Genomic DNA, 113,325 nt, shown 5'->3' with positions numbered 1-113,325 from the left:
GTATTCAGGCACCGTGGTGCTCACCAAGGCGCCTTCCAGTTCATGGGATTCAGTTTCGACTTGGCGATGCCCTTCCCAAGGTCCTTGGCCTTGTCCACGGTCCAGTCCTTGGCCTTGCCCGCGCCCTCCTTGATGTCGTCCCAATGCTCGACGACCTTGGCCCCGCCATAGACGGCACCGGTGACCACGGTGGCGCCGATGGTGAACGGGTTGGGGGCGACCATCGCAGCGGTGAGGGACGCGTTGAACCCGACCTCCGCAACGTCCGCGACATAGCCCGCGCCCTTCTTCTTGAAGGCTTCGACGGGATTCCCCTGCGCCCAGACATTGGCAGCGCTGACACCGGTGGACAGAACACCGCCACCGATACCGAGCAGACGGATGCCCCCAGCTGTCCTGCCGGCCGCGCCAAGTCCCTTGAGGAACGGAGACGCCGTCTTTCCGGCGGCGATGACCGACGAACGGGCATTGCTGAGTTTCTGGAAGTAGGCGGCCGATCGTCCGACTCGGATGAGGCTTGCCTGACCCGCACGAGTGACGCTCACCCCGGAGTGGGTGTACCCGCCATACCGCGCGGCCAGAGCATCGGACCCGACGACGAAGTCGATGCCCCTCGCCACCAGAGGTGCACGCACACCTGGCAAGGCTCGAAACCCGTCCCACCCACGGCCCAGCAAGTCAGCGCGGTACCCCGCGCTGAACGGGATTCTGCTGGCCCTCTGGTAAAGCGTGCTTCGAGCGAAAAGGCCACCCAGCTTGCCGGGGAGCCAACTGCCCGGCGCGGTCAGAGAGCGCAGCTCGCCCCGTGAGATCCTGCCCAGACCGGCAGCGACAAAGCCCCGGAAAGTGCCGGACTTGTTCAGCCATTCGGATGCGACGGCTGCCCGCAGCAGACCGCTGTGCCAGGAATTCTTGAGGTAGACATTTCCCATGATGAGGCTCGTGGCCATTGTCCAGCCACCGATCCTGGCAGCTCCGGCGAGTTCAGTGACACCCTTGATGAACTTCTCGATGTCCTTCTCGCCCAGCTCCTTCAATCCGGGCACCTTCGCGAGGTAGTACGCCTCGATCCGCGCCAGCCAATCGCTGTACGTCTCCCGGTGACCGCGTTCGAAGAGCTGCTCGCCGCGCACCAGCGTCGCCCGCTTGCGCAGGTCGGGCGGGGTCGTGGTGACCCAGGTCCGCATCGGCTTGATGGGGCCCAGCTTGTCGGAGACGCCGAGCGTGGAGGCGCGGGTGAAGGCCTCGTCCAGTTTGTCCGCGAGGCCGCCCTTGCCGTCCATGAGCTTGGCGAGCTGGTCCAGGTCGTCCGGATTGACGTTCCGCATTTCTCATCCCCCTGAGTACGTGCGTGACCGCGACCTCGCGTGGGCGTGACGGCGCCCGTGGGCGTGGCCGCGGCGATGAGCGTGACCGTGTGCGCTAGGCCGACGCTCCGGTGCCGACCAGCTCCGCCTTGTCCGGCAGCAGGTCGGCGAGCTTGTCCCAGACCTCGCCGGCGCTGGAGCGGACGAGCCGCAGCGTGCTCTCGGGGCCGACCTGCCCCTCCTGGACGGGCTCCTCCGGCTGCACCCGCAGCCAGTGCCCGTGCGGGCCGCAGTCCCACACGGCGATGCTGCGCACCGACTCACCCGCCGCCTGCGCGCGCTCGTCGCCCCAGGCCGTGGTCACGCGCCAGGTCGCGTCCAGGGACAGGGTGAGGTCGACGAGCGCGGTCAGCTCGGGGTCGGCGAGGTCGCTCGCCGCGGCCAGGGCGGAGACGGCCGTGGCCTTCGCCGCGTCCAGGTCGTCCGACTCGCCGCTCTCCAGGGCGGCGAACACCGCGTCGAGCGCGCCCATCGTCGTGGTGATCTCGGTGACGCCCGCGAACGCCTGCTCGTCCTGCTCGCCCCGGCGCAGCTTCACCTTGCGGGCCAGCTCCCACACCAGGGTCTTCGGCTCGATCGGTACGTACTCCGACTCCTCATCGCCGGGCCACGCGTCGTGGGAGTACACGGCGTCCTGTCCCACGACCACACCGTGCACGAGCGTGCCGTGCTGGCCGGTCACCTCGGCCTGGATCATCACCAGCGGCCGGGCGAGGGTGGTGAGGAACTCCATGAGGAGCGGGGAGAGTTCGCCCTCGGCGCCCACCAGACCGATTTGCTGAAGCTCACCGAGGGAGTGGTGCAGCTCGGCGGGCGGGGTCTCCTTCTCCAGGAGGTGGGCGAAGACGGCGATGTGGCGGTCGGCGAACTTGAAGCGGCCGCGGGAGCTGTCGAGTGAAGGCATGCCCCTCAGTCTCGCTTGCGCGGGTCCCGCCCCTGATGGCGGGGTGGCTGCGGCGTTCCGGGGTGGAGGCGGGCGGGGGCCGCTCACGGCGCGGGCGGGGGCTGCCCGGGGCGCGGGCGGCCCCCGTCGGCCGGGCGGACGTGCTCAGGAGCCGACGCGCGAGAAGATCCGTCCGGGGGCGGAGATCATCGCGCCGCCCAGCGACAAGTTGCGGGTGTAGACACCCTCCAGGAGGATCGCCAGGCTCAGGTCCACCGAGTCCGTCGCCCCGGCGGTGGTGCCGGAGATGGTCTTCGGGTTCTTCCAGCCGGAGCGCGTCATCGCGACGGAGGCACCGGCGCGCTCCAGCGTGTGATGTCTCTTGCCGCTCCCCTCGCGGTACGTGTACTCGCGCCCGAGCACCGCGATCCGCAGGGCCCGGCCCCGCCGGTCGGTGCTCCACGCGCTGCGCGAGAACGTCGCCGTCTGGCCGGCGACGGTCAGCACACCGCGGGCCAGGCGCGGCTGCACGGTGTAGCCGAGGCCCTGGAAGGTGGACGGCGGGATGCTGTCGCCGCGTACCGCCGTGCCGACGTAGAGCCCCTGGTCGGCCGCGGGCACCACCTCGCGCGCCGGGTAGGCGAGCTCGACGCCTCCCAGATTGCCGACCTCGCCGGTCCACCAGTAGACCCGGTCGCGGAGCCTGACCTGGCCCGTCGGCTCACCGCGCCGCAGCTCGAAGGAAAACCCGCCGCTCACCATTCCCGACCTTCCCCACTTCCCTGTGCCGCGGCCGCTCGACACCCGGCCGCGACGGACACCGCGGCCGGTTGGCCGCGCTAACCGAACGGATTGAGCGACTTCAAAAGTTTCTTGCCGCCTTCCTTGACCTTGTCCACCCCTTCGCCGACCTTGTTCTTCGCCCAGGTCCCGGCCTCGGCGACCTTGCCGGGGAACTGTTTGACCTTGTCCCAATTGTCGATCACGGAGGAGACGCCGTAGACGACGCCCGTGACCGCGGCGGCGCCGATGGTCACCGGGTTGGGCGCGATCATGGCGGCGGTGAGGGAGGCGTTGAAGGCCACGCCGGATACGTCCGATATGTACCCGGCCTTGTCCCTCTTGAAGGCCTCGATGGGGTTGCCCTGCTGGACGAGGTCGAAGGCGCCGATGCCGGTGGCGGCGATACTGCCGGCGATGCCGGTGGCGCGCCACCAGCCGGAGGTCTTCGCCGCCGCGCTCGCACCGGACGCGAAGGCCGCGAGGCGGCTGCCGCCCGTGGCTGTCTTCAGGGCGGCCGCGTTCTTCCCGACCTTGAGGAGGCTGGCTTCCCACGCCCACTGCTTGCCGGCGAGGGCGGCGTAGTTGTCCGCTCCCGTCAGGACGTTGAGGATCGCCGACGGTGTCCTGGCGCCGATCGCGGCGCCCTGCCGGGCGATGCCGGACGGAATGTAGCTCGGCGCCTTGCCCTTGAGGATCTGCGCGAGCGTCGTTCCCGGCGCCTTCAGGAACTCGCCCTTCTTGAAGTACTTGTAGAGGCCCAGCGTGCCGGCGGCCGCCACCTTGAAGGCCCCGGGGACCGTGGAGGCGAATGCCGTCAACTCGATGTAGTCGCTGACGACCTCGCCCAGGTTCTCGTTGCCCGTGACCTTCGCGACGGCCTCGCCCTTGATGCGGGTGACCCAGTCACTGAGGGTCTCGTGCTCCCCCTTCTTCAGCCAACTGGGATCGAACTTGCCGCCGTTGGCCACCGAGGCGTTCGCGATGAGCATGATGTCCGGCGGCAGGTTCGCATCCTTGAGCTGCTCCGGCGTGAAGCCCGCGTACAGGGCGGCGGCGAGCGGGTCACCGTCCCCTGCCCTGATGATGGCCGCCCGCCTGCGCAGGTCGGGGGCCGTCTTCGTCACCCAGGACGTCATCGGGTTGATCGGGGCGAGCTTGTCGCGCACGCCGAGTGTCGAGGCGCGCGTGAAGGCCTCGTCCAGGCGGTCCTGCAAGTTGCCCTTGCCGTCGATCAGCTTCGCCAACTGCTCGAGATCCGCCGGCTTGGCCAAGCGCATGGAGCTGTCCGTCACTTGTCCCCCTGAGTCCAACCTGACTGCGTCGCGTTCGCTGCTTCGGCGACTGCCCCGCGGACGGCCGCTTCGGATTCCATCTCGGACGACTGCCGGGTGCTACGCGGCCGAGTCGACGAGGAGCTGGTCCTGATCGGGCAGGAGGTCCGTGATCCGCTCCCAGATCTCCTTGGCGGTGATGCGGCGCACCTTCAGCTCGCTGCTGTCGTCCACCTGGCCCTCGCGGACCGGCTCGGCCGGCGCCTCCCGGACCCAGTAGCCCTCCAGGCCGCAGTCCCACACGGCGAGCGCCGAGACGCCGAGGCCGTCCGGGACATCCGCGCCGCCGGGCCAGGCCACGGTCATCCGCCACATGCAGTTGAGGTGCGAGAGGACCTCGGCCAGACGCGCGGGGGCGCCCACCGCCTCCGCGATGGCCTCGTGCTCCTCGTGGCCCTCGGACTCCATCCGGTCGAGGACGGCGTCGAGCACGCCCATCGTCGAGACGATCTCCTCGCCGACGTCGGAGTCATCCGCGTTGTCCTTGTGCAGGTCGACCATCCGGGACAGCGCGAAGACGAGCATCTCCGGCTCCACCGGTACGTACTCCGACTCCTCCTCGCCCGGCCAGCCCTCGTGCGCGAAGACGAAGTCGTTGCCGACCACGGCGCCGCTGGTGGACACGCCCTGCGGGCCCGTCATCTCCACCCGGGCGATGACGTGCGGCTCCATCAGCGTCGACACCAGCGGATACAGGTCCGCCGAGATCTTCTCGTCCGCGTCCAGGATGCCCGCGTCCCGCAACTCCGCCCGCGCCTGCGCGAGCTCGTCCGGAACCTCACCCTCCTCCACCAGAAGTCCCAGCACACTGATGTGCGCGTCCGCGAGGCGCAGTCGCCGTCGGGCCGGATCCATCGCAGGCATTCTCTACTCCTCTGAACCTCTGTACCGCTGCACGACTGGCTTACGGCTTTCGGACTCGTCCGACGGATTGACGCTATCCACAGGGGTCACAGTTCCGCCAATGGTGATATCCGGTCAAGCCCCACAAAGCAGGCAACTCAACTCCACGTGGCCTCTCGAATTCCGCGGAGAACTCCCGTCCGCACACGTTCCGCACGTCCGCTCTTCGACACCGTCGAGGCCCCCTGAGTACTCTCGTACCTGGTTTCACTTCGGTCCCGGGTGATCCGGGGGGTGCCCCCGCCTCGCCCGGCAGGCCGGTATCGGCAGTCCAACGGGGAGGTAGTCGCGGTGGCGGATCCAGAGCTGCAGGAACAGGCCAAAAGGGCTGGGCAGTTGCGTAGCCTCGCGGATCATATCGAGGATCTTCCGAAGGCCACGCGTGACTTCTCGACGAAGCAGATGAAGCAGTGGGCCGGGCCGCACGCGGACGATGTGCGCGGCGACTTGGGGGGCTGGAAGACCAAATGCGAGAACGTCGCCGAGGCGCTGCGTGAAGTGGCCCGGCAATGTGACCAGGCCGTCAAGGACGCCAAGGATCCCAAGAAGGACAAGTAAGGGTGAGTAGGGGCGAGTAAGGGCGCGCTTGCGTATGCAAGGGTGAGCCGGGGCGATTCAGGGCGCTCGGGAGTTTGTGCGGCGCTTTGTCGTGTTTGTGGTGAGTGCGGGCTTCAGGCCGAGAGGAATTTGTCGGTATGCGGGTAATGGTGACCGTCGTGCGGGAGGGCGCGGCGGCGCAGGACGTGTTCCTGGCGGTCGAGGAGGACGCGACGGTCGCCGACGCCGCGGCCTGCCTCACCGTCGCGGCCGACTCCAGCAACGTGGTCACGGGGCGCTTCCCCGGCACGCTCGGTGTCGGCCCCGGGGTGCCCAAGGCGCCGGGGGCGGCGCGCACCCCGAGCCTGTGGGTGGACGGGACGCTGCACGACCCCGCCGCCCTCGCGTCCTCCGCGCTGCGCGACGGCGTGCGCGTCACCACGGACGACTCCATCGGCCCGTTCCTGCGCGCCGGCGAACCTGCGGGACGCTACGAACTGCGGGTGTGCGGCGGCCCGGACACCGGCCGCATCACCCGCGTCCAGGCAGGCACCGTGAGCGTCGGCTCCGCCTCCACCGCCACGCTCCCCGTGGCCGACCCGTCCGTCCCCGCCCTCGCCCTGCGCCTGTCGGTGAACGTCGGCGGCGAGGTCACTCTGCACCCGCAGGAGGGCGTGCCCCTCGTCCTCGACGACTCGCCCGTCGCCACCGACTGCCCCTGGCCCGTGGGCCAGCTCATCCGCGTCGGCGACACCCGGCTCGTCCTGGTCGAGGCGGAGGCGCCGGACGCGCACCTGGCCCCGACCGACGACGGCGGCTACGCCTACAACCGCCCGCCCCGCTTCTCCCCGCTGCGGCACCGCCCCCGCCTCTCCGTGCCCGCCGAGCCGGTCAAGGGCGAGGGACCGCGCCTGCAGCTGATCACTTCCTTCATACCCGCCCTGTTCGGTCTGACGATGTACTTCATGACCAGGCAGGTCTACACGCTGCTCTTCTGCGCGATGAGCCCGCTGATGATGCTCGGCTACTGGTTCAGCGAGGCCCGCCACACGCGCAAGAAGTACAAGCAGGAAATGAAGGAGTACCGACGCGCCCTGGTCGAGTTCGACGCGCAGGTGATCGAGCTCGGCAAGGCCGACCAGCGGGCCCGCCGCGCCGCCCACCCCGACCCGGCGGAACTCCTCCTGTACGCCACCGGCCCCCGCCGCCGCCTCTGGGAGCGGCGCCTCGTCGACCCGGACGTGCTGCAACTGCGCGTCGGCCTCGCCGAGCAGAAGGCCGAGATCGAGCTGCGCGCCGCCAAGGGCAGCAGCTTCGACGACCCGCCGGAGCCGCCCCTCATCGCCGACGTCCCCGTGGTCCTGCCGCTGCCCGACCTTGGCGTGATCGGCGTGGCCGGTGAGCGCCGCCTCGGCCTCGCCGTCGCCCGCTGGCTGCTCGGCCAGGCCACCGGCCTGCACAGCCCCCGCGACCTCTCCCTCGTCGTGCTCTCCGCCGCCCCCGACGCCAAGGACGCCTGGGACTGGGCGCACTGGCTGCCGCACACGGCGCCCCAGAGCGGCCAGGACTGCCTGTCCCTGGTCGGCGCGGAGCCCGAGCTGGTCGGCCGCCGCATCCACGAGCTGCAGGCCGAGCTGGAGCGCCGCAAGGCCAGTTCGTCGGACTTCGGGGCCTCCAACCGGCTGCGCCCCGACCCGTTCACGCTGGTCGTCCTGGACGGGGCCCGGCTGCTGCGGCGGATGCCCGGCGTACCGCAGCTGCTCCAGGAGGGCCCGCAGCACGGCATCTTCGCCATCTGCGTCGACGAGGACGACCGTCTGCTCCCTGAGGAGTGCAAGGCGGCCGTCATCGGCCTCCCGGACCGGCCGAGCCACGTGCGGATCAGCGGCGGCGGCCTGGAGGACATCGGGGACGTCCTGGCCGACCAGGTCTCCAGTGCGTGGTGCGAGCTGGTTACGCGGTCCCTGGCACCCGTGCGCGACGTCAGCCAGGACGACGCCGACGCCGCCCTGCCGACGGCGGCGCGCCTGCTCTCGCTGCTCGGCATGCCGGACCCGGCGGGCGCGGACGTCGCCAAGATCTGGCGGCAGGGCGGCTCCACCACAGCGGTGCCCATCGGCATCGCCGCCGACGGCGTCTTCACCCTCGACATCCGCAAGGACGGGCCGCACGCCCTGGTCGCGGGCACCACCGGCGCGGGCAAGTCCGAACTCCTGCAGACGATCATCGCCTCGCTGGCGCTCGCCAACCGCCCCGACGCCCTGAACTTCGTCCTCATCGACTACAAGGGCGGCAGCGCCTTCCAGGACTGCGCCCAACTGCCGCACACCGTCGGCATGGTCAGCGACCTCGACGCCCACCTCACCGAGCGCGCCCTCGCCTCGCTCGCCGCCGAACTCAAGCGGCGCGAGGAGATCCTCTTCGACACGGGCACCAAGGACATCGAGGACTACAACGACACCCGCAAGATCCGCCCCGACCTGGAGCCGATGCCCCGGCTCGTCCTGATCATCGACGAGTTCGCGTCCCTCGTCGCCGAACTCCCCGACTTCATCGCCGGCCTCGTCGACATCGCCCGCCGCGGCCGTTCCCTCGGCGTCCACCTCATCCTGGCCACCCAGCGGCCCGCCGGTGTGGTGAGCGCCGACATCCGCGCCAACACCAACCTCCGCATCGCCCTGCGCGTGACCGACGGCGGCGAGTCCTCCGACGTGATCGACGCGCCGGACGCGGGCGCCATCGCCAAGTCCACGCCGGGACGCGCCTACGTACGGTCCGGGGCGCAGTCCCTGGTGGCCGTGCAGTCGGCGCGCATCGGTGGCCGCAGGCCGAGCAACGACGCCGACCGGCCGAAGGCGACCGCGTTCCCCGTGGACTGGGCCGCGTTCGGCCGCCCCGCGCCCCGGCTCGCCACGAACGACGACGACGGCACGCTGGTCACCGACCTGAGCGTGCTGGTCGGCGCCATCCGCGAAGGCGCCGAGCTGATGGGCTTCGGCGAGCAGCGCAGCCCGTGGCTGCCCCCGCTGCCCGACCTGCTGTGGCTGGGCGACCTGCCGGACGCGCCGGAGGAGGCGCCCCGCGCGGCCGACGAGGTGGCGCCGATCCGCATCGGCCTCACCGACCTGCCCGCGCAGCAGCGCCGGACGCCGCTCGCGCTCGACCTGGTGCACGGCGAGCACATCATGCTGGCCGGTGGCGCGCGCTCGGGCCGGTCCACGGCGCTGCGCAGCCTCGCCGGTTCGCTGGCGCGCGACACCTCACCCGCCGACGTGCACATGTACGGCATCGACTGCGGCGCCAACGCCCTGCTCCCGCTGGCCAATCTGCCGCACTGCGGCGCCATCGTCACCCGCGACCAGCCCGACCGGGTGCGCCGCCTGCTCGGCCGGCTCTCCGCCGAGATCTCACGGCGGCAGCAGTTCCTCGCCCTGGAGGGCCTGTCCAGCGCGGCCGAGCAGCGGGCGACCGCCGCGCCCGCGGACCGGCTGCCGTGGATGGTGCTGCTCGTCGACAACTGGGAGGGCTATGTCGCGGCCCTGGAGGGCATCGACTACGGCAAGCTCGTCGACATGATCGTGAAGATCTTCCGGGAGGGCGCCGCGGTCGGCGTCAAGGTCGTCATGACCGCCGACCGCAGCGGCTTCAGCGGGCAGATCTCGCCGTCGTTCGCCGACAAGCTGATCCTGCGGCTCACGGATGCCAACGAGTATTCCCTGGCGGGTCTTTCGGCCCGTGAGGTGCCCAAGGACATGCCGTCCGGGCGCGCCCTCCGCCTGACCGACCACGGCGTCCAGGAGAGCCAGATCGCCCTGCTGGCTCCGGATCCGTCCGGCCAGGCCCAGGTCGCCGCGTTGCGGGAGATCGCCCAGGAGGCACAGCGCAGGCACCCGACGCCGCCGCGCGACCGCCGCCCGCTGCGCGTGGACGAACTGCCCATGCGCATCACGCTGGAGCAGACCCGCTCCCTCGACCCCGAGTTCGTGCCGCCGTCGCCGCTGTGGGCGCTGTTCTGCGTGGGCGGCGACGAACTGGAGCCGATCGGCATCGACCTGGAGGAGTCGGGCCCCGGATTCGTGATCGCGGGGCCGCCCAAGTCGGGCCGCTCCACGGCGCTCCTGGTGGCCGCGCGCACCCTGCTCGCGAGCCGGACCCCGCTGATCCTCGTCACGCCCCGCCGTTCGCCGTTGCGATCACTGGAGGGCGAGGCCGGGGTGCTCGGCGTGCTGACCGCCGACAGCTCGGAACGCGACCTGAAGGAGCTGGTCGAGCGCGCCGACGGCAAGTACGCCGTGGTGGCCGACGACGCGGACATGCTCTACGACGGCGCCCTGGACCGGCCGTTGGAGGAGGTCGCGCAGAACGGCAGGGACGGCGGCATCGCGGTCGTCGCGGCGGGCGCCACGGACACCCTCAGCTCGCAGTACCGCGGCTTCGTGGTCGAGGCGCGCCGCTCCCGCCAGGGGCTGATCCTGGCACCGCAGAGCGCGTCGGACGGCGAGCTGTTCAACGTCCGGGTGCCGACCGGATCCGGCGGCGGGCCCACGGGCCGCGGCATCCTCGTGCGCGGCGGGCAGATGATGCCCGTACAGGCGATCCTCGACGCCTGAACCCCGCAACACACGTGAGGGGGGCCACCGTTGCCGGTGGCCCCCCTCATGCGCGTACCGCGGCGTCAGAGCGCCACGCCGAAGCGACGCGACGTCAGACCGACGTCGCCTGCTCGATCCGGTCGTGGCTGTTCTTGGCCGACTTGTAGGCGTCGCCCAGCGAGTCCGCGAGGCGGTTCAGCTGCGGCTTGAACTCACGCCAGTCGTCGCGGAACCGGTCGGCGCCCGGACCCTTCCAGAAGCCGTGGCTGTCGTTGGCCTGACCGTCCAGGAGGTGGATGAGGTCGCGGACCTCGCCCTCCTTCTTCTGGAACGCCTCGTACAGCTTCTGGAGCTTCTCGAGTTTTGCACCGCGGTCGATGTCGTCAGCCATCGGTACCTCCCCGTATCACGAAAGTAAAGAATCTCAACTGCCACGTGGGACGCTACCGCACCTGTCAATCCCAGGTTTACCGCCCCCGAGTTCGCCACAATTCCCACCCGACGACTAATCCCCCATAGCCCTTCAGGTGCACATATGTCACCCGACCCTCACCCGACCTTCCCGAGCCGAGCCGCCGGATCCCCCGCCTTCGGGTCCTCGGAGGTGTACTGCAGCTCGGAGGACCCGACCGGTCGCAACCGCACCGTGTGGGAGGCCTGGGAGCACTGGTCCGGGTTGGACTTGTCGCCGACGCCGGTGGCGACGAGTTCCTTGGTCGTGGCCGACTTCAGGGTCAGGTTGTCCACGCACTTGTCGCCGATGAGGTCCGTCTGCGTCATCGCGCCGATGCGGTCTCCGACCTTCGGGACCTGGCGCACGGTCACCTCGAACGTGCCGAGCGGTACGAGGCCGTCGCGCGCCGACGCCTTGCCGCGCCACTTGCCGAGGAAGCGCGCGGGCACGGCCCCTTCGACCGCCGAGTCCCCCGCGTCGCCCGTCGCGCTCGGCTGCTTCCCCGCCGAGTCCTTGGCACCGCCGCCGTCGCCCCCCGGCAGCAGGTTGAACACGAACACCGACCCCACCGTGACCGCCGCCAGCGCCCCGGCCACCGCCAGCGCCACCGTGCAACTCACCCTGCGCCCCCGGCCGTCGGGCCGCGCGGGCGCCGAGGTCGCCGCCACGGAGAGCGAGAGTCCGCCGGGGGGCGGCGCGTCGGACTGCCCCGTGTCGGTCGCTGCGGGTGTACCGGGTCCGTGCGACGCCGACGCGCTGTTCTGTTCGTACGAGGAGTGCGGGGAGGCGGAGGGTGAGGAGTACGCGGACGGCTGCGGCGAGGAGCCCGGCGGGGTCGAGGGCGTCGAGGGCGTCTGCGGTGCCGACGGCGGCGCCGAGGGAGCTCCCTGCCCGTACGACGCGTCCGGCGGCCCGAACACCCCCGCTCCCGCTCCCGCCCCAGTGAACGGCACCGGCCCCGACAGCGGCACCGCCGCCCCGCCCGAACCGTTCGTCCCGCCCGGGCCGGGCGCTCCACCCGACCCGTTCCCACCCCCCGCGTGATCCACCTCCAGATCCAGCAACCGCACCGCGCTCCGGCTCACCCGTTCCACCACGGCGCCCGGCAGCCAGCCCGCCGCCACCAGCGGTGCCGCGCCCTCGGGGGCGAGGCGGTGGGCCAGGGCCGCGGGGGCGGGGCGGGCGGCGGGGTCCTTGGCCAGGCAGGCCGCCACCAGGTCGCGGAAGTCGCCGGTGAGGGCGCCGAGTTCGGGTTCCTCGTGGACGACCTTGTAGAGCAGGGCGGCGGAGGAGTCGCCGGGGAAGGGGGTGCCCGCGGTGGCCGCGTAGACGAGGACCGCGCCGAGGGAGAAGACGTCGGCGGCGCCGGTGACGCCCTTGCCGAGGATCTGCTCGGGGGACATGTAGCCGGGCGAGCCGATGGACACGCCCGTGGACGTGAGGGACGCGGTGCCGTCGGTCGCGCGGGCGATGCCGAAGTCGATGAGGCGGGGGCCGTCCATGGTGAGGAGGACGTTGGAGGGCTTCACGTCGCGGTGGACCAGGTCGAGGCCGTGGACGTGCGCCAGAGCCTCGGCCAGGCCCGCGCCGAGGACACGGACGGAGTGCTCGGGCAGCGCGCCGCCGTCCCGCACGGCCTCGGTCAGGGAGGGCCCGGCCGCGTACGCCGTCGCCACCCAGGGCACCCGCGCCTCCGGGTCGGCCTCCAGGACGGGGGCGGTCCAGTCGCCGCCGACCCGCCGGGCCGCGTCGACCTCGCGCCGGAAGCGGGCGCGGAACTCCTCGTCGAGGGCGAAGTGCGGGTGGACGACCTTCACGGCGACGGTGCGGCCGCCGGCGCTGCGGCCCAGATAGACGCGTCCCATGCCGCCGGAGCCGAGGCGTCCGAGCAGACGGTAGGGGCCGATGACGGCGGGTTCGTCCGCTTCGAGCGGGTGCATGGCGAAGGCCTCCCCCAGACGCGCTGATCGCATGCCCACACGGCGCCCGCCGGTGTGTGCCCCGGCCGTCCGCCGGTGTCCGCCGCGTGCCCGTGTCGACGGCCAGCGTAATGCGGTGGGCCACAGGGGCGCGCGGACGGGAACGCGCCGCGCCCGGACGCCATCTATCCATCCGTAAATGCCCCGATTGCCCCTGTACGCCTGCCCGGACCGCTTGGAGCGCCATGAACCGCCGCCCGACCCGCCTCGCCGCCCTCCTGGCCGCCGCACTGGCCGCGGCCGCCCTCGCCGGCTGCTCGTCCGACAAGCCCGAGCCGGTCAGGTTCGACGACCCGAAGGCGTCCGCCTCCCGGGACGCGGGCGCCACCCGGCAGGCGAAGGCCAGCGGCAGCCGGATGCCGACGGGGCCGCGCGCGGACTTCACCACGGAAAGCACGCTCGAGGACGGCACCAAGATCGGCGTGACGACCCTGCGCGGCAAGAAGTCGGGGTTCACCGGAAAGGTATGGGTCTGGGCGCCCAAGCAATACTTCGACCCGAAGTACGCGCACAGCGGCTTCCCGGTACTCATCGCGCTGCCCGGCGGCCCCGGCTACCCCAATAACTATTGGATGGGCACGGACCTCAAGCTGGAGAGCTCCATCGCCAAGTGGTCGCGCCAGGGAAAGAGCCTGCCGTTCGTCGTCGTGATGCCCGTCCTCAATCCCGATGACAAGTTCTATTACGACGGAAGTGACATACCGGGGCAGCCCCGAATGGGCACCTGGATGACGGAGGACGTTCCGGATTTCGTGAAGGCGAATTTCCGCACCTTCGACTCCCGCGACGGCTGGGCCTTCATGGGTTCCTCTTCGGGCGGATTCGTGGGCCTGAAGTCGGTCCTGGGGCGCCCGGACCGGTTCCGGGCGGTCATCGCGAGCGGCCCCGACACAGTGCCCGACTCGCCCCTGTGGCGGGGCCACGAGAAGGAGCGGCTCGCCAACGACCCCGGACGGCTCGCCCGGCGCCTGATCGCGCGCGGGGGCCCCGAGGTCGACATCGCCTTCCAGGTCGGGACGGCGGAATCCGGCGGGCCGAACCTGCGCGCGTTCATGAAGGAGTACGGCAAGGGGCCGGTCAAGACGCGCCTGAACGTCATCCAGGGCGGCGGCCACAACGCCCGCTCGTACGTGCCCGCGATGGCGGACGGGCCGGTCCAGTGGATCAGCAAGCACATGAAGGCGCCCGTGCCCAACGCGTGACCCGCCGGACCCCGGGGGCACACACGCCGGGCACGGCCGCGACCTCCGCTACGACCCGAGCAGCTCCACCCGCACGTCCGCCGGGAACCCCGTCGAGGGGCCGACGCGCCGCGCGAACTCCGCCACACCCGCGAGCTGCGCCGCGCCGAAGCGGAAGTCCAGCGTCGTGAAGTACTGCTCAAGCACGCCCGCGTCGAACGCCTCCCAGCGCGCCGCCTGCTCCGACACCTTCGCGACCTCGTCGAGCGACAGGTCCCGCGACGACAGGAACGCCTTGTGCACTTCTCGTACGACATCCGGCTCGCGCGCCAGGTAGTCGCGCCGCGCCGCCCACACCGCGAAGACGAACGGCAGGCCCGTCCAGTCCTTCCACATCCGGCCCAGGTCATGGACCTCCAGGCCGAGCCGCGGGCCGTCGATGAGGTTCGCGCGCAGCGCCGCGTCGCCGATGAGGACGGCGGCGTCCGCCTCCTGCATCATCAGGCCGAGGTCGGGCGGGCACGAGTAGTAGTCGGGCCGTACGCCGATCTTCTCCGCCAGGAGCAGCTGCGCGAGGCGCACGGACGTGCGCGAGGTCGAGCCGAGGGCGACCCGGGCCCCGTCCAGGCGGTCCAGCGGCACCTGCGAGACGATGACGCAGGACATCACCGGGCCGTCGCAGCCCACGGCCAGATCGGGGAACGCGACAAGATCATCCGCGTTCTTCAGGAACTCGACCAGCGTCACGGGGGCGACGTCCAGCTCCCCGCGCACCAGCTGCTCGCTGAGCTTCTCCGGGGTGTCCTTGGTCAGCTCGAAGTCGAGCAGGGTGCCGGTCCTGGCCAGGCCCCAGTACAGGGGCAGACAGTTCAGGAACTGGATGTGGCCGACGCGCGGCCTCGCGGTGCGGGCTGAGGCGGCCCCGTCCGAGGCCCCCCCGTCCGAGGTGTCAGCGGGAGAATTGTCCACATCGGTGAGGCTAGACCCGTCTCGGCGCGGCACTGTCGCCGGGGGCCCGGAGCCGCCTCCGTCAACCCTGCTTGAGATCCCGTCAAACCTCCGGGTGACGTGATCTTGATCCCTATTGCTTCCCGGTGCCTGCGTGCTAAGCTCACCGCAAGTTGCAGTTTGGTTTCCCTTGCAGTACAGAGCCTGCGGAGCATGTGACCCGCGGGCTCTCGTCGTTTTCAGACTTTTGCAGTTGTTTCAACAATCGCAGGTTCTGGAGCAGGGCAACCCTTTGGCCCAAGGAGGGCTTATGGCTACCGGAACCGTGAAGTGGTTCAACGCCGAAAAGGGCTTTGGTTTCATCGCCCAGGAAGGCGGAGGCCCCGACGTCTTCGTTCACTACTCCGCGATCAACGCCAGCGGTTTCCGCTCCCTCGAGGAGAACCAGGCCGTGACCTTCGACGTCACGCAGGGTCCGAAGGGCCCGCAGGCGGAGAACGTCACCCCCGCCTGATCGCGGTGGGTTGATCCGGAACGGAAGCAGTACCCAAGGAGCCCTGCGTCCCCACATCCGTGGGGGCAGCGGGGCTCCTGCCTTTTTCTGGCGGGGGCGCCTTCTGCTGGCGGGGGCGCCTTGGTGGGCGCCGATCGGCGCTCCGCGCCTCGTCCTCAAGCGCCGGACGGGCTGTCTCCCACCCGGCGTGCGATCGGGCAGTCGGCACCTTCAGCCCCGGCCCGGTCACCCCCGGATCGCGCTGCGCGCTCGTCCTCAAGCGCCGGACGGGCTGTCTCCCACCCGCCCGCCCCCACCTGCACTTGGCTGGGCAACAGCCCGGCACCATCAGCCCTGCGGCACCTCTCCCAGCCCACCTGTACCTCTCCCGCCCGCCCCGGGGATATTCCAGCCCGTCCGGCGTTTGAGGACGAGGCGCGGAGCGCCGATAGCGGGGGAGGACTGTCCCACCCGTCACGGGACGCCTGCCTACGGGGTCCAGGGGCGCAGCCCCGGTTTCGGGAAAGGGGTGGGACTGGGGCGCCCCGCGAGGGCTACGTCGGGTTCGTCGGGTTCAGGGACTCGCGGGCGCGGGCCGCCGTGGTCGGGTCCCAGCCCTCGGTCGGTACGGAGGCCAGGAGGAGGCGGGTGTACGGGTCCTGGGGGGACGAGAGGACCCGGGAGGTCGGGCCCCGTTCCACCACCTTGCCCCGCCGCATCACCAGGACCTCCTCCGTCACGTGCCGCACCACCGCCAGATCGTGGCTCACGAACACCAACGCCACCCCCGTCTCCTCCCTGATCTCCGTCAGAAGCTGAAGGATCTGCGCCTGGATCGACACGTCCAGCGCCGCCACCGCCTCGTCAAGGACGAGAATCCTCGGGTCCACCGCCAGCGCCCGCGCGATGGCGAGCCGCTGGCGCTGTCCGCCCGACAGATCCCTCGGCCGGGCGTCCGCCTCCCTCGGGCCGAGGCCCACCCGGTCCAGGAGCTCCGCCGCGTTCGCCTCGCCCCGGTCGTGCAGGCGCAGGGCCGTGCGGAGGCACTGGGTCGCCGTCAGGCGGGGATCCAGGGAGACGTAGGGGTCCTGGAAGACCATCTGGATCTCCCGCGCCCTGGCCAGACGGGCCGACCTGCCCCTCGGGGGACGGGGTGACCGGGCTCGGCCCGCCACGGTGATCGTGCCGTGGTCCGGGCGGACGAGGCCCACGAGCATGCGGGCGACGGTTGTCTTGCCGGAGCCGGATTCGCCGACGATGCCGAGGGCTCCGCCCGGGGGGACGGCGAAGGTCACGTCGGTTGCGGCTTGGTGGGAGCCACCGCCTGGCAGGGGATAGGTCTTGCTGAGGCCGGCTGCTTCCAGCAGGTGGGTGGTCATACGTGGTTCACCTTGTCCGTATCGGCGCCGTGGGACTGGGCTGTGCCCACCCGTCCCGCCCTGCGGGACGATTGCCCACAGCGGTGGAGGCAGGACTCAGCCCCGGCTCGGCGTTCACCAGGGCGCATGCCGCCGTGCCGCCGTCCGGCAGAGGCACCGGGGTCGGGGTCCAGGTCTCGCAGGTCGGGTGGGCGTCGGGGCAGCGGGTCGTGAAGGGGCAGCCCGGGAAGGTGTCCGAGAGGGACGGGGGGCGGCCCGGGATGGGGTGGAGAGGGGTGAGGGTGTCGCCCAGGGTCGGGGAGCAAGTGAGGAGGCCCCGGGTGTAGGGGTGTGCGGGGGCGGTGAAGAGGGCCGGTGCCGTACGGGATTCGACGACACGGCCCGCGTACATGACGTACACGCGATCGCTGTACGCGGCCGCCAGATGCAGGTCGTGGGTGATGAAGAGGAGCCCGAGGCCGTGCTCGGCGCGCAGGGTGCGCAGCAGGGCGAGGATGTCGGCCTGGGTGGTGACGTCGAGCGCGCTGGTCGCCTCGTCGGCGAGGAGCAGCCGCGGCCGGGCCGCGAGCGCGCCCGCGATGACGACGCGCTGCAGCATCCCGCCGGACATCTCGTGCGGCCGCTGCCGCACCCGGCGCTCCGGGTCCGAAAGCCCCACGGAGGCGAGCAGCTCGACCGCCTCCGACCGGCTGGCCCCGCGCTCGACCAGGAAGTCCCCGACGCGCCGCACCGGGTTGAGGGCGGCCCGCGGGTCCTGGTGGACCAGGGCGACGCCGTCGGCGCGGTGAGCGCGGAGGCGTTCGCCGGTGAGGCCGAGGACCTCGGTGCCGTCGAAGCGTACGGAGCCGGAGGCCACCGCCCCGCCGGGGAAGAGCCCGAGCGCGGCCTTCGCCGTCGTCGACTTGCCCGACCCCGACTCCCCCACCAGGGCCACGACTTCGCCGGGCGCGACGGTCAGGGACACCGAGTCGAGGACGGGGCGGGCGGCGCCGGGCAGCCGCAGGGTCAGGTCCGTGATCTCCAGCAGGGCACGGGGCGCGGCCGCGGCGCCGGACGCAGCAGAGGCCCCGGGCCTCGCGGCAGCCTCAGGCACCGGACCGGCACCGGGCCCCGCCGCGACGCCGTCGCCGTCCCCCGAAGCCGCCGTACCCCCGGAACGGATCTCGCTCATCACTGCCTCCCCAGACGGTCGGCGGCCCAGACGCCGACGACGTTGAAGCACACGACCACCAGGGCGATGGCGGTGCCGGGCACGAGTGCGGGCAGCATCGCGCCCTGGACGATCGCGGCCTGGCCCTCCTGGACCATCAGGCCCCAGTCGGAGGACGGGGGTTGGGCGCCGAAGCCCAGGTAGGAGAGGGTCGCGAGGGACATCAGGGCCTCGCCGAAGAGGACGACCAGGTAGCCGAGGATCGCGCGGGCGAGGTTCGGGACGACGTGGGCGGCGCAGATGCGCGGGCCGCCCATGCCCTGGACGCGGTAGGCGTCGACGTACGGCTTGCGGGCCTCCGAGAGGGCCAGGGAGCGCGTGTACTTGGCGACGGTCGGCGTGAAGGCGAGGCCGAGGGCGAGGACGGAGGTCGTCATGCCCGCGCCGAACACCGCGATGATCAGGACGGTGAACAGCAGGCCCGGGAAGGCGTACATCACGTCCGTGAGGCGGGACACGAGGACGTCGACCCAGCCGCCGCGCCACGCGGCGAGCACACCGAGGCTGACGCCGAGCACGCCGGCGACGGCGAGCAGGGCCAGGGGCGCGATGAGGCTGCTGCGGGCTCCGTACAGGGCGCGGGAGAGCAGGTCCTGGCCGGAGGAGTCGGTGCCGAGGAGGTGGTCGCGGCCGGTGCCGACGAGGGAGGAGGAGAGGTCGATGGTGTCCGGGGCGTACGGAGCGAGCAGGGGGGCGCACGCGGCTGCGATGACAACCAGGGCGAGGAGGGTGCCCGCGACGAGGACGCCGACGGGGCGGCGACCGCGTACGGCCGCGAGGGCCGGGGCGGAGTCCGGGGGCGGGGCGGAGTCCGGGGGCGGGGCCTGGGCTTCGTCGAGGATCGCGGTCATCGGGCCGCTCCTTCCACGCGTGGGTCCAGCAGCGGATGGACCGCGTCCACCAGCGTCGTGACCACGATGTATCCGGTGACCATCAGGAGCAGAACGGCCTGGGCGACGGGGAAGTCATGGGTGTTGATGGCGCCGACGAGCAGCGAGCCGATGCCGCTGAGGCCGAACGCGGTCTCCACGACGACGGTGCCGGCGAGCATGCCCGCCATGACCAGGCCGCACATGGTCACGATGGGCCCGAGCGCGTTGCGCAGGACGTGTCTGCGGACGATGTCCCGCTCGGGGACGCCGGAGGCGCGGGCCGCCTCCACGTGGTCGGAGGCCGCCGCGTCGACCATCGCCTGCCGGGTGACACGGCTGACGAGGGCGAGCGCGCCGAGCGCCAACGACAGGGCGGGCAGCGTGAGATGGCGGACGGTGTCCAGGAAGCCTGACCCGCTCCCGGTCACCGGGAACCACCCGAGCCGCACCCCGAAGAACGAAACGAGCGCGATGGCCGCGACGAACGACGGCACGGACGCGGCGAGCGTGGTGGCGCCGACCACCGCCGAGTCCACCCACGTGGACCGCTTCACGGCGGCGAGGACGCCCGCGCCCACGCCGAGGACGACGAACAGGACCGTGGCGTACAGGACGAGTTGGAGGGTGGTGGGGAAGCGGGCGGCCACCAGGTCGGCGACCTGGTCGCTGTACTTGAAGGAGCGGCCGAGGTCCAGGTGGACGCAGTCCCACAGCCAGCGGCCGTACTGGACGAACAGGGGCTCGTCCAGGTGGTACTCGGCGCGCACCTGCGCGAGCCGTTCCGGCGTCAGCTTGTCGCGGCCGCCCGCGAGGAACACCGCGGGGTCGCCCGGCGCCGCGTACACGGCGGCGAAGATGACGAAGGAGGCGGCGAGGAGCGTCGCGAGCACGCCGGTGACGCGGCGGCCGACGCGGAGTGCGAGGCGAAGTGCCATGGGGCTCACCCGGCCTTTCGCGGGCCGAGCCGGGCGGCCCACGGGTAGTAGAGGTAGGCCTGGGACGCGGGCGGTCCGGTCAGCTTGTCGCTGAGGACGAGCGCGGTGGGCACCTGCGCCACGGGGATCCAGACGGCCGCGTTCACGAACCGCCGCTGGATGTCGGTGGCGATCCTGGCCCTGCGCTTGTCGTCGAGCGTGCCGAGGGCTCGGTGCGTCAGACGGTCGTACGTGGCGTCCTTGAAGCCGACCCAGTTGTTGGAGGAGTCGGACAGGCCGTTGTCGTAGAAGCCCATGGGGTCGGACTTGGAGATGTACCAGTCGCCGACGAGGGCGTCGATGTCGGCGCGGGCGCCGGGGTCGCTGTAGAACTCCTCGAACTGGGCCGGCGGCACCGTCTTGATCTGCGCTTTCAGGCCGATGCGCTGGAGGGCGGCGCGGGTGGCGTTGGCGACGACCGTGCGGCCCTGGCTGCTGTCGGTGCCGATGACGATCGGGTCGTCCGGCGCGCCCGCCTCCTTGACGAGCCGCTTGGCCTCGGCGAGGTCGTCGGCGGTGGGCGAGACGGGCGCGACCGCCGTCAGCTTCCGCTGGGCGGCGGCGAAGTGCCGCTTCTCGTACCCCCAGGCGCCCGCCCCGACCGGTGACGCCCATGGCTGCACGAGCCCGCCGTACCCGGAGTCGGCGATGCCCTTCCGGTCCAGGGCGAGGGACAGGGCGCGCCGGATCGCCGGGTCCTTCAGGCCGCCGCGGGCGGTCGGGATGAGGACGAGGGAGGCGGTGGAGGGGCCGTAGTACTGCTGGAGGCCCTTGGTGGTGCGCAGGGCGGCGGCGGTGTTGGGCGACTCCGCGTACGTGCCGTCGGCGGCGCCCGTCTTGAGGGCGTTCACGAGGGCGCTGTCGGAGGCCCAGCGGAAGTCGACGCGGCGGGTCAGCGGCTTCTTGCCCCAATACCCTTCGTACGCCTCGATGGTGAGGGAGTCGCCGGACTTCCAGCTCTTCAGGCGGTACGGACCCGAGCAGGCGTCGCCGTGCCCCGGGGTGCCGAACTCCTTCCCGGCTTCCCGCACTTGCCGCGGGTTCCAGACGATGCCCGCGTCCCCGGCGAGCGCCTTGGTGAACAGGGCGTCGGGTTCCTTGAAGCGCACGGTGATCTCGCGCGGGCCGGTCCGCTCCATCGTCCTCACATTGCCGAACTCGTCGGCCTGCTCCATGTCCGGGTCGGCGTGCCGCTTCAGGCTCCACAGCACGTCGGCGGCGGTGAGCTTCGAGCCGTCGTGGAAGGTGACGCCGTCGCGGACGGTCAGGACGAGGGTGCGGTCGTCGGGCGTACGGGCCTTCTCGGCGAGGAACGGTTCGACGCTCATGTCGGGCTTGAGCTGGTAGAGCCGCTCGCAGACGTTGGTGAGGACGACGCGGCCCGCGCTGGTGCCCTGGGTGTCGAGGTCGAGGGAGTCGGGCTCGTCCTCCAGGAGCCAGTCGGCGCGGTCGAGTTGGCCGCGGGCGGGCGGGGTCGTCGGGGACAGCTTGAGCTTCGCGGCGTCGGCGGGCCTGCCGCCGAGGGCGGAGGTGTCGGCTCCGGCGCAGCCCGCGGTGGCGAGCAGGGTGAGGGCGGCGAGGGCGGCGCCGACGGCACGGGGGCGCGTCGGGCGCGGGGGCCGCATCCTGCGCGGGGGCCGCTGCGGGCGCTTCGTGGTCATCTGGCTTCTCCGTACGGGCCGTCGTAGAGGTTCCACGGAAGGTGCTGGTAGTCGCGGTCGCAGGGGGTGCCCGCGGTGACGCGGTAGTCGCCGGTCGTCAGGTCCACGCAGGAGGAGACGAGGGTGGCCCAGTGCTTGAGGGGCGGGCGGCGCGGGTCGGGGTGGGTGCACAGCGACTCGGGGCGGCCCAGGTGGTCGGACATGGCCTGCTTGATGATCTTCAGGGACTCGTCGGGCCCGGTGGCGCCGCGCAGGGCGCGCAGACCCTGCTCGGCGCGCGGGACACGGATCAGCGAGTCCGGGGACATCGGGCGGTACGCGGCGGCGAGGGCGGCGGGGACACCGGCCTGGTAGTGGTTGCCGTGCACGAGGAGGCCGTCGGTCGGATACATCCAGCCGTGCCCGGCGGGCGTCGTCTCCAGGTCGAGCGCGAAGCCTTCGCGGCAGGTCAGCAGGGCGTTCGAGGCGATGTGGGCGCGGGTGCGGCAGAGCACGTCGACGGCGTCGGTGACGGTGTGCTGGTCCAGGACGCGGCGGCGTACGACGGTCTGCGGCAGGCCGACCGCGTCGCTGAAGCGGCCGCCGAGGCCGTTGGCGTTGAGGGCGATCCCGGCGGAGTTGGCGCCCTGGCGGCCGATCTGGCCGGCCTCCACCTGCATGATCAGCGTGGGCTTCGGGGGCTGGACGATCCGCAGCATCACGACGGTGTCGGCGACCCCGGCCCGCCAGTCCCAGTTCTGCCCGGCGTAGACGTGGCCGTCGCCGCTGGCCTCGCCGTAGGCGGCGAAGGAGGTGCAGCCGTCGGGAGGCTCCTCCTCCGTGCGCCTGGGTGCGGCCATGTCCTTGAACGACCGGTCGTAGATGACCTCGCCGCGGGCGTTCAGGGCGAGGACGTCCAGGAGCCCGACGCCCGCGCCCTCGGCGATCCCTGCCATCTCCTCGGCAAGGTCCGGCGCGTACTCCTCCACGGGCCGCAGCCAGCGGGCGGCCCGGTCGGTGACCTGGTCCCAGGTCAGCCCGGCCGACTGGTCGAACGCGGCCTCGTAGTACGTGAGCGCCGCGTGCAGCTGGGGGCGGACCGCCTCGCCGTACTGGCGGCCGCGGGCTGCGGGGGCGCCGGAGATCTCGACGACCGGGAGCGTTCTGGAAGGGTCGGCCGGAAGGAGGGCGGCCGGGTCGGGGGCGGCCGGGTCGGTCGGGCCTGCGGGGGCGGTGCGCGGTGCCATGCTTCTCCTCGCGACGGAGAGGTCCCCGGGACCGCCGTCCTGTAACGTCGGTTACGGAACTCTCTCTCCTTGGAATGCGTTGTCCAGGAGAGTAACGGGGATCACACGGGAGTCAAGAGCTGTAATGGAGATTTCAGGGATGCCTGAGGGTGAGGCGGGCGGCGGGAGCGGCGCGGCGGGGCCGGGCGGGCCGGGGTCCGGCCAGGACGGCGGCGCGACGGAGACAGGCGGGCCGGGGTCCGGCCAGGACGGCGGCGCGACGGGGACGGCCGGGTCGGGGCGCGGCGGGGACGGCGCCGCGGGCGGCCTGGCCCGGCTGCGGGTCGCCGTGCGGGACCAGTGGGAGACGCTGTCCGCGTCGGAGCGCGCGGTGGCGCAGTACCTGGCGGGGGCGCCCGCCGAGTCCCTCCTCTTCGCCTCCGCGCAGGAACTCGGCTCGGCGAGCGGCACGAGCAACGCCACGGTCGTCAGGGCCCTCCAGCGCCTGGGGTACGCGGGCCTGCCCGCCCTCAAGCGCGACCTCACGGCGGACTTCACCTCCAGCGTCGCGCCCGAGGTCCGGCTCGCCCAGCGCATCGCGCACGTCGGGCGGGACCTCGGCGGCATCTGGGACGAGGTGTTCGACGAGGCCCAGGACCGCATCGGGCACGCCCGCCGCCTCACCACGGACGAGGCGCTGCGCACGGCGGTCGGCGCGCTCGCCGGGGCGGGCGAGATCCACTGCTTCGGGGTCGCCGCGTCCGAACTGGCCGCCCGCCACCTGGCGTTGGCGCTCGGCCGCATCGGGCGGCGGGCCCGGCACGTGGGAGCGACCGGCTTCGCCCTCGCCGACGACCTGCTCGCGCTGCGGCGGGGTGACGCCGTCGTCATCTTCCAGCCCGGACGGGCCCTGCCGGAGCTGTCCGTGCTGATCGACCGGGCGCGGGCGGTGGGGGCGCGGGTCGTGCTGGTCACCGACGAGTTGGCGGAGGTGTACGGCGACCGGGTCGACGCGGTCCTGACGGCACCGCACACGCCCACGGGGATCACGACGGAGGCACTCACGGCCCTGGTGGTCGCCGACGTCCTGCTGCTGGCGCTGACCACGCTGGACGAGGGGCGGGCCGTGGAGACGTCGCACCAACTCACGGTGCTGCGGGAGCAGTTGCTGGACACGAAGCGGCGCAAGCCCTGACCGGCGAGCCCCTACTTCCGGTGGGCGCGCGCGGCGGCGCCCTGGGCCGCCTTCAGTGCGGCCAGGTGCCCGGGGTCGCACAGGTCGCCGGGCGCCGACGGCGGGACCACCCACCGCGTCAGCGCCGGGAGGGGGTGGCCGAGGCGGGGCACCCCGAGGAGCGTGTTCGTGCTGAGCCGCTCCTCGGTTCCGTGCCACGCGGCGTCCGTGGCGATGAGGACGTAGTACGGTGCCGGGCATCCCCGTCCACGAGACCGTGATCCGCGTTCCTGCCCGTCTGGTCCCGGTCCTGAGGGAGGCCTGCGATGCTGCAGAGCGCGCTCAGCTCTGACGACCTCCTCGATGCCGCGCGGCACTCGGCGGTGCACCTCGAGATGCGTGACCAGTACGCCGTCGGAGACGAGGCCGACGACTTCGACTCCTGGCTACGAACCGGCCGTCGGGACGTCGACCCCGGCTCGGAGTACTGGGCGCCCTGGGTCGACATGATCGCCGGCGCGGTCGCCCGTGGCGTGGTCGTACGGCGTGCACGCATCGTGTCCGAACCGGTCACCGACTACATCCGCTACGAGCACGCCGGGGCGGTCGTCAACGTCGCGGCCGGGGAGCAGGTTCGATGGCTGCCCCGACCGCGCGCGGTCGACTTGATGCTGCCCGGCGCCGACCTGTGGATCTTCGACGGGACGCGCGTGCTGTTCAACCACTTCACAGGGGACGGGAACTGGGCCGACCCGGACATGGAGTTGCGCTCCGAGCCCGGCATCGTCAAACAATGTGTCGACGCGTTCGAAGCCGTCTGGGAACGCGCCGTCCCGCACGAGCAGTACGAGATCCACTGACACCGAAGGCACCACGGCCAGCTCATGCCCGTCTCACCGTCGTCCTCAGCCCACGCCGCCCGCGAGAACGTGGCGCGGCGGCTTCGAGGCCTGCGGAGGAACGCCGGTCTGACGGTCACCGAGCTGGCCACCCAGTGCGGCTGGCACCACGCCAAGACCAGCCGGATCGAGAACGCGCACACCCCGCCCTCGCCCACGGACATCCGTCTGTGGTGCCGTGCGACCGGCGCCACGGAACACATCCCGGACCTGCTCGCCGCCTCACAGCACGCCGATTCGCTCTACCGCGAATGGCGCCGCCGCGTCCGGACGGGCCTGGCCTGGACGTACCCGACGACGGGGTGGACGCCGCAGCAGCACGCGTGCAGCGCTCGCAGGTCATCCACGAGCCGGGCCACCGCTTCGTGTTCGTGATCGAGGAAGCGGTGCTGCGCTACCAACTCGGTGACGCCGACGCGATGGCCGCGCAGTTGGGATACCTGTTGACCGCCGGGGCCCTCCCTCAGGTGTCGTTCGGGATCATCCCGACGGCGACGCGCGAGCGTGCGCTGTCGCCGCAGGAGACGTTCGACGTGCACGACGACACGCTGGTGTCGGTGGAGCTGCTGTCCGCCGAGGTGAACGTCACCCAGCCGTCCGAGATCGCCTTGTACGTGAAGGCATTCGAGCAGCTGCGGAGCATGGCTGTGTACGGCGCCGACGCGCGCGCGTTGATCGTGCAGGCCATCGACGCGCTGCGCTGATCCCGGACCGGGCACACCTGGACGTGCCGGCTCCGATGAGCGCCCCGGCCAGCGGCGCTGACGTTTCCCGTCATCCTCCCCGCCGACGCCCCTCCCTAGCGTCGAGCCATGACCCCTCCCGCGCCGCCGCAGCCCGACCGCCCCCGCACCCTGTCCGTCCTCACCGAGTGGGCGGCCGACCGTCACGGCGGGCTGCCCGCGCTGCGGTTCAAGCGGGGCGGTGGCTGGCAGGAGGTGTCGTACGAGGGGCTGCGTGCCGCCGTACGCGACGCGGGGCGCGCCCTCCTCGGTCTCGGCGTCGCACCGGGCGACCGCGTGGCCGTCCTCGCCGAGACCCGCGTGGAGTGGACGTACGCGCACTTCGGGACGATGGCCGCGGGCGCGGTCGTGGTGCCGGTGTACCCGACGGCGGGCGACGACGAGGTGACCTGGGTGCTCGGGGACTCCGGGGCCTCCGTGGTGCTCTGCGAGGACGCGGCCCAGGCGGCGAAGGTGGAGCGGCTGCGGGGGAAGCTGCCCGGGGTGCGGGAGGTCGTGGTGATGACGGGGCCGGAGGCGTACGCGGCGCCCGCGCCCGGCACCACCGACGCGCCACCCGAACGGGCCGACACCCCGGCCGACAGCACAGCCAAGGCCCCGGCCGACAGCACAACCGAATCCCCGGCCGACACCGCAGCCGCCCCCCTCCTCGCCCGCGCCCGAGCCCGCACCCCCGCCGACCCCGCCACCATCATCTACACCTCCGGCACCACCGGACCCCCCAAGGGCTGCGTCCTCACCCACGGCAACATCGGCGCCGTACAGGACGCCTCGCTGCCCCTGATCGAGGGCGGCCCGGGCGACGCCGCGTACCTCTACCTCCCCCTCGCCCATCTCCTCGCGCAGTTCATCGAGTTCACCACCCTCATCGTTGGCGGCACGCTCGTGTACTTCGGCGGCCGGATCGAGGACGTCGTCGCCGAGCTGGCCGAGGCGCGGCCCACCCATCTGCCGTCCGTGCCGCGCCTCTTCGAGAAGATCCACTCGGTGGTGCTCTCGCTCGCCGAGTCGCAGGACGGCGGGCGCGAACGCTTCGAGGAGGCCGTACGGATCGGCGTGCTCGCGGCCGAAGGCGCCCTGCCCGACGAGCTGCGCGACGCGCACGAGGCCGCCGACAAGACCTTGTACGGGCCGGTCAGGCAGGCCCTCGGCGGGCGCCTGCGGTGGGCGCTGACCGGCGGCGCGCCGATCGCCCCGCACGTCCTGGACTTCCTGCGGGCCTGCGGCATCCGGGTCTTCGAGGGGTACGGGATGACCGAGTCCGGCGGCGTCATCAGCCTCAACCATCCGGCCGCCGTGCGGTACGGCACCGTCGGGCGGCCCGTCGCGGGCTGCGAGGTGCGCATCGCGGACGACGGCGAAGTGCTCGCCCGCGGCGCCAACGTCTTCCCCGGCTACCACGCCGACGAGCCCGCGACCCGTGCCGCCCTCGACGACGACGGCTGGCTGCACACCGGCGACCTGGGCGCCCTCGACGCGGACGGCTATCTGCGCATCACCGGCCGCAAGAAGGACCTCATCATCACCTCGGCCGGCAAGAACCTCACCCCGTCCCTGTCCGAACTCGCCATCCAGGCCTCCCGGTTCGTCTCCCGCGCGGTGATGGTCGGCGACCGGCGCCCGCACCCCGTCGCGCTCATCACCCTCGACGCGGAGGAGGTCGCGGGCTGGGCCTCCCGGTCGGGCCTGACCCTCACCGAGCCCGCATCGGCCGACCCGAGGGTCCGCGCCCTCGTCCAGGAGGCGGTCGACGCGGCCAACGCACAGGTTTCGCGCCCGGCGATGATCCGGACTTTCGCTGTCCTGGATGAGGACTTCTCGGTGGCGGACGGACTGCTGACGCCCAGCCTGAAGGTGCGGCGGCGGGCGGTGGTGGAGCGGTACGCGGCGGTGGTGGAGAAGTTGTACGCGGCGGAGAAGGCCGACCAGTCGACCAGCCGACCGGCCGACTAGGAGACGCCCACGAGCCGCAGCAGCGCCGTCGCCCCCGCCGCGCCCACCACGACGAACGCGAACGGCGCGCGCCGCCACGCGAGGACGCCCCCGACCAGCACCCCCAGCGGACGCGCCCAGCCCGCGAACCCCTGCCCCTCGGTGAGCGCACCGGTGGCGAGCAGCGCGACGAGCAGCACGGTCGCACCCACGGTCAGCAACTCCTGTACGCGGACGGGCAGTTCGACGCGGCCGTGGAGGAGCGGTCCGGCGAGGCGGAAGGCGTAGGTGCCGGCGGCGAGGACGAGGACGCAGAGGAGGTAGGCGTTCATGAGGGGGCTCCCGGGGAGGCGGGGGCGGGCTCGGGGGTGGGATCTTCGGGGGCCTGGGCCTGGGCCTGGGCGTGGGCCTGGGCCTGGGCCTGGGCCTGAGGCTCGTCCGGAGCCGCGCCCCGCCCCTCGGCCGCAGCGGCCACCGCCCCCTTGCCCGACCCCCTCCGCATCGCCACGAGCCCCAGCAGCGCGAGCAGCACCGGCGCCCCCGCGGGCAGCACCGGCGTGGCCGCGACGGCGATCACCGCGCCGAGGGCCCCGGCCCTGCGCGCGTTGCCGCTGTCCCGCAGCGCGGGCATGACCAGCGCGAGCAGCACCGCGGGGAACGCGGCGTCGAGTCCGAACCGCGCGGTGTCGCCGAGCGCCGAACCGGCGACCGCGCCCGCGAGCACGCTCACGTTCCACACGGCGAAGAGGCCGATCCCCGATATCCAGAACGCGGCCTTCCGGCTGCGCCGGTCCGGCTGGGCGAGGACGAAGGCCGCCGTCTCGTCGGTGATCAGGTGCGCGCCCACGAGGCGTGCCGCCCAGGACCGGCCCAGGCTGTCGGCGACGGCCAGGCTGAAGGCCGCCGTACGGGAGTTGAGCAGCAGCCCGGTGGCCGCCGCGGCCGCGGCGCCGCCACCGCCGGCGAGCACGGCGACGGCGCTGAACTGGGCGGAGCCCGCGTACACGAGCAGGGACATGGCGACAGGGACCCAGACCGGCAGGCCGTCCGCGACGGCGATCGCGCCGAAGGAGACGCCGACGACGAGGTCGGCGGCCCAGACGAGGGCGATGTCGCGCAGGACGCCCGGGGGCAGGTCGGAGAGCCGGACGAACCCCGTCGTTCGGTCTGCGGGGTCATCCGTTCGGTGTGGCGAACGCATGCCACGTAGCATGGTCAGATCACGAAGCGTTCGTCAAGCCGAACGATTGGTACCCTGTACCGAACGAATAGGCCGGAATCCCGGACCGACAGCGCAGGGAGCGTGCAGCGCATGACCGACCTCGGCGACGGCGCCAAGGACCCCCGACCGGGCGGCGGGAACGCACCCGCGGGCCTGCCCCGCGACTGGGTCGCCGCCGCCCTGCGCCGGGAGCGCACCCGGGCCGGCCTCTCCCTCTCCGAGCTGGCCAAACGCGCCGGAATCGCCAAGTCCACGCTGTCCCAGCTGGAGGCGGCCACGGGCAACCCGGGCATCGAGACGCTGTGGGCGCTCGCGGTGGGCCTGGGCGTGCCGTTCAGCGTGCTCGTCGAGTCACCGGGCCCCGCCGTGACGGTGATCCGGGCGGGCGAGGGCCCGACGATGCGCGCCGAGCAGGCCTCGTACGCGGGCACGCTCCTGTCGGCGGGCCCGTCCGGCGTGCGGCGCGACATCTACCACGGCGCCATGGAGCCGGGCTCCGTGCGCGCGTCCGAGCCGCACATCCCCGGATCCGTGGAACACCTGATCGTCAGCACGGGCCGGATGCTCGCGGGCCCGGACGGCGAACAGGTCGAGCTGGACCCCGGCGACTACATGTCGTACCGGGGCGATGTCCCGCACGCGTACGAGGCGTTGGTGCCGGGCACGACGTTCGTCCTGGTGATGCAGCACGTGTAGGCCGCCCGGGCCCGCCCCCGATCGGCGTCGGGGCGACGGCGGGCCGATTCGGCCAACCCCGGGGCTCCCCCGCCGCCCCCTTCTTGCCCGCGCCCCCGACGGCTAACGTCATGACCATGGCCAGGCGGACGATCACCGTGCACCATGTGCGGGCCGTGCTGCGCGGGGCCGAGCGCGCGGGCGTCGACACCGTGCCGCTGCTGCAGGCCGCGCAGATACCGCCCCTGCTCCTCGGGGACGACCGGGCGCGCATCACGGCGCCGCAGTTCGCCCGGCTGTTCCGGCAGTTGTACCGCGCGACGGACGACGAGTTCCTGGGGCTCGGGTCGTCGCCGAGCAGGCCGGGGACGTTCGCGATGATGTGTTACGCCGCGCTGGGCTGCCGCGACCTGGGGACGGCGATGGAGCGCGGGGTGACCTTCTACGGGCTGTTCCCCGGCGGCCCGGACCTCGCCCTGACCCGTACGGACGACGGTGTCGTCTTCACCGTACGCAACGACCTCGACCAGGACTTCTTCCTCGCCGAGTGCCTGGTCATCATCTGGCACCGGCTGTGCAGCTGGCTGATCGGCCGCCGCATCGAGCTGGGCTGGGCCGACTTCGGCCATCCACCGCCCCCGCACAAGGACGAGTACGAGGAGCTGTTCGGCTGCCCCGTCCGGTTCGGCGCGGAGCGCACCGGCGCCGGGCTCGCCCCGCACTGGCTGGCCGCGCCGCTGGTGCGGGACGAGGACGCGCTCGCGGCGATGCTGCGGCGGGCGCCGTTCGACCTGCTCTCGCGGCGGGAGTACGGGACGACGGTCGCCGAGCAGGTGCGGCGGGCGCTCGCCGTGGCGCTGCGGGACTCGCCGCGGCTGCCCTCGCTCGGGGAGATCGCGGCGCGGCTCGCGGTCAGCCCGGCGACGCTGCGGCGGCGGCTCGCGCAGGAGTCGACGTCGTACCAACGGCTGAAGGACGCGGTGCGGCGGGACGCGGCGATCGCGGGGCTCGCGGAGGGGCGGGAGCCGATCGCGCGGCTCGCGGCGCGGCTCGGCTTCTCCGAGGACACGGCGTTCCACCGGGCGTTCCGGCGGTGGACGGGGACGACGCCGGGGGCGTATCGGGCGGAGGTGCCGGGTGGGCGGGAGGTCGGGGAGGCCCGCGCCCCCGACCCGGCGGAGCCCTGCCGCCCCGACGCGCCGGGGGCGCACGCCGCAGGTTCACCGTCCCGCCCGGGCAGGGCTGATACACCAGGTCAACGAAGCTGAGCTTTCCCGTCAGCCCGGAACTTACTCAGTAGTCACTACGGTCGACGCCTGTACACAACCCCTTCCCGTCCCCCCTCGTCCCGTCCGGCCCAGCGCCACCCGCTTCACCCGCTCGACTCGTCCCACCCAGCTCCACCCGCTCCACCCCGCTCGACCTTTCTTTCCCCCACGAACAGTTGGGAGAGCCGCATGCACCTACCCACCAGCTTCAGAGCCGTCGCCCTGACGGCCGCCGCGGGCCTGGCGGCCGCGACCCTCACGACCACCGCGCACGCCCAGGACACGAACGCCCCCGCCGACGACCGCGCCCCGGCCGCCGCACCCGGCGACATCGTCAGCTCCGAGCCGAGCGCCTTCCACCCTCTGCCCGGCCAGCCCACGAACACCAAGGCCTGGAAGATCCACTACCGCTCGACCACCGCCAAGGGCGCCCCGAACACTGTCTCCGGCACGGTCATCGTGCCGCAGGACGGCCGCACGGGCCCGCGCCCGCTCATCACCTACGCCGTCGGCACGGTCGGCGTCGGCGACCACTGCGCGCCGAGCGCCGGGTTCCCCCGCGGCACCACGATGGAGGCGAACCTCATCCAGCAGCTCACCCTGCGCGGCTGGGCGGTCGCCGTGACCGACTACGAGGGCCTCGGGACGCCCGGCGACCACACGTACACGGTCGGCAGGGCGGAGGGCCAGGCGGTCCTGGACGCCGCGCGGGCCGCGATCCGGCTGCCCGAGGCGGGCCTGTCGAAGGAATCGCCGGTCGGCATCATGGGCTACTCGCAGGGCGGCCAGGCCTCCTCGTGGGCGGCCGAGCTGCACGGTTCGTACGCCCCCGACCTCAAGGTCAAGGGCACGGCGACCGGCGGCGTGCCCGGGGACCTGCAGAAGGTGGCCGCCTTCAACGACGGCTCGTACGGCTCGGGCCTGATCTTCATGGCGGCCATCGGCCAGAACGCGGCGTTCCCCGAGCTGAAGCTGGAGTCGTACCTGAACCCGGCGGGCAAGGCGCTGATCGGCGCGCTGCGCAACAGCTGCGTGGCGGACGGCGCGGTCCTCGGCTCGTTCAAGCGGATCAAGGACATGACGGTCAAGAACCCCCTCGACCAGCCGGACTGGCAACAGCGCCTGCGCGAGTCCCAGGTCGGCACCCGCGCCCCCGACGCGCCGGTGTACCTCTACCACGCCCTCGCCGACGAACTGATCCCGTACGGCGTCGGCACCCAGGTCCGCAAGGACTGGTGCGCCCGCAAGGCGAACGTGGAGTGGCACACCGTCCCGCTCGGCGAACACGTCACCGGCGTGATCACCCAGTCGCCGCTGGCGGCACAGTGGCTGGCGGAGCGGTTCGCGGGGAAGCCGGCGAGGGGCAACTGCTAGCGGGGACCCGTCCCGGCCCCGGGTGAAGCCGTCCGCCTCCGGGCGGGCGGCTTCGCCGTCTCCGTACGCGGCAGCAGCCACCTCGAAAGCGCCGCCGTCACGAGCAGCGTCACGCCGACCACCACGAGCCCCTGCCGCATCCCCGCCACCGCGAAGCCGGACCCGCCGTCCCCGCCGCCGATGAGGGCGCCGAACAGGGCCACCGACAGCGCGCCGCCCGTCTGGCGCAGGGAGTTGAGGAGGCCGGACGCCGTGCCCGCGCGGTGGCCGGGGACGGCGTCGAGGAGCAGGGCCGTCAGCGCGGGCACGGCGAGCGCGCCGCCGATGCCCGTCGGGGCGAGGAGCAGCAGAACCAGCCACAGGGGTGTGTCCGCGGCGAGCGGAAGCAGCGCGAACATGGCGATCGCGAGGACGAGTTGGCCGGTCACGATGACCGCGCGGCGCCCGACGCGGTCGGCGAGCGGGGCCGACATCAGGTTCGTCGACGTGATGAGCGCGGCCAGCGGCACGAACATCAGGCCCGTCGCGATCCCCGACATGCCGAGCAGTTCCTGGCAGTACAGGCCGAGCAGGAACACCACGCCGTAGAAGCCCGCGTTCACCGCGAAGCCGACGGCGAGGGAGACGCCGACCTCGCGCCGCCGCAGCAGCGGGAGCGGCACCATGGGCGCGCGGTGGCGCTTCTCGGCGGCGTGGAAGGCGAATCCGGCGGCGACCGTGACCGCCACGGCCGCGAGGACCGCCGGGTGCGTCCAACCCGCGTGGCCGCCCTCGATGACGGCGTACGCGAGTCCGGCGAGGGCGAGCACCGCGGCGAGCTGGCCGGGTAGGTCGAGCGGGGAAGGGCGGCGCGGGGACGGCGCGACGCGGGCGAGGAGCAGCAGGACCAGCGCCCCCACCGGCAGGTTCAGCAGGAACACCGCCCGCCAGCCCACCGTCTCCGACAGCACCCCGCCGAGCACCGGGCCCGCCGCCATCGCGACCGAGCCGCCCACCGTCCACAGCGCGATGGCGCGGGCGCGGCGCCGCGGGTCGTCGTACGCCTGCCGGATCAGCGCGAGCGAGGCCGGCATGACGACCGCCGCGGCCGCGCCCTGCGCCACCCTGGCCGCGATCAGCCAGCCGATGCCGGGCGCCAGCGCGCAGGCCAGCGAGGCGAGGGCGAACAGGGCCGTCCCCCAGGCGTACGCGCGCCGCGCCCCCGCCCGGTCCGCGAGCGCCCCCGCCGAGATCATCAGCGCCGCGAACATCAGCGTGTACGCGTCCACGACCCACTGCAGGCCCGTCATGCCGCCGTGCAGGTCGGCGCGGATGCCGGGCAGGGCGATGTTCACCGCGGACACGTCGACCGTGATGACGGTGAAGCCGAGCAGGGCGGCGACGAGGGCGAGGGCGGGGCGCTCGGGGCGGGTGGGTGCCGCGGGTTCCGTGGGGAGTGCGGGTTCCGCAGGGAGTGCGGGCTCCGTCGGCCCGGCTGGCCGGTCCGTGCAGGGGACGGTGGACGACATGCGGAATCTCCTGGGTGCGAGAGGGGCACGAGGCCCGCGAAGGGCTCGGGGGCGAGGGGGTGCGGCCGGGTGGGCCACGTCCACCTTCCGCCGCCCGCGCGCCCCCCGGCAGACCGCGGCGTTCCTGGCCCTGACACGGCCCCCCACTTCTCCGCCGGCTCACGGACACTGGACCCATGACGCACGGCACTTCCCCGGAGAGAAACGGCACCGAGCTGGGCCGCTACCTGCGCGCCCGGCGCGCCCAGGTCAGCCCGGCGGAGGCGGGCCTGCCGGCCGGGACGGGCCTGCGCCGGACGCCGGGGCTGCGCCGTGGGAGCTGGCGACGCTCGCGGGGGTCAGCGTCGACTACTACACGCGCCTGGAGCGCGGCCGCGAGACCAACCCCTCACCGGCCGTGATCGACTCGCTGGCCCGCGCGCTGCGGCTGTGCGGCGACGCCCACGAGCGCCTGCACGAGCTGGCCGAGCTGGCGTCGGGCCGGATCGGCGAACCGCCGCCGACCACCGAGTTCGCGGTGCGCGACACCGTCGTGCGGATGCTGGACGCCCTGCGCCCGCTGCCCGCGTACGTGGTGAGCCCGCACAACTACCTGCTCGCCGCGAACACCCCGGGCCGCCGCCTGATGCCGGGCCTGTTCGACTGGCCCGCCGAGCAGCGCAACATCACCCGCTACATGTTCCTGCACCCCGTCGGCCGCGAGCTGTACGTGCCGTGGGAGGAGACCGTCGCCAAGTCGGTGGCGCATCTGCGCGCGGTCGGCGGGCGCGACCCGGACTCGCCGCAGCTGGCCGCCCTGGTCGGGGAACTCTGTCTGAAGTCGGGGGAGTTCGCGCGCATGTGGGACCGGTACGAGGTGCGGGAGCGCGGCGGCGGCGTGAAGTCGTTCGCGCACCCGAAGGCGGGGGCGATGTCCCTCACGTACGAGGTGATGCGCCTGGCAAGGACGGGCGGGCAGCGCCTGGTCACCTACCAGGCGGAGCCGGGCAGCGCGGACGAGGCGGCGATGCTGAGGCTGGACCCGGCGGCCCGCACGGCGCCGCCGCACCCCTAGCCGCGCCCGGCCCCGGACGCGCACCCGCGCCCATCGCGCACGCCCACCCCGGGCTACTCCGCCGAGCACGAACTCCCGTTCTTCGGCATCTGCTTGTACAGCAGGAACGCGTCCACCTTGTCCTTCACGCACTTCGAGCCGAAGTAACCGGTGTGCCCGTCGCCCCTGTTGTCGAGGACGACCGCGGAGGAGCCGAGCCGCTCGGCGGTCTCCACCGTCCAGCGGTACGGCGTGGCGGGGTCGCCGCGGGTGCCGACGAGCAGGAACTTCGGGGTGTCGACGTCGCGTACGTCCTCGCGGATGTAGTCCGTGCCCGCGGGCCGACCGAAGCAGAGCAGCACCGGCAGCAGCATCGACTTGCCGAAGACGGGCGACGCCTCCTCGAACTCCTCCTGGAGGCGGCCGACTTCCCGCTCGACGCGCTTGGCGTCCGGCCGGTCGGGGTCGTCCGCGCAGTTCACGGCCATGAGCGCGGCGGAGGAGTTGTCCGCGGGGACCTCCGTGCGCCCGCCGGAGGCACGCGCCTGCACCGGCGAGCCGCCCATCGAGCCGCCCATCCGGAGCAGCGCCCGCGGGTCGCCGTCCGCGAGCAGCGCGCCGAGCGCCTGGGACAGGGCGGGCCAGGCCTGCCTGCTGTAGAGCGCGCTGCCGAGCACGCTCACCACGTCCTGTCCGGTGAACTCCTGGCCGTCCATGGAGCGCAGCGGGTACGCGTCGAGGTCGTCGATGAGCTTGGTCATGGCGTGCCGGGCGTTGCGCGAGTCCTCGCCGAACACACAGCCCGCGTTCTTGGTGCACCAGAGCAGGAAGTTGTCGAGGGCGGTCTGCCGTCCCTCCGCGCCCACCAGGGCCTGCTCGGCCACGTCCTCCGTCAGCGTGTCCACGCCGTCGAGGACCATCCGGCCGACCTTCTTCGGGAACTGCGCCGTGTACACCGCGCCGAGCCGCGTCCCGTACGAGAAGCCCAGGTAGTTGAGCTTCTTGTCGCCGAGGGCCTGGCGCATGACGTCCAGGTCGCGGGAGACGTTCACGGTGCCGATGTACGGAAGGACGGGGCCGGACTTCTTCGCGCACTCCGCGGCCGTCGCGCGCAGCTCCTTCAGGATCGCCGACGCGTCGCCGGGGTCCTCCACGTCGTCTCCGGGCTCGGGGTCCCCGCCGCAGCTCACGGGCTCGCTCAGGCCCACGCCGCGCGGGTCGAAGCCGACGACGTCATAGCCCTTGCCGACGTAGCCGAAGTCCTTCTTGGCGTCCGCGAGCCCCGCCACGCCCGCGCCGCCGGGGCCGCCGAAGTTCACCAGGAGCGAGCCGCGCTTGTCGCCGCTGGACTTGATCTTCAGCAGGGCGAGGCGGATGGTGCCGCGGCCGGGGTCGGCGTAGTCCAGCGGGACCTTGACCGTGCCGCAGGTGACGTCCTTGTCCTTGGTCACGTCCTCCGACAGGTTCTGCACGTCGGGCTTGCAGGCCGCCCACTTGATCTTCTGCGTGTAGAAGCGCTTCAGGTCGGGCTGCGCGGGTCCGGACGGGTCGGCCGCCGCGGGCAGTCCTGCGACGGCCAGAGCCAGGGCTGCGACGGCGGTGAGTGCGGGTGTGCTGCGCACAGCGACCTCCAAGAGGTGCGGTTCCCCTCCGGTCACCCTAGGCGCCCCCGGCCCGCCCCGCCCGTTCAGCCCAGTCACGCTCCGTGTTCACCGAGGGCTCGTCCGGACCCGGCGCCCGCCCCGGGAACGCGCCGGTACGAGCCCTCTCACCACCTCGATCATTCACCGGCCGCCCCCTCGACCAGCCCCTGACCCCCAAGTAACCTTACTCGGAAGTAAATTCAGCACCGAGCCAGGAGCTAGCCCCATGGCCGACCGCTACGCGACCTTCACCCACACCGCCCCCGGCCGCTTCCTGACCCGCAGACTCGGCCTGCCGCAGCCGGTGCCGCTGCGCCGCTGGTCGCCCCGGCACCCGGCCATCGAAGGCCCGGTGCTGCTCCTGACAGCGGGCGACATCCCGCTCGCCGGCCTGCACGAGAGCCTCACCCGCACCGGCCTGCCCCCGCACAGCGGCCCGCTCGGCTCCCGCCGCCCGGCCGCCGTCGTACTGGACGCGACCGGCGTCCGCACGGTTGCCGCGCTCATGGACGTGCACGCCACGCTGCACCCCGTCGTCCGCTCCATGGCCCCCTGCGGGCGCGTGGTGGTCCTGGGCGCGCCCCTCTCCCCCGCCGACCACCACCAGGCGGCGGCGCAGCAGGCCCTGGAGGGCTTCGTCCGCTCCCTCGGCAAGGAGCTGGGCGGGGGCAGGACGGCCCAGCTGGTCCGCACCCCGTCGGCGTCGGCCGCCGAGGGGACGCTGCGCTTCCTGCTGTCACCGAAGTCGGCGTACGTGAGCGGGCAGGTGGTCGAGGTCGAGGAGCTGTCGGAGTACGCGGACGACCTCGGCGAGACCGAGTGCGCCGGGGGCGCGCGGGAGACGCCGCCCGCCCCGGACGCCGACACCGCCGCGCCGCCCGGCACCGTCGGCGCGGTCATTCAACTCCCGCACCCCGCCCGCCCGTTGGCGGGCCGCACCGCCCTCGTGACCGGCGCCGCACGCGGGATAGGCACGGCCGTCGCGGAGGTCCTGGCCCGCGACGGCGCCCATGTCGTCGTCCTCGACGTGCCGTCCGCCGAGCCGGACCTGTGCCGCGTCGCCGAGCGCGTCGGCGGCACCGCGCTGCCGCTCGACATCACCGCGGACGACGCCGGTGAGCGGATCGCCGCCGCGCTGCCGGACGGCCTCGGCGTCCTCGTGCACAACGCGGGCGTCACCCGGGACCGCAGGCTCGCCAACATGGCGGCGGACCGGTGGAGTTCGGTCCTCGACGTGAACCTCGGGAGCGTGCTGCGCACGACGGACTTCCTGCTGAAGTCCGGCACGGTGCGCCGCGGCGGCCGGATCGTGGCCACGGCGTCCATAGCGGGCCTCGCGGGCAACGCCGGGCAGACCAACTACGCGGCGAGCAAGGCGGGCATCGTCGGCTTCGTCCGCTCCCTGGCGCCCCGGGCCCTCGCGGAGCACGGCGTGACGGTGAACGCGGTGGCGCCCGGATTCATCGAGACCCGCATGACCGCGGCCGTGCCGCTGCTCATCCGCCAGGCGGGCCGCCGCATGAACTCCCTGGGCCAGGGCGGGCTCCCCGTCGACGTCGCGGAGACCACGGCGTGGCTGGCGACGGGCGCGGTGAACGGCCAGGTCATCCGGGTCTGCGGCCAGAGCCTGCTCGGCGCCTAGGCCTCGGGCGCCCGGCCCGTCGGCCCTCCCCCGGGCGACGCCCCGCGCACCGCTGGCTGCCGCACCCCGGCCCGCGTCCCACTCCCAGCGACAGAAGGGTCCCGTCATGGCATCGCTCGCGCTCACCCTGCTCCGAGGGGCGGCCCTGTCCCCCTTCAAGCGACCCCACCCGGACGCACCGCTGCCGGGCCCCACGACGGCCCGCGTCCGGACCGACATCGACCACCTGGTGGCGTACGAACGGCTCTGCGGCTTCGCGGCCGGGCAGGGCGTCGGCGCGAGCACGGGCCGGAGCACGGACGGCGCAAGGCCGACCGGCGCCGACCCCTTACCCCCCACCTATCCGCACGTCCTCGCGTTCCCCCAGACCATGCGCCTGATGGCGGCCCGCGCCTTCCCGCTGCCCCTCCTCGGCCTCGTCCACACGTCCGTGGCGATCGTCCAGCACCGCGCCCCACTGCCCGACGAGGAGCTGGAACTCACCACGTACGCACGGAAGTTGACCCCGCACCGGCGCGGCACCGAGGCGACGGTCACCACCACCGCGACGGTGGCGGGCGAGACGGTGTGGGAGTCCCACAGCACGTACCTGTCCCGCCACCGCACACCGGCCGACCACCCGCGGCAGGCTCCCGCACCGACGCCCGGGACGCCGCTCCCGGCCCGCGCCGAGTGGCACCTCCCCGCCGACCTGGGCCGTCGCTACGCGACCGTCTCCGGCGACCGCAACCCCATCCACCTGCGTCCGGCGACGGCTCGGCCGTTCGGCTTCCCGCGCGCCATCGCGCACGGCATGTGGACGTTCGCGCGCTGCGTGGCGGAGCACAGCGGCATCGCCGTCGGCGACGAACCCCTGTATCTCGCCGCCGAGTTCAGGGCGCCGGTGCTGCTGCCCGGCACGGTGACGTACGCGGCCGAGGGGGCCGCGTTCGAGCTGCGCGGGGCGGCGGAGCCGGGCGGCAGGGTCCATATCACCGGCTCGGTGACCAGAACCGCCCCTCCATCAGATCGCCGAGACCCGCCCAGGCGAAGTTCATCAGGGTCGCCGCGGCCTGGTTCGCGGACACCGACGGCTGGGTGATGGCCCAGCCCGCGAGGGACTCGGCGGCGCCGACGAGGGCCTGGGCGAGGCCCGCGACCTCGCGGTCGGGCAGCGAGGGGTTCTGGTGGGCGGCGCGGGCGGCCTCCGCGATGAGCAGCGTCACGAAGGCGACGATCTCCTCGCGCATCACGTTGACCTCGGCGGCGAACGGCTCGCCGACGGTGCGGGCCTGGCTGTGCAGGACGGCCCAGGCGTCGGGGTGCTCGGCGGTGTGGGTGAAGAACGCGCGCAGCCCGTCCCAGAGTTGCCGGTCGGCGGGGTCGCCCGGGGTGACGCCGTGCCGGACGGCCTCGATGAGGGCGGCGGCCTCCCGCCGGATGCAGGCGGTGAACAACTCTTCCTTGGAGTTCAGATACAGGTACACCAGCGGCTTGGAGACGCCCGCCAGCTCGGCGATCTCGTCCATCGAGGCGGCGCGGTAGCCCCGCTGCCCGAACGTGCGCACCGCCGCGTCGAGCATCTGCCGCTCCCGCACGGCCCGCGGCATCCGCTTCTGCCGCACCTGCTTGCCCCCGTTCTTCGCAGCCTGCACGGCCTTCACAGCCCTCACGACCTTCACATCCGACACCCCGGCCCCCGCCTCCCGCACCATCCGTGCACGGATCAGCGTACGGCGGTCCTACCCGACGCACGGAGGTCACCCGGGGGCCACCGCGGCGCACCGCCCCCAGCCCTACCCGCAACGACCGTGCCCCGCACCGGATTTCCGGTGCGGGGCACGTTTCGGCCGAGGGGCGCGGGCGCTACGCGGTGGCGGGCAGCGGCTCGTCGAGCGAGTCCAGCGGGGAGGCCGACGCGCTGTCGTACGCCTCCTTGTCGAGGATGTTCTCGCGGGCCGCGACGACGACCGGGACGAGCGCCTGTCCGGCGACGTTCGTGGCGGTGCGCATCATGTCGAGGACCGGGTCGATGGCGAGCAGCAGGCCGACGCCCTCCATGGGCAGGCCCAGCGTGGACAGGGTCAGGGTCAGCATGACCGTGGCGCCCGTCAGACCGGCCGTGGCGGCGGAGCCGACCACCGACACGAACGCGATGAGCAGGTACTCCTTGATGCCCATGTGCACGTCGAAGATCTGCGCGACGAAGATCGCGGCGATCGCCGGGTAGATCGCGGCGCAGCCGTCCATCTTGGTGGTGGCGCCGAAGGGCACCGCGAAGGACGTGTACTCCTTCGGTACGCCGAGACGCTCGGTGACCTTCTGGGTGACCGGCATGGTGCCGACCGAGGAGCGCGAGACGAAGGCGAGCTGGATGGCGGGCCAGGCGCCCTTGAAGAACTGCAGCGGGTTGACCTTGGCGACGAACGCGAGGAGCAGCGGGTAGACGCCGAAGAGCACCAGGGCGCAGCCGATGTAGATGTCGGCGGTGAACGTCGCGTACTTGCTGATCAGGTTCCAGCCGTAGTCGGCGATGGCGAAGCCGATGAGGCCGATGGTGCCGATCGGGGACAGCTTGATGACCCACCACAGGGCCTTCTGCAGCAGCGCGAGCACGGCCTCGCTGAGGTCGAGGATCGGCTTGGCCTTGGCGTCGCCGATCTTCAGTACGGCGATGCCGGCGACGGCGGCCATGAAGACGATCTGCAGGACGTTCAGCTCGGTGAAGGGCGTGATGACGTCGGTCGGGATGATCCCGGTGAGGAAGTCGATCCAGGAGCCCTCGTGCTCGGGCTTGGCGCCGTCCTTCGGGGTCAGGCCGGTGCCGGCGCCCGGGTTGGTGACCAGGCCGATGACGAGGCCGATGGCCACCGCGATCAGCGACGTGATCATGAACCAGAGGAGCGTGCGGGTCGCGAGCCGGGCGGCGTTGTTGACCTTACGCAGGTTGGTGATCGAGATCAGGATGGCGAAGAACACCAGCGGGGCGACGGCCAGCTTCAGCAGGCCGATGAAGGTGTCGCCGACCTTCGAGAGGGTGGTGACCAGCCAGTCGATGTCCTGGCTGCGGGCCAGCCAGCCGAGCAGCACGCCGAGGATCAGACCGCCGAGGATCTGGGCCCAGAAAGGCAGCTTCAGGAACTTGGGTATCCGGAAGCCGGGCTTCGGGTCATCGGTGGGGGACGCGGGGTTCGCGGACACGGACACACTCCGGGTAATGGCGGGGGACGTGAGGAGCGGCGACCGCGAAGGGTCACGGGCGCCGCTGCAGTGCAGGTGTCGAAGTCGTTCAGATGACGCGACAGGCGGCAGAGATGCAGCGGCAGAGATCGACGTGCAGCCGCGCCACGAGCGGGACGCTCGCGGCGATGCGGGTGGCGGCTGCTGTCTTCATGTCGAACACGTTAACACTTGAACTTTGAGTTCATCAAAGGACTTGTTTGAGGTAAGGGGGACCCCAAGGGTCCCAGAAACAGCGAAACCCCGGTACTGGAGCGGCATGCTCCGGTACCGGGGATTTCTGCGTACGTGACGCGTGTGACGAACCTTACGGCTGCCTTACGACTGCGCGGTGCGCGCCGCGTCGTCGGCGCCGTCCTCCTGCGTGCGGTTCCGCTCCAGGCCGGCCTTGACGTCCTCGACCTTGGCGACGACCTTCGCCGACGCGCGGTCGCGCTCCTTGCGCAGCAGGACGAAGCTGATCGGCGCGGAGATCACCAGGGCGAGCAGGGCGACCCAGAGGAGGTTGGAGCCACCGAGGCCGCGCGGCACGACGCCGGTGTAGACGAGGCCCCAGACGACCAAGAAGCAGCCCGCGAAGACCCCGAGTCGCATCATCGTGTAGCGGAGCATGTCAATCCACTCTTCCGTTCCGAAACAGAGCCTCTCCAGTGAAGCACGGAACCCTGGCCGGGTCGGAAGGGGGTGCGCACACGGTCCCACCGCTACCGCGGCGGCGGTTCACCCACCCACCCGCCCGTACTTCGCCGTGGGCGGCTGCCCGGGCTGGTGCGACTGGTCCCACAGTCACGGGTGGGCGGGTGGGAGACCCGCCGCGTCAGCGGCGGGACGGATGCAGCGTCCGGCCCGGTCAGAGGCGCATCGGCTGCGGGGTCTCACGGAGTTCGCGGTCGGGGCCCGGGTACTCCCGGATGACCTCGTAGCGGGTGTTGCGCTCGACCGGGCGGAAGCCGGCCTCACGGATGAGGTCGAGCAGGTCGTCCCGGGTCAGCTTGTTCGGCGTACCGAAGTTGTCCGCGTCATGAGTGATCTTGTACTCGACGACGGAGCCGTCCATGTCGTCGGCGCCGTGCTGGAGCGCGAGCTGCGCGGTGGCGACCCCGTGCATGACCCAGAAGACCTTGACGTGCGGGACGTTGTCGAAGAGGAGGCGCGAGACCGCGAAGGTCTTCAGGGCCTCGGCCCCGGACGCCATCTTCGTCCGGGCCTGCAGCTTGTTGCGGACCTTGCCGTCCTTCATGTCGACGAAGTCGTGCTGGTAGCGCAGCGGGATGAAGACCTGGAAGCCCCCGGTCTCGTCCTGCAGCTCCCGCAGCCGAAGCACGTGGTCGACCCGGTGCCGGGGCTCCTCGATGTGGCCGTACAGCATGGTGGCCGGGGTCTTGAGCCCCTTCTCGTGGGCGAGCCGGTGGATCCGGGACCAGTCCTCCCAGTGGGTGCGGTGGTCCACGATGTGCTGCCGGACCTCCCAGTCGAAGATCTCCGCGCCGCCGCCGGTGAGGGACTCAAGGCCCGCGTCGATCAGCTCGTCGAGGATCTCCGATGCGCTGAGCCCGGAGATGGTCTCGAAGTGGTGGATCTCGGTGGCGGTGAAGGCCTTGAGGGAGACGTCCGGCAGCGCGGCCTTCAGCTCGCGCAGGGAGCGCGGGTAGTAGCGCCACGGCAGGTTCGGGTGCAGCCCGTTGACGATGTGCAGCTCGGTGAGGTTCTCGCCCTCCATCGCCTTGGCGAGCCGGACCGCCTCCTCGATGCGCATCGTGTACGCGTCCTTCTCGCCCGGCTTGCGCTGGAAGGAGCAGTAGGCGCAGGAGGCGGTGCACACGTTCGTCATGTTGAGGTGACGGTTGACGTTGAAGTGCACGACGTCGCCGTTCTTGCGGGTGCGCACCTCGTGGGCGAGCCCGCCGAGCCAGGCCAGGTCGTCGGACTCGTACAGGGCGACGCCGTCCTCACGGGACAGCCGCTCACCGGAGCGGACCTTCTCCTCAAGGTCGCGCTTGAGCCCTGCGTCCATTGCCGTACCTCTTGTTTCTCCGACGACCTGCGACAGACCCGACCAACCGTACTCGCCCCGCACAGCGGCCCGGAGCTGCCCCCACCGCGGCGCGCGCCCGCCCCCTAGACCTCCTCGGGCAGCTCCCCCACCCGGTTCTCCCACTTCGTGGACAGCACGATCGTGGTCCGCGTCCGCGAGACGCCCTTGGTGCCGCTGAGGCGGCGGATGGTCTTCTCCAGGCCGTCCACGTCGGAGGCCCGCACCTTGAGCATGTACGAGTCGTCGCCCGCGATGAACCAGCAGTCCTCGATCTCGTGCAGGTCCTTCAGGCGCCGCGCCACGTCCTCGTGGTCGGCGGCGTCGGACAGCGAGATGCCGATCAGCGCGATGACGCCGAGGCCGAGGGACGCGGAGTCGACCGTCGCGCGGTAGCCGGTGATGACGCCGGCCGCCTCCAGGCGGTTGATGCGGTCGGTGACGCTGGGGCCGGAGAGGCCGACGAGGCGCCCGAGCTCGGCGTAGGAGGCGCGGCCGTTCTCGCGCAGAGCCTGGATGAGCTGCCTGTCCACGGCGTCCATAGGTCGAAGCCTTTCATTATTTAGCGTTTTTCCGAGTCTACGTGTAGAATCTAAGGCGTAACAGGGTTCATCCCCTGTGAATCTTTCGGAAACTCAGCAGATCAACGACGATCCTTCGAACTTCAGGAGAGTGTTTCCCCGTGTACACGATCGAGATGGCCTACGCCCGTATGCGCGAGCTGCAGGACCTGGCCAACCGCTCGCGTGCCCACCAGTCCCCGACCGCCGCGCGCAAGGCGAGCAAGAAGCCGCGCGCCGCGAAGAAGCGCTAAGCGCCACCGGAGCCGTCCTCGGCCGGCCGGGAGCCACCCGCTCCCGACGCCCCGCCGAGTTCGCCCTCCCACCGGCGGTACAGCTCGTGCGGCACCCCCGCCGCGTCGAGCACCCGCCCGGCGACGAAGTCCACCAGATCCTGGATGTGCGTCGCCCCCGCGTAGAACGCCGGAGAGGCGGGCAGCACGATCGCGCCCGCCTCGTCCAGGCCCACCAGGTGCTTCAGCGTCTGCCCGTTGAGCGGGGTCTCCCGCACGCAGACGACGAGCCGCCGCCGCTCCTTGAGCGTCACGCTCGCCGAGCGCTGCAGCAGATCCTTCGAGAGCCCGAGCGCCACCCCGGCCACGCACGCCGTGGACGCCGGGACGATCAGCATGCCCTTCGTCGCGTACGACCCCGACGAAGGACCCGCCGCGAGATCGCCCGCGGCCCAGTACCGCACGTCGTCCGTGCGCACCCGGAACGTCCCCGGCTTGCCGTCGGCGCCCCGCGCCAGCCACGCGCCCAGGTCGTCCCGCCAGTGCGCGTCCCGGAACGAGATGCCCGTCTCGTCGAGCAGCGTGAGCCGCGACGCCCGGGACACCACGAGGTCCACGCTCTCCCCGGCAGCGAGCAGCCCCCGGAGCACCGAAGCGGCGTACGGCGTACCGGACGCGCCGGACACCCCCACGATCCAAGGCCTACGCTGCGTATCTCCTGCATTCACACTGTGAAGCCTATCCATGGGCGCCGCCGCCCGCCCACGGCCCGTCAGACAGTCAGGCCGCGGACGAGCAGGTCGAGCAGGGCGCAGGCGAACAAGGCGATCCCGATGAAGCCGTTGACCTGGAAGAAGGCGCGGTTGAGACGGGAGAGGTCGTGCGGCCGCACGATGCTGTGTTCGTAGAGGAAGGCGCCCGCGACGACGACGAGGCCGAGCCAGAAGAACGCGCCCGCGCCGGTCTGAAGGGCGTACCAGACGAACAGCGCCGTGGTGATCGCGTGGCAGACGCGCGCGCCCCGGATCGCGGCGGGGATGCCGAAGCGCGCGGGCACCGACATCACGCCGACCTCGCGGTCGGTGTCCACGTCCTGGCAGGCGTAGATCAGGTCGAAGCCGCCGATCCACACGCCGACCGCGAGCCCCAGGATGACGGCCGTCCACGACCACTCGCCGGTGATCGCGAGCCAGGCGCCGATCGGGCCCATGGCCTGCGCGATGCCGAGGATGGCCTGCGGGAAGTTCGTGAACCGCTTGCCGTACGGGTAGACGACCATCGGGATCACGGCGACCGGCGCCAGCGCCAGGCACAGCGGGTTGAGCAGCGCGGCGGAGCCGAGGAACACCACGACCGCGATCAGCGCGCCGGTCCAGGCGGACTTCACGGTGACGGCGCCGGTGACCAGCTCGCGGTGCGCGGTGCGGGGATTGCGGGCATCGATCTCACGGTCGATGATCCGGTTCGCGGCCATGGCGAACGTACGCAGCCCGACCATGCAGATCGTCACAAGGAGCAGCCGGCCCCAGTGGATGTTCTTGTCCCACTCGAACATCGCGGTCAGGGCGGCGATGTAGGCGAAGGGCAGCGCGAAGACGGAGTGCTCGATCATGACGAGCCGCAGGAAGGCCCTCGTGCGGCTCGGCTGCGGCTGGGGCAGCGCGGCGGAAGCGGAACTCACAGGCCGTACTCCCTCCAGCGGCGGTCGACTTTCGCCGCCGTCTCGGGATCGGACTCGACCATGTCGGGCCAGCCGCCGTCCCGGGTGTAGCCCTCCTCGGGCCACTTCTTCGTCGCGTCGATGCCCGCCTTGCCGCCCCAGAACTGCTGGTACGAGGCGTGGTCGAGGTGGTCGACGGGCCCTTCGACGACGCTCAGGTCACGGGCGTAGTCCGTGTTGCCGAGCGCACGCCACGCCACCTCGTGCAGATCGTGCACGTCGCAGTCGGAGTCCACGACCACGATCAGCTTGGTCAGGGACATCATGTGCGCGCCCCAGATGGCGTGCATGACCTTCTGGGCGTGTTTCGGGTACTTCTTGTCGATCGCGACGATCGCGCAGTTGTGGAAGCCGCCCGCCTCGGGCAGGTGGTAGTCCACGATGTCCGGCACGATGATCTTGAGGAGGGGGAGGAAGAACCTCTCCGTCGCCCGGCCCAGGGGCCCGTCCTCCGTCGGCGGCCGACCGACCACGATCGACTGGAGCAGCGGGCGCTTGCGCATCGTCACGCAGTCGATGGTCAGCGCGGGGAACGGCTCCTGCGGCGTGTAGAAGCCGGTGTGGTCGCCGAAAGGACCCTCCGGCAGCATCTCGCCGGGCTCCAGCCAGCCCTCGATGACGACCTCCGCCTGCGCCGGGACCTGCAACGGCACCGTCTTGCAGTCGACCATCTCGATGCGCTTGCCCTGGAGGAAGCCCGCGAACATGTACTCGTCGATGTCGCCGGGCAGCGGGGCGGTGGACGCGTACGTCACGGCGGGCGGGCAGCCGAAGGCGATCGCGACGGGCAGCCGCTCCCCTCGCCGGGCCGCCACCTGGTAGTGGTTCCGGCTGTCCTTGTGGATCTGCCAGTGCATGCCGATGGTGCGCTTGTCGTGGCGCTGGAGGCGGTAGAGCCCGAGGTTGCGGACGCCGGACTCGGGGTCCTTGGTGTGGGTGAGGCCCAGGTTGAAGAAGGACCCGCCGTCCTTCGGCCACGTGAACAGGGCCGGGAGCCGGTCCAGGTCCACGTCGTCGCCGGTGAGCACGACCTCGTGCACCGGCGCGTCCTTCACCTTCTTCGGCGGTACGTGCGCCATCGCGCCGAGCTTGCCGAAGGCCTCGCGGACGCCGACGAAGCCGTGCGGCAGCTCCGGCTTGAGCAGGCCGCCGATCTTCTCGCTGATCTCGCCGTACGACTTCAGGCCGAGGGCCTTGAGCAGCCGTCGGTCCGTGCCGAACACATTCATCGCAAGGGGCATCGCGCTGCCCTTGACGTTCTCGAACAGCAGCGCCGGGCCGCCCGCCTTCTGCACCCGGTCGACGATCTCGCCGACCTCCAGATGCGGGTCGACCTCGGCCTTGATGCGCTTGAGATCGCCCTCGCGCTCCAGGGCACGGAGCAGAGAGCGGAGATCGTCATAAGCCATGCGGTCAAGTATCGGTCACCGGCTACCCTGGCCAGGTCACCGGGTGCGCCCGGCGCCCGTACTCCGCGTCTTGGGGGAGCTCCCGCACATGCTCAGGTATCTGCCGTTCCTGCTGGTCCTGGCCGTGTGGATCTACGCGTTCATCGATGTCCTGAACACACCCGAGAAGGAAGTCCGACACCTCCCGAAGGTGGTGTGGGTCATCATCGTGCTCCTCTTCGGGGAGGTGCTGCTCGGGCCGATCGCGTGGTTCGTCACCGGCAAGAAGCGGGCTGCCGCCGGGCGGGGGGACGTTCGGGGCGGGCGGCGCGGGGGCTGGGTCGCCCCCGACGACAACCCCGAGTTCCTGAAGGGCCTGGAGAAGGACCGCGACCCCCGCGACGACGTCTGACCGGGCGTCCCCCATGGGGGCTCCGCCCCCGCTCCCCCCTTTTCGGCGCTCCGCGCCCCGTCCTCAAACGCCGGACGGGCTCTCTCCCACCCACCCGCCCAAACCTGCACTGGCCAAGCACCAGGGGCGGCACCTTCAGCCCTGCATGGGGCGCCCCCGGATCGCGCTCCGCGCTCGTCCTCAAACGCCGGACAGGCTCTCTCCCACCCACCCGCCCCCGCCAGTGCTTCGGCCGTGCAGCAGCCCGGCACCTTCCCGGCCCGCCCCGGCTGTATTTCAGCCCGTCCGGCGATTGAGGACGAGGCGCGGAGCGCCGATTCGAGGGAGGACTGTCCCACCCGCCACGGGACAACCGCCTACGGGTCCAGGGGCGAAGCCCCGGTTTCGGAGAAGGGGCGGGACTGGGGCGTCCCACGCGGGCAGCATGAGGGCATGACGATCCCCACGATCGACCTGCGGCCCTGGCTCTCCGACGACCCGGACACACGTACGCGGATGGCCGCCGAGGCCAGGGAAACGATCGACGAAGCGCTCCGCACGGCGGGCTTCCTGCTGGTGAAGGGCCACGGCGTGGACCCGGACCTACGCGAGGCCATCCGCCAGGAGGCCCGCGCCTTCTTCCACCTCCCACCCCCCACCAAAGAGCCCTACACCGTGAAGGTGGGCAGCCGAGGCTGGCTCGGCCCGGGCGCCGAGGCCAACAGCTACGCCGAGGGCGCCGCCTCCCCACCCGACCTCAAGGAATCCCTCTCCTTCGCCGCCGACACCCCCACCGGCGACCCGAAGATCGACGCGGAGTGGTTCGCCCCCAACACCTGGCCCCAGGAGATCCCGGGCCTCCGCGCCGACGTGGAGACGTACCTCGCCGAGATGCGCGCCCTCTCCGACGCGCTCCTCGAACTCCTCGCCGTCGTCCTCGGCGAACCGGAGGACTTCTTCACCCGGCACACGAACAACCCCACCTGGGGCTTCAACATCAACTGGTACCCCGGCAGGGACGTCGTCGGCGAGCCGCAGCCGGGCCAGTTCCGCATCGGCCCGCACACGGACTTCGGCACGGTCACGGTCCTCGACCGGCAGGCGGGCCGCGGCGGCCTGCAGGTGTTCACGGACGCCGAAGGGTGGCAGGACGCCCCGCACGACCCGGAGGCGTTCACGATCAACGTCGGTGACCTGATGGCGCGTTGGACGGGGGACCGCTGGCGCTCGGGCCGCCACCGCGTGCTCCCGCCCCCGGCGGACGCCCCGGCGGAGGAGCTGATGTCGCTGGTGTACTTCTACGAGTGCGACCCGGGCACGGACGTGCGCGGCACGGACTCGCACGTGTATCTGCGGGCGCAGCTGGACGCGATCACGGTGGACTAGTCGTAGCTGCGCCGCAGTTCCCGGAACCGCTCCGCGCTCCACGTCGACCAGTCCACCGGCCGCCCGGCCAGCGCGTCCGCCAAGTACTCGAAGTGCTGGTGCCACCCGGCGAGGCAGTCCCGCCGCAGCGAGTCGTCGCCGACCATCTCGTTGGTGAACCGCAGCGCCGTCCGCCCGGTGCCCGCGGGCTCCAGGTGGAAGCGGCACCGCCCGTGCAGGTCGACCGTGTACTCGGCGACGACGTCCGGGTCCCACGCGGTGACGTGCCCCGAGTGCGTGGCCGCCGCCGCGTCCGTCGCGTTCAGCCAGCGCAGCGTCACCGCCCCGCCGAGCCGCGGCTCGAACACGTCGGCGGCGGCGAGCCACCCCGGAAGGCCCTCCGGGGTGGCCACCGCCGCCCACACCTCCTCCACCGGGTGGGGCAGGGTCAGCGTCCAGTGAAGCGTGTGCGTGTCCCCCCGTGTCCGGCTCGTCCCGTGTGCGATGGCTTCGCCGCTTCCGGCAGCTTCGTTGCTTTCGGTCATGGGCCAAGAGTCACGCACACGCCCGCCGGGGTCACGCACCCTGCGGCGTCCCGCTAGGGCCGTTCGCCCGCCTTGTCGACGACCTTCCGCTCCAGAACGGCGGTGTCGGCCAACAGGTCGCCCTTCTCGCCGAACGGCTTGTCCTCCGTCAGGACCTCCCGCTCGCCGAGGAACTGCTTGGTCTTCTCGTCGAAGATCAACTCCTCGCGCACCCCGTCGTCCTCACGGGCGATGGCGACCCCGTGCCGCCCCTCGGCGTCCACCACGTCCTCGATCAGCTCGACACCGGGGATCTTCGACGCGGCGAGGTAGAGGGCTGCGGCCTGCTTCGGCGGGATGAGCGATTCGTACGAAAGGTCGCCGACGAGCGTGAAGGCCTGCTGGTCCGCGCTCTTCTCGCCGCTGCTCTCCCTGCGCAGCCAGTCGAGCATGTTGACCGGGTCGGTCGGCAGCTTCTGGAGGTTGCGGTAGTGGGTGTCGGTCGCGACGAGGGGCAGCTCCGGCTCCATGCGCACGTTGTCGTGGTCGTTCACGGGCTCGTGCAGAAGCCCTGTGTGCTTGCCGTCCACGGACATCCAGATCTCCCGCCGGTGCAGCGGGTCGAGACCCTCGTCGGAGCTGAAGGCGACCTTGCTCTTGATGTACACGAACTGGTCGTCCCGGACGTTCTTCGGCGCGGGCGAGCGCCGCGCCGCGTCCGCGATGTCCTCCAGCATCTTCACGGTCTCCTTCGACGGCGGACCGGCCTGCGCCGGTTCGCTGCCGAACGGCGAGGCGACGAGGACGCCCGCCGCGACGGCGGCGGCCACCGCGCCCGCGACGAGCGCGGGCCGCAGCCACACCTTGCGCCGTCGGGGGGCGGACTCGGGGGCGCGGGAGGCCTCGGGCTCGGACTGCCGGATCTCGGTCATCAGGTGCTCCTTGAGCAGAAGGTGACGGCCCGGCGGAAGGTCCCGCTCGCGCGGAGACGGGAGGTTCGGGAAGTCGGGTTCGGCTTCGGACTTCATCGGTTTCCCTCCTGGATGGGCCTGACCGCGGTCGCGCGGTCATCTCTCACCTGTCCGCGCCCTTTAGGCGGTTCCATCGCTTTCGCGAGTTTTGTACGGGCCCGGGAGAGCCGCGAACGTACCGTCCCCACCGGAATGCCGAGCGCCGCGGCCGCCGCCTCGTACCCGAGCCCCGACCACACGCACAGCGCGAGCACCTCGCGCTCGGCGCGGCGCAGCTTCGCGAGGGCCGTGCGGACGAGGGCGAGTTGTTCCTTGTCGTCGATGCGCCCCGCGATCTCGTCGGCGAAGTCGGCGACGGACTCGTCGCGCGGGAGCCGGGCCATCGCGGCCGTGTGGCGGCGGGCGGCGCGGCGCTGGTTGCGGGTCACGTTCGTGGCGATGCCGAGCAGCCACGGACGCAGCGAGCCGCCGTCTGCGTCCACCTTCTCCCGCAGCCGCCACGCCTCGAGGAACGTCAGGGACACGACGTCCTCGGCCGCCGACCAGTCGCCCGTCAGACGGTAGGCATGGTTGTAGACGGAGCGGGCGTAGGTGTCGAAGAGCTCACCGAAGGCGTCGGGGTCCGAGCCCCGGATCCGTACGCGCGTCTGCCGCCGTTGTGCCGCGAGTTCCCCCTGATTCGTGTCCACGCCCTCTTGTCTGTCCATACGGAAGGGGCCGGTTCCCGTGACCCACGCCACAGAAACCGGCCCCTGTCGGCCGCCGGATCAGACCCCGGCGTACGAGTGCTTGCCGCTCACGAAGATGTTGACGCCGTAGTAGTTGAACAGCCAGCAGCCGAAGGCGATCAGGGCCAGGTAGGCGGCCTTGCGGCCCTTCCAGCCCGCCGTGGCGCGGGCGTGCAGGTAGCAGGCGTACGCCACCCACGTGATGAACGACCAGACCTCCTTGGGGTCCCAGCCCCAGTAGCGGCCCCAGGCGTCGCCCGCCCAGATGGCGCCCGCGATGATCGTGAACGTCCACAGCGGGAAGATCGCCGCGTTCATGCGGTACGTGAACTTGTCCAGCGAGGCCGCGGCGGGCAGCCGCTCCATCACGGAGGTGGCGAAGCGGCCGGGCTTGCCGCCGGCCTGCAGCTTGGCCTCGTAGCTGTCCTTGAAGAGGTACGCGCCGGTGGAGACCGCGCCGACGTAGAACGCGGCACCGCAGAAGATCGCCGTGGAGACGTGGATCCACAGCCAGTACGAGTGCAGCGCCGGGACCAGCTGGTCGGACTCGGTGTACAGGACGGTGACCGCGAGGCCGAGGTCGAGGAGGACCGAGGTGATCAGCGGCAGGCCGATCCAGCGGACGTTCTTCTTCAGGGCGAGCAGCGTCAGGAAGACGCCGACGGCCACCGAGGAGAAGGTGATGTTGAACTCGTACATGTTGCCCCACGGCGCGCGCTGCACCGACAGGGCGCGGGTGACGACACCGCCCACCTCGATGAGGAAGCCGAGGGCGATGAAGGAGACCGCGATGCGGCCGTAGAGGTCGCCCTGCGCGTCACCGGCGGCGGCACCGGGGCCGTCCGGCACGTCGCGGCTGCCCGCGGCGGCGCGGGTGACGACCTTCGGGGCCTCCTTGGCGGCCGCCTTCGGGCGCTCCAGGGTGGCGGTGCCGCCCTTGGACCGCACGGTGACGGCGGGCGCCGCGTTCTTGGTGGCGGACGCCTCGGTCCGCTCCGACTGCTCGGTGAGCGCGGCGGCCGTACGGGCGACCTTGCTGCGGCTGCCGAACAGCCACTCCGCCATGAGCGCGAAGAAGGCCAGCAGATAGACGGCCATCGCGGAGTAGATCAGCACGTTGCTGATGTGCGCGAGGTTCTCGTTCGGCTCGGCGGCGAGGGTGGTGGCGAGAGTCACTTCTCAGCCCCTTCGGCAGGAACAACATCGGGGGTGGGGTCGGGGTCGGGCGCGCTCGGCGCCTGTTCGTGCAGCTGCGCGGCCAGCGCGCCCAGTTCCTCGGGCACCTTGGCGGACTCGCTGCGGCCGAGGCCCGCCATCTCCACGACGGTGACGCCGTCGGCGCCCGTCGTGGCCCGCACCCACACGCGGCGGCGCTGGATGAACAGGGAACCGGCGAGGCCCGCGATGGCGGCGATGGCACCGCCCAGGGCCCAGCTGCTGCCGGGCTCCTGCGAGATCTGGAAGGTCGCCCACTGCTTGAGCTCCTTCTCGAAGGTGATCGACCCGGCGCCGTTCGGCAGCTTCATGGTCTCGCCGATCTTGAGCCGCTTCTTCAGCAGCTCGCCCTTCGCGTCCTTGAACTTCTTCATCTTCCGCGTGTCCAGCTGGTACACGTTCTGCGGAACACCGGAGTCCACACCCAGGCTGCCGTGGTACGCCGACAGCGCGAGCCGCGGATTGAAGGGCGCGGGGAACTGGGAGAACATCTGGCCGTTGCCCTCACCGGCGAAGGTCGGCACGAAGAAGGCGTTGAAGCCCAGCTGTTCCTTCTTGCCGTCCTTGTTGCGGTAGCCGTCGAGGATCTTGATGGCGCCGGTGGCCGTGCCCATCGAGTCGATGGGGAGCAGCGGCACGGAGACTCGCTGGACGACTTTGCCCTTGCCGTCGCGGACGGTGACGGTGGGCGCGTAGCCGTGGCCGATGAGGTAGACCTTCGAGCCGTCGACCTCGAGGGGCTCGTTGACCTCGATGGCCTTCTTCTTCTCCGGCCCGTGGGCGCCCTCGCTGTAGGTGACGTGCGCCTTGTACGTGCGGGCGGTGCCGCGCTCGGGGCCCGACATCTCGTACGAGCCCTCGAAGCGGTCCAGCTTGAAGCTGAACGGCGCGAGTTCGTCGGTGTCGAAGAGGCTGCCCGACTTGAAGTCGTCGTACTGCGTGAGGGTGTTGGAGAAGCCGTCGCCCTCCATGATCAGCTTGCCGCCCTCGGACTTGAAGAGCTGTCCGGCGGCGAAGGCGAGCAGGAGCACGATGAGCGCGATGTGGAAGGACAGGTTCCCGGCCTCGCGGAGATAGCCCTTCTCGGCGGCGACGGAGCCGCCGACCTGGTGCGAGCGGAAGCGCCGCTGCTTCAGGAGCCGCTGCGCCGCCTCGTGCACCTCGTCGGGCGTGGCCTCGGTGCGCCACGTCGTGTACGCGGGCAGCCGGGTGAGCCGCTTGGGCGCGGCCGGCGGGCGGCCGCGGAGCTGGCCGACGAACTGCCAGGTGCGCGGCACGATGCAGCCGATGAGCGAGACGAACAGCAGGATGTAGATCGCGGAGAACCACACCGAGCTGTAGACGTGGAAGAGCCCGAGCTTGTCGTAGAGCGGCCCGAGCGTGGTGTGGGCCGCCTTGAAGTCCTCGACCTTCAGCGCGTCGGGGTTCTCCTGCGGGATCAGCGAGCCCGGGATCGAGCCGAGGGAAAGCAGCAGGAGCAGCAGGAGCGCGACCCGCATCGAGGTCAGCTGCCGCCAGAACCAGCGGATCCAGCCGATGACGCCGAGCGCGGGCATGCCAGGACCGGGGACGGGGCCCGCGGTGTCGTCGAGGGGGGCGGTGGAGAGCTGCGCGCCCGCGGCACCGAGTTCGCCGAGTTCGCCGAGTTCGTCGGGGGCGCCGGTGGTGTCGCGGTCGCCCTGGGCGCCGGTGGTGTCGCGGTCGGCGCTGGCGGCGCTGGTCGTCGTCTTGCTCATGGATCAGATCCCCACCGAGTAACCGTTGCTCCAGACCTGCATCTGCTGAAGCACGCTGTCCCAGACGCCGGTCAGCATCAGCAGCCCGGTCACGATCATCATGCCGCCGCCCGCGCGCATCACCCAGACGTAGTGCCGCTTGACCCAGCCGAACGCGCCGAGCGCCTTGCGGAAGGTGACCGCCGCGATGATGAACGGCAGCCCGAGTCCCAGACAGTACGCCACGTTCAGCAGGGCCCCGCGTCCGGCGCTCGCCTCGCTCATCGCGAGCGCGTTCACGGACGCGAGCGTCGGTCCGACGCAGGGCGCCCAGCCGACGGCGAAGAGCGCGCCGAGCAGCGGCGCGCCCGCGAGACCGACGGCGGGCTTCTTGTGGAAGCGGAACTCGCGCTGGCTGAGCCAGGGCATCAGGCCCATGAAGAAGAACCCGAGCACGAGCATCAGGACGCCGAGGACTCGCGTTATGACGCTCTGGTAGTCCTGGAGGTTCTGGCCGAAGTAGCCGAAGAGGGCGCCGCCGGAGACGAACACGACGGTGAAGCCGAGCACGAACAGGGTGGCGCCCGCCGCCATCCGACCGCGCCGGGCGTCGGCGAGGTCGGTGCCGCTGACGCCGGTGACGTACGACAGATATCCGGGCACGAGCGGCAGGACGCACGGCGAGAAGAACGACACGAGCCCGCCGAGGACGGCGATCGGCAGGGCGAGCAGCAGCGCGCCGCTCATGACGGTGTCGTTCTGGCCGTACGCGGCGAGCGTGGTGGTGGCGAGGGTGGCGGACAAGGCGCTCACTTCTCCGCGATCACAGGGTTGATCATCTTGCGCAGCTTCTCCTCGTTGAGGGGCTGCTGGGAGCGCGCCGCGATCTTGCCGTCCCGGTCGACGACGATGGTCGACGGGATGAACTGCGGGTTCAGGGTGCCCTTGGGGAAGCGCAGCATCAGCTTGCCCATCGGGTCGTACAGGCTCGGGTAGGTGACCTTGTAGTCCTTCTCGAAGGAGATCGCCGGGCCCTTCTCGGGGTCACGGGCGTTGATGCCGACGAACTGGACGTCGTCCTCGGTGTCGGCGGCGACCTTCACGAAGTTCGGTGCCTCGGCCCGGCAGGGCGGGCACCAGGAGCCCCAGACGTTCAGGACGACGACCTTGCCCTTGTAGTCGTCGATGCTGAGCTGCTTGCCGTCGAGGGTCTTGCCGTCGATGGCGGGGGCGTCGTGCCGGTCGCTCTTCTTGACGGTGGCGATGCCGTCCTTGCCGGTGATGAAGTTCGTCTTCCCCGAGCCGCCGGAGGTGCCTCCCGAGCCGCACGCCGAGAGGGTCAGCGCGGCCGCCGCGGCGCCCGCCGCCAGCAGCGTCGCACGACTGCGACGGCTGCGGACGCTTCGGCGGAGGCTGCGGTCCTGGCTGCGGGGGGCGCGACGGGCGGCACTCATGTGAAAAGTTTCGCATGCCCGTTCCGAGGATCTTCGACGCCCCCCGCGGTAGCGGAAAGTCCCATTTCAGGCCGCGTTGCCGGTGTCCTTCTCGGCGTCGCCCCGGCCGGCCGACGAGCCGCCGCCGAGGTAGCTCTTCCAGCCACCCGCCGGCTTCTGGCCGACCTCGAGGCCGCGCAGCTTGGCGAGGACGTCCGGCTTCTGCACGTCCAGCCAGTCCACGAACTGCTTGAAGGACACCAGGCGTACGTCCTTCTTCCCGGCCATGCCCTTGAGGGCCTCCTCGACGGCGTCCATGTAGATGCCGCCGTTCCACTCCTCGAAGTGGTTGCCGATGAAGAAGGGCGCCCGGTTGGACTCGTAGGCGCGCTCGAAGCCCTTGAGGTAGGCCTGGGTGGCCTGCTTGCGCCAGCCCGGGTAGTTGGCCGGCGGGGCCTTCGTGGAGTTCTTCGACTGGTTGGCGAGGATGTTGTAGTCCATCGAGAGGACCTCGAAGGTGTGGCCGGGGAACGGCACCGCCTGCAGCGGCAGGTCCCAGATGCCCATCTTCTTGTCCGGCCACTTCTGGCGGCCGCCCGGCGAGGAGGCGTCGTAGCGCCAGCTGAGCTTCTTGGCGGTCGGCAGCAGGTTGTCCTGGCCGAGCAGGCAGGGGGTGCGGCCGCCGACGAGCTCCTTCTCGTAGTCGAAGGGCAGCGGCGGCAGGTCGTCCCAGCCGGTGTTGGTGCGCCACTTCGTCACGAACGACTTCGCCTGGTCGATCTCGGACTGCCACTGGGCGGACGTCCAGTTGGCCACGGAGCCGGTGCCCGCGCAGAAGTGGCCGTTGAAGTGCGTGCCTATCTCATGGCCCTCCAGCCAGGCCTGGCGCACGTACTTCAGGGTGTCCTTGATGTGGCCGTCGGTGAGGTAGCCGATGTCGGAGGCGCCGACGCCGTTGTTCGGCGGCCGGTAGAGCCGCTTCTTGGACTCGGGGAGCAGATAGAGCCCGGAGAGGAAGAACGTCATCCCCGCGTCGTGCTCCTTCGCCAGCTTCAGGAAGCGCGGGAACAGACCGTTGCCGACCTCACCGGCGCCGTCCCAGGAGAAGACGACGAACTGCGGCGGGGTCTCGCCGGGCTCCAGCGGACGCGGCTTCTCGGGCTGGTTCGGCTGCTTGCCCGTGAAGGCCGTGGAACCGTCGCCGATCGGCTTGGCCGGGCGGCTCGGCGTACCGGGCTTCCCGGCGCCCTTGCCGTTGTCCGCGGCCGATCCCGAGTCACCGGAGCCGGAGCCGCAGGCCGAAAGGCCGATGGCCGCCGCCGCGCCGGCCCCCAGGCCGAGCGCACCCCGGCGACTCAGGGAGGTCCGGCGCATCGCCGGTACTCCGCGTCCCCGGTCCGTGCGGCTGTCGTCGCGCATTCCAACCCCATTCGTCGCGCTTTTGGTCCCCCTGGCTGAAGGACAACCCCTTAGAGGGTGCGACGAAGACACGGGTTCCGAACAGGACCGTCAATATGGGGTCTATTACAGAGAAGAGACATTCGGCATCATAGGGTGTCCGCCCAATTACCCGCCGCACACAGCGAACACACAGCCAACGGATAGCGAACACCCGGCGTGACAGAGGCGCCCCGAAAGGGGCGCGGGGAACTGCGCGACCAGCCACAACCGATCCGCAGATTCCCCGCAAACACAGCCCCTAAGCCGAGCCCGTCCTACAGGCACAGCGCCGGCGTCACGCTCCGAATGCCTTGCTCTTCCCCTTCACAGGCTTAGCGCCGGCGAGAAGGTGCTTGGGGACAAGATTTCGGGCAGGCTCCGAGTAACCCACAGAGACGATCTTGTCGCCGCGATAGGTGAACGTCGTCAAAGAGGCGAGCGTGCACTGCCGCTTGCGCGGGTCGTGCCAAAGGCGCCGCTTCTCCACGAAGCTGCGCACGATCCAGATCGGCAGCTGATGGCTCACGCACACGGCCTCGTGCCCGCGCGCCGCGTCCTTCGCCGCGTCGAGGGCGCCCATCATCCGCACGACCTGCTCGACGTACGGCTCGCCCCAGGACGGCTTGAAGGGGTTGACGAGGTGCTTCCAGTTGTCCGGGTTCTTCAGGGCGCCGTCGCCGACGCCGAAGGTCTTGCCCTCGAAGACGTTGTCCGCCTCGATGAGCCGCCCGTCGGAGGCCAGGTCCAGGCCGTGCGCCTTGGCGATGGGGGTCGCGGTCTCCTGCGCCCGGTCCAGGGGGGAGGCCACGACGTGGGTGATGTCCCTGGTGGACAGGTGCTCGGCGACGCGGTCGGCCATCTGCCGGCCGAGGTCGGAGAGGTGGTAGCCGGGAAGGCGGCCGTAGAGGATCCCGTCGGGGTTGTGCACCTCGCCGTGGCGCATCAGGTGGACGACGGTGATCTCGCTGCCGGCGCTCGTGCTGCCCGCGGTCATGCGGTGGCCTCCGGGGAATTCGTGGCAACGGCTGCCGCGCGCGCGGCGGCCGGCAGGGCGGCGGCGACGCGCTCGACGGCACGCTCGTCATGGGCGGTGGAAACGAACCAGGACTCGAAGGCCGACGGCGGCAGATAGACGCCCTGCGACAGCATCGAGTGGAAGAACGCGGTGAAGCGGAACGACTCCTGGGACTTGGCGTCGTCGTAATTCCGCACCTCACGGTCGGTGAAGAACACGGAGAACATATTGGAGGCGTTCTGCACGCGGTGCGCGACGCCTTCCTTGTGCAGCGCCTCGCTCACCAGGCCGCGCAGTTCGGCGGAGACGGCGTCCACCTTCTCGTACGCCGCGTCGTCAAGGAGGCGCAACTGCGCGAGACCCGCGGCCGTGGCGATGGGATTCCCGGACAGCGTGCCCGCCTGATAAACGGGGCCGACCGGCGCGAGATGCCCCATGACATCGGCGCGGCCACCGAAAGCGGCGGCCGGGAATCCGCCGCCCATGACCTTTCCGAAGGTCATGAGGTCCGGCGTCACGCCGTCAACTCCGAACCATCCGGCTTTACTTGTCCGGAATCCGGTCATGACTTCGTCGGAGATGTACAGCGCGCCGTTCTTCGCGCACGCGGACTTCAGGCCCTCGTTGAAGCCGGGGCGCGGCGGCACCACGCCCATGTTCCCGGGCGAGGCCTCCGTGATCACACAGGCGATCTCGCCGGGGTGGGTGTGGAAGGCCTCGTGCACGGCCTCCAGGTCGTTGTACGGCAGGACGATGGTGTCGCCGGCCTGGGCGCCCGTGACGCCCGGCGTGTCCGGCAGGCCGAGGGTCGCGACACCCGACCCGGCCGACGCCAGGAGCGCGTCCACGTGCCCGTGATAGCACCCGGCGAACTTGATCACCTTGGCGCGGCCGGTGAAGCCGCGGGCGAGCCGGATGGCGGACATCGTCGCCTCGGTGCCGCTGGAGACCAGGCGGACCTGCTCGACCGGGGCGATCCGGTCGACGATCTCCTCGGCGAGGGCGACCTCGCCCTCACCCGGCGTGCCGAAGGAGGTGCCGCGGGCGACGGCCTCCTGGACGGCGGCGGTGACCTCGGGACGGGAGTGCCCGAGGATCATGGGTCCCCATGAACACACGAGGTCCACGTACTCGCGGCCATCGGCGTCCGTCAGGTACGGACCGGTACCGGACACCATGAAGCGGGGCGTACCGCCCACGGCGCGGAAGGCGCGGACGGGCGAGTTCACACCGCCGGGCGTCACGGCCGCCGCACGGTCGAAAAGAGTCTGCGAAACTGGGGCGCTATACGGGAAGCTCACATGAACCATGGTGTCAGAGGGTCCGGACATCGTGGCCGGGCCTCCTGTGCGGCGGCTTTCCGCGCTGTCGGCCTCGCCGTGGGGCCGTTGTGCGGAAATCCTGTGGACTGGTGTTTCACCCCACGTTTCGGCGGGTGACCGTGGGGGAGGTCACTGACACGATGATCGGGTTGCGCGGCGGGGTCCGCGCGCTCTAGAAAAGCAGTCGGGTGGAGATATGCAGCGCGGTGGCGGACTGGGCGAGGGGACCGACGGCCTGGGTCCCCGGCGTGCCCGGCGGGGCAAGCACCGGCGAGAGGCAGAGGCGGCCGTGGCCCCCGAGCAGCGGACGCCGGACAGAGTGCAGCGTGAGCGGGCGGGAAACAGGAGCGGCGGGGTGGGGGTGACCTACAAATACTTCGGCGCCCCCGACGGCGCCACGGCGGCACGGGTTCCCATCTCGATGCGCCCCGAGGAGCTCGGCGGCGACGAGCTGGGCATGGGCGGCATGTTCACCAAGATCAAGCCGGAGACGATGGCCGCGATGGTCCTGACCGGCATCGAGGGCATACCCCTGCACAAGGTCCCCCCGCTGGAGCTGGTCGTCCTCCACCCCGACTACGCCGTCGTCAAGCTCCCCATGACGGTCGTCGACCCGCTGCGCGGCATCGGCGAGGAGTCGGTCGGCGCGGCGGCCTTCATCTGGTCCACGGTCCCCGACCGCGGCGGCCCCCGGGACGCCTTCAACGTCTACCAACTCCTGCACGAGTGGCAGGACTTCAGCCACCGCCTGCACGACGCGGGGCACCAGGCGTACTGCCTGGTGTGGCCCTGACCTGATCGCTTGGTGTGGCCCTGACCTGCCCCTCTGAGGGCCGGCGCCGGGGCTCTCCCCCGGCACGGTAGTGCTCGGCGAACAGCCGCGCGACGAGTTCACCCCGGCTGGACACCTCCGCCTTGCCGAAGACGGCCTTGAGGTGGTCGCGCACGGTGTGCGGGGAGATGAACAGCGTCGCCGCGATCTCGGCGGTGGGCAGCCCACGCGTGACGAGCTGGGTGATCTGCAGCTCGCGCGGCGTCAGACCGTACGCCTCGGCGACGAGGACCGCCCGGTCGGCGGCGGCCGCCGGTTCGATGACGACCGCCACGGGGCCGGGCTGCCCGGCCGGGCCGCTGAGGCAGGAGGCGTGGCAGGTCAGCCAGCGGCCGTCGACGGTCCGGATGCGTGTCCTCGCGCCGCCCGTCCGCTCCCGGCCCCGGGCGATCGCGCGGGCCTGCAGAGCGGTGGCGACCAGCCAGATCGGCACCCTCAGGCCCAACTGCGAGGGGACGGAAGGGCCTTCGGGGAGCCGCGAGAGGTGCTGCCGTGCCTCCTCGTTGATCGAGGCCGGTTCGCCGGAGGGATCGAAGAGCACCAGTCCGGGCGCGGGCGCGTCGGTGCGGCCGTCGGACGCGGACGGGCGGGCGAACCGACGCAGCCGCGAGGCCAGCGGAGCGGACAGGCCGGCGAGCAGGTTGATCTCGTCCCGGCCGAACGGGGCGCCGTCACCCATGCGGAACAGGCTGATCACGGCCCAGGGCCGGTCGCCGACCCGCAGTACGGCCCGCAGTTCGTCGCCCACGCCCTGGCTGCCGAGCAGTCGGCGAAAGCGCGCGCTCCGTGCGGGCAGGTCACCGGTGGCCGCGCGCAGGCCCGCCGTCGGCACGGCGGCACGGGCGAGGTCCCGGAACGGGAGGACGTCCTCCTCCAGAAGTTCACTCTCCCAGTACGCGGCGCAGCCCTCACCGGAACCGAGGTTCTCCACCAGCATCGGCGCGGTGATGAGACCGGTCTCCGGGTCGGTGGCCGCCCACACCGCCGAGTCGAACGGCACGAACCGTCGCACCTCGGCGGACGCCCGGCTGAAGAGGTCGTGCGTGCCGGTGGCCCGGTCCGCACCCGACAGCACCTTGGCGTGAGCGGACAGCACCTCGTCGTGGCGACGCGCAGCGGACATGAAGACACCCCCGTGGTCTGGACGCGGACAAGCGTGCCCGTCCTCCCGTCCCGCACCAACCCCCCGTTCGAGGGGGTCGTTCCCGGGCCGGTCACCGCTCGCGGGGGATGGGGCCCCGCACCGGGAGCGGCAAGGCTCGAAGAGGCCGCGGCTTCCGTTCGACCGCGGCCCACGACGTGAAGGGGAAGAACGTGGACATCGCAATCGTCGGAGCGGGTGCCGCCGCGGTCGGCCTGCTGGACACACTGGCAGCCACCGCCGACAGACCGGGGACCATCACGGTGTTCGAGCCGTCCCCGCACCTCTGGCGGGGCCGCCCCTACGGCCCGGACCTGGACACGGTGCTGGTCAACTCGCCACCGACCCTCATGTCGATCCGTCACGCGGACTTCGGGCACTACGCGGCCTGGCTGGGCCCGCGCGGCACCGCCCACCTCGATGAACGGCTCGGCCAGCCGCTGGTGCCGCGCGCGCTCTACGGCGCGTACCTCGCGCACACCGCGGAGACGGCGTCGGCCGCCCTGCGCGCGAACGGCTGGCAGGTCCGCACCGTCGCCGGCCGCGTCACCGGCGCCACCCGGCCCGGGGCCCGCTGGTCGCTGCGCACCGAGGACGGACGCACGCACGAGGCCGACCACGTGGCCCTGTGCGTGGGCGGGGGAACGCCGCAGGACCACTACGGTCTCGACGGCGCCCCGGGGTACGTGAACGATCCGTATCCGCTGGCCGACACCCTCGAACGAGTCCCGCACGGGAGCGGCGTCACGGTCATCGGGACCGGCCTCACCGCGGTCGACGTCGTCGTGTCACTCGCCGCACGCGGGCACACCGGGCCGATCACACTGCTGTCCCGCAGCGGTGTACTGCCCCACGTGTGGCAGCGCCCGGTCGGCCACCGGCCGCGACAGCTGACCGTCGAGCGGGTGGCGGCGCTGCACCGGGACCACGGTGCCGTCACCCTCGACGGCCTCGTCGGGCTGCTGCGCGCCGAACTGGCCGAGGCGGGAGAGGACTTCGACGACCTCATGGCCGATCTCCTTGCGACCGGGACCGAGGATCCGGTCCGGCGCCTGCGGAAGCAACTGGCCGCCGTCGACGACCCCAGGCCGGGCCGCCGGCTCCTCCAGGAGACGGCACACAGCGTGGGCCCCTACGCATGGCGCCTGCTGTCCGAGCCCGACCGCACGCGGCTGCTCCGTCACTTCCGCACGGTGACGAGCGTGGCCTCGCCGATGGTGCCGGTGAACGCCGCCACCCTCATGCGGCTTGCGGACGCCGGGCAGCTCACCGTCGTCGCGGGCGTCCACAAGATCGAGGCGTCGGACGGCGGGTTCCGGGTGCACGGCAACCACGGGGAACACGCGTCTGACACCGTGGTCAACGCCGTGAACCCGCCGCCGCAGGCGATCCCCCGGGCAGCCGGACCGCTGGTCACCGCCCTGCTGGCCGACGGCTCCGCGAAGCTGCACCCGGCCGGTGGCCTGGTCCCGGCCGACCCGCGCCTGCACGTGGTGGGAGACCTCGCCGGGGGCGGTTCGTTCATCACGTCCAGCATCCCGGGCATGGCGGCCCGAGCCGCCCGGGCCGTGCACGCGATCGTCGCCCCGGATCCCGGTCAATGACGGTCCCGGTCAGTAACGGTCCCGGTCAGGACTTCTTCAGGACCGCCTTCATCACCGCCTTGGCGATCGGCGCGCCCAGCTTGCCGCCCGCGATCTCGGAGCGGGTGATGTCCATGTCCTCGGGGTCGACGAGCACGGCGACCGCCACCGGTGAGGTGCCGTCGGACTGCTTGGCGTAGGACACGAACCACGCGTACGGCCGCGCGTCGCGCACGTTCGAGCCGTGCTGCGCGGTGCCGGGCTTGCCGCCGACGGTGACGCCGTCGATGGCCACCTTGTCGCCGGTGCCGTCGGTGACCGTGTACTCCATCATCTCCTGCACCTTGCGCGCCGTCTCCGGCGAGACGGCCTGCTCCAGCTCCTCCGGCTCGGTCTTCTCGATCGTCGAGAGGTCGGCGCCGCGCAACTCGTCGACCAGGTACGGCTTCATGACCTTGCCGTCGTTGGCGAGGCCCGCGGTGACCATGGCCATCTGGAACGGCGTGGTGGTGACGCTGCCCTGGCCCATGCCGGTGAGCGCCGTCCCCGGCTTGTCCAGCTTCTCCGGATAGCCGCTCGCGGACGTCCGTACGGGCATGAACTGCTCCTCGTTGAAGCCGAACCGCTCCGCCGTCTCGCGCATCTTGTCCTTGCCGGTCCTGAGCGCGGCGTCGAGGAAGACGTTGTTGCACGACCACTGCATCGCGGTCTTCATCGAGGCCTTGTCGCACATGTCGTTCGGCACGACGTTGCCGATCTCCGTCGAGCTCTGCGGCAGCCGGTAGGGGGCCCGCGCACGGGACCGCTCGTTGATGTCGTCGACCGTGCCGTGCTCCAGGGCGGCGGCCGCGGTGAGGATCTTGAAGGTCGAGCCCGGCGGGTACGCCTCCCGGAACGCCCGGTTGTTGAGCGGTTTGGCCTTGTCCTTCCTCAGCTTCTCGAAGGCCTTGCCGTCCTTGCCGGAGATCCCGGAGAACACCGACGGGTCGTACGAGGGCGTGCTCGCCATCGCCAGGATCTTGCCGTCGCGCGGGTCGATGGCGACCACCGCGCCCTTGGCGTCCAGGTCGGTCAGGCCCTTGTACGCGGCCTTCTGCGCCTTCGGGTCGATGGTCGTGACCACGTCGCCGCCCTTGGGCCGCTCGCCGGTCAGGGTGTCCAGGGGCGAGCCGAGCAGCCTGCTGTCCCTGCCGGTGAGCACGTCGTTGTGCACGCCCTCCAGGAACGTCTGCCCCTGGGACTGCGAGAAGAAGCCGGTCACGGGCGCGTACATGGAACCGTCCTTGAAGACCCGCTTGTACTTGAAGTCCGAACCCGGCGTGGTCACGGAACCGGTGACGGCCTCGCCGCCGACGATGATGTCGCCGCGCGGCTGACCGAAGTCGGCTATCTTCACGCGCCGGTTCTGCTCGTGCTCGGCGAGGGTCTCGGCGCTCACGAACTGCACCCAGGTCGCGCGGACGAGGAGGGCGAGGACGAGCAGCCCGCAGAAGACGGCTGCGCGGCGGACGGTCTTGTTCATCGGTCGCTCACGGGCGAGTCGCTCACGTCGGGGTGGCTCACGTTCATCGGTCGCTCTCGTTCATCGGTCGCTCTCGTTCATCGGTCGCTGTGCTCCTGGGTCTTGGCCGCCCCGTGCGGGGGCCGCGGGCTCTGGTCGGTGAGGAAGCCGAGGACGGCGCCGGTGGTGTCGAGCGCCTTGCTGGCGGGGCCGAAGCCCTCGGGCGGGGTGACGCGCGTTCCGGGCCAGGTGTGGCCCGCGTCGCGCACGACGAGGAGCTCGGCGGGGACCGTGCCGGGTCCTGGCCGCCACACGGTGCGGTCGTAGCCCTTACGGGACTGCTCGACCGGTGGCTTCGTACGACCGGCCGTGGCAAAGGCCTTGACGCTCGAGCGGGCCGACTTGGTTGCCATGATGGGCTCCTGGCCCTTGGGGGCGGGCCCCGGCTTCGCCAGGCCCGTCACCGGCCGCACCGGGTCCTTGCCTCCGTAGACCACCATCACCGGCACCGGCCCCGTCGGCCGCACCTCGTCCCGCCCGGTGGGCAGTTGCCCCGCGACGGACACCGCGCCCGCCACCAGCTTCGGCCGGTCCGCCGCGACCCGCAGCGCCATCGAGCCGCCGTTGGAGAACCCCACGACGTACACCCGCCGGGGGTCGGCCCGCTCCGTGCGGACCAGCTTGTCGACCAGGGCCTGCGTGAAGCGCACGTCGGCGTCGGGGTCCGGGCGCAGGCGGGACGGCGCCGCGCCCGCGCCCCACGTCTTGCGCAGGGCCTCCGGGTAGGCGACCAGCATCCCGCGCGCCTTGGCCGCCTCGTTCAGGCCGGCCAGCTCGCGCATCTCGGCGGGGTCCGCGCCGCGGCCGTGGAAAGCGACGACGAGGGGGCGCGGGCCGGAGCCGGGTGCGGTGGGCTTGTGCAGGAGGTAGTCGCGGGTGGTGCCGTCCACGCGCAGGTGCTCGCGGGTGTCGGGGGCGGGCTTCGGCTTCGGCTTCGGCTTCGCGGAGGACGAGGACGAGGACGAGGACGCGGCGGAGTCGGAGCCTGAGTCGGTGTCGGTGGAGCAGCCCGCGGTGAGGGCGAGGCCCACGACGAGGACGGCGGACCAGCGGCGAGAGAGCGAGGTCATGCACCGAGCAGATCAGCGCCGGGCACCGTATGTCCAAGTTCGATATCACTTACGTATTCATCAATCTGCGATATCGTCCCTGCTCGTGGACCTGATGCGGCACCTGGAGTGCTTTGTGGCTGTTGCGGAAGAGTCACATTTCGGTCGGGCCGCCGAACGCCTCGGCATGGCCCAGCCGCCCCTGTCGCAACGCGTCCAGCGCCTGGAACGCCACCTCGGCGTGCGCCTCTTCGAACGCACCAGCCGCCAGGTCACCATCACCAAGGCCGGGACGCTCCTCCTCGACGAGGCCCGCGAACTCCTCGCCCGGTCCGAGGCACTGCTCGCCACCGCCCGCCGCATCCGCGACGGCGAGAGCGGCCTGCTGCGGGCCGCGCTCCCACCGGACATCGCGGGCGAGACCGTCGCCGCGCTCCTCGCCGACTTCCGCCGCCACCACGAGGGCGTCGAACTGGAACTGCGCGAGCTGACCACCGCCCAGCAGCTCGACCAGCTCGCCGCGCACGACCTGGACGTCGGCCTCATCCACCACCCCTGCGACGTCACCGGCCTCGAACTCGGCCCGGTGCTGCGCCGCGAGGTCGGCGTGCTGCTGCCCCGCGGCGCCCCCGCCGCCGAACTCGCCGAGGTCCCCCTCACCGCCCTCACCGGCTACGACCTGGTCCTCTTCCACCGCAGCGCCGCCCCCGCCCTGCACGACGACCTCCTCACCACCTGCGCCCGCGACGGCTACACCCCCACCGCCGTCCGGCACGGCCAGGGCGCCAGCTTCGTGCGCGGCCTGATCCTGTCCGCGCACGCCGTCGCCTTCAGCCCCAAGGACGCCCACCCCGTGCCCCCGGCGGGCACCGAGCCCGACATCGTCTGGCGGCCGCTCGCCGGTGCCCCGCTGGCCTGGCGGCACTCGGTGGCCTGGCCGAAGGGGCGTGGCGACACCGCCGTGGTGGCGTTCGCGGAGGCCGTCACGCGCGCCCTGCACGACACCGCCGCCCTGACCGCCGACGCGCCCCCACGTCCGCTCCATCTGCGTCCGACCGCGGAGTACTGGCTGTGACCACGACCCCCATCCGTCTCCAGGACGCGTTCGCCGAGGCCGGCGTCACGGGCCGGCTGCACGCCGTCGACATCGACTCCGGCGCGGAGGTCGGCGTCGGCGCCGACCAGCCCGTCGTCACCGCGAGCGTCCACAAGCTGTGCGTCCTCGTCACGCTGCACGAGCAGGCCGCGGCGGGCCGCGTCGACCTGACCGAGCAGGTCGAGTGCCCGCCCGGCGACCGCGCGTCCGGCCCGACCGGTCTCTCCGCGATGCTCGACCCCGTACGGATGTCCCTGCGCGACGCCGCGTACCTGATGATGGCCGTCAGCGACAACACCGCCGCCGAACTCCTCCTGGACCGCGTCGGCCTGGACGCCGTCAACGCCACCACCGCCCGCCTCGGCCTCACCCGCACCCGGGCCGTGCACAGCTTCCGCGCGATGTTCGCGTCCATGCGCGAGGACGCGGGCCCCGGCGGCGCGCAGGCCCTCACCGACCCGTACGTCATCGCCCGCCTGCGCGCCCTCGACCCCGCCCGCACCAACCACAGCACCCCGCGCGACATGACACGCCTCCTCGGGGCGGTCTGGCGGGACGAGGCCTGCGCCCCCGAGCACGGCGCCGCCATGCGCCGCGTCCTCGGCCTCCAGGTCTGGCCGCACCGCCTCGCCGCAGGATTCCCCTTCGACGACGTCCACGTCGCGGGCAAGACCGGCAGCCTGCCGACCGTGCGCAACGAGGTCGGCGTCGTCGAGTACCCCGACGGCGGGCGCTACGCCGTGGCCGTCTTCACCCGCGCCGCCCGCACGGCGGCGACGCTGCCGTCGGCGGACGCGGTGATCGGGACTGCGGCGCGGATCGCGGTGGAGGCGCTGCGGGCGCCGTCGTGAGGGTGGGCGCGGCCCGGTCGTGAGGGTGGGCCGGGCTCGGCCGGGGTGCGGCCGGGCTCAGCTCCAGTACGGGTCCCGCCCCGTCGCCGCGAGCAGCCGGTCGAAGTCCGACGCGTCCTCGCGCACCGGCACCGGCTCCCCGAAGACACCCATCGCGCGGGCCGTGGGGCCAAGGTCCGCGACGGCCGCGCGCAGCGTGTCCACGACGTCCGGCACGCCGCTCGCGGGCGCCTCGTCCGTCCCGTACTCCTGCCCCGTCGCGCGCGCCAGGTCCCAGGCGTGCACCGTCAGGTCGAGCAGGACCATCGAACCGACCGTCCGCGCGGGCATGTTCATCGCGCCGGTGGTGCCCTCGTCGGCGCCGGGCTCGGACCAGGCGGCCACCAGCCGCTCCGTCTGCTCCGCGAACCGCTCGCGCCAGTCGTCGCCCTCGGCCACGTAGTCGGGCGTGTCGCCGCCGAAGTCGGCGTTCCGCTTGGCGGCCAGCTCCTGGAACTGCACCACGACGTGGAAGAGGTGGTTCACCAGGGCCCGCGCGTCGTACTCGGCGCAGGGCGTGCGGGCGCCGAGGCGGTCGTCGGGGATGTTCCGCACCACGGGCAGGGCGTGGGCGGCCGCGACGGCCAGGAGGTCTCCGGTCTTGTGGGTGGTGTTCATGGGACGACGGTAGGCAGCCGGGGTCCGGCCTGTCTTGAACAAACGCGACAGCCCCCGGGGGCGCGTCCCGGCCCGCTGTCAGTGCCCCGCCCTACGATCACGCCATGCCCGGCCCCTCCGCCTCTCCGTCCCCCGGCACGCCCCGCCGCGACACCCGGGGCATCGTCGACGCCTCCGGCCTGCTCACCCGCGTACGTTTCCGGCGCCACGCGCCCGCCGAACCGCTCCGCCCCTACCTGGAGCACTACTGGCTGATCGACTGGGACCTCACCGAGCCCTACGTGACACACGTCGTGCCGCACCCCTCGGTGAACGTCGTCTTCCAGGACCTGCCGGGGCGCGAGCCCTTCGGGGAGGTCGCGGGCATCGGTCTCGGCCTGTTCAGCAAGGAGCTGGCCGGGCGCGGACGGGTGTGCGGGGTGCAGTTCCGTCCCGGCGGCTTCCGGCCGTTCGCTCCGGGGCGCGCGGTGGCGGACCTGACGGGGCGGGAGGTGCCGCTCGGCGAGGTGTTCAGGGGTGACGGGGTGACCGAGGGCGGTGGGACGGCCGACGCGGCCGGGCTGGACGACGCCGTCCACGCGGTCCTCGGCCCCGACGACGAGCACGCGCGCGTGGCCGCCCTCGACGCCTTCCTGCTGCGCCACGGCCCCGATCCCGACCCGCAGGCCGACCTCGCCATGGGGCTGGCCGCCCGCATCCGCGCCGACCGCACGATCCGGCGCGTCGGCGACCTCGCGCGCGAGGCGGGCCTCTCGGTGCGGGCGCTGCAACGGCTGTTCTCCGCGTACGTGGGCGTCGGCCCGAAGTGGGTCGTCCTGCGCTACCGCATCCACGAGGCCCTGGAGCACGCGGAGTCGGCGGCGGCGGTGGACTGGGCGGACCTCGCGGCGGGGCTCGGGTACGCGGACCAGGCGCATCTCGTACGGGACTTCACGGCGACCGTGGGGGTGCCGCCGACGGCGTACGCGCCGGGGTGAGGCGGGGGCGGGGCGGGCCGGGGCCGCGCCGTCGGCGCCGGTGATTGTCAGACCCTCCGCCTACCGTGAGGTCATGGAGAGAACACAGGCTCAGGACATCCGCCTCGCGCCCTGGTCGGAGGGCGACTTCGAGCTGCTCGTCCGGCACAACTCACCCGAGATGACGGCGCACTTGGGCGGCCCCGAGACCCACGAGAAGCTGCTCGACCGGCACCGCAGATATCTGGGCCTCGACGACGGCCGCGGGGGCCGGATGTTCCGGATCGCGGCGGGCCCCGACGGGGAGTCGGCGGGCATCGTCGGCTTCTGGGAGACCGTCCACGGCGGCCAGGACGTGTGGGAGGCCGGCTGGGGCGTGGTCCCCGAGTTCCAGGGCCACGGCATCGCGGGCACGGCGGTCCGCCTGGCCGTGGCCGAGGCCCGCCGCGAGGCCCGCCACCGCCACCTGCACGCGTTCCCCTCCGTGGACAACCCCGCGTCCAACGGCGTGTGCCGCAAGGCGGGCTTCACGCTGCTCGGGGAGGAGGACATGGAGTATCCGAAGGGGCACTGGATGCGGTGCAACGACTGGCGGCTCGACCTGAAGGACACGGACGGGGCGGGGCAGGCGTAGCCGGGGCGGCGCGGGCCGGAAGCAGCGCGAGGCCGACGCAGCGCGGGCCAGAAGCCACCACGTCAGAAGTACTCAGAAGCCGTCAGAAGTAGTACGAGTCCCCCGTGTCCAGGACCAGCACCGCATGCTCGTTGTTGCGCGGGTTGTGGTCGACGGCGCCGCCGTTCCAGACGGTGCCCACCGTCACCGTCACCTCGCGCGGCGCCCCGCGGAGCCGGACCGCGAGGTGCAGCCGTTCGCCGCGCCCGCCCGCGGGCAGGGCGCCCGTGCGGCACAGCACTCCGCGCTCGCCGGCCCGCACACAGGTGTCCGGCAGCCGCATGCCGTCCTCCAGGGGCACCGACCAGACGAGGCGGACCGTGGCGCCGGGGACGTCGTCCGGGCCGTGGTTCTCCGGCGTCAGGGACACCGCCGCGAGCCCCCGGGTCATGGCCACCTGCCCGTGGTACGCGACATCCGCCTCCGGCACCGCGTCCACGTCCGCCACGGCGCCCCCGCTCCCCCACAGCACCGCCCCCGCGACCACGGCCCCCACACACAGCACCCGCACGACTACCTCCACACCACCGACGTCCATGGCGCCGACATCCACACCACCGGCGTCCACACCTGACCCATCCATGCCACCCACCGCGGCTCCGGACCCGCCGACGCCCCACATGCCACCCTGTTGACCACGCCCACCGCCCCCTCCGAGGCCGACGCCACCCGTCCGAGCCGGGCGGGGCGCGCCTATGCTGACCACGGCAGTACGGAACGCACGTACGAAACGAACCCGACCCCCAGGGAGCCCGCATGTCCGCCGCCGCAACGCCCCGCAAGCCCGGCATCGCCGTCGTCACGGGTGCCAGCGGCGGCATCGGCGCGGCCACGGCCCGCGGCCTCGCGGCGGCCGGGTACCGGGTCGTCCTGACGGCCCGCCGCAAGGACCGCATCGAGGCGCTCGCCGCCGAGCTGACGGAGGCCGGGCACAGCGCCACGGCGTACGAGCTGGACGTCACCGACCGCGCGGCCGTCGACACCTTCGCGACGGCGTTCCGCGAGATCGCGGTCCTGGTGAACAACGCGGGCGGCGCGCTCGGCGCCGACCCCGTCTCGACCGGCGACCCGGCGGACTGGCGCCAGATGTACGAGACGAACGTCATCGGCACCCTGAACGTCACCCAGGCCCTGCTCCCCGCCCTCACCGCGAGCGGCGACGGCACCGTGGTCGTCGTCTCCTCCACGGCGGGCCACGGCACGTACGAGGGCGGCGGGGGCTACGTCGCCGCCAAGCACGCCGAGCACGTCCTCGCCGAGACCCTGCGCCTGGAGATCGTCGGCACCCCGGTCCGGGTGATCGAGGTCGCCCCCGGCATGGTCAGGACCGAGGGCTTCGCGCTGACCCGCTTCGGCGGCGACGAGGAGAAGGCCGCCAAGGTCTACGCGGGCGTGGCCGAGCCCCTGACCGCCGACGACGTGGCGGACACGATCACCTGGGCGGTCACCCGCCCGCCCCACGTCAACATCGACCTCCTCGTGGTCCGCCCCCGCGCCCAGGCGTCCAACACGAAGGTCCACCGGGAGCAGTGATGACCTACGCCGCCGACGACCCCGGCACCCCCGGCGGCTCGCCCGACTCCCCGGACCCCCTGGACCGCCTCATCCACGAACAGGAGTCCCGCCGCCTCGCCCAGGAGAAGAAGAACGAACGCCTGGTGTGGTGGTACCTGGCGTACTTCCTCTTCGGCATCCACATCGTGGCGTTCATCATGATCTACGCGGTCATGCACGCGGAGTAGCGCGCACGACCGCGCGGGAGCGGGGCCTCAGCCCTTCACGCACACGACCTGCTTGAGCTTCGCGACCACCGCGACCAGGTCCGTCTGCCGCTCGATGACCTTCTCGATCGGCTTGTACGCGCCCGGGATCTCGTCCACGACGCCGGAGTCCTTGCGGCACTCCACGCCCCGCGTCTGCTCCTCCAGGTCCTGCGTGGAGAACCGCTTCTTCGCGGCGTTGCGGCTCATCTTCCGGCCCGCGCCGTGCGATGCGGAGTTGAAGGACGCCTCGTTGCCGAGGCCCTTCACGATGTACGAGCCGGTGCCCATCGAGCCCGGGATGATGCCGTAGTCGCCGGATCCCGCGCGGATCGCTCCCTTACGGGTGACCAGCAGGTCCATGCCGTCGTACCGCTCCTCCGCCACGTAGTTGTGGTGGCAGGAGATCTCCTGCTCGAAGGTCGGCGCCGCCTTCTTGAACTCCTTGCGGACCACGTCCTTGAAGAGCGCCATCATCAGCGCGCGGTTGTACTTCGCGTACTCCTGCGCCCAGAACAGGTCGTTGCGGTACGCCGCCATCTGCGGGGTGTCCGCGATGAAGACCGCCAGGTCGCGGTCCACCAGGCCCTGGTTGTGCGGCAGTTCGCGGGCGACGCCGATGTGGTGGTCGGCCAGTTCCTTGCCGATGTTCCGGGAGCCGGAGTGCAGCATGAGCCAGACCGAACCGGACTCGTCGAGGCAGAACTCGACAAAGTGGTTGCCGGACCCGAGCGTTCCCATCTGCTTGACCGCCCGCTCCTGACGGAACTTGACCGAATCGGCCACCCCGTCGAACCGCGTCCAGAAGTCGTCCCACCCCCCGGTCGGCACCCCGTGGAACTTCCCCGGCTCGACCGGGTCGTCGTGCATCCCCCGCCCCACCGGAATAGCCTGCTCGATCTTCGACCGCAGCCGCGACAGGTCGTCCGGCAGGTCCGCGGCCGTCAACGACGTCTTGACCGCCGACATCCCGCAGCCGATGTCGACGCCGACCGCCGCCGGGCACACCGCGCCCTGCATGGCGATCACGGAGCCGACCGTCGCGCCCTTGCCGAAGTGGACGTCCGGCATGACCGCCAGGCCCTTGACCCACGGCAGCGTGGTGACGTTGCGCAGTTGCTGCATCGCGGCGCCCTCGACCGTCTTGGGGTCCGCCCACATCCGGATGGGGACGTTCGCCCCCGGCATCTCCACGTACGACATAGCTTCCTCTTTCCCCCGTACAACAACAAAAGACTTGAAGCGCAAATACCGGTGCCAAGGTCGACGTATGGGATAACGGACCGGCATCCACAGCGGCGCGTGCGATACACATTGTGTCCACCGGCCGTCCGTCGGCGGCAACCGAATAACCAGGCCGGACAGGCCCGGTGGCCCGGCCCGCTCGGGTCGGCCGGACCCGTCCACGTCGAGAGGAGCCAGCACGGTGCAGCGGAGGGTCTACGTACCGGGCACAGCCGCGCTCCTGGTGGCGCTGCTCGCCGGTTGTACCGGCGGCTCGGGGACCGGCGGGAGCGACGACGGCAAGTCCGGCGACTCCGGCAGCTCCACGGCGGCCGCGGAGCCCGGCAAGTACCGCACGCTGCCCGAGCCCTGCGGCGCCGTCGACAGCTCGACGCTCGACTCGATGCTGCCGGGCCTGAAGGACATCGAGGACGCCAAGCAGCGCGAGAAGGCGTACGCGGGCTCCGCCACGGTGACGTACGACACCGACCGGCGCGTGGGCTGCCGCTGGAAGTCCGAATCGGCGGACGCGACGCACCATCTGCTCGTCGACTTCGAGCGCGTGGTGTCGTACGACGGGACGGTCAGCGACGACACCCGGGCGCAGGAGCTCTATCGGACGAAGCTGCGGGACGCGGGCATCCCGGAGCCGCCGCCCTCGGGGTCGGACGAGGGCGACGACGACACGGAGGGGCCCGAGAGCCCGGAGGGCTCCGACAGCCCCAAGGGGACCGGCAAGCCGGGCAGCTCGGACAAGTCGGATAAGTCTGGCTCCCCGCGCGCCCAGGGCACCCCCGCCGCCGCCCACGCCTCCGTGAAGAAGGGCGACGGCGCCGCGGCCGACGGCGAGCCGGACGACGGCACGACGGCGGACGACGGGACTCCCGCCGGGTACGAGCCGCGCACCCTGGACGACCTCGGCGACGAGGCGTTCCTGGACGACGTGCTGACCACGGCCGCGTCGGCGACCCGGCAGCGGACCGTGACTGTGGTGTTCCGCACGTCGAACGTGATCGTGACGGTGTCGTACGACGAGCAGCCGGCCCGCAGGACCGAGGTCCCCGACTCCAAGGAAATGCAGGACAACGCGCGCGAACTGGCGGAAAACCTGGTCGACAGGTTCGACGGCTGAGGGCCGTTCCGAGGGCGTACGGGCTCGCCGGAAGCCGGGTCACCCGCGTCGCACACCGCGTACGGTGGCTCAACGACCCCATCGAACGGCACGGCCGCCAAGAGCGAACACGAGTGAAGGAACCATGCACCGACCCGCACAGCGACAGCGTCAGCGACTCACCCGCGTCCTGGTGGGCGCCGCCGCCGTACCGGTGATCCTCTTCGCCTCCGCCTGCAGCAGCGACTCCGGTTCGGACGGGGACAAGAAGGACTCCGGCAGCGACGCCTCCGCGTCCGCCTCCGGCGGGTCCGAGGGCGGCTCCGGCGACAAGGCGGCGACGGTGGAGAAGGCCGCGTTCGCCAAGCTGCCCGAGCCCTGCGCGACGCTCTCGAAGAAGACCCTCGGCGACCTCGTGCCCGCCACGAAGAACAAGGCGGGCAAGACGGGCACGTCGGACGACGTCTCGACGCGCGGCAACTGCACCTGGGACAGCCTCGACAACAACGGCGTCGACGGCTCCCAGTTCCGCTGGCTGCGCGTCTCGCTGAACCGCTTCGAGTCCGACCAGTCCCTCGGCAGCGGCGCCAAGCGCGCCCAGGGCAACTTCACCAAGCAGGTCACGGACGCCCAGGCGGCCAAGGACGCCAAGGGCGTCAAGACCACCCCGGTGCCGGGCGTGGGCGACCAGGCGACCCTGGTGAGCTACGACGTCAAGAAGGAGAAGGACACCTTCAAGCAGCAGACGCTCGTGGCCCGGGTGGAGAACGCCGTCGTCACGGTCGACTACAACGGCGCGGGCCTCGCCGGCGACAAGTCCCCCGACGAGGCGTCCCTCGCCAAGGACACCCAGAAGGCCGCGAAGGAGGCCGTCGCGGCGGTCGCGGCGGCGAACGGGGCGGGCGGCGCGGACAAGTCGTCCGGCGCCCCCAAGGACGACAAGGACAGCAAGGGCGGCGAGGACGACAAGGCCTCGAAGGACGACAAGGCCTCCGACGGTTCCGGCGCGAAGCCGGAGAACGACGCGGAGGACGGCGCGAAGCCGAAGGGCGACAGCAAGCCCAAGTCCTGACGAAGCCCGGGTGAGCGGGGCGGCCGGTGCAGCACCGGCCGCCCCGCTCTCGTGTGCGGGCCCAACTGCCCGTCGGCGCCCGCTGGTTGGCGTGCGCGGGGCGGCGGCCGGAAGGCGGCGCGGGGGCGCCTGGTCGTACCGGGACACACGTTCCCGTACGCGTGTGCCAGGCTATCGCTCGCAACACACCGAACAGGGAGGGGTTCGCGGGTGGCCGCGATGCAGCTGACACGTACGCACCGGATACTCATCGGGGTCGTCGTCTTCGGTGCGGTCGTCATCGCCGGGATCGGCTTCGCGGGGTCGTACGCGGCCGTGCGGGAGCTGGCCGAGAAGAAGGGCTTCGGCACCTTCTCGATGGTCTTCCCCATCGGCATCGACGCGGGCATCTGCGTCCTGCTGGCGCTCGACCTCCTGCTGACCTGGATCAGGATCCCCTTCCCGCTCCTGCGCCAGACGGCGTGGCTGCTCACGGCGGCCACCATCGCCTTCAACGGCGCGGCGGCCTGGCCGGACCCGCTGGGCGTCGGCATGCACGCGGTCATCCCGGTGCTGTTCGTGGTCGCGGTCGAGGCGGCCCGGCACGCGATCGGGCGGATCGCCGACATCACGGCCGACAAGCACATGGAGGGCGTGCGCATGACGCGCTGGCTGCTCTCCCCCGTGCCGACGTTCCTGCTGTGGCGCCGGATGAAGCTGTGGGAGCTGCGCTCCTACGACCAGGTCATCAAGCTGGAGCAGGAGCGCCTGGTCTACCAGGCCCGCCTGCGCTCCCGCTTCGGCCGCGGCTGGCGCCGCAAGGCCCCGGTGGAGTCCCTGATGCCGCTGCGCCTGGCCCGCTACGGCGTCCCCCTCGCGGAGACCGCCCCCGCGGGCCTCGCCGCGGCCGGCATCGAACCGCCCGTCCTGCCCCCCGTCCAGGCCCCCACCACCGCCACCGCCCCCAAGCCGGAGCTGACGAAGGCCGAGCCGCAGACCCCTGCGGCCCTCACCAAGGCGCCGTCCCCGGAGCCCCGCCCGGAGGCCCAGGCCGCCCCGGAGCCGGAGCCCGCCCCCGAGGAGCACCCGCCCGCCGAGGAGCACCCGAACCCCGGCGAGCAGCAGCCCGGCACCCACGTGAGCCCTTGGTTCGCGGCCCCGCAGCCGCCGCAGCAGTACGCCGAAGGCCCGGTGTCGTACGACCCGGAGGCTCCGTACGACGAGTGGTACGAGGAGCAGGCCCAGCAGCAGGGGTACGGGCAGCAGGGCTACGACGAGCAACTGGCGTACGAGGAGCAGCAGTACGCCGACCAGCAGGCGTACGAGCAGCAGCGTTACGCGCGGGCCCAGCAGTTCGCGCAGGCCCAGCAGTACGACCAAGGCGGGCCGTACCCCGAGCAGGCCCACGAGGCTCCGGAAGTCGCCGACGACGGCTCCGGCTTCCGTGTCCCGGCCGGCCCCGGCCGCACCCGCCCCCTCGCGAACGCCCACCTGATCCCGGGCCCGCGCGAGGAGCAGGCGCCCGTCCCTGCCCCCGAACAGGCCCGGGAGCCGGAACCGGAGCCGCTGCCCGAGCCCGCGGCCGCCGAAGGCTCCGGCCTGCCGGACGACATGACCCGCGACGAGGCGTACTTCAACGCCTTCCGCAAATACGTGAGCGAGCGGGGCGACTACCCCAACGCCCGCCAGTTCAGCCTCTACTTGATGGACCTGTACGGCGTGACCGGCCAGTCCGGCGGCCCTCTCACGGAGAGCACCCTGCGCCCCTACCTCCGCGACTTCCGCGACCGCTACCAGCGCGCGATGGACGAGGACGCCGAGCACATCGCATAGCGGCAGTGGCCTACGTCGGAGTGCCGGGCGAGGAGGAGCACTTCGCCCCTCCCGCCGGAGGCGACGACTGCACCTCGATCAGCCTCACGCCGGCGCTGTGGCATGTCACGGCGATGTCACGCGCCTGGCCACGCAGAGCGTCTACGTCGACGCCCGCCTCGACCTCGCCCACCGCCGGCTCCTCACGACCGCCCGGCCGCGCACGGACTGCTCCCACTCGCAGAACTGCTCGGGGTCTCGCCGTACTGCTTGAGCCGGGCCTTCACCCGCGAACCGGGCGTGTCCGTGACCCGCTATCGCAATCGCGTCCGCATCGGCCGGGCCCTGGACCGCCACCGCCCTGCTCACGCCGCGACCCTCACGTTGGCCGACTGCTCCGGCTCCGACGGCAACGAGCCGTCGAAGGCCCACTGGTCCCAAGTAGGCCGTACGAAGCGGGGCGCTGCCGCGACCACCCCCGTGGGCGTCCCGCCCCGGCGTTCCATCCATGCGTCGTTTCACCTGCTCAGCAGGGACCAGCGCGTTCCAGCTTCCCAACTTGCCCCCGGCTTGTGGCGGCCGGGACGGGTCGGCTCACAGACTCAAGTCGTCCGACTCACCCAGCCGTTGGAGTCTTCCCATGACCCGTTCCACCATCAGCTCGCGCCGCCGCATGGCCGGGGTGGCCACCGCCGTCCTGCTGTCCCTGGGGCTGCTGACCGCGTGTGGGTCCGACTCCTCGGACTCCGACGCGTCGAGCTCACGTGCGTCCCAGAAGGCCGAGTCGGGTACGAAGTCGCCCGACAAGGGCGCGAAGGGCCGCTCGGAGGTGTCCTCACGGGCCGAAGGCGGGGAGCCGGGCCTCCTGGGCGGCGGCGACGTCCTCGCCAACCACCGGTTCCAGTGGAGCGTCGACGGCGCCACGGAGCCCCTCAGCTCGGTCTCCGGGCTCGAGTTGGACCAGGTCATGGAGCAGACCCCGTCCAACAGGCTCATCCCGGGCGAGCCGAGGCCGGGCACGGTGACCGTGGTCCGCGGTGCCGAGCGGTCCCAGCAGTTCACCGACCTGGTCGACGGCAGGACCCAGCCCGCGACGGCGTCCCTCAGCATGGTGGACGCCATGGGCAACCCGACGAAGCAGTACACCTTGCAGGAGCCCAGGGTCGTCAAGGTCGAGAACGCCCAGACCGACGACGCCCAGAGCGTCACGATCAGGTTCACGAGCCTGGCGGTCGGCTAGGGCCTCGCCGGGCGTCCGTCGACGGCACGCCCGGCGCCACGATCAGCTGATCCGGTGGAGACGACCTGGCGGTCCGTCAGGACGCCTTCGGCGGGACGACGGTGCGCTCCGCGCCGAGCCGGGTGCTGGTGTCGGCGTAGAGGGTCACCTCGCCGTCGCTCCAGCGGACGATGAGGTCGTCGGGGCGTCCGTTGGCGGTGTAGCTGCCCGCGGTCATCGCCTGGGCGTGCTTCCACAGGGCGTTGGGCGCCTGCATCTGCGTCTCCTTGCCGAGGCCGGTGGTGTTCACGTCCTGGTAGAGGGTGCGCTCGCCGTCGGTCCAGCGGACGATGATGTCCCAGTTGGCGTTGCCGGTGAAGTCGCCGCTGGTGAGCAGGGTGGCGTGCTTCCAGGTGCCGTTGGGCTTCTGGAGCTTGGTCTCCTTCTTGAAGCCGCGGCCGTCGACGTCGCCGTAGAGGGTGACTTCGCCGTCGCTCCAGCGCACGACGAGGTCGTCGGTCCACTTGTTGGCGGTGAAGCGGCCCGCGGTGATCTGGTCGGCGTGCTTCCAGACGGACTTGGCGTCGGCGAGCTTGATCTCACGGCCGAATCCAGCGGGGCTCACGTCGGGGTAAAGGGTGACCTCGCCGTCGGACCAGCGCACCATGAGGTCGGCGGTGTCGTTGCCGGTGAAGTCGCCGCCGGTGACGGTCGTGGCGTGCTTCCAGGTGCTGTTGGCCGCCTTGAGGCGGCGCTCGCCGGAGAAGCCGCCGTTGCCGTTGCCGGTGTAGAGGGTGACCTCGCCGTCCTTCCAGACGACGAGCAGGTCGGCCTTGCCGTCGCCGGTGTAGTCGCCGGAGGCCAGCTGCCTGGCGTGCTGCCAGGTCTCACCGGTGCCGGGGCTGTAGGGCAGCGGCGGCCGCTTCACCGCGGCGACGTTGTCGACGGCGTCCTGGTAGAGCTTGAACACCTCGTTGTCGTAGTACGGGCTGTACGAGACGTCGGAGGTGGCTCCGCCGCCGCCCACGCCGCCGAGGTTCCCGACGACCTGGCCGGTCTTCTTCCTCTCGTCGTAGTTCATCAGCCAGGGGCTGCCGGAGGTGCCGCCGTGGAACCCGCCGCACTCCATGCGCAGTTGCCGGTACCCGGTGAGGCGCGTCGTCTTGGTCCGGCACTTGATCGCCTGGTCCTTGGGGTCGTGCTTCACCCTGGGATAGCCGATGACGTCGACCCACACCTTGTACGAGGGCGTCCGCGTGAGGGTGTTGGCGCCGGTGATCTGCTCGACGTCGCGGCCGAGCTTGTCGGGCTTGACGGTCGCGAAGGCGAAGTCGAGGTTCGAACCGGGGCCGGTGTCGGTGTGGCGCGGGTCCTTGAAGACGCGGTCGATCGCCCAGATGCCGTTGGGTTGTTGGGACGCGGGCTTGCCGGTGCGGTACTGGGGCACGAAGGCGTACTTGCTGCCGTTGCCGCAGTGCCCGGCGGTGAGGATGACATTGCCCTTGGGGCTGTGCACGACGCTGGCCGTGCAGTGGTGCGAGGCCATGCCGTTGTCGACGTAGTAGAGCACGCCGATGGTCTTGGAGCCTTCGTAGAACGTCTCGGAGCTCGCCGCGTACAGCGTGGGACCGGAGGCGCGGGCGCCGCGCTTCGCGGGGTGGGAGGGGTCGGCGTCTGCCTTCGCGGTGCCGGTGTCGGTGTCAGTGCCGGTGTCGGTGCCGCCCGGCGTCCCGCCCTCCACGGTCGGCGGCGGTGTCGCCGACCGCATGCGCGCGGACGTCCAGAACTCCTCCGCGTCCTCCACCGTCCACGAGGGCTTGCCCCGGTCCTTGCTCTGGACCGTGCTCCGGTCCTTGCTCCGGTCCTTGCTCTCCACCGCGGACGCGGTGGTCGCCAGAGCGGCGAGCAATACGCCACCCACCCCCACGGCGACCGTACGGAGCCGACGAGAAATACGCACAACAAACCTTCTGTTAGCGGGTTTTTGACACCTCACACGGCACGGACTCGATCACGTTCCGGATAACTGAGCAGTCGTGGTCAAAGAGCTGCTCAGAGACCCCCCTGGGTAGGATCGCGACGAACGGATCCTGCGGCCGGAATGAACTCCGGTCGTCCGCACCTGAGGACTGCATCCTATGCCACGCATAAACGCCGCCGCCGTCGGAGCTTTCACGCTCGCTCTTTCTCTCGCGGTTATTCCGAGCGCCGCCGCGGATTCGGACGGCAAGGGCGAACTGACCGTCGCGCCGGGCTCGGTACCGCCGGGCGCGCGGGTCAAGTTGTCCACGGTGAACCCGGAGCTCGACGACGGCGCGACCGTGCGGTCCGAGGCGTTCGTGGACGCGGTGGAGCTGAGGTCCACGGGCAAGGTCTCGCTGGCGGCGCACGCCAAGGTCCGCTGCGACGCCGCACCCGGCACCTACGCGGTGCGTCTCGCCGAGCCGGTGCACCCCGGCGAGGACACGATGGCCGGCGAGGTGACGGTCGAGGCGGGCGGCCCCGCCGACGGCTCCCGGTGTGTGGACGCGGCCCAGGACGACGAGGAGTCGAACACGGCGGCCGTCGTCGCCGCCACGGCGGGCGCGGTCGCCGTGGCCGCGGTGGGCGCCTTCCTCGTCGTACGGCGCAGGCGGCGCGCCTAGGACGGCACGCTCCGGACCCAAGTACCGCCGGAATCAAGGGCTCCAAGCCCATGACGGCCCCTCAGCCCCTCCCGACGAGAGGTCGAATCATAGGCCACTCCTCCATCTTGCCTGAGATCCCATGGTCGTTGAGGCCGTCCACCTCACCTTGATCGAAATCCGTTGCGGAATTATGGCTTCCGTCACAGCGGATCCGTTGTGATCATGATGGTGTCGGTCTCGACCACAAAGGCAGTCAAGTGCCCTTTGCCCCAACAGGGCGGGGCTGCTTGCTATGCCTGAAATGCACGTTCAAAGGAGTACGGCGCGTGCACATCAGCACTCACCGCCGCCAGGGCAAGTTCGCCGCCGCCGCAGTCGCCGCCACCGCCGGTGCCGCCCTGTTCGCCACCGCGATCCCCGCCAACGCCGACACCGGCAGCACCCGCGCCGGGGACGCGGGCAACGCCGCCGCCGTGGTGGAGAAGGCCACCGGCACCGGCGACATCGCACCCTCCGCCGCGGCCCCCGGCACGCCCGCCAAGGCCGTCACCGCCACCGAGGGCGGCGACGTCACGATCACCGCCCCCGACAAGGCGAACGGCACCCTCAACGGCGCCACCGACAACGGCTCCTTCGGCCTCACCCTGCCGGACGCCAAGGGCGTCGCGGGTGTCAAGGCCGGCGCGGGCACCGTCGTCTACCGCGACGCCGCGGCCGCCACCGACATCGCCGTGCAGCCGACCACCGACGGCGGCGCCCGGACGCTGGTCACCCTCAAGGACGCCAAGGCCCCCGAGAGCCACCGCTTCCGGCTCGACCTGCCGCAGGGGACCGACATCACCCCGGACGGCCGGGGCGGCTTCGCGCTGCACCGCGAGAGCGCCGACGGCGTGCACGTCCCGGTCGGCGCCATCGACGCGCCGTGGGCCAAGGACGCCAACGGCGACGCGGTGCCCACCAGCTACAAGCTGGACGGCAAGGACCTCGTCCAGACGATCGAGACGAACGACAAGACCGCGTTCCCCGTCGTCGCCGACCCCAAGCTGACGTGGGGCATCGTGACCGGCACCGCGTACTTCAACAAGAGCGAGACCCGGAAGATCGCCGACAACGGCGCCCTGTCCGGCGTCGTTTCGGGATTCCTGCCGCCCGGCCTGAACATCTACTGGGGCGCGCACGCCGCGGTTATCACCACCACCGCGCTGAAGGCGAAGAACGCGAAGAAGTGCATCAAGGTGAAGTTCGCCGCGGGCATTTTCGTTCCCGGCCAGTACTCCGGCGGATACTGCAAGTAGAGCGGCGTTCCTGCGAGTGAGTGGAGAACGGCCTTGAGCAGTTCCTGGCTCATCTACAGCGGAGCCGTATTGATGCTCCTGTCCGTGGGAATCCTGATGTCCACCGGCAGACCGGCGACGTCGGTCTGGCGTGACGTGACGGCGATGGCCACCGGAGTCGCCCTCGGCGCCTTCGTGTGCGTCTTCGCCCTGGTGCTCCACGTGCCGCCGGGGACGGCCGTGTCGGGCGCGTGCTTCTGGATGGCCGCGGTCATCACGGGCGTGCACGCCGTGCGCGGCCGCGTCGGCTCACGAGGCTGACGGCGACACGGCCGGACGTTCCCTACCGCCGGGCCCGCGCCCTGCCCTGCTCCCCGTAGAACGCGAGAACGGCGCCGACGGCGAGCAGCACCGCGTACCCGGCGGTGGGGATGTCCCACCACTTGTGCACCAGGCCCCAGGGGCCGTCCCCGAAGAGGCGTCCCGCGAGGCCGAGTGCCCCCTGGACGCCGACGATCCAACCGATGATGGCGATGATTTCCTTCATGGATCAAGGATCTCCGGCGCGACAAGACGGTACGTCGTGCCGGGGGCCGAATCCGGGGTAGTCCGAAGGATGCACAGGGCGGCAGCGCGCGAAGGGGGGCGGGTCCGAAGTGGACCCGCCCCCCTTGACGCGTGCCTGGGCGCTCCCAGGCGTACCGCTACGCGCCGAGCAGCTTGCGCACCCGGTCCGCCCCCACCGCGAGCAGCAGCGTGGGCAGGCGCGGCCCGGTGTCCCGGCTCACGAGCAGGTGGTACAGGAGCGCGAAGAACGTCCGCTGGGCCGTCTTGATCTCCGGCGGCAGCTCCTTGGGCCCGGCGTCGGCGGCGAAGCCCGCGCGGACCTTGGGGACGCCGTAGACGAGGTGGGTCAGGCCGTCCAGGGACCAGTGCGAGTCCAGGCCGTCCAGGAGCAGCCGCAGCGACTCGCGGCCCTCCTCGTCGAGGGAGCCGAGCAGCTCCTTGTCGGGCTCGTCCCGCACGACCGTGCGCTGGTCGGCGGGGACGTGCGTGTTGATCCACGCCTCGGCCTTGTCGAGCCGGGGCCGCGCCTCGTCGAGGGAGGCGAGCGGGTCGGCCGGGTCCAGCTCGGACAGGATGCGCAGCGTCTGGTCCTCAGCGCCCGCGGTGATGTCGGCGACGGAGGCGAGCGTGCGGTACGGCAGCGGGTGCGCCGTCGTCGGCAGCGGTCCCGCGGCGGTGCCCACGGCGCGCGTGTACGCGGCGGCGTCGGCGGGCAGCACGGAGCCGTCGGCGACCTTCGCGGCGAGCTTGTCCCACTCGTCGTAGAGCCGCTGGATCTCCTGGTCGAAGGCGATCTTGAAGGACTGGTTCGGCCTGCGGCGGGCGTACAGCCAGCGCAGGAGCGGCGCCTCCATGATCTTCAGGGCGTCGGCCGGGGTGGGCACGCCGCCGCGGGACGACGACATCTTGGCCATGCCGCTGATGCCCACGAAGGCATACATCGGGCCGATCGGCTGCACGCCGTCGAAGATCTGCCGCACGATCTGGCCGCCGACGACGAACGATGAGCCGGGCGAGGAGTGGTCCACGCCGCTGGGCTCGAAGATCACGCCCTCGTAGGCCCAGCGCATCGGCCAGTCGACCTTCCAGACCAGCTTGCCGCGGTTGAACTCGCTGAGGCGCACGGTCTCCTCGAAGCCGCACGCCGTGCAGACGTAGGCCAGCTCCGTGGAGTCGTCGTCGTAGGAGGTGACGGTGGTCAGGTCCTTGCCGCACTGGCCGCAGTAGGGCTTGTACGGGAAGTACCCGCCCGCGCCGCCGCTGCCGTCGTCCTCGGCGGCCGCGCCGGAGCCCTCCGCGGCCTCCAGCTCGGCCTCGTCGGCGGGCTTCTGCTGCTTCTTGCCCTTGGCCGGGTCCTTCTTGGTCCGGTACTGGTCGAGGATCGCGTCGATGTCGGCGCGGTGCCGCATCGCGTGCAGGATCTGCTCGCGGTACGCCCCCGACGTGTACTGCTCGGTCTGGCTGATCCCGTCGAACTCGACGCCGAGGTCGGCGAGGGACGCGGCCATCGCGGCCTTGAAGTGCTCGGCCCAGTTCGGGTACGCCGAACCGGCGGGCGCGGGCACCGACGTCAGGGGCCTGCCGATGTGCTCGGCCCAGGACTCGTCGACGCCGGGGACACCGGCCGGGACCTTGCGGTACCGGTCGTAGTCGTCCCAGGAGATCAGGTGCCGGACCTGGTGGCCGCGGCGGCGGATCTCGTCGGCGACCAGGTGCGGGGTCATGACCTCGCGCAGATTGCCCAGGTGAATGGGGCCGGAGGGGGACAGGCCCGAGGCGACAGTGACCGGTTTGCCCGGGGCACGACGCTCCGACTCGGCGATGACCTCGTCCGCGTAGCGGGAGACCCAGTCGGTGGTATCGGTGCTCTGAGCCACGATCGGCACGTCCTCTTGTTCCTCGGGATTCAGGGAATCTGGCGTAAGCCATTGTCCCAGACGGAAGGACTCGGTCCGGGGTTGCTCCGGCCGCGGCGGCCAGGTCGCGTCCGCCCCGGCGGCCGGGCCGCGTTTTATGAGGCGAACCGGCGTCCCTCCCCATGGGACACTTGACGCTCACCCTGATGCACGCCATTTACCAGAACGGAAGCCCATGGCCCCGGTCACGTCCCTCGCCGCATCCGTCCACCAGCGTCTCGCGGACGCCCTCTCGGCAGCCCTGCCGGAGTCCGGCGCCGCGGACCCGCTGCTGCGACGAAGCGACCGGGCGGACTTCCAGGCCAACGGCATCCTCGCGCTCGCGAAGAAGGCCAAGGCCAACCCGCGCGAGCTGGCCACGCAGGTCGTCGAGAAGATCACAGGCGGTGACCTGCTCGCCGACGTCGAGGTCTCCGGGCCCGGCTTCCTGAACGTCACGGTCACCGACCGGGCGATCACCGAGACCCTCGCCGCCCGCGCGGCCGACGGCGACCGCCTCGGCGTCCCGCTCAAGGACAAGCCGGGCACGACGGTCATCGACTACGCCCAGCCGAACGTGGCCAAGGAGATGCACGTCGGCCACCTGCGCTCCGCGGTGATCGGCGACGCCCTGCGGCAGATGCTGGACTTCACCGGCGAGAAGACGATCGGCCGCCACCACATCGGCGACTGGGGCACCCAGTTCGGCATGCTCATCCAGTACCTGATCGAGCACCCCGACGAGCTGTCCCCCGAGACCGACACCGACGGCGACCAGGCCATGTCGAACCTGAACCGGGTCTACAAGGCCTCGCGCGCGGTCTTCGACGCCGACGAGGCGTTCAAGGAGCGGGCCCGCAAGCGGGTCGTCGCCCTGCAGTCCGGCGACAAGGAGACCCTCGACCTGTGGCAGCGGTTCGTGGACGAGTCGAAGGTCTACTTCTACTCGGTCTTCGAGAAGCTGGACATGGAGGTCCGCGACGACGAGATCGTCGGCGAGTCCGCGTACAACGACATGATGCCGGAGACGGCCCGGCTCCTGGAGGAGTCCGGTGTCGCGGTGCGCTCCGACGGCGCGCTCGTCGTCTTCTTCGACGAGATCCGCGGCAAGGACGACCAGCCGGTGCCGCTGATCGTGCAGAAGGCCGACGGCGGCTTCGGGTACGCGGCCTCCGACCTGTCCGCGATCCGCGACCGCGTCGTCGGCCTGCACGCCACGTCCCTGCTGTACGTCGTGGACGTACGCCAGTCGCTGCACTTCCGCATGGTCTTCGAGGCGGCCCGCCGGATGGGCTGGCTGAGCGACGAGGTCACCGCGCACAACATGGGCTACGGCACGGTGCTCGGCGCGGACGGCAAGCCGTTCAAGACGCGCGAGGGCAAGACGGTGCGCCTGGAGGACCTCCTCGACGAGGCCGTCGAGCGGGCCACGGCGGTCGTGCGCGAGAAGGCCGAGAAGGTGGGCCTGAGCGAGCAGGAGATCGTCGAGAACGGCCGGTACGTCGGCATCGGCGCCGTGAAGTACGCGGACCTCTCCACCTCGGCGAACCGCGACTACAAGTTCGACCTGGACCAGATGGTCTCCCTCAACGGCGACACGTCGGTCTACCTCCAGTACGCCTACGCCCGCATCAAGTCGATCCTGCGCCGGGCCGAGGGCACGGGCCCACTCGCCCACGCCGAGGTCGAACTCGCCCCGGCGGAGCGGGCCCTCGGCCTGCACCTGGACGCGTTCGGCGAGGTGCTCGCGGACGCGACCGCGGAGTACGCCCCGCACAAGCTCGCCGCGTACCTGTACCAACTGGCGTCGCTGTACACGACGTTCTACGACCAGTGCCCCGTCCTGAAGGCGGACACCCCGGCCCAGGTCGAGAACCGCCTGTTCCTCTGCGACCTCACGGCCCGCACCCTCCACCAGGGCATGACCCTCCTGGGCATCCGCACCCCGGAACGCCTGTAACTCCTAGGCGAGCCCCAGCCGAAGCCGCCGCAGGCCCTCGGCGATCTCCTCGGGCGTCTGCGTCACGAAGCACAGACGCAGCGTCCGGGGGTCCGGGGCGCCCCCATAGAACGGCGCCCCCGGCACGTAAGCCACGTTGTGCCCCACGACTCCGGGCAACCGCTCCCCCGCGTCGTACCCCTCGGGCAACCGCACCCAGAGGAACATCCCGCCCTCGGGCCGATTCCACTGGGCCCCGGCAGGCAGCGCGTCCCCGAGCCCCGCGAGCATCGCGTCCCGCCGCTCCCGGTACACCCCGGCCACCCGCCCCACGTGCGCGTCCAGGTCGTACCGCTCCAAGTACCAGGCGGCGGCGAGCTGGTTGACGGTCGGCGTGTGCAGATCGGCGGCCTGCTTGGCGATGGCGCAGGCCCGCCGCAGCGCGGCCGGCGCCCGCAGCCACCCGAGCCGCAGCCCCGGCGCCATGACCTTGGAGAAGCTCCCGAGGACCACGGTCCGGTCCTCGGCGCCGGGCCGGGAGGCGATCCACGGCACCCGCTCCCCCTCGAACCGCAGCTCCCCGTACGGATCGTCCTCGACGATCCACAGCCCGCGCCGGGCGGCGACCTCGGCGACGGCGGTCCGCCGCGCGAGCGGCAGGGTCCGCCCGGTCGGGTTCTGGAACGTGGGCACGGTGTAGAGCAGCTTGGCCCGGTGCCGGGCGACGAGCGCGTCGAGGGCCTCGGGGTCGACGCCGTCGGCGTCCCCGGGGACGGGCACGACGTGCGCCCCGGCGAAGGCGAACACCTGGAGGGCGGCCAGGTAGCAGGGGTTCTCGACGAGGACGGTGTCGCCGGGCTCGACGAGGGCGGTGGCGAGCAGCGAGAGGGCCTGCTGCGACCCGGTGGTGACGAGGATGTCGTCGGCGCCGGTGGCGAGCCCTCGGGTGCTGTACCGCTCGGCGACGGCACCGCGCAGGGCGGGCTCGCCCTCGGTGGTGGAGTACTGCAGGGCACGCCCGGGCGCGTCCGCGAGGACGGCCTGGTACGCGGCGGCGACGCCCTTGGCGTCGAAGAGTTCGGGCGCGGGCAGACCGCCCGCGAAGTTGATGACCTCGGGCCGGGCGGTGACCGCGAGGATGTCCCGTACCGGCGAGCCCCCGATCGCAGCGGCACGCGCGGCGAGCGGCGGCGTGGGGGCGGCGGTGGCACTGCTGGCGGCGGTCATCGTGGAGTCCCTCCCGGTACGTGGGTCACGGCAGGGTAGACATGGGAGCGCCGCCCGCGACACCCTTTTCGGAATGCGGACGGCAGGGCTCCATGGGCCCGCTCAGCCCTGGTCGGGCGACTGCGGCTCCTCCCTGCTCCACTTCGTGGCACCGTTCGGCCACTTGTACTCCGGGCGCCCCCGGTCCGAGCTGGTGCGGAACGGCTTGCCCCCGTCGTCGATGCGAAGGACCCCGCTGCGCCCGCCGCTCGACCACTGCAGGTTGAGGGACCACAGGGCGTCGAAGTTCTTGGTGCCGACCTCGATGTAGAAGACCTCGGGGTCGGACTCGCTCACCTTGTACGGGAAGTTGCGCTGCCCGGACTTGGGGACGGCGGTGGGCTGGGCCCGGTCGAGGTCGACGTCGAAGGACTTGATGCCGACGGGGCCGCCGCAGCCGTTGCCCGACTGGTAGCTGTTCCACTTCAGCGGCGCGCTCTTGCTGCGCACGTCGACGTCGAGGCGTTCCAGTACGACGGTGTCGTCGCCGGTGCCCTGGAGGGTGATCTCGACGAACCCGCCGGCGGCCTGGACCCCGCCCATGGCCCGCACCCAGGTCGGCGCCTCCCGCTCGGAGGGCGGCTGCAGCACCTCGTCCGGATCCCGGTCGATGAGGAAGTTCTGGGCGCACGGGGTCGGGTAGTAGGGGAAGGGCCGTACGCGGGCGGTGACGGGGGTGCCCTTCGCGGCGCCGGACGAGCCGGTGCCGGGGCGGTCGCCGCCGGAGGACGTGCCGCCCCCGCTCTCTCCGTCCTTCCCCTGGCTTCCCTCGCCCTTCCCTTTCGCCTTGTCCTGCTTGCCCTTGTTGCCCTTGTCGTCCTGGTCCTCCTTGGCGGAGGGTGTGGCGGACGGGTTCCTGTCCGGGCTCCGCCCCGTCCCGGACGGGGCCTCGTCGGCCGTGGGCAGGGCCCGGTCGACCGCCTTGTCGCGCCCGCCGTCCGAGCCGCCGGACGCGTTCTGCAGCGCGAGCGCGGTGCCGCCGAGCGCGAGGACGACGCCGGCCGCGCCGACCACGGCGAGCTGCCGCCGGCGCAGGCGGGACAGGCGGCCGACTCGGCGTGCCCAGGGGGTGGTGACGCCGGGGGCGGGGGTGCTGGAGACGGGGGAGAGCTCGGGCTCCGGGTGGGGGGCGGCTTCCGGGTGGGGGTCGGGGTCCGGGTCGGGCGGGTCGGGCCGGAACGCGGCGACGGCTTCGGTGGGCGCGGTGGCCTCGACGGGCTCACGGGGCTCGACGGGCTCACGGGTCTCGGTGGCTCCAGTGGCCCCAGCACCCGACTCAGCAACCCCGGCCTCAGCAACCTCAGAAGCCTCAACTCCCGTGGCGGCCCCCGCCGCTCCCTCGGTCTTCCGCCCCCGCGACACATCCGCCACGATCCACCGCCGGTGCAGCTCCACCAGCTCCTCGGGGCTCGCCCTGCAGAGTCTGCCGAGGCGCTCCACCGGCGCGAACTCCGTCGGCACGGCAGTGCCGTTCACGTACCGGTGCAGTGTCGACGTACTCACATGCAGCCGCTTGGCGAGGACTCCGTAGCTGAGCCCCGACCGGTCCTTCAATTCCCGCAGCAACGCTGCGAGATCACCCGACCCCACGCTTCCTCCACCCCTGTCCGCCATTCCAGCCGACCGTTCCAAGGAACCCCTGTTCCCGCAGGTCAGAGCCGGTACGAGCGTTCCAGTGTCCCTCGTTGTCCGGCCGCTCTGGCCACCGGGACGACACGCCGCACAAGCTGGGGTCATCCAAGCACGCCGCTCCCGCCAAGTCCTCGGAGCGGCGCACGTCGCTCCCGTCACATTCCGAAGGAAGAGATCACCCATGTCTGCCTCCGCCCGCCGCTCCCGTACCCGCCTGTTCGCCGCCGCGACGCTCGCCGTCGCCGCGCTCACGCTCACCGCCTGCGGCAACGACGACGCGTCCGGAACGCGGGACGAAGGCGCCGCGAACTCCTCGTCCACCGCGAAGGATTCCGCCGAGGACGCCGCCGGGAGCTCCTCCGGGGGCAAGGGCAAGAGCGGGTCGGGCGAGGCGCTCGGCGGCGCCGACTCGGGCGGCGGCTCCGGCAGCGAGGGCTCCGGCTCGTCCGGCGGCGGCGAGAACACGGGCGGCGGCACGGGTTCCGATCCGAACGACCCCGCCAACCGCACCCCGTGCACGGCGGACAACACCTCGGTCGCCGCCGCGCCGGTGTCCCGCCCCCTCAACTACATGCTGATCACGATCACCAACACCGGGTCCACGATGTGCGACCTGGCGGGCTACCCGATCCTCAAGTTCGACGACGCCCAGTCGGTGCCCCCGGTCATCGAGGACAGCAAGCCGCAGGCGGTCACCTCGCTGAAGCCCGGCGCCAAGGGCTACGCGGCGGCGATCCTCTCGGCGGGCGACGGCAGCGGCGGCGAGGGCCGCACCGCGCAGGGCCTCCAGGTCGGCTTCCAGGGCAGCGACAAGTTCACCGACGCGGCGCTCCAGGCCAAGGGCGTGCACATCGACGACAAGCTGCGCGTCACGTACTGGCTGAGCGACTCGGCGGACGCCCTCGCGTCCTGACGCACCACCGCACCACCGCACCCTGACGCACCACCGCACCACCGCACCACCACACCACCACACCACCACACCCAGACCAACGCACCATCATTCACCCAAGACAAGAGAAGAAGGCACCCCATGCGCACCACGTTCCGCACCCGCACCGCCGCCACCGCACTCGCCCTGACCGCGGCCCTCTCCGTCCCGGCCTTCGCGGGCAGCGCCGCCGCGAGCGGCACCGGCGCCAAGGCCGCCCCGGTCACCTGCACGGCCGCCAACACCAAGGTGACGGTCAAGAAGGTCGACCGCCCCGTCAACCACCTGCTCCTGCGGGCCAAGAACACCGGCACCAAGACCTGCTACGCGTACCACGCCCCGTACCTGCGCTTCGGCCAGGCGCAGTCCGCGACCGCCGTCCTGCGCGACAGCATTCCGCAGGCCGTGGTCACCCTGAAGCCGGGCCAGTCGGCGTACGCGGGCATCCGCACCGAGTCGCCCGAGGGCACCGACGGCTACAAGACCAAGAAGCTCGGCGTGCTCTTCTCCAACCGCCAGATGAACGGCGGCGCCGGCAGCATGACCAAGCCGAAGCTGCCCACCGGCGGCGTGTACGTGGACGACACGGCGTTCGTCACGTACTGGCAGTCCAAGGCGTCCGACGCGCTGGCCTGGTAGTCCCCGGCCGTCGAACGGCCGCCGCTCACTCACCTTTTGGTGAGTACCTCACTAAATAGTCGGTACTTGTCGGTGAGTGCGGGCACGGCGAGGATCGAGGTGTTCCTCGGAACACCTCAGCGAGAACAGCGAGACGGGCGCCCCGCGCCCGCTCCGAAGCACCCTCGAAGGAGCCCCCGTGCCCGCCACCGACCACACCCCGACCCAGCACCCCGTCTCCGTCCTCGGCCTCGGCCTGATGGGCTCCGCCCTGGCCTCGGCCCTCCTGAAGGCGGGCCACCCCACGACGGTCTGGAACCGCACGGCGGCCAAGACGGGGCCGCTCGTCGCACAGGGCGCGACCCCGGCCGACACCCCTGCGGCCGGGGTCACCGCGAGCCCGCTCGTGATCGCCTGCCTGACGACGAACGACAGCGTGCGCGAGCTGTTCGAGCCGCTCACCGAGGAACTGCGCGGCCGCACCCTGGTGAACCTCACCAACGGAACGCCGTCCCAGGCACGGGAGTTGGCGGCCTGGGCGCAGGAGCACGGGATCGCCTACGTCGACGGCGGCATCATGGCCGTACCGCAGATGATCGCGGGCCCGGGCGCGTACATCCTCTACAGCGGCGACGAGGAGGCGTACGCACGCCACCGCGACACGCTCGCCGCGCTCGCCGACACCAAGTGGGTCGGCACCGACGCGGGCCTCGCCGCGCTGTGGGACCTGTCGCTGCTCACCGGCATGTACGGCATGGGCCTCGGCGTCGCCCAGGCCTACGCGCTGGTCGGCAGCGCGGGCGTGCCCGCGAAGGACTTCGCGCCGCTGCTCCTGGACTGGGTCGTCGCCATGACCCACGGGATCGTGCCGGGCACCGCCGAGGCCATCGACTCCGGGCAGCATCTGACGGACGTGTCCAACCTGGAGATGAACCTGGCGGTGCTGCCCAACTTCACCGAGACGCTCGCCGAACACGGCGTCAGCGACCAGTTGTTCACGCCGCTGCGGGCGCTCCTGGAGCGCGCGGTCGCGGAGGGGTACGGCGCCGACGGCCTGTCCCGCATGGTCGACCTGCTCAAGGCCCCCGAGCCGCTCAGGACCCCGTAGGGCGCGAACGGCCCGAGCCGCCACGGCATCACGGGACCAGCACCACCTTGCCGGTCGTCTCCCGCCGCTCCAGCGCCGCGTGCACCTCGGCGGCGTGGGCCAGCGGGAACGACTGGACGGCGGGGGTGAGCCGTCCCGCGGCGGCGGCAGCGAGGGAGCGCCGCTCCTGATCGGGCCGCGCCTCGGGGTTCCCGAGGAGTTCGAGGAGCGCGTTCCTGTACGTGATGCCGCGCTCGGCGAGCACCGCGTCGTCCGGCACGAACTCCACCTGGGACGCGGACCCGATGGACACGAACCGCCCGCCGTCGGCGAGCAGTTCGAACGCGGTGGCGGCCTTCTCGCCGCCCACCCCGTCGAGGACGACGGTGACGCGCCGTCCGCCGATCCGGGCGCGCACCTCGTCGGCCCACCCGTCCTCGCCGTAGTCGACGCCGATCACCTCGGCACCGCCCCCGCCCCCGAGCTTGCGCACGGCGGCGACCTTGCCGGGCCCGCCCGCCACGCCCACCACGGTGGCGCCCATCTCGTGCGCGTACTGCACCACGAGCCGCCCCACGCCCCCGGCGGCCGAGGTCACCAACACCACGTCGTCGGGGCGCAGTTCGGCGACGTCGAGCAGCCCCATGGTGGTGGCCCCCGTGACGACCATCGCGACGGCGGCCTCGAAGCCGAGGCCCTCGGGCACCGCGTGCAGCTCGTCCACCTCGGCGACGGCCAGCTCCGCGTACCCGCCAGGGCCGCCCCGCGCGGTCACCACGTTCCGCCCCAGCCACTCCTGCCCCACGCCGGGCCCCACGGAGTCGACCACCCCGGCGACCTCCCCGCCGAAGATCGACGGCAGCTCCGGCAGCGGCGGCGCGAGATCGCTGGCGGCCCCGGCCCGCATCACGGTCTCGACGAAGTGCACCCCGGCGGCCCGTACGGCCACCCGCACCTGGCCGGGCCCGGGCACCGGGTCGGGCACGCTCTCGTAGGAGAGGTTCGCGGCGGGCCCGAACTCATGAAGAACAACGGCGTGCATCTGGTCCTCCCGGACGTGGGATCGATTCGATACCCCTACCCTCGAACCTCAACAGCGGTTGAAGTCAAGAGACTCCAACCGCTGTGATCCGCGGACGCCATCGCCCGCGCGCACGCCCCGAAAGAGGCGCCTAGAGCTTCCGCGCCACCTCGGTGGCCCAGTACGTGAGAATCATCTGCGCCCCGGCCCGCTTGATCCCGGTCAGCGACTCCATGATCGCCTTGTCCCGGTCGATCCAGCCGCGCTCCGCCGCCGCCTCGATCATCGCGTACTCGCCACTGATCTGGTACGCGGCCACGGGCACGTCGGACACCTCGGCGACCTTGGCCAGGATGTCGAGGTAGGGCCCGGCGGGCTTGACCATCACCATGTCGGCGCCCTCTTCGAGGTCGAGCGCCAACTCCCGCAGGGACTCACGGCTGTTGGCCGGGTCCTGCTGGTACGTCTTGCGGTCGCCCTGCAGGGACGAGCCGACGGCCTCGCGGAAGGGGCCGAAGAACGCCGACGAGTACTTCACCGTGTAGGCGAGGATCGACACGTCCTCGTGCTCGGTCTGGTCGAGCGCGTCACGGATGACGCCGATCTGGCCGTCCATCATGCCGCTCGGGCCCACCACATGGGCGCCCGCGTCGGCCTGGACCTGCGCCATCTCGGCGTACCGCTCCAGGGTCGCGTCGTTGTCGACCCGCCCCTGCTCGTCCAGGACGCCGCAGTGCCCGTGATCCGTGAACTCGTCCAGACACAGGTCGGACATGACGATCAGGTCGTCTCCGACCTCCGCCCGCACGTCCCGCAGCGCGACCTGCAGAATCCCGTCCGGGTCGGTCCCCGCGGTGCCGAGCCCGTCCTTCTTGGACTCCTCCGGCACGCCGAACAGCATGATCCCGGAGACCCCCGCCTCGACCGCCTCCACGGCGGCCTTCCTCAGCGTGTCCCTGGTGTGCTGCACCACCCCCGGCATCGACCCGATCGCGACGGGCGCACTGATGCCCTCCCGCACGAACGCGGGCAGCACCAGATCCGCCGGGTGCAGCCGCGTCTCGGCGACCATGCGACGCATGACGGGAGTGGTACGCAGCCGCCGGGGCCGCGAGCCGGGAAAGGAACCGTACGTACTCATTGCCTGAAACCCACCTCACCGTGAATCGCGCTACCGCGCTGGTCCTCAACCACCGGACAGGCTCCCACCCACCCACCCGCCCGCACTTGCACCCCTGGCCAACAGCCAGGCACATCTCAGCCCGTCCGGCGTTTGAGGACGAGGCCGAAGGCCGATCGGGGCCGGCTGTCCCACGGCAACGGGACACCCACCCCGGGGCCCGGGGCGGAGCCCCGGTTTCGGGAAGGGGCGGGATCGGGGAAAGCCCCGCAGGGCAACCCTACGGCGCCGCCGCCCGCCTCCGCCGAGCCCCCGGCCGCCGCTCACTCGGCCGAGTAACAACGTCCCCGGCCTCCAGCGCGGCAGCGCGCCTCCGCGCCCCGAACTCCGCCAACGCCGCAGCCAACTTGTGCACGGAAGGCTCAGGAGCCATCACGTCCACCCGAAGCCCGTGCTCCTCCGCCGTCTTGGCGGTGGCAGGCCCGATGCAGGCGATCACGGTCACGTTGTGCGGCTTCCCGGCGATGCCGACGAGATTCCGCACGGTCGAGGACGAGGTGAAGAGGACGGCGTCGAACCCACCGCCCTTGATGGCCTCACGCGTCTCGGCCGGCGGCGGCGACGCCCGCACGGTCCGGTAGGCGGTGACGTCGTCGACCTCCCACCCGAGGTCGATGAGCCCGGCGACGAGCGTCTCGGTGGCGATGTCGGCGCGCGGCAGGAACACCCGGTCGATCGGGTCGAAGACGGGGTCGTACGGAGGCCAGTCCTCCAGAAGACCGGCGGCGGACTGCTCCCCGCTCGGCACCAGATCCGGCTTCACGCCGAAGGCGACGAGCGCGGCGGCGGTCTGCTCGCCCACCGCGGCGACCTTGATCCCGGCGAAGGCACGGGCGTCGAGCCCGTACTCCTCGAACTTCTCCCGCACGGCCTTGACCGCGTTCACCGAGGTGAAGGCGATCCACTCGTAGCGCCCGGTGACGAGCCCCTTGACGGCCCGCTCCATCTGCTGCGGCGTCCGCGGCGGTTCGACGGCGATCGTCGGCACCTCGTGCGGCACCGCGCCGTAGGACCGCAGCTGGTCGGAGAGCGAGGCCGCCTGCTCCTTCGTGCGCGGTACGAGGACCCGCCACCCGAAGAGCGGCTTCGACTCGAACCACGACAGCTGGTCGCGCTGCGCGGCGGCCGAGCGCTCACCGACCACGGCTATGACGGCCTGCCCGCCGTCGGGCGAGGGCAGCACCTTGGCCTGCTTGAGGACCTGCGCGATGGTGCCGAGCGTCGCGGTCCAGGTGCGCTGGCGCGTCGTCGTACCGGCGACGGTCACCGTCATCGGGGTGTCGGGCTTGCGCCCGGCGGACACCAGCTCACCGGCGGCGGCCGCGACCGAGTCCAGGGACGTGGAGACGACCACGGTCCCGTCGGACGCGCCGACCTCGCCCCAGCAGCGCTCGGAGGCCGTACGGGCGTCGACGAACCGGACGTCCGTGCCCTGCGCGTCCCGCAGCGGCACTCCCGCGTACGCGGGCACACCGACCGCGGCCGCGATGCCGGGCACCACCTCGAAGGGGATGCCCTCGGCCGCGCAGGCCAGCATCTCCCCGGCCGCGTAGGCATCGAGGCCCGGATCACCGCTCACCGCGCGCACGACCCGCCTGCCGCCGCGCGCGCCCTCCATGACAAGATTGGCCGCGGCTGAGGCCGAAGGCCCGTCGCCGCCCGCTGACGTGCCGTCAGCGGCCTGCGGGAGAGGTGTGTCCACACCCCCTCGGGCATGCACACGTACGACATCGAGAACATCCGGCTCGGCGATCAACACATCCGCTCGGGCCAGCGCCTCGACGGCGCGCAGGGTCAGCAGTCCCGGATCTCCGGGTCCGGCACCGAGAAAGGTGACGTGCCCGTGTGCGGGAAGGCCGGGAAGGTTCGAGGTGGGGCTCAAAGTGCTCGCTCCCCCATCAGACCGGCCGCGCCCTTGGCGAGCATCTCGGCGGCGAGTTCCCGCCCGAGTGCCATCGCCTGGTCGTGTGTCCCGGGCACGGGACCGGTGGTGGACAGCTGCACCAGCGTCGAGCCGTCGGTGGCACCGACGACGCCGCGCAGGCGCATTTCCTTGACAACCTGCCCGTCGGCCAGAAGGTCGGCCAACGCACCCACAGGTGCGCTGCAACCGGCCTCCAGGGCGGCGAGCAGGGATCGCTCGGCGGTCACGGCGGCCCGGGTGTACGGGTCGTCGAGCTCGGCGAGCGCGGCGGCGAGTGACGCGTGGGTCGCGGCGCACTCGATCGCCAGTGCCCCCTGGCCGGGGGCGGGCAGAACGGTGTCGACCGACAGGAAGTCGGTCACCTCGTCGATCCTGCCGACGCGGTTCAGTCCCGCGGCGGCGAGCACGACGGCGTCCAGCTTGCCGTCGCGTACGTATCCGATGCGGGTGTCGATGTTCCCGCGGATCGGGACGGCCTCTATGGACGTGCCGTGGTTGCGGGCGTAGGCGTTGAGCTGCGCCATGCGGCGCGGCGAGCCGGTGCCGATGCGGGCGCCGTCGCGCAGCTCCGTGAACGTCAGGCCGTCGCGGGCGATCAGCACGTCCCGCGGGTCCTCCCGCTCCGGCACGGCGGCGAGCGTCAGCTCGTCGGGCTGCGCGGTCGGCAGGTCCTTCAGGGAGTGCACGGCGAAGTCGACCTCACCGGCGAGCAGCGCGTCGCGCAGCGCGGTGACGAACACACCGGTGCCGCCGATCTGCGCGAGGTGCTCACGGGAGGTGTCGCCGAACGTGGTGATCTCGACGAGCTCGACGGGCCGCCCCGTCAGCTCGGTGACCTTCCTCGCCACCTGCCCGGACTGGGCCATGGCCAGCTTGCTGCGCCTGGTCCCGAGTCTGAGTGCCTTCTCGGTCATGCGCGGCCTCGCTTGGGTTCGTCGTTCTCGTGGAGCTGGTTCTGCTGGCCGCCCGCGTTGCTCAGCAGGTCGGCCCGGGAGACGGCAGCCACCGTCTCGGGGTCGAGGTCGAAGAGCGTGCGCAGGGCGTCGGCGTACCCGGCGCCGCCGGGCTCGCTGGCGAGCTGCTTCACCCGCACCGTCGGCGCGTGCAGCAGCTTGTCGACGACGCGGCGCACGGTCTGCGTGATCTCCGCGCGCTCCTTGTCGCCGAGGCCGGGCAGCCTGCCGTCGAGCCGCGCGATCTCACCGCTGACGACGTCGGCGGCCATGGTGCGCAGCGCGACGACGGTCGGCGTGATGTGCGCGGCGCGCTGCGCGGCGCCGAACGCGGCGACCTCGTCGGACACGATGGTGCGCACGGCGTCCACGTCGGCGGCCATCGGCGCGTCGGCGGAGGCGTCCGCGAGGGACTCGATGTCGACCAGGCGCACGCCGGTGAGGCGGTGCGCGGCGGCGTCGATGTCGCGGGGCATGGCGAGGTCGAGCAGGTACAGCGCGGCGGCGCGGGCCGCGGGCACCACGGCGGCGGCCACCCGGCCCACCCGCACGGGTCCGCCGCCGACGGCGGGGCTGTTCTCGACGAGCGCGGCGTGCTGCTCGTACGCGGTCTCGTCGCCGACGCGGCCGACCGGGCAGCCGCCGGTGTCCGGGGCGGGCGTGACGGTGTCCGGGGCCACGGCCTCGGCGGTCCGCCCGGCCGTCGTGTGCGGCGCGATCACGCAGTCGTCGTCATCGCAGGCCGACCCGTCATGACCGTCCCGTACGTCGTCGGGCACGTCGCCGACGCGTCCCGCGAGCGCCGCCTCGACGTCCGCGGCGGTCAGCACGAGACCCGTCGCACCGGTGCAGGACACGGCCACGTCGGCACGTGTCAGCTCCGCGGCCACCTGGGACATCGGCACGGCACGCGCGACGACTCCGGTGCCGCCCTCGGTGAGGATCTCGGCCAGGCGCTCGGCCCGGTCCAGGGTGCGGTTGGCGACGACGACCTCGTCCACGCCCGAGCGCGCGAGCGTCGCCGCGGCCAGCGAGGACATCGAGCCCGCGCCGATCACCAGGGCGCGCTTGCCCTTGGCCCAGGCGTGCACGGGCTCGCGCCCGGCCAGCTGCTCCAGGCCGAAGGTGACGAGCGACTGCCCGGCCCGGTCGATGCCGGTCTCCGAGTGCGCCCGCTTGCCGACGCGCAGGGACTGCTGGAAGAGGTCGTTGAGGAGGCGTCCGGCGGTGTGCAGCTCCTGCGCCCGCGCGAGACCGTCCTTGATCTGGCCGAGGATCTGCCCCTCGCCGACGACCATGGAGTCGAGCCCGCACGCCACCGAGAACAGGTGGTGGACGGCCCGGTCCTCGTAGTGCACGTACAGATAAGGGGTGAGCTCCTCGAGGCTCACGCCGCTGTGCAGCGCGAGCAGCGTCGACAGCTCGGCGACGCCCGCGTGGAACTTGTCCACGTCCGCGTACAGCTCGATGCGGTTGCAGGTGGCGAGCACGGCGGCCTCGGCCGCGGGCTCGGCGGCCACCGTGTCGTGCAGCAGCCTGGCCTGCGCGTCGACGGTGAGCGCGGCCCGCTCGAGCACGCTCACGGGAGCGCTGCGGTGGCTGAGGCCCACGACGAGGAGACTCATGCCGGCATCACGGCGGGAACGTCCCCGTCGGGTCCCTTGCGGTGCTGGTTCTTGGTGACGGCGGTCCCGGCCGCGGCGTCGGCGTCCGCGGCGGACTCCTCGCCGGCCTTGCGCTGCTCGTGGAAGGCGAGGATCTGCAGCTCGATGGAGAGGTCGACCTTGCGCACGTCGACGCCGTCGGGGACGGTCAGGACGGTCGGCGCGAAGTTCAGGATGGACGTGACACCCGCGGCCACGAGCCGGTCACAGACCTGCTGGGCGGCGCCCGCCGGGGTCGCGATGACGCCGATCGAGACGCCGTTGTCGCTGATGATCTTCTCGAGGTCGTCCGTGTGCTGCACCGGCATCCCGGCGACGGGCTTGCCCGCCATCGCCGGATCGGCGTCTATGAGAGCGGCCACGCGGAATCCACGCGAGGCGAACCCGCCGTAATTGGCCAGCGCGGCGCCGAGGTTGCCGATACCGACGATGACGACCGGCCAGTCCTGGGTCAGGCCCAGCTCACGCGAGATCTGGTACACGAGGTACTCGACGTCGTAGCCGACGCCCCGCGTCCCGTAGGACCCGAGGTACGAGAAGTCCTTGCGCAGCTTCGCGGAGTTGACCCCCGCGGCGGCCGCGAGCTCCTCGGAGGAGACCGTGGGCACCGAGCGCTCCGACAGCGCGGTCAGAGCCCTCAGGTACAGCGGAAGCCTGGCGACGGTGGCCTCGGGAATCCCTCGGCTGCGGGTCGCCGGTCGGTGAGTTCGGCCAGTTGCCACGGTGCTCCTGCGGGTAGAGCGGGGCTGAAGGCGGGCTGGCACCCGAAGTCGTGTCCCATGACCGCCCCGTCGACAGCAGGCTATGTCTTTGTGAACGCGTGCACAAAGATGGTGTCCGATTTGCCCGCCCAACGTGACCGGGGTCACGCGCCCCCGGCGCACTTTCCTGGAACCGGCGCACGGCCAGCGACGACACTCAACCGACGGGGGCAAAACCGCACACACTCCTCACGATCCTCGCCCCCGAGACCTCAAAACCGACCCCCGATGCTAAACGACTTTCCGGACAGCTCCGGACGTCATAACCAGCCATCAGGGCCGACACCCCGGCACTACCCCAGCAACTCCCGCCGCAGCCGCCCCTCGTCCACCCGCCAGAACGTGTGCTGCTCCCCGTCCACGAGCACCACCGGAATCTGCTCCCAGTACTCCTTGTGCAGCGCCTCGTCCACGCTGATGTCCTTCTTCTCCCAGGGCACCCCGAGGTCGCCGCAGACCCGCTGGACCACGGCCTCCGCGTCGTCGCACAGATGACACCCGGGCTTGCCGATCAAGGTCACCAGGCGGTCGCCGGGCGCCTTCTTCGCTGCGCCGCCGCTCCGGCGGAAAAGAGGACTCATGCCTCCAGCTTCCTACGCGGTTCCGCCCGCCCGGCACCGCCCCGCGCCGCACCTCGGTGTGACCAGCGCGACACGGATCGTTGACGGGTTCGAATACTTCCCTTCACAGGGGGACCGAACAGAGTGGCTATGCTCGACGGCATGGCCGCTCTCGGTTGGCTCCACCCCCGCAGGCGCTCCGCCACCGCGCGCAGCGTCCTGGCAGGCGAGGCCTCGGCGGAGGCAGCGCGCAAGTCGTCGCAGGAGCTGGAGGAGCTCCACGACCGGGCAGAGGACGTCCCGCCCGACGAGACAGCGCCCGCCGAGCCCGAGGCCCCCGAGTTCCCGGTCGCCGGGGACGAGAAGGCCGCCGCGTTCTTCGACCTCGACAACACCGTGATGCAGGGCGCCGCCCTCTTCCACTTCGGCCGCGGACTGTACAAGCGGAAGTTCTTCCAGCGCCGCGAGCTCGCCCGATTCGCCTGGCAGCAGGCGTGGTTCAGGATGGCGGGCATCGAGGACCCCGAGCACATGCAGGACGCCCGCGACAGCGCCCTGTCCATCGTCAAGGGCCACCGGGTCGCCGAGCTGATGTCCATCGGCGAGGAGATCTACGACGAGTACATGGCCGAGCGCATCTGGCCCGGCACCCGCGCCCTGGCCCAGGCCCACCTCGACGCGGGACAGAAGGTCTGGCTGGTCACGGCCGCGCCCGTGGAGACGGCCACGATCATCGCCCGCCGCCTCGGCCTGACCGGCGCCCTCGGCACCGTCGCGGAGTCCGTGCACGGCGTGTACACCGGCAAGCTCGTCGGCGAGCCCCTGCACGGCCCCGCGAAGGCCGAGGCCGTCCGCGCCCTGGCCGCCGCCGAGGGCCTGGACCTGGCACGCTGCGCCGCGTACAGCGACTCCCACAACGACATCCCGATGCTGTCGCTGGTCGGACATCCGTACGCGATCAACCCCGACACCAAGCTGCGCAAGCACGCCCGCGCCCGCGAATGGCGGCTGCGGGACTACCGCACGGGCCGCAAGGCCGCGAAGGTCGGCATCCCGGCCGCCGCGGGCGTCGGCGCCCTCGCGGGCGGCACGGCGGCCGCGATCGCCCTGCACCGCCGCCGCCACTGACGCCACCCGGCCCTCCGCAGGCGCCGCCCGGCACACCCCAGAGCGACCACTCTCGGTGACCATCTCGCGCGAAGGCCCCGGAATCCGGGCCTCCGCCCTGCGTCGCGCGCGGAAACGACGGCAATCGTTCTGTCTTACCCGCCACGCCCCCCGCCAGTCCCGTTCGTTCAACTCGGCCACAACACGCCCCGCGCCCACCCCGAATGCGCGCTAATCCGATCAACAACCGTTCAATAACCGGTGCTTGATCGACCGCCGATCGGTAACAGAAGCGACGTAATCGATGATTTGAGCAACTGGGTGTAGCGCTGCCTGTACGAAGCGTTATTCTCCTCAGACGCATAACGGACCGTGCACATCGCTACGACGGGTGAACGGTTCGGTACTGCAAGTGATGGAAGCTCTGCCTCTGGGAGTCCCGTGTACCCACACGTCGGGGTTGACGCCTCGGGCCTGGCTACGCTGCGCGCGACGGTCGTGGACCGCCTGCGCGGCTTCGTCCCCACCGCGTACGCCGTCCCCGCCTTCGCCGTCCCGGCACCCGCCGGGCCGTGCTACGCCCTGGCGGACGGCGGTGCGGCTGTGAGCAGACGGACGCGCTCCTCCGCCACCGCCACGACCACCCACCGCCGCCCCGCGGCGGACAGTGACAGCGCCCGCATGATGGAACTCGTCGAGCGCGCCCAAGCAGGCGAGTCCGACGCCTTCGGCCGTCTCTACGACCAGTACAGCGACACCGTCTACCGCTACATCTACTACCGCGTCGGCGGCAAGGCGACCGCCGAGGACCTCACCAGCGAGACGTTCCTCCGCGCCCTGCGCAGGATCGGTACGTTCACCTGGCAGGGCCGCGACTTCGGCGCCTGGCTCGTCACCATCGCCCGCAACCTGGTGGCCGACCACTTCAAGTCGAGCCGCTTCCGCCTCGAGGTCACCACCGGCGAGATGCTCGACGCCAACGAGGTCGAGCGCAGCCCGGAGGACTCCGTCCTGGAGTCCCTGTCGAACGCCGCGCTCCTGGACGCGGTCCGCCGCCTCAACCCCCAACAGCAGGAGTGCGTGACGCTGCGCTTCCTGCAAGGCCTCTCCGTGGCCGAGACCGCCCGCGTCATGGGCAAGAACGAAGGCGCGATCAAAACCCTCCAGTACCGGGCGGTCCGCACCCTCGCCCGACTCCTCCCGGACGACGCCCGCTAGCGCCGCCCGCACGGCGTCCCGCGACCCCGCGTGACGCCCAACTCACCATCCGTGACGGCCTGCTGGCCGTCACGGACTTTGCCGAGCCCTTCGCGGTCCGATCATCTTTCGTCCGTAACCCAAGTGCCGCGACGCTCGTTGTGCGGGATGCAGGCTCCCTGTGGTTGCGACCTGACCTTCCCCGAGCTCCCCGAGAGCGGAGGGAGGCTCCATGCGCTCACTCGAACGTGTGGAAGTGTTCAGGGCGTGCAACCCCCAGGACCCCCTGGGGAGTCGACCGTCATGACGAGAGGAGGTGCCGCCAGTGATCGCGAACGTATCGGCACACCGGCGGGCGAACGCCTTCGCCCAGGCCCTGGAGGAGCAGTCCGACCAGGACCCGGCGGCCGAGCAGCCCGAAGATTCCGCCGCGACCTCGGTGGCCGCCCGAGCCGACACCGCGCCCCCCGGCGCGGCCGAGCGCGACCAGATGCTCGCGCTCGCCGACGGACTCGCACGGCTGCCCGCGCCCCAGCTGGACCCCGAGGTCAAAGTGGTCCAGCGGGCCCAGCTGGTGGCCGCCATGGAAGCCATGTTCGCGGAGGGCACGGCGGCGGGCGACGGCACAGGCCCTTCCGTACCGGAGCAGCGCTCCCGAAAAGGCGCCAAGGGCGCCCACCGGGCCGGCCCCCTGCGGAAACTCAAGCCCCGCACCCGCCTGTCCAAAGGCATCGCCGCCGGCGGCCTCACCGTGGGCGTCGCGGCCGGAGCCTTCGGCGGCGTGGCCGCGGCCAGCGGGGACGCCCTCCCGGGCGACTCGCTCTACGGCCTCAAACGCGGCATGGAAGACCTCAAGCTCGGCATGGCCGACAGCGACACCGACCGCGGCCAGATCTATCTGGACCAGGCCTCGACCCGGCTCAACGAGGCCCGCCGCCTGATGGAGCGCTCCCGCTCCGGCCACCTCGACCACGAATCCGTCGGCGAGGTCCGCCGCGCCCTCTCCGGCATGCGCCACGACGCCGCCGAGGGCCACCGCCTCCTCCTCGAGGCGTACGAACGCGACGGTTCGCTCGGCCCCATCCAGGCCCTGTCCGCCTTCTCCCAGTCTCACCGCGGCAGTTGGAGCGCCCTGCGCGAACGGCTCCCCGTCCAGCTCGGCGACGTCGGCGAGCAGGTCAGCTCCGTCTTCGACGCCATGGAGCAGGAAGTCGAGCCGCTGCGCTCCCTCTTCCCCAGCAGCAAGCCCGACAAGGGCGGCACCCCGGCGGACCAGGGCCCCCGCCAGGGCTCCTCCACCGGCACCCACCGCGAGGGCCCCGCGCCCCGGGACTCCGGCGAATCCGGCCGCGACCAGTCCCCCCGCAAGCCGAAGCCGTCCTCCCCCGGCCACAAGGAAAGCCAGGAAGGCCTGCTCCCCGGCGTCACCGACGGCCTCCTCGACCCGCCCTCCGAGAAGGCCCCCTCCTCGCCGTCCGACACCCACGAGGAGAAGAACAGCCCCACCACCAAGCACCCCAAGCCCGGAAAGCCGGACGTCACACTCCCGCCCCTGCTCCCCGGCCTGCTCCCAGAACTGGGCATCGAGGGCGAAGACCAGCGCTAGACGCCCCACCCCAACCACCGTCCGTCGGGCACCTCTCCCCAGCCCGACGGACGGCCTTCTTTCCCACCCACCCGCCCCGCCATCATTTCGGCCGAAGTGATCCGCACTGCCTGCCCGGTACACCCTCGGCCCGCTCCGGTACTTTCAGCCCGCCTCAGTACCTTTCAGCCCGCCTCGGCGAAGTTTTCAGCCCGTCCGGCGATTGAGGACGAGGCGCGAAGCGCCGATTCGAGGGAGGACCGTCCCACCCGCCACGGGACACCCACCCCCGGGGTCCAGGGGCGAAGCCCCGGTTTCGGGAAAGGGGCGGGACTGGGGAAAGCCCCGCAGGGCCCCCACCCTCAGAAGAACACCGACCTCCGCTGAACCAACAACTTGTACAGCGTGTGCTGAATCTGCTCCCGCACCTGATCCGTCAGATTGAACATCAACATCGGATCCTCAGCGGCCTCGGGCGGATACCCATCCGTAGGAATCGCCTCCCCGAACTGAATTGTCCACTTCGTGGGCAACGGCACCGCCCCCAACGGCCCCAGCCAGGGAAACGTGGGCGTCAACGGAAAGTACGGAATCCCAAGGACCCGAGCCACGGTCTTCGCGTTGCCGATCATCGGATAGATCTCCTCGGCCCCCACGATGGAACAGGGCACGATCGGCGACCCCGTCCGCAACGCCGTGGAGACGAACCCGCCCCGCCCGAACCGCTGCAACTTGTACCGCTCACCAAAGGGCTTCCCGATCCCCTTGAACCCCTCGGGCATCACCCCGACAAGCTCCCCACGCTCCAGCAACGCCTCGGCGTCCTCCGCACAGGCCAACGTATGCCCGGCCTTGCGCGCCAGCTCATTGACGACCGGCAGCATGAACACCAGATCGGCGGCGAGCAGCCGCAGATGCCGCCCATGCGGATGGTTGTCGTGCACACCGACCTGCATCATGAGGCCGTCCCACGGCAACGTCCCGGAGTGATTGGCGACAATCAGCGCCCCACCGTCGGCGGGGATGTTCTCGATGCCCTTCACCTCGACGCGGAAGTACTTCTCGTACAACGGCCGCAGCAGCGACATCAGGACCTGGTCGGTGAGCTCCTCGTCGTACCCGAAGTCATCGACGTGGTACTCCCCCGTCAGCCGCCGCCGCAGAAACGCGAGGCCACCCGCGATCCGCCGGTCCCAGCCACCGCCGCCCCCACCGCGCGGCTCCGGCACCGAAGCCGGCTCCGCCGCCGCGCCCGGCGCTGCACCCTGGGCCCCGGCGGGCCGCGCGCTCGCGTCGACCGGCCCGACGGCCCTCGCGTCCAGCGGCTCCGCACCCGGGGCGGCACCCTCCGGCACGTCCGCGTTCAACCGGCCGGGGACCGCCTTGACCTCGCGCACCTTCGCCCCGTCGCCCGGACGGCGCGGCCCGGACCTGCGACGCTGCGGCCGCTGACCGGCCCCGCGCGACCGGTCGTCGTCGAACGGAATGACCTTGGCGTCCGCCATCGTTGACGATCTCCTCAGTTGGCGCTGTGGTGGGCACTGTTGTCGGCTCCGGGTCCGCTCCCGCCCCCGGACTTCGTACCGCCCCCCGCGAACGGCAGCGCCGCGATCCTGTCGACGGCCCCGGCGAGCGCGGCCGGGGGCAGCAGGCCGGGACCCCGGCTGCGTACGAAGTCCGCGAAGGCCTCCGCGGTCGTGTACTTGGGCCTGAACCCCAGTGTCTCGCGCATCTGCCGGGTGGCCACCACCCGGCCGTGGGTGAGCAGCCGGATCTGCTCCGGCGAGAAGTCCGTGGCTCCGAGCGTACGCAGGGCCGTGCCCACCCACGTCACCGCGGGCAGCAGCACCGGCAGCGTCGGCCGCCCGAGCCGGCGGGCGCACTGCGAGAGCAGCAGCAGTCCCTCCCCGGCGATGTTGAACGTGCCGCTGTTCAGCGTGCCCCGCCGCGGGTCGTGCGAGGCCAGGCGAAGGACCTCGACGGCGTCGTCCTCGTGCACGAACTGCAGCCGCGGGTCATAGCCGAAGACCGTCGGCAGCACGGGCAGCGAGAAGTACTCCGCGAGCGGCGAATCCGCGGCGGGACCGAGGATGTTGGCGAACCGCAGCACACACACCGCGACATCGGGCCGCCGGCGCGCGAACCCGCGCACATACCCCTCGACCTCGACGGTGTCCTTGGCGAAGCCGCCGCTGGGCAGCGACTTCGGCGGCGTGGTCTCCGTGAACACGGCCGGATCGCGGGGCGCCGAACCGTACACATTGGTGCTCGACTTCACCACGAGGCGCTTGACCGTCGGCGACTTCTGGCAGGCGCCGAGCAGCTGCATCGTGCCGATGACGTTGGTCTCCTTGACCGAGCCCCGGCTGCCGCCGGCGAGCGCGGTGCCGGTCACGTCCATGTGGACGACCGTGTCGACGCGGTGCTCGGCGAGGACCTTGGTGATGGTGGGCTGCCGGATGTCGGCCTGCACGAAGTCCGCGCCGCCGAGATGGTGCTCGGGCGGGACGGCGTCGACGGCGACCACCCGGTCGACCTCCGGATCGCGCTGGACACGGCGGACGAACCTGCCGCCCAGTTGCCGGGCCACCCCGGTCACGAGCACGACCTTGCCCAAGATCAGCGCCGCCTTTCCCCAGACCGCGAGGCACGAGCATGCTCCCGCTCCGCGGCACGTCCGAGCATCACGTCCGTGGCCCCACGCTAGCGGGTGGATGTTGCGCTGTGATGACCGCGGGGCGAGCGAAGTGACGACGGACACACTCCGCCGCAAAGATCAAGCCGTTCGCCCGGCTTTGAACTATTGAATCCCCTATGAACGACAAGCCCCGACCCGCCCCGGAAAGTTCTGGCCAGAACGTACTGCGGCCCTCCCATCGGACGATGGGAGGGCCGCAGTACGTTCACTCGCGTTCGCTGACGTCAGCGGTCGCTTACTTCTTGTTGCGACGCTGAACGCGCGTGCGCTTCAGCAGCTTGCGGTGCTTCTTCTTCGCCATCCGCTTGCGCCGCTTCTTGATAACAGAGCCCACGACTACCCTCGCTCACTTCTCGGAACATCCCCACATCGCGGGGACATCGGTGCGGGGCGTCTGGGCCCACACGACCTACGTCGGCCTAGCCTACCCGCCCTGGCGCCGAGCCTGTAATCGAGGGACATCGATCAGGCTGTCTCCACCCCCACGTAAGAGTCGCGAAGGTACTCGTGAACCGCGTTCTCCGGGACCCGGAAGGACCTTCCGACCCGGATTGCGGGCAGATGACCGCTGTGCACCAGCCGGTACACGGTCATCTTCGAGACTCGCATCACCGCGGCGACCTCCGCCACGGTCAGAAACGCAACCTCGCTGAGAGGCCTCTGGTCAGCAGCCATGACACACCTGAACCTTCCGCACATGACGCGCACCGGCTTCCCCTTCCGGTGACTCCTCGTCGCTGTGCGCTCACTCCCCAGAGTAGGGGCGGGTGATGCGAGTGGGGAAGAGGAGCTGCCATCGGCCGTTTACTGTGACAGACACGCTCGATTGAGTACATAGCGAGTAAGCGGTCGGTAGTAATCAGACCGCACAGCGTCATCAAGCGGAACGACGACGGACACCCGCCCCTCCGCCTCTCCGACGAACAGCGCCGGATCGTCCGTATCCGCCAGACCGATCGCCTCAAACCCCAGCTGACCTGCCCCGCAGACCCAGCCGTGGTCCCCGATGACCAGCTCGGGCAGGGGTCCGCCGGACTCGGCCTGGGCGGCCAGGGCCCGTCGAACCGGGAGTGGGGAATGGCTGTGTGCGCCGGTCTCACTCCCGGTGGGACGCACGCCGGGTTCGCGCACCAGCGCGACGCCTCGTACGTAGTCAAGGTTGTACGTGCGTAGGCCGAACCGGGTCGTTATGTCGACACAGCAACCCTGCGCGGGGGTGAGGATCGTGCATCCCGCCGCCGACAGAGCCTCGGCCAACGCGGCGTAGAAACCAAGGAGCCGATGCGGGTGTCCGGTCCCGAGCAGCACGGGAACCCGGCGCCCGGCCGCCTCCCGCAGCCGCTCGGCGAACGCGTCCAGGGCCGCCAACGTCCGCTCCGGGTCGATGACATCGGCCCCCGTGGTGTGCCGGGGGTCGTCCGACACCCCGCACTTGTCCGCCATCAGCCGCAGCAAGTCTCCCGCGCCCCAACTCCATTCGGGGTCGAGCCCGAGAAGTATCCGCGGATCCCGCGCCGCGAAGAGCCGGTAGCTCCGCAGGCTCTCCTCCCGCGACGTGGCCACGGGCCCGGCGAGCCGGGCCGCCAGCAGATGCGCGCGCAACGCTCCGGTGCTCAACACGCCCCGATGCTGCCGCACATACCCCCACGGAACCCCGAAAACCCAAAAAACACCCCACAGTCGGGCTAACCCCACCCACAGCCCGCACTTCCCAACCCGCCCCGGCCGAATTCCAGCCCGTCCGGCGATTGAGGACGAGGCGCGAAGCGCCGATTCGAGGGCGCCCCCGGCCCAGAGCAACGGGACACCCACCCCCGGGGCCCAGGGGGCAAAGCCCCGGTCTCGGGAAGGGGCGGGATTGGGGAGAACCCCCTAAGCCAGCAACCCCCGCAACGGAAACACAGCCCGCCGAGCAGCCAACACAGCCTGATCCACCCGATCCGCGGGGTCGTACCCCTCGTCCCACCCCCGCCACCCCACAGGCCACCGCCCATCCGTCATCCGCCCAGGCCCAAGCATCCGAGTCCGAGCAAACACCTCCCGCCGCCACCCCTCAGGCACCTCAGCCGAAGGCTCGATCTCCCGCCCGGCCGCGACAGCGACCAAATGCGTCCAGGACCTCGGCACCACATCCACCACGGCGTAACCACCCCCACCCAGGGCGACCCACCGCCCGTCGGCGTACGCATGCGCCAACTCATGACAGGCGACCTGCACGGCCCGCTGCGCGTCCAACGAGACCGCCAGATGCGCCAACGGATCCTCGAAGTGCGTGTCCGCCCCGTGCTGGGTGACAAGGACCTGCGGCCGAAACTCCGCCAACAGCTCAGGCACCACCGCGTGGAACGCCCGCACCCACCCCGCATCCCCCGTCCCTGCGGGCAGCGCCACATTCACCGCGCTCCCCGCCGCCGACTCCGCCCCCGTCTCCTCGGGCCACCCGGTCCCCGGAAACAACGTCCGGGGATGCTCGTGCAGCGAGATCGTCAAAACCCTCGGGTCGTCCCAGAACGTGGCCTGCACCCCGTCCCCGTGGTGCACGTCCACATCCACATAAGCGACACGCTCGGCCCCCAACTCCAACAGCCGCGCGATGGCCAGCGACGCATCGTTGTACACACAGAACCCCGCGGCGCTCCCCGGCATGGCGTGGTGCAGCCCACCGGCGAAGTTCACCGCGTGCAGCGCGTCCCCCTGCCACACCGCCTCGGCAGCGCCGACCGACTGCCCGGCGATCAGCGCCGACACCTCGTGCATGCCGGCGAAGGCGGGGTCGTCCTCCGTACCGAGCCCGTACGCCCCGCGTGCCGAAGCGGGGTCCGCGGAGGCCGCCTTCACCGCGTCGACGTAGTCCTCGCGGTGCACGAGCCCCAGCGTCGACTCCCCGGCACGCTTCGCCGCGACCACGTCCAGGTCGCGGTCGAGACCGAAGGCGTTGATCAGGCTTCTCGTCAGCGCGAGCCGGACCGGGTCCATGGGGTGCTCTGGACCGAAGTCATAGCCCGTTACTGCCTCGTCCCACATCAGTTGTGCGCGGCCGCTCATGTCCGTCACCGTATCGGTCCGGTCCGGGAGCGAACGACCTGGCCGACCAGAAGGTCACAAGCACCAACACCATGGGAACGACCATCGCCCCGCGGTAGTTCCACGCGTCCCCGAGCCCGCCCACCAGCGGCGAACCGATCAGGAACCCCACGTAGTTGAAGATGTTCAGCCGCGCCACCGCCGTGTCCGAGGCCCCCGGGAACAGCCGCCCCGCCGCCGCGAACGTCTGCGGCACGATCACGCACAACCCGATCCCCAGGAGCGTGAAGCCCAGGATCCCCGCCCAGGCCCCCGGCGCCACCGCCACCACACCGAACCCCATCGCCCCGATCACCGCACCCCACCGCACCACGGCGACCGCCCCGAACCGCCGCACCCCCAGGTCCCCGACTCCCCGCCCCAGCAGGTTCATCACCATGTAGACGTTGTACGGGACCGTCGCCAGCTGCTCCGAACTCCCCAGCACGTCCTGCAGATACTTCGCGCTCCAGTTGGAGACGGTGGAGTCCCCGATGTACGCACACGTCATCACAAGACACAGCGGCCACAAGACCTTGAGCCCCACACCCCCGCCAGCACCCTCTGCGGCACCTCGCCCGGCCTCCGTACCCCCACCGACCTCAGCACCCCCACCGCTCCCTCCCTCGCCACCCGCGTCGACGTACCACCGGCTCCCCACCAACGCGGCCGGCAACAGCACGACCACCACCGGCAGATACGACACCAGCAGCGACAGATCCCAGTGCGCCCCCACCCACGCCAGCGAGGCCCCCACGATCCCGCCGAGGCTGTACGCCGCGTGGAACCCGAGCATGATGCTGCGCCCGTACGCCCGCTGGAGGCTGACTCCCAGCATGTTCATGGACGCGTCCAACGCCCCGACGGCAAGCCCGAACGCCCCGAGCGCGACGGCGACTTGCCACACCGAGTCGCCCGCACCGGCCCCGAGCAGGGAAAGCAGTACGACGGGCTGCGACCACCGCAGTACCCGGCTGGGCGGCACCTGCCGCACCAGCCGTTCGGTGCACACGCTCCCGACCCCCGCCAGGATCGGCACGGCCGCCAGGAACACGGGCAGCAGGCCGTCGGATATCCCGTACTGGTCCTGCAGCGCGGGTATCCGTGTCACCAGCAGCGCGAACGTGACTCCCTGCACCAGGAAGCCGAACGCAAGGGAGGCCCTGCCGCGCCGCAGCGTTTCCGTCATGACCGCGAAGCGTAGGTCCCCGGTCTACCCGTGGGTAGATAGATCACCTCACGACTTTCCCCAGCGGCCTCTGGAAGGCCTCCCTGTCCGTCTCCGCCCCTCGATGGGCGCTCACGCAAGCAGGTCGGGCAGCGCACGCAGCTCACTGAAGAGCCGGGTGGCATCGCGGAGCCGTTCCGTCGGGGTCATGGCGGTGAACCCGCAGACGTCCATGCCGGCCGCGAGCGCCGCCTGCACTCCGAGCGGGCTGTCCTCCACGACGACGCATTTTTCCGGAGCGACGCCCATCGACTCGGCCGCGTGCAGGAAGAGGTCCGGGGCCGGCTTCCCGCGCCCCACGTCCTGCGAGCTGAAGATCCGCCCGTCGTCGAACCACTTGTCGAGCCCGGTCTTCCGGTGCCCGACCCGAATCCGCTCATGGCTCCCGGACGACGCGAGGCAGAAGGGCACGCCCTCGGCGGTCAGTTTCTCCAGCACGTCCATGGCCCCGGCCATGGGCTCGAGGTCCCGCTTGAAGGCGGCGAAGACCCGCTCGTGAAAGACCTCGTCGAAGTCGTCGGGCAACCGCTGCCCGGTCCGTTCCAGGACCAGGTCGTGTACGCGGTGCATGGCGCCGCCCATGTAGTCCCGCAGGGATTCTTCGTACGAGGTGGGGTGCCCGACTTCCGTCAGATACGCGGCGAGCATCTTGTTGGAGATCGGCTCGCTGTCGACCAGGACTCCGTCGTTGTCAAAGATGATCAATTCGTATCGCATGCCTAGACCCTAAACGCAGAAAACCCCCGTGCCGAATGGCACGGGGGCTTTCTCTACAATTAGTTCGGCGGCGTCCTACTCTCCCACAGGGTCCCCCCTGCAGTACCATCGGCGCTGTAAGGCTTAGCTTCCGGGTTCGGAATGTAACCGGGCGTTTCCCTCACGCTATGACCACCGAAACACTATGAAACTCTCAACCGCACCATACCGTGACCATGGCATGGGGTTGTTCGTGGTTTCAGAACCAACACAGTGGACGCGAGCAACTGAGGACAAGCCCTCGGCCTATTAGTACCAGTCAACTCCACCCCTTACAGGGCTTCCATATCTGGCCTATCAACCCAGTCGTCTACTGGGAGCCTTAACCCCTCAAAGGGGGTGGGAGTCCTCATCTCGAAGCAGGCTTCCCGCTTAGATGCTTTCAGCGGTTATCCTTTCCGAACGTAGCCAACCAGCCATGCCCTTGGCAGGACAACTGGCACACCAGAGGTTCGTCCGTCCCGGTCCTCTCGTACTAGGGACAGCCCTTCTCAAGACTCCTACGCGCACAGCGGATAGGGACCGAACTGTCTCACGACGTTCTAAACCCAGCTCGCGTACCGCTTTAATGGGCGAACAGCCCAACCCTTGGGACCGACTCCAGCCCCAGGATGCGACGAGCCGACATCGAGGTGCCAAACCATCCCGTCGATATGGACTCTTGGGGAAGATCAGCCTGTTATCCCCGGGGTACCTTTTATCCGTTGAGCGACGGCGCTTCCACAAGCCACCGCCGGATCACTAGTCCCGACTTTCGTCCCTGCTCGACCCGTCAGTCTCACAGTCAAGCTCCCTTGTGCACTTACACTCAACACCTGATTACCAACCAGGCTGAGGGAACCTTTGGGCGCCTCCGTTACCCTTTGGGAGGCAACCGCCCCAGTTAAACTACCCATCAGACACTGTCCCTGATCCGGATCACGGACCCAGGTTAGACATCCAGCACGACCAGAGTGGTATTTCAACGACGACTCCACGAACACTGGCGTGCCCGCTTCACAGTCTCCCACCTATCCTACACAAGCCGAACCGAACACCAATATCAAACTGTAGTAAAGGTCCCGGGGTCTTTCCGTCCTGCTGCGCGAAACGAGCATCTTTACTCGTAGTGCAATTTCACCGGGCCTATGGTTGAGACAGTCGAGAAGTCGTTACGCCATTCGTGCAGGTCGGAACTTACCCGACAAGGAATTTCGCTACCTTAGGATGGTTATAGTTACCACCGCCGTTTACTGGCGCTTAAGTTCTCAGCTTCGCCACCCCGAAGAGTGACTAACCGGTCCCCTTAACGTTCCAGCACCGGGCAGGCGTCAGTCCGTATACATCGCCTTACGGCTTCGCACGGACCTGTGTTTTTAGTAAACAGTCGCTTCTCGCTGGTCTCTGCGGCCACCCCCAGCTCAGACCGTAAAGATCATCACCAGGTGTGGCCCCCCTTCTCCCGAAGTTACGGGGGCATTTTGCCGAGTTCCTTAACCATAGTTCACCCGAACGCCTCGGTATTCTCTACCTGACCACCTGAGTCGGTTTAGGGTACGGGCCGCCATGAAACTCGCTAGAGGCTTTTCTCGACAGCATAGGATCATCCACTTCACCACAATCGGCTCGGCATCAGGTCTCACCCTCATGAACGACGGATTTGCCTATCGTTCGGGCTACACCCTTACCCCGGGACAACCACCGCCCGGGCTGGACTACCTTCCTGCGTCACCCCATCACTCACCTACTACCAGATCGGGCCGGCGGCTCCACCACTCCCCTCAACTCCGAAGAGATCAGGGCGGCTTCACGGCCTTAGCATCACTGGATTCGATGTTTGACGCTTCACAGCGGGTACCGGAATATCAACCGGTTATCCATCGACTACGCCTGTCGGCCTCGCCTTAGGTCCCGACTTACCCTGGGCAGATCAGCTTGACCCAGGAACCCTTAGTCAATCGGCGCACACGTTTCTCACGTATGTATCGCTACTCATGCCTGCATTCTCACTCGTGAACCGTCCACCACTGCCTTCCGGCGCAGCTTCACCCGGCACACGACGCTCCCCTACCCATCCCAGCCGCCGTTGGGCGTATATGCT

100 protein-coding genes, 2 rRNA genes and 2 pseudogenes (1 of these 104 cut by a window edge) are annotated in these 113,325 nt (G+C 71.4%); 39 read left to right on the top strand and 65 right to left on the bottom strand.

The features are described 5' to 3' along the window. Window positions 1-20: 20 nt before the first annotated feature. The 5 genes from AB6L24_RS27825 to AB6L24_RS27805 form a co-directional block, all read right to left on the bottom strand. Window positions 21-1,328: a PE-PGRS family protein gene (locus tag AB6L24_RS27825; protein WP_405659647.1), complete on the bottom strand. Its 1,308-nt coding sequence runs from the start codon at window positions 1,326-1,328 to the stop codon at window positions 21-23. Between the two features lie 94 nt (window positions 1,329-1,422). Then, window positions 1,423-2,271 carry a hypothetical protein gene (locus tag AB6L24_RS27820; RefSeq protein WP_405659645.1) on the bottom strand — a complete coding sequence of 283 codons (849 nt, stop codon included), beginning with the start codon at window positions 2,269-2,271 and terminating at the stop codon, window positions 1,423-1,425. Between the two features lie 144 nt (window positions 2,272-2,415). After that, on the bottom strand, window positions 2,416-3,012 hold the full coding sequence (locus AB6L24_RS27815) for a hypothetical protein (protein WP_405659642.1): 597 nt from the start codon (window positions 3,010-3,012) through the stop codon (window positions 2,416-2,418). A 77-nt stretch (window positions 3,013-3,089) separates the two neighbouring features. Then, window positions 3,090-4,310, bottom strand: a complete 1,221-nt coding sequence (locus tag AB6L24_RS27810) for a mucin-2 (protein WP_405659640.1) — start codon at window positions 4,308-4,310, stop codon at window positions 3,090-3,092. Between the two features lie 114 nt (window positions 4,311-4,424). After that, complete coding sequence (locus AB6L24_RS27805; RefSeq protein WP_405659638.1) at window positions 4,425-5,228, bottom strand: hypothetical protein; 804 nt, start codon at window positions 5,226-5,228, stop codon at window positions 4,425-4,427. 330 nt (window positions 5,229-5,558) lie between these two features. Here AB6L24_RS27805 and AB6L24_RS27800 point away from each other — a divergent pair, with 330 nt between their 5' ends. Next, window positions 5,559-5,825 carry a hypothetical protein gene (locus tag AB6L24_RS27800; RefSeq protein WP_030363296.1) on the top strand — a complete coding sequence of 89 codons (267 nt, stop codon included), beginning with the start codon at window positions 5,559-5,561 and terminating at the stop codon, window positions 5,823-5,825. Between the two features lie 137 nt (window positions 5,826-5,962). Beyond that, window positions 5,963-10,414, top strand: a complete 4,452-nt coding sequence (locus tag AB6L24_RS27795) for an FtsK/SpoIIIE domain-containing protein (protein ID WP_405659635.1) — start codon at window positions 5,963-5,965, stop codon at window positions 10,412-10,414. A 94-nt stretch (window positions 10,415-10,508) separates the two neighbouring features. Here the strand turns inward: AB6L24_RS27795 and AB6L24_RS27790 are convergent, their stop codons facing one another. Together AB6L24_RS27790 and AB6L24_RS27785 are read right to left on the bottom strand one after the other, a co-directional pair. Next, window positions 10,509-10,787: a WXG100 family type VII secretion target gene (locus AB6L24_RS27790; RefSeq protein ID WP_051811534.1), complete on the bottom strand. Its 279-nt coding sequence runs from the start codon at window positions 10,785-10,787 to the stop codon at window positions 10,509-10,511. A 158-nt stretch (window positions 10,788-10,945) separates the two neighbouring features. Further along, entirely contained in the window at window positions 10,946-12,790 is a 1,845-nt protein-coding gene (locus tag AB6L24_RS27785; RefSeq protein WP_405663379.1) for a serine/threonine-protein kinase, read from the bottom strand. 224 nt (window positions 12,791-13,014) lie between these two features. On the opposite strand from AB6L24_RS27785, the gene AB6L24_RS27780 reads away from it, so the two are divergent. Then, window positions 13,015-14,031, top strand: coding sequence for an alpha/beta hydrolase (locus tag AB6L24_RS27780; RefSeq protein WP_405659632.1), 1,017 nt, complete (start codon window positions 13,015-13,017; stop codon window positions 14,029-14,031). A gap of 48 nt (window positions 14,032-14,079) precedes the next feature. Here AB6L24_RS27780 and AB6L24_RS27775 read toward each other — a convergent pair whose 3' ends face one another. Beyond that, the gene (locus tag AB6L24_RS27775) at window positions 14,080-14,892 is read right to left on the bottom strand and encodes a menaquinone biosynthetic enzyme MqnA/MqnD family protein (protein WP_380854575.1); all 813 of its coding nucleotides are present in this window, start codon (window positions 14,890-14,892) and stop codon (window positions 14,080-14,082) included. A gap of 376 nt (window positions 14,893-15,268) precedes the next feature. Here AB6L24_RS27775 and AB6L24_RS27770 point away from each other — a divergent pair, with 376 nt between their 5' ends. Continuing rightward, window positions 15,269-15,472: a cold-shock protein gene (locus AB6L24_RS27770; RefSeq protein ID WP_016645643.1), complete on the top strand. Its 204-nt coding sequence runs from the start codon at window positions 15,269-15,271 to the stop codon at window positions 15,470-15,472. A 533-nt stretch (window positions 15,473-16,005) separates the two neighbouring features. Here AB6L24_RS27770 and AB6L24_RS27765 read toward each other — a convergent pair. The 6 genes from AB6L24_RS27765 to AB6L24_RS27740 all read right to left on the bottom strand — a co-directional run bounded on the left by AB6L24_RS27765 (window position 16,006) and on the right by AB6L24_RS27740 (window position 22,773). Then, the gene (locus tag AB6L24_RS27765; protein WP_405659630.1) at window positions 16,006-16,830 is read right to left on the bottom strand and encodes an ABC transporter ATP-binding protein; all 825 of its coding nucleotides are present in this window, start codon (window positions 16,828-16,830) and stop codon (window positions 16,006-16,008) included. Between the two features lie 7 nt (window positions 16,831-16,837). Beyond that, window positions 16,838-17,923, bottom strand: a complete 1,086-nt coding sequence (locus AB6L24_RS27760; protein ID WP_405663377.1) for an ABC transporter ATP-binding protein — start codon at window positions 17,921-17,923, stop codon at window positions 16,838-16,840. 77 nt (window positions 17,924-18,000) lie between these two features. After that, entirely contained in the window at window positions 18,001-18,891 is an 891-nt protein-coding gene (locus tag AB6L24_RS27755; RefSeq protein ID WP_405659628.1) for an ABC transporter permease, read from the bottom strand. After that, the gene (locus AB6L24_RS27750; protein ID WP_380854383.1) at window positions 18,888-19,847 is read right to left on the bottom strand and encodes an ABC transporter permease; all 960 of its coding nucleotides are present in this window, start codon (window positions 19,845-19,847) and stop codon (window positions 18,888-18,890) included. Before AB6L24_RS27750 ends, AB6L24_RS27755 begins: the two co-directional genes overlap by 4 nt. 5 nt (window positions 19,848-19,852) lie before the next feature. Beyond that, entirely contained in the window at window positions 19,853-21,547 is a 1,695-nt protein-coding gene (locus AB6L24_RS27745; RefSeq protein ID WP_405659626.1) for an ABC transporter substrate-binding protein, read from the bottom strand. Then, window positions 21,544-22,773 (bottom strand): C45 family autoproteolytic acyltransferase/hydolase, encoded by a 1,230-nt coding sequence (locus tag AB6L24_RS27740; protein WP_405659623.1) that lies wholly within the window; start codon window positions 22,771-22,773, stop codon window positions 21,544-21,546. Before AB6L24_RS27740 ends, AB6L24_RS27745 begins: the two co-directional genes overlap by 4 nt. Before the next feature lie 139 nt (window positions 22,774-22,912). On the opposite strand from AB6L24_RS27740, the gene AB6L24_RS27735 reads away from it, so the two are divergent. Beyond that, window positions 22,913-23,947: a MurR/RpiR family transcriptional regulator gene (locus AB6L24_RS27735; protein WP_405659621.1), complete on the top strand. Its 1,035-nt coding sequence runs from the start codon at window positions 22,913-22,915 to the stop codon at window positions 23,945-23,947. Window positions 23,948-23,958: 11 nt separating this feature from the next. Here the strand turns inward: AB6L24_RS27735 and AB6L24_RS27730 are convergent, their stop codons facing one another. Beyond that, entirely contained in the window at window positions 23,959-24,099 is a 141-nt protein-coding gene (locus AB6L24_RS27730; RefSeq protein ID WP_405659619.1) for a hypothetical protein, read from the bottom strand. 153 nt (window positions 24,100-24,252) lie between these two features. Between AB6L24_RS27730 and AB6L24_RS27725 the strand changes: the two genes are divergently transcribed. The 3 genes and pseudogenes from AB6L24_RS27725 (at window position 24,253) to AB6L24_RS27715 (ending at window position 27,521) form a co-directional block, all read left to right on the top strand. Beyond that, window positions 24,253-24,786: a DUF6879 family protein gene (locus AB6L24_RS27725; RefSeq protein ID WP_405659617.1), complete on the top strand. Its 534-nt coding sequence runs from the start codon at window positions 24,253-24,255 to the stop codon at window positions 24,784-24,786. Between the two features lie 24 nt (window positions 24,787-24,810). Further along, window positions 24,811-25,529: pseudogene (locus AB6L24_RS27720) on the top strand (Scr1 family TA system antitoxin-like transcriptional regulator). A gap of 108 nt (window positions 25,530-25,637) precedes the next feature. Then, entirely contained in the window at window positions 25,638-27,521 is a 1,884-nt protein-coding gene (locus tag AB6L24_RS27715) for an AMP-dependent synthetase/ligase (protein ID WP_405659615.1), read from the top strand. On the opposite strand, the gene AB6L24_RS27710 is transcribed toward AB6L24_RS27715, so the two are convergent. Next, entirely contained in the window at window positions 27,518-27,832 is a 315-nt protein-coding gene (locus AB6L24_RS27710; RefSeq protein ID WP_405659612.1) for an AzlD domain-containing protein, read from the bottom strand. The two genes, AB6L24_RS27715 and AB6L24_RS27710, sit on opposite strands and share 4 nt — an antisense overlap. Further along, window positions 27,829-28,701: an AzlC family ABC transporter permease gene (locus tag AB6L24_RS27705; protein WP_405659610.1), complete on the bottom strand. Its 873-nt coding sequence runs from the start codon at window positions 28,699-28,701 to the stop codon at window positions 27,829-27,831. The genes AB6L24_RS27710 and AB6L24_RS27705 overlap by 4 nt, the downstream gene beginning before the upstream one ends. 111 nt (window positions 28,702-28,812) lie before the next feature. Here AB6L24_RS27705 and AB6L24_RS27700 point away from each other — a divergent pair, with 111 nt between their 5' ends. The 3 genes from AB6L24_RS27700 (at window position 28,813) to AB6L24_RS27690 (ending at window position 32,039) form a co-directional block, all read left to right on the top strand. Beyond that, entirely contained in the window at window positions 28,813-29,418 is a 606-nt protein-coding gene (locus tag AB6L24_RS27700) for a helix-turn-helix domain-containing protein (RefSeq protein ID WP_405659607.1), read from the top strand. A 116-nt stretch (window positions 29,419-29,534) separates the two neighbouring features. Next, window positions 29,535-30,665: an AraC family transcriptional regulator ligand-binding domain-containing protein gene (locus AB6L24_RS27695; RefSeq protein WP_405659604.1), complete on the top strand. Its 1,131-nt coding sequence runs from the start codon at window positions 29,535-29,537 to the stop codon at window positions 30,663-30,665. A 189-nt stretch (window positions 30,666-30,854) separates the two neighbouring features. Then, window positions 30,855-32,039 (top strand): lipase family protein, encoded by a 1,185-nt coding sequence (locus AB6L24_RS27690; RefSeq protein ID WP_405659601.1) that lies wholly within the window; start codon window positions 30,855-30,857, stop codon window positions 32,037-32,039. Here AB6L24_RS27690 and AB6L24_RS27685 read toward each other — a convergent pair. Next, window positions 32,036-33,547: an MFS transporter gene (locus AB6L24_RS27685; protein ID WP_405659599.1), complete on the bottom strand. Its 1,512-nt coding sequence runs from the start codon at window positions 33,545-33,547 to the stop codon at window positions 32,036-32,038. The two genes, AB6L24_RS27690 and AB6L24_RS27685, sit on opposite strands and share 4 nt — an antisense overlap. Before the next feature lie 176 nt (window positions 33,548-33,723). Here AB6L24_RS27685 and AB6L24_RS27680 point away from each other — a divergent pair. Next, window positions 33,724-34,601: pseudogene (locus AB6L24_RS27680) on the top strand (helix-turn-helix transcriptional regulator). Between the two features lie 53 nt (window positions 34,602-34,654). Here the strand turns inward: AB6L24_RS27680 and AB6L24_RS27675 are convergent. Then, on the bottom strand, window positions 34,655-36,202 hold the full coding sequence (locus AB6L24_RS27675; protein ID WP_405659596.1) for an alpha/beta hydrolase: 1,548 nt from the start codon (window positions 36,200-36,202) through the stop codon (window positions 34,655-34,657). A gap of 247 nt (window positions 36,203-36,449) precedes the next feature. Here AB6L24_RS27675 and AB6L24_RS27670 point away from each other — a divergent pair, with 247 nt between their 5' ends. Continuing rightward, on the top strand, window positions 36,450-37,865 hold the full coding sequence (locus AB6L24_RS27670; protein ID WP_405659594.1) for a 3-oxoacyl-ACP reductase: 1,416 nt from the start codon (window positions 36,450-36,452) through the stop codon (window positions 37,863-37,865). A 106-nt stretch (window positions 37,866-37,971) separates the two neighbouring features. After that, window positions 37,972-38,946: a MaoC family dehydratase gene (locus AB6L24_RS27665; protein ID WP_405659592.1), complete on the top strand. Its 975-nt coding sequence runs from the start codon at window positions 37,972-37,974 to the stop codon at window positions 38,944-38,946. On the opposite strand, the gene AB6L24_RS27660 is transcribed toward AB6L24_RS27665, so the two are convergent. The 5 genes from AB6L24_RS27660 to AB6L24_RS27640 form a co-directional block, all read right to left on the bottom strand. Beyond that, window positions 38,837-39,454 (bottom strand): TetR/AcrR family transcriptional regulator, encoded by a 618-nt coding sequence (locus tag AB6L24_RS27660; RefSeq protein WP_030361140.1) that lies wholly within the window; start codon window positions 39,452-39,454, stop codon window positions 38,837-38,839. The genes AB6L24_RS27665 and AB6L24_RS27660 overlap by 110 nt on opposite strands. A 256-nt stretch (window positions 39,455-39,710) precedes the next feature. Continuing rightward, window positions 39,711-41,045, bottom strand: coding sequence for a dicarboxylate/amino acid:cation symporter (locus AB6L24_RS27655; RefSeq protein ID WP_405659589.1), 1,335 nt, complete (start codon window positions 41,043-41,045; stop codon window positions 39,711-39,713). 357 nt (window positions 41,046-41,402) lie between these two features. Beyond that, entirely contained in the window at window positions 41,403-41,696 is a 294-nt protein-coding gene (locus AB6L24_RS27650; protein ID WP_380854422.1) for a DUF4229 domain-containing protein, read from the bottom strand. A 238-nt stretch (window positions 41,697-41,934) separates the two neighbouring features. After that, window positions 41,935-43,098 carry an aminofutalosine synthase MqnE gene (mqnE, locus tag AB6L24_RS27645; RefSeq protein ID WP_405659586.1) on the bottom strand — a complete coding sequence of 388 codons (1,164 nt, stop codon included), beginning with the start codon at window positions 43,096-43,098 and terminating at the stop codon, window positions 41,935-41,937. Window positions 43,099-43,202: 104 nt separating this feature from the next. After that, on the bottom strand, window positions 43,203-43,658 hold the full coding sequence (locus AB6L24_RS27640; protein WP_190117749.1) for an Lrp/AsnC family transcriptional regulator: 456 nt from the start codon (window positions 43,656-43,658) through the stop codon (window positions 43,203-43,205). Window positions 43,659-43,798: 140 nt separating this feature from the next. Between AB6L24_RS27640 and AB6L24_RS27635 the strand changes: the two genes are divergently transcribed. Next, complete coding sequence (locus AB6L24_RS27635) at window positions 43,799-43,930, top strand: hypothetical protein (protein ID WP_405663626.1); 132 nt, start codon at window positions 43,799-43,801, stop codon at window positions 43,928-43,930. Here AB6L24_RS27635 and AB6L24_RS27630 read toward each other — a convergent pair. The 3 genes from AB6L24_RS27630 to AB6L24_RS27620 are packed head-to-tail and all read right to left on the bottom strand — an operon-like array spanning window position 43,927 to window position 47,038. Beyond that, window positions 43,927-44,655, bottom strand: coding sequence for a UbiX family flavin prenyltransferase (locus AB6L24_RS27630; protein WP_405659584.1), 729 nt, complete (start codon window positions 44,653-44,655; stop codon window positions 43,927-43,929). The two genes, AB6L24_RS27635 and AB6L24_RS27630, sit on opposite strands and share 4 nt — an antisense overlap. Window positions 44,656-44,681: 26 nt before the next feature. Beyond that, complete coding sequence (gene mqnP, locus AB6L24_RS27625) at window positions 44,682-45,590, bottom strand: menaquinone biosynthesis prenyltransferase MqnP (protein ID WP_405659582.1); 909 nt, start codon at window positions 45,588-45,590, stop codon at window positions 44,682-44,684. After that, complete coding sequence (locus AB6L24_RS27620; protein WP_405659579.1) at window positions 45,587-47,038, bottom strand: menaquinone biosynthesis decarboxylase; 1,452 nt, start codon at window positions 47,036-47,038, stop codon at window positions 45,587-45,589. Before AB6L24_RS27620 ends, mqnP begins: the two co-directional genes overlap by 4 nt. 88 nt (window positions 47,039-47,126) lie before the next feature. Between AB6L24_RS27620 and AB6L24_RS27615 the strand changes: the two genes are divergently transcribed. Both AB6L24_RS27615 and AB6L24_RS27610 read left to right on the top strand, forming a co-directional pair. Then, window positions 47,127-47,429: a PLDc N-terminal domain-containing protein gene (locus AB6L24_RS27615; RefSeq protein ID WP_405659577.1), complete on the top strand. Its 303-nt coding sequence runs from the start codon at window positions 47,127-47,129 to the stop codon at window positions 47,427-47,429. Between the two features lie 432 nt (window positions 47,430-47,861). Then, window positions 47,862-48,794 (top strand): isopenicillin N synthase family dioxygenase, encoded by a 933-nt coding sequence (locus AB6L24_RS27610; protein WP_405659575.1) that lies wholly within the window; start codon window positions 47,862-47,864, stop codon window positions 48,792-48,794. On the opposite strand, the gene AB6L24_RS27605 is transcribed toward AB6L24_RS27610, so the two are convergent. The 10 genes from AB6L24_RS27605 to hemL form a co-directional block, all read right to left on the bottom strand. Beyond that, window positions 48,791-49,318 carry an SRPBCC domain-containing protein gene (locus AB6L24_RS27605; RefSeq protein ID WP_405659573.1) on the bottom strand — a complete coding sequence of 176 codons (528 nt, stop codon included), beginning with the start codon at window positions 49,316-49,318 and terminating at the stop codon, window positions 48,791-48,793. The two genes, AB6L24_RS27610 and AB6L24_RS27605, sit on opposite strands and share 4 nt — an antisense overlap. Before the next feature lie 53 nt (window positions 49,319-49,371). After that, on the bottom strand, window positions 49,372-50,325 hold the full coding sequence (locus AB6L24_RS27600) for a CU044_5270 family protein (protein WP_405659571.1): 954 nt from the start codon (window positions 50,323-50,325) through the stop codon (window positions 49,372-49,374). Continuing rightward, window positions 50,322-50,957, bottom strand: a complete 636-nt coding sequence (locus AB6L24_RS27595) for an RNA polymerase sigma factor (RefSeq protein ID WP_405659569.1) — start codon at window positions 50,955-50,957, stop codon at window positions 50,322-50,324. Before AB6L24_RS27595 ends, AB6L24_RS27600 begins: the two co-directional genes overlap by 4 nt. A gap of 78 nt (window positions 50,958-51,035) precedes the next feature. Continuing rightward, window positions 51,036-52,172 carry a c-type cytochrome biogenesis protein CcsB gene (gene ccsB, locus AB6L24_RS27590; protein ID WP_405659566.1) on the bottom strand — a complete coding sequence of 379 codons (1,137 nt, stop codon included), beginning with the start codon at window positions 52,170-52,172 and terminating at the stop codon, window positions 51,036-51,038. Then, a complete protein-coding gene (locus AB6L24_RS27585) occupies window positions 52,169-53,947 on the bottom strand; it encodes a cytochrome c biogenesis protein ResB (RefSeq protein ID WP_405659564.1) in 1,779 nt (592 codons plus the stop codon). Before AB6L24_RS27585 ends, ccsB begins: the two co-directional genes overlap by 4 nt. 3 nt (window positions 53,948-53,950) lie before the next feature. Beyond that, window positions 53,951-54,673 carry a cytochrome c biogenesis CcdA family protein gene (locus tag AB6L24_RS27580; protein WP_405663374.1) on the bottom strand — a complete coding sequence of 241 codons (723 nt, stop codon included), beginning with the start codon at window positions 54,671-54,673 and terminating at the stop codon, window positions 53,951-53,953. Between the two features lie 62 nt (window positions 54,674-54,735). Further along, window positions 54,736-55,380 (bottom strand): TlpA family protein disulfide reductase, encoded by a 645-nt coding sequence (locus tag AB6L24_RS27575; RefSeq protein WP_405659562.1) that lies wholly within the window; start codon window positions 55,378-55,380, stop codon window positions 54,736-54,738. 66 nt (window positions 55,381-55,446) lie between these two features. After that, window positions 55,447-56,733 carry a hypothetical protein gene (locus AB6L24_RS27570; protein ID WP_405659559.1) on the bottom strand — a complete coding sequence of 429 codons (1,287 nt, stop codon included), beginning with the start codon at window positions 56,731-56,733 and terminating at the stop codon, window positions 55,447-55,449. 361 nt (window positions 56,734-57,094) lie between these two features. Then, window positions 57,095-57,793 (bottom strand): histidine phosphatase family protein, encoded by a 699-nt coding sequence (locus AB6L24_RS27565; protein WP_030361122.1) that lies wholly within the window; start codon window positions 57,791-57,793, stop codon window positions 57,095-57,097. After that, complete coding sequence (gene hemL / locus AB6L24_RS27560) at window positions 57,790-59,124, bottom strand: glutamate-1-semialdehyde 2,1-aminomutase (protein ID WP_405659557.1); 1,335 nt, start codon at window positions 59,122-59,124, stop codon at window positions 57,790-57,792. Before hemL ends, AB6L24_RS27565 begins: the two co-directional genes overlap by 4 nt. 367 nt (window positions 59,125-59,491) lie before the next feature. On the opposite strand from hemL, the gene AB6L24_RS27555 reads away from it, so the two are divergent. Next, the gene (locus AB6L24_RS27555) at window positions 59,492-59,929 is read left to right on the top strand and encodes a hypothetical protein (protein ID WP_016640275.1); all 438 of its coding nucleotides are present in this window, start codon (window positions 59,492-59,494) and stop codon (window positions 59,927-59,929) included. Here the strand turns inward: AB6L24_RS27555 and AB6L24_RS27550 are convergent. After that, the gene (locus tag AB6L24_RS27550) at window positions 59,874-61,091 is read right to left on the bottom strand and encodes a LuxR C-terminal-related transcriptional regulator (protein WP_405659555.1); all 1,218 of its coding nucleotides are present in this window, start codon (window positions 61,089-61,091) and stop codon (window positions 59,874-59,876) included. The genes AB6L24_RS27555 and AB6L24_RS27550 overlap by 56 nt on opposite strands. 191 nt (window positions 61,092-61,282) lie before the next feature. On the opposite strand from AB6L24_RS27550, the gene AB6L24_RS27545 reads away from it, so the two are divergent. Beyond that, a complete protein-coding gene (locus tag AB6L24_RS27545; RefSeq protein WP_405659553.1) occupies window positions 61,283-62,713 on the top strand; it encodes an FAD/NAD(P)-binding protein in 1,431 nt (476 codons plus the stop codon). A gap of 25 nt (window positions 62,714-62,738) precedes the next feature. Here AB6L24_RS27545 and AB6L24_RS27540 read toward each other — a convergent pair whose 3' ends face one another. Continuing rightward, on the bottom strand, window positions 62,739-64,214 hold the full coding sequence (locus tag AB6L24_RS27540; RefSeq protein ID WP_405659551.1) for a peptidoglycan D,D-transpeptidase FtsI family protein: 1,476 nt from the start codon (window positions 64,212-64,214) through the stop codon (window positions 62,739-62,741). Window positions 64,215-64,291: 77 nt separating this feature from the next. Further along, entirely contained in the window at window positions 64,292-65,323 is a 1,032-nt protein-coding gene (locus tag AB6L24_RS27535) for an alpha/beta hydrolase family esterase (RefSeq protein ID WP_405659548.1), read from the bottom strand. Between the two features lie 85 nt (window positions 65,324-65,408). Here AB6L24_RS27535 and AB6L24_RS27530 point away from each other — a divergent pair, with 85 nt between their 5' ends. Then, window positions 65,409-66,377, top strand: coding sequence for a LysR family transcriptional regulator (locus AB6L24_RS27530; RefSeq protein ID WP_405659546.1), 969 nt, complete (start codon window positions 65,409-65,411; stop codon window positions 66,375-66,377). Continuing rightward, window positions 66,374-67,249 (top strand): serine hydrolase, encoded by an 876-nt coding sequence (locus tag AB6L24_RS27525; RefSeq protein ID WP_405659543.1) that lies wholly within the window; start codon window positions 66,374-66,376, stop codon window positions 67,247-67,249. Before AB6L24_RS27530 ends, AB6L24_RS27525 begins: the two co-directional genes overlap by 4 nt. A 57-nt stretch (window positions 67,250-67,306) precedes the next feature. Here the strand turns inward: AB6L24_RS27525 and AB6L24_RS27520 are convergent, their stop codons facing one another. Beyond that, the gene (locus tag AB6L24_RS27520; RefSeq protein WP_405659541.1) at window positions 67,307-67,906 is read right to left on the bottom strand and encodes a TIGR03086 family metal-binding protein; all 600 of its coding nucleotides are present in this window, start codon (window positions 67,904-67,906) and stop codon (window positions 67,307-67,309) included. Between the two features lie 104 nt (window positions 67,907-68,010). On the opposite strand from AB6L24_RS27520, the gene AB6L24_RS27515 reads away from it, so the two are divergent. Both AB6L24_RS27515 and AB6L24_RS27510 read left to right on the top strand, forming a co-directional pair. Further along, window positions 68,011-68,883: a DUF6597 domain-containing transcriptional factor gene (locus AB6L24_RS27515; RefSeq protein ID WP_405659539.1), complete on the top strand. Its 873-nt coding sequence runs from the start codon at window positions 68,011-68,013 to the stop codon at window positions 68,881-68,883. A 73-nt stretch (window positions 68,884-68,956) separates the two neighbouring features. Then, on the top strand, window positions 68,957-69,496 hold the full coding sequence (locus AB6L24_RS27510) for a GNAT family N-acetyltransferase (RefSeq protein ID WP_405659536.1): 540 nt from the start codon (window positions 68,957-68,959) through the stop codon (window positions 69,494-69,496). Window positions 69,497-69,578: 82 nt separating this feature from the next. Here AB6L24_RS27510 and AB6L24_RS27505 read toward each other — a convergent pair whose 3' ends face one another. Further along, complete coding sequence (locus AB6L24_RS27505) at window positions 69,579-70,118, bottom strand: hypothetical protein (RefSeq protein WP_380854468.1); 540 nt, start codon at window positions 70,116-70,118, stop codon at window positions 69,579-69,581. Between the two features lie 173 nt (window positions 70,119-70,291). On the opposite strand from AB6L24_RS27505, the gene AB6L24_RS27500 reads away from it, so the two are divergent. Together AB6L24_RS27500 and AB6L24_RS27495 are read left to right on the top strand one after the other, a co-directional pair. Next, window positions 70,292-71,068 (top strand): SDR family NAD(P)-dependent oxidoreductase, encoded by a 777-nt coding sequence (locus tag AB6L24_RS27500; protein ID WP_405659533.1) that lies wholly within the window; start codon window positions 70,292-70,294, stop codon window positions 71,066-71,068. Continuing rightward, on the top strand, window positions 71,068-71,277 hold the full coding sequence (locus tag AB6L24_RS27495; RefSeq protein ID WP_405659531.1) for a hypothetical protein: 210 nt from the start codon (window positions 71,068-71,070) through the stop codon (window positions 71,275-71,277). Before AB6L24_RS27500 ends, AB6L24_RS27495 begins: the two co-directional genes overlap by 1 nt. A 27-nt stretch (window positions 71,278-71,304) precedes the next feature. Here AB6L24_RS27495 and AB6L24_RS27490 read toward each other — a convergent pair whose 3' ends face one another. Continuing rightward, complete coding sequence (locus AB6L24_RS27490) at window positions 71,305-72,498, bottom strand: RtcB family protein (RefSeq protein WP_405659528.1); 1,194 nt, start codon at window positions 72,496-72,498, stop codon at window positions 71,305-71,307. A 223-nt stretch (window positions 72,499-72,721) separates the two neighbouring features. On the opposite strand from AB6L24_RS27490, the gene AB6L24_RS27485 reads away from it, so the two are divergent. The 4 genes from AB6L24_RS27485 to AB6L24_RS27470 all read left to right on the top strand — a co-directional run bounded on the left by AB6L24_RS27485 (window position 72,722) and on the right by AB6L24_RS27470 (window position 77,733). Beyond that, window positions 72,722-73,651 (top strand): DUF3558 domain-containing protein, encoded by a 930-nt coding sequence (locus AB6L24_RS27485; RefSeq protein ID WP_405659525.1) that lies wholly within the window; start codon window positions 72,722-72,724, stop codon window positions 73,649-73,651. Window positions 73,652-73,775: 124 nt separating this feature from the next. After that, window positions 73,776-74,702 (top strand): DUF3558 domain-containing protein, encoded by a 927-nt coding sequence (locus AB6L24_RS27480; protein WP_405659523.1) that lies wholly within the window; start codon window positions 73,776-73,778, stop codon window positions 74,700-74,702. A 219-nt stretch (window positions 74,703-74,921) separates the two neighbouring features. Continuing rightward, the gene (locus AB6L24_RS27475; RefSeq protein ID WP_405659521.1) at window positions 74,922-76,514 is read left to right on the top strand and encodes a DUF2637 domain-containing protein; all 1,593 of its coding nucleotides are present in this window, start codon (window positions 74,922-74,924) and stop codon (window positions 76,512-76,514) included. A gap of 619 nt (window positions 76,515-77,133) precedes the next feature. Next, complete coding sequence (locus AB6L24_RS27470) at window positions 77,134-77,733, top strand: hypothetical protein (RefSeq protein WP_405659519.1); 600 nt, start codon at window positions 77,134-77,136, stop codon at window positions 77,731-77,733. A gap of 76 nt (window positions 77,734-77,809) precedes the next feature. On the opposite strand, the gene AB6L24_RS27465 is transcribed toward AB6L24_RS27470, so the two are convergent. Continuing rightward, the gene (locus tag AB6L24_RS27465) at window positions 77,810-79,633 is read right to left on the bottom strand and encodes a trypsin-like serine peptidase (RefSeq protein WP_405659516.1); all 1,824 of its coding nucleotides are present in this window, start codon (window positions 79,631-79,633) and stop codon (window positions 77,810-77,812) included. A 217-nt stretch (window positions 79,634-79,850) separates the two neighbouring features. Here AB6L24_RS27465 and AB6L24_RS27460 point away from each other — a divergent pair, with 217 nt between their 5' ends. From AB6L24_RS27460 to AB6L24_RS27450, 3 genes are all read left to right on the top strand, one after another. Beyond that, complete coding sequence (locus AB6L24_RS27460; protein WP_405659514.1) at window positions 79,851-80,357, top strand: hypothetical protein; 507 nt, start codon at window positions 79,851-79,853, stop codon at window positions 80,355-80,357. Between the two features lie 308 nt (window positions 80,358-80,665). Then, complete coding sequence (locus tag AB6L24_RS27455) at window positions 80,666-81,634, top strand: hypothetical protein (RefSeq protein WP_405659512.1); 969 nt, start codon at window positions 80,666-80,668, stop codon at window positions 81,632-81,634. 33 nt (window positions 81,635-81,667) lie between these two features. Continuing rightward, window positions 81,668-81,934, top strand: a complete 267-nt coding sequence (locus AB6L24_RS27450; protein WP_405659509.1) for a hypothetical protein — start codon at window positions 81,668-81,670, stop codon at window positions 81,932-81,934. A 22-nt stretch (window positions 81,935-81,956) separates the two neighbouring features. Here the strand turns inward: AB6L24_RS27450 and AB6L24_RS27445 are convergent, their stop codons facing one another. Then, window positions 81,957-82,160, bottom strand: a complete 204-nt coding sequence (locus tag AB6L24_RS27445) for a hypothetical protein (RefSeq protein WP_030361103.1) — start codon at window positions 82,158-82,160, stop codon at window positions 81,957-81,959. Window positions 82,161-82,317: 157 nt separating this feature from the next. After that, a complete protein-coding gene (lysS, locus tag AB6L24_RS27440; RefSeq protein WP_380854501.1) occupies window positions 82,318-84,066 on the bottom strand; it encodes a lysine--tRNA ligase in 1,749 nt (582 codons plus the stop codon). A 205-nt stretch (window positions 84,067-84,271) separates the two neighbouring features. Here lysS and argS point away from each other — a divergent pair, with 205 nt between their 5' ends. Continuing rightward, entirely contained in the window at window positions 84,272-86,035 is a 1,764-nt protein-coding gene (gene argS, locus AB6L24_RS27435) for an arginine--tRNA ligase (protein WP_405659506.1), read from the top strand. 3 nt (window positions 86,036-86,038) lie between these two features. Here the strand turns inward: argS and AB6L24_RS27430 are convergent, their stop codons facing one another. Further along, window positions 86,039-87,241: a PLP-dependent aminotransferase family protein gene (locus tag AB6L24_RS27430; RefSeq protein WP_405659504.1), complete on the bottom strand. Its 1,203-nt coding sequence runs from the start codon at window positions 87,239-87,241 to the stop codon at window positions 86,039-86,041. A gap of 102 nt (window positions 87,242-87,343) precedes the next feature. After that, window positions 87,344-88,894, bottom strand: a complete 1,551-nt coding sequence (locus AB6L24_RS27425) for a helix-turn-helix domain-containing protein (protein WP_405659501.1) — start codon at window positions 88,892-88,894, stop codon at window positions 87,344-87,346. 199 nt (window positions 88,895-89,093) lie between these two features. On the opposite strand from AB6L24_RS27425, the gene AB6L24_RS27420 reads away from it, so the two are divergent. The 3 genes from AB6L24_RS27420 to AB6L24_RS27410 all read left to right on the top strand — a co-directional run bounded on the left by AB6L24_RS27420 (window position 89,094) and on the right by AB6L24_RS27410 (window position 91,569). Then, window positions 89,094-89,825, top strand: a complete 732-nt coding sequence (locus tag AB6L24_RS27420; protein ID WP_405659498.1) for a DUF4232 domain-containing protein — start codon at window positions 89,094-89,096, stop codon at window positions 89,823-89,825. A 120-nt stretch (window positions 89,826-89,945) separates the two neighbouring features. Beyond that, window positions 89,946-90,482, top strand: coding sequence for a DUF4232 domain-containing protein (locus AB6L24_RS27415; protein ID WP_405659496.1), 537 nt, complete (start codon window positions 89,946-89,948; stop codon window positions 90,480-90,482). Between the two features lie 178 nt (window positions 90,483-90,660). After that, window positions 90,661-91,569, top strand: a complete 909-nt coding sequence (locus AB6L24_RS27410) for an NAD(P)-dependent oxidoreductase (protein ID WP_405659493.1) — start codon at window positions 90,661-90,663, stop codon at window positions 91,567-91,569. Between the two features lie 28 nt (window positions 91,570-91,597). Here the strand turns inward: AB6L24_RS27410 and AB6L24_RS27405 are convergent, their stop codons facing one another. The 7 genes from AB6L24_RS27405 to AB6L24_RS27375 all read right to left on the bottom strand — a co-directional run bounded on the left by AB6L24_RS27405 (window position 91,598) and on the right by AB6L24_RS27375 (window position 99,632). Further along, entirely contained in the window at window positions 91,598-92,590 is a 993-nt protein-coding gene (locus AB6L24_RS27405) for a zinc-binding dehydrogenase (protein WP_405659490.1), read from the bottom strand. 130 nt (window positions 92,591-92,720) lie between these two features. Beyond that, window positions 92,721-93,710, bottom strand: coding sequence for a porphobilinogen synthase (gene hemB / locus AB6L24_RS27400; RefSeq protein ID WP_405659487.1), 990 nt, complete (start codon window positions 93,708-93,710; stop codon window positions 92,721-92,723). 259 nt (window positions 93,711-93,969) lie between these two features. Further along, window positions 93,970-95,631: a uroporphyrinogen-III synthase gene (locus AB6L24_RS27395; RefSeq protein WP_380854518.1), complete on the bottom strand. Its 1,662-nt coding sequence runs from the start codon at window positions 95,629-95,631 to the stop codon at window positions 93,970-93,972. Further along, the gene (gene hemC / locus AB6L24_RS27390) at window positions 95,628-96,587 is read right to left on the bottom strand and encodes a hydroxymethylbilane synthase (protein ID WP_405659484.1); all 960 of its coding nucleotides are present in this window, start codon (window positions 96,585-96,587) and stop codon (window positions 95,628-95,630) included. Before hemC ends, AB6L24_RS27395 begins: the two co-directional genes overlap by 4 nt. After that, window positions 96,584-98,251 carry a glutamyl-tRNA reductase gene (locus tag AB6L24_RS27385; protein WP_405659481.1) on the bottom strand — a complete coding sequence of 556 codons (1,668 nt, stop codon included), beginning with the start codon at window positions 98,249-98,251 and terminating at the stop codon, window positions 96,584-96,586. Before AB6L24_RS27385 ends, hemC begins: the two co-directional genes overlap by 4 nt. Beyond that, window positions 98,248-99,012 carry a redox-sensing transcriptional repressor Rex gene (locus AB6L24_RS27380; RefSeq protein ID WP_405659479.1) on the bottom strand — a complete coding sequence of 255 codons (765 nt, stop codon included), beginning with the start codon at window positions 99,010-99,012 and terminating at the stop codon, window positions 98,248-98,250. The genes AB6L24_RS27385 and AB6L24_RS27380 overlap by 4 nt, the downstream gene beginning before the upstream one ends. Window positions 99,013-99,344: 332 nt before the next feature. After that, complete coding sequence (locus AB6L24_RS27375) at window positions 99,345-99,632, bottom strand: glutaredoxin family protein (RefSeq protein ID WP_030361089.1); 288 nt, start codon at window positions 99,630-99,632, stop codon at window positions 99,345-99,347. Between the two features lie 141 nt (window positions 99,633-99,773). Here AB6L24_RS27375 and AB6L24_RS27370 point away from each other — a divergent pair, with 141 nt between their 5' ends. The 3 genes from AB6L24_RS27370 (at window position 99,774) to AB6L24_RS27360 (ending at window position 103,521) form a co-directional block, all read left to right on the top strand. After that, a complete protein-coding gene (locus AB6L24_RS27370) occupies window positions 99,774-100,739 on the top strand; it encodes an HAD family hydrolase (protein ID WP_405659477.1) in 966 nt (321 codons plus the stop codon). Window positions 100,740-101,159: 420 nt separating this feature from the next. Then, window positions 101,160-101,936: an ECF subfamily RNA polymerase sigma factor, BldN family gene (locus AB6L24_RS27365; RefSeq protein WP_405659475.1), complete on the top strand. Its 777-nt coding sequence runs from the start codon at window positions 101,160-101,162 to the stop codon at window positions 101,934-101,936. A gap of 304 nt (window positions 101,937-102,240) precedes the next feature. After that, window positions 102,241-103,521 carry a DUF5667 domain-containing protein gene (locus AB6L24_RS27360; RefSeq protein ID WP_405659473.1) on the top strand — a complete coding sequence of 427 codons (1,281 nt, stop codon included), beginning with the start codon at window positions 102,241-102,243 and terminating at the stop codon, window positions 103,519-103,521. Window positions 103,522-103,862: 341 nt separating this feature from the next. On the opposite strand, the gene AB6L24_RS27355 is transcribed toward AB6L24_RS27360, so the two are convergent. The 10 genes from AB6L24_RS27355 to AB6L24_RS27310 form a co-directional block, all read right to left on the bottom strand. Then, complete coding sequence (locus tag AB6L24_RS27355) at window positions 103,863-105,005, bottom strand: lysophospholipid acyltransferase family protein (RefSeq protein ID WP_405659471.1); 1,143 nt, start codon at window positions 105,003-105,005, stop codon at window positions 103,863-103,865. A gap of 14 nt (window positions 105,006-105,019) precedes the next feature. Next, window positions 105,020-106,117 carry an NAD-dependent epimerase/dehydratase family protein gene (locus tag AB6L24_RS27350; RefSeq protein ID WP_405659469.1) on the bottom strand — a complete coding sequence of 366 codons (1,098 nt, stop codon included), beginning with the start codon at window positions 106,115-106,117 and terminating at the stop codon, window positions 105,020-105,022. 316 nt (window positions 106,118-106,433) lie between these two features. Further along, window positions 106,434-106,532: a 30S ribosomal protein bS22 gene (locus AB6L24_RS27345; protein ID WP_003948845.1), complete on the bottom strand. Its 99-nt coding sequence runs from the start codon at window positions 106,530-106,532 to the stop codon at window positions 106,434-106,436. Between the two features lie 131 nt (window positions 106,533-106,663). Continuing rightward, on the bottom strand, window positions 106,664-106,873 hold the full coding sequence (locus tag AB6L24_RS27340) for a helix-turn-helix domain-containing protein (protein WP_157164103.1): 210 nt from the start codon (window positions 106,871-106,873) through the stop codon (window positions 106,664-106,666). A gap of 129 nt (window positions 106,874-107,002) precedes the next feature. Beyond that, window positions 107,003-107,818 carry a phosphatase gene (locus tag AB6L24_RS27335; protein ID WP_087885319.1) on the bottom strand — a complete coding sequence of 272 codons (816 nt, stop codon included), beginning with the start codon at window positions 107,816-107,818 and terminating at the stop codon, window positions 107,003-107,005. 252 nt (window positions 107,819-108,070) lie between these two features. Next, on the bottom strand, window positions 108,071-109,243 hold the full coding sequence (locus tag AB6L24_RS27330; protein ID WP_030361082.1) for an acetoin utilization protein AcuC: 1,173 nt from the start codon (window positions 109,241-109,243) through the stop codon (window positions 108,071-108,073). Beyond that, complete coding sequence (locus tag AB6L24_RS27325; protein WP_405659465.1) at window positions 109,194-110,450, bottom strand: MFS transporter; 1,257 nt, start codon at window positions 110,448-110,450, stop codon at window positions 109,194-109,196. Before AB6L24_RS27325 ends, AB6L24_RS27330 begins: the two co-directional genes overlap by 50 nt. A 111-nt stretch (window positions 110,451-110,561) precedes the next feature. Continuing rightward, window positions 110,562-111,206, bottom strand: a complete 645-nt coding sequence (locus AB6L24_RS27320) for an HAD family hydrolase (RefSeq protein WP_405659462.1) — start codon at window positions 111,204-111,206, stop codon at window positions 110,562-110,564. Between the two features lie 62 nt (window positions 111,207-111,268). Beyond that, a 5S ribosomal RNA gene (gene rrf, locus AB6L24_RS27315) occupies window positions 111,269-111,385 on the bottom strand. A gap of 89 nt (window positions 111,386-111,474) precedes the next feature. After that, a 23S ribosomal RNA gene (locus AB6L24_RS27310) occupies window positions 111,475-113,325 on the bottom strand; it runs 1,272 nt beyond the window's last position.

This window comes from Streptomyces sp. RK9, from assembly GCF_045070545.1.
GTDB lineage: Bacteria > Actinomycetota > Actinomycetes > Streptomycetales > Streptomycetaceae > Streptomyces > Streptomyces alboflavus.
Note: the sequence above shows the minus strand (reverse complement) of the source record. Positions and strands in the feature narration are given on the sequence as shown.

Excerpts from the sequence above, each read along its gene's own strand:
- AB6L24_RS27515 (WP_405659539.1), top strand. The coding sequence starts at position 68,011 with ATGCCCGGCCCCTCCGCCTCTCCGTCCCCCGGCACGCCCCGCCGCGAC.
- AB6L24_RS27320 (WP_405659462.1), bottom strand. The coding sequence starts at position 111,206 with ATGCGATACGAATTGATCATCTTTGACAACGACGGAGTCCTGGTCGAC.
- AB6L24_RS27630 (WP_405659584.1), bottom strand. The coding sequence starts at position 44,655 with ATGGATAGGCTTCACAGTGTGAATGCAGGAGATACGCAGCGTAGGCCT.
- AB6L24_RS27810 (WP_405659640.1), bottom strand. The coding sequence starts at position 4,310 with ATGCGCTTGGCCAAGCCGGCGGATCTCGAGCAGTTGGCGAAGCTGATC.
- AB6L24_RS27620 (WP_405659579.1), bottom strand. The coding sequence starts at position 47,038 with ATGGCTTATGACGATCTCCGCTCTCTGCTCCGTGCCCTGGAGCGCGAG.
- AB6L24_RS27805 (WP_405659638.1), bottom strand. The coding sequence starts at position 5,228 with ATGCCTGCGATGGATCCGGCCCGACGGCGACTGCGCCTCGCGGACGCG.
- AB6L24_RS27820 (WP_405659645.1), bottom strand. The coding sequence starts at position 2,271 with ATGCCTTCACTCGACAGCTCCCGCGGCCGCTTCAAGTTCGCCGACCGC.
- mqnE (WP_405659586.1), bottom strand. The coding sequence starts at position 43,098 with ATGGACGCAGGGCTCAAGCGCGACCTTGAGGAGAAGGTCCGCTCCGGT.
- AB6L24_RS27695 (WP_405659604.1), top strand. The coding sequence starts at position 29,535 with ATGGCCAGGCGGACGATCACCGTGCACCATGTGCGGGCCGTGCTGCGC.
- AB6L24_RS27585 (WP_405659564.1), bottom strand. The coding sequence starts at position 53,947 with ATGAGCAAGACGACGACCAGCGCCGCCAGCGCCGACCGCGACACCACC.
- AB6L24_RS27370 (WP_405659477.1), top strand. The coding sequence starts at position 99,774 with ATGGCCGCTCTCGGTTGGCTCCACCCCCGCAGGCGCTCCGCCACCGCG.
- AB6L24_RS27330 (WP_030361082.1), bottom strand. The coding sequence starts at position 109,243 with ATGAGCGGCCGCGCACAACTGATGTGGGACGAGGCAGTAACGGGCTAT.
- AB6L24_RS27740 (WP_405659623.1), bottom strand. The coding sequence starts at position 22,773 with ATGGCACCGCGCACCGCCCCCGCAGGCCCGACCGACCCGGCCGCCCCC.
- AB6L24_RS27755 (WP_405659628.1), bottom strand. The coding sequence starts at position 18,891 with ATGACCGCGATCCTCGACGAAGCCCAGGCCCCGCCCCCGGACTCCGCC.
- AB6L24_RS27470 (WP_405659519.1), top strand. The coding sequence starts at position 77,134 with ATGACCCGTTCCACCATCAGCTCGCGCCGCCGCATGGCCGGGGTGGCC.
- AB6L24_RS27540 (WP_405659551.1), bottom strand. The coding sequence starts at position 64,214 with ATGAACAAGACCGTCCGCCGCGCAGCCGTCTTCTGCGGGCTGCTCGTC.
- AB6L24_RS27600 (WP_405659571.1), bottom strand. The coding sequence starts at position 50,325 with ATGAAGTCCGAAGCCGAACCCGACTTCCCGAACCTCCCGTCTCCGCGC.
- AB6L24_RS27375 (WP_030361089.1), bottom strand. The coding sequence starts at position 99,632 with ATGAGTCCTCTTTTCCGCCGGAGCGGCGGCGCAGCGAAGAAGGCGCCC.
- AB6L24_RS27355 (WP_405659471.1), bottom strand. The coding sequence starts at position 105,005 with ATGGCGGACGCCAAGGTCATTCCGTTCGACGACGACCGGTCGCGCGGG.
- AB6L24_RS27780 (WP_405659632.1), top strand. The coding sequence starts at position 13,015 with ATGAACCGCCGCCCGACCCGCCTCGCCGCCCTCCTGGCCGCCGCACTG.
- AB6L24_RS27670 (WP_405659594.1), top strand. The coding sequence starts at position 36,450 with ATGGCCGACCGCTACGCGACCTTCACCCACACCGCCCCCGGCCGCTTC.
- AB6L24_RS27825 (WP_405659647.1), bottom strand. The coding sequence starts at position 1,328 with ATGCGGAACGTCAATCCGGACGACCTGGACCAGCTCGCCAAGCTCATG.
- AB6L24_RS27640 (WP_190117749.1), bottom strand. The coding sequence starts at position 43,658 with ATGGACGCCGTGGACAGGCAGCTCATCCAGGCTCTGCGCGAGAACGGC.
- AB6L24_RS27535 (WP_405659548.1), bottom strand. The coding sequence starts at position 65,323 with ATGACCTCGCTCTCTCGCCGCTGGTCCGCCGTCCTCGTCGTGGGCCTC.
- AB6L24_RS27765 (WP_405659630.1), bottom strand. The coding sequence starts at position 16,830 with ATGACCACCCACCTGCTGGAAGCAGCCGGCCTCAGCAAGACCTATCCC.
- AB6L24_RS27725 (WP_405659617.1), top strand. The coding sequence starts at position 24,253 with ATGCTGCAGAGCGCGCTCAGCTCTGACGACCTCCTCGATGCCGCGCGG.
- AB6L24_RS27500 (WP_405659533.1), top strand. The coding sequence starts at position 70,292 with ATGTCCGCCGCCGCAACGCCCCGCAAGCCCGGCATCGCCGTCGTCACG.
- AB6L24_RS27325 (WP_405659465.1), bottom strand. The coding sequence starts at position 110,450 with ATGACGGAAACGCTGCGGCGCGGCAGGGCCTCCCTTGCGTTCGGCTTC.
- AB6L24_RS27610 (WP_405659575.1), top strand. The coding sequence starts at position 47,862 with ATGACGATCCCCACGATCGACCTGCGGCCCTGGCTCTCCGACGACCCG.
- AB6L24_RS27685 (WP_405659599.1), bottom strand. The coding sequence starts at position 33,547 with ATGTCGTCCACCGTCCCCTGCACGGACCGGCCAGCCGGGCCGACGGAG.
- AB6L24_RS27480 (WP_405659523.1), top strand. The coding sequence starts at position 73,776 with ATGCACCGACCCGCACAGCGACAGCGTCAGCGACTCACCCGCGTCCTG.
- AB6L24_RS27405 (WP_405659490.1), bottom strand. The coding sequence starts at position 92,590 with ATGCACGCCGTTGTTCTTCATGAGTTCGGGCCCGCCGCGAACCTCTCC.
- AB6L24_RS27565 (WP_030361122.1), bottom strand. The coding sequence starts at position 57,793 with ATGACCGCGGGCAGCACGAGCGCCGGCAGCGAGATCACCGTCGTCCAC.
- AB6L24_RS27575 (WP_405659562.1), bottom strand. The coding sequence starts at position 55,380 with ATGAGTGCCGCCCGTCGCGCCCCCCGCAGCCAGGACCGCAGCCTCCGC.
- AB6L24_RS27690 (WP_405659601.1), top strand. The coding sequence starts at position 30,855 with ATGCACCTACCCACCAGCTTCAGAGCCGTCGCCCTGACGGCCGCCGCG.
- AB6L24_RS27420 (WP_405659498.1), top strand. The coding sequence starts at position 89,094 with ATGTCTGCCTCCGCCCGCCGCTCCCGTACCCGCCTGTTCGCCGCCGCG.
- AB6L24_RS27570 (WP_405659559.1), bottom strand. The coding sequence starts at position 56,733 with ATGCGCCGGACCTCCCTGAGTCGCCGGGGTGCGCTCGGCCTGGGGGCC.
- AB6L24_RS27430 (WP_405659504.1), bottom strand. The coding sequence starts at position 87,241 with ATGACCGCCGCCAGCAGTGCCACCGCCGCCCCCACGCCGCCGCTCGCC.
- AB6L24_RS27605 (WP_405659573.1), bottom strand. The coding sequence starts at position 49,318 with ATGACCGAAAGCAACGAAGCTGCCGGAAGCGGCGAAGCCATCGCACAC.
- AB6L24_RS27700 (WP_405659607.1), top strand. The coding sequence starts at position 28,813 with ATGACCGACCTCGGCGACGGCGCCAAGGACCCCCGACCGGGCGGCGGG.
- AB6L24_RS27650 (WP_380854422.1), bottom strand. The coding sequence starts at position 41,696 with ATGCTCCGCTACACGATGATGCGACTCGGGGTCTTCGCGGGCTGCTTC.
- AB6L24_RS27490 (WP_405659528.1), bottom strand. The coding sequence starts at position 72,498 with ATGTCGTACGTGGAGATGCCGGGGGCGAACGTCCCCATCCGGATGTGG.
- argS (WP_405659506.1), top strand. The coding sequence starts at position 84,272 with ATGGCCCCGGTCACGTCCCTCGCCGCATCCGTCCACCAGCGTCTCGCG.
- AB6L24_RS27510 (WP_405659536.1), top strand. The coding sequence starts at position 68,957 with ATGGAGAGAACACAGGCTCAGGACATCCGCCTCGCGCCCTGGTCGGAG.
- AB6L24_RS27710 (WP_405659612.1), bottom strand. The coding sequence starts at position 27,832 with ATGAACGCCTACCTCCTCTGCGTCCTCGTCCTCGCCGCCGGCACCTAC.
- AB6L24_RS27445 (WP_030361103.1), bottom strand. The coding sequence starts at position 82,160 with ATGAAGGAAATCATCGCCATCATCGGTTGGATCGTCGGCGTCCAGGGG.
- AB6L24_RS27475 (WP_405659521.1), top strand. The coding sequence starts at position 74,922 with ATGCAGCTGACACGTACGCACCGGATACTCATCGGGGTCGTCGTCTTC.
- AB6L24_RS27785 (WP_405663379.1), bottom strand. The coding sequence starts at position 12,790 with ATGCACCCGCTCGAAGCGGACGAACCCGCCGTCATCGGCCCCTACCGT.
- AB6L24_RS27495 (WP_405659531.1), top strand. The coding sequence starts at position 71,068 with ATGACCTACGCCGCCGACGACCCCGGCACCCCCGGCGGCTCGCCCGAC.
- AB6L24_RS27460 (WP_405659514.1), top strand. The coding sequence starts at position 79,851 with ATGCCACGCATAAACGCCGCCGCCGTCGGAGCTTTCACGCTCGCTCTT.
- AB6L24_RS27415 (WP_405659496.1), top strand. The coding sequence starts at position 89,946 with ATGCGCACCACGTTCCGCACCCGCACCGCCGCCACCGCACTCGCCCTG.
- AB6L24_RS27790 (WP_051811534.1), bottom strand. The coding sequence starts at position 10,787 with ATGGCTGACGACATCGACCGCGGTGCAAAACTCGAGAAGCTCCAGAAG.
- AB6L24_RS27505 (WP_380854468.1), bottom strand. The coding sequence starts at position 70,118 with ATGGATGGGTCAGGTGTGGACGCCGGTGGTGTGGATGTCGGCGCCATG.
- AB6L24_RS27795 (WP_405659635.1), top strand. The coding sequence starts at position 5,963 with ATGCGGGTAATGGTGACCGTCGTGCGGGAGGGCGCGGCGGCGCAGGAC.
- hemB (WP_405659487.1), bottom strand. The coding sequence starts at position 93,710 with ATGAGTACGTACGGTTCCTTTCCCGGCTCGCGGCCCCGGCGGCTGCGT.
- AB6L24_RS27580 (WP_405663374.1), bottom strand. The coding sequence starts at position 54,673 with ATGAGCGGCGCGCTGCTGCTCGCCCTGCCGATCGCCGTCCTCGGCGGG.
- AB6L24_RS27815 (WP_405659642.1), bottom strand. The coding sequence starts at position 3,012 with ATGGTGAGCGGCGGGTTTTCCTTCGAGCTGCGGCGCGGTGAGCCGACG.
- AB6L24_RS27615 (WP_405659577.1), top strand. The coding sequence starts at position 47,127 with ATGCTCAGGTATCTGCCGTTCCTGCTGGTCCTGGCCGTGTGGATCTAC.
- AB6L24_RS27715 (WP_405659615.1), top strand. The coding sequence starts at position 25,638 with ATGACCCCTCCCGCGCCGCCGCAGCCCGACCGCCCCCGCACCCTGTCC.
- AB6L24_RS27520 (WP_405659541.1), bottom strand. The coding sequence starts at position 67,906 with ATGAACACCACCCACAAGACCGGAGACCTCCTGGCCGTCGCGGCCGCC.
- AB6L24_RS27705 (WP_405659610.1), bottom strand. The coding sequence starts at position 28,701 with ATGCGTTCGCCACACCGAACGGATGACCCCGCAGACCGAACGACGGGG.
- AB6L24_RS27385 (WP_405659481.1), bottom strand. The coding sequence starts at position 98,251 with ATGAGTCTCCTCGTCGTGGGCCTCAGCCACCGCAGCGCTCCCGTGAGC.
- AB6L24_RS27550 (WP_405659555.1), bottom strand. The coding sequence starts at position 61,091 with ATGTCCGCTGCGCGTCGCCACGACGAGGTGCTGTCCGCTCACGCCAAG.
- AB6L24_RS27750 (WP_380854383.1), bottom strand. The coding sequence starts at position 19,847 with ATGGCACTTCGCCTCGCACTCCGCGTCGGCCGCCGCGTCACCGGCGTG.
- AB6L24_RS27735 (WP_405659621.1), top strand. The coding sequence starts at position 22,913 with ATGCCTGAGGGTGAGGCGGGCGGCGGGAGCGGCGCGGCGGGGCCGGGC.
- AB6L24_RS27745 (WP_405659626.1), bottom strand. The coding sequence starts at position 21,547 with ATGACCACGAAGCGCCCGCAGCGGCCCCCGCGCAGGATGCGGCCCCCG.
- hemL (WP_405659557.1), bottom strand. The coding sequence starts at position 59,124 with ATGGTTCATGTGAGCTTCCCGTATAGCGCCCCAGTTTCGCAGACTCTT.
- AB6L24_RS27770 (WP_016645643.1), top strand. The coding sequence starts at position 15,269 with ATGGCTACCGGAACCGTGAAGTGGTTCAACGCCGAAAAGGGCTTTGGT.
- AB6L24_RS27340 (WP_157164103.1), bottom strand. The coding sequence starts at position 106,873 with ATGGCTGCTGACCAGAGGCCTCTCAGCGAGGTTGCGTTTCTGACCGTG.
- AB6L24_RS27665 (WP_405659592.1), top strand. The coding sequence starts at position 37,972 with ATGGCATCGCTCGCGCTCACCCTGCTCCGAGGGGCGGCCCTGTCCCCC.
- AB6L24_RS27425 (WP_405659501.1), bottom strand. The coding sequence starts at position 88,894 with ATGGCGGACAGGGGTGGAGGAAGCGTGGGGTCGGGTGATCTCGCAGCG.
- hemC (WP_405659484.1), bottom strand. The coding sequence starts at position 96,587 with ATGACCGAGAAGGCACTCAGACTCGGGACCAGGCGCAGCAAGCTGGCC.
- AB6L24_RS27660 (WP_030361140.1), bottom strand. The coding sequence starts at position 39,454 with ATGCCGCGGGCCGTGCGGGAGCGGCAGATGCTCGACGCGGCGGTGCGC.